This window comes from Microtetraspora sp. NBRC 16547 (genome assembly GCF_030268965.1).
Taxonomy (GTDB): Bacteria; Actinomycetota; Actinomycetes; order Streptosporangiales; family Streptosporangiaceae; genus Microtetraspora.
Genome location: NZ_BSSE01000003.1, coordinates 385183 through 476595, shown reverse-complemented (window position 1 = coordinate 476595; position 91413 = coordinate 385183). Strand labels below are relative to the sequence as shown.

Below are 91413 nucleotides of genomic sequence, written 5' to 3'. Positions count from 1 at the left end.
AACACGCTTGATCTTCCGCCGCAATCCGGCGGGTGTCGTAGGCTTCACTTTCGAGGTGCCGTTCTCCTGCAGGATCAAGATCTAGTCAATCCAGATCATGCCAGGTCAGAGCGGCACCTTTTGTCGTTTGTGACGCTAGGTGACGACCATCCGCATGTCGGTGAATTCACGAGGCCAGGCAACGGCTGGCAACGAGGGCAGTCACTCCTGCACCGAGCGGACGCCTCGGTCGGCGAGGCCCGACGCAGAGGAGCGTACGGATCGCTCATCGAGCCAGACGGCTTTCCGCCAAGGACCGCGACCGGAGAATTCGATGACCCCGGCCACCAATGCGCCAAGGCCTACAAGGGTGAAGATCAAGGGAAAGGCGAGCACCGGGGGAACACGGGGATCCCATGCGTCCACTCTCCCGGCGGACTTCCACCAGTCCAGATAGAGAATGTCTCGCTTCTCCCCCACATACGGTGGAGGGTTCTGCACGAAGTTCTGGACATAACCCGTCTCGTGCACACCCTCAGCGGATGTGAACGCGACATGGATCCCACGCCCTTCGACCTTGACGATCGTCCCAGACGCAGGATTGCCATAGGTGGGCCCGTACCACTCGAAGTAGAAGATGGCCAGGCTCCCGACCAGGAACACCAGCCCCAAAAGCACGACAGCGATGCCCCGTGGGCGATGGTGACCGAATACCGGGGCGCGCGCGGCCCGCACATTCGCGTTCGCCCGTGCGAGCGCTTCCTGATACTCCTCCAATCCGGTCTTCTTGCTGTTCATCCGCATATCCCCCGTCCAGGAGACGATCTACCCCTTTGTGCAGGCGTACACCGACCCGGGCCAATTTGCAAGCCTCGCGCCTGCGGCACGCTCATGACTTCCTGCTTGCAAACGGGAGCCAGTCACGACGTAGACGGTCCCTCGCCCTGTTCGGGCGGCAGATCCCGACTGCTGCTGTGCGGTCTCGTAAGACTCCGTTGCTGTACTTCGCTGCTGTACAGTCGCAAGCCCAAAAGTGCGGCCCCGCGCAGGATGCCGTCGTCCTGATCTGTCGTCTGCTTTCGACCCATCCGAAGGACAGAGGGCCAGCGACGGAGGGTCAAGCCTGGGATGCCGGGATCCAGTGGTGTTTATTCAGGGCGCCGATCGTGCGCCACGCATACGGCTGCCACCTGACCGCCTCTTATGTAGCCACTGGTTCGGCCTACAGGCCTCGGGTGCCCCGGCAACGCCTGTTGAGGTGACCAGCTCCCAGTGTGGCGAGGAGTCGGCGTGCGCCCTGGTTGTGCCCTCGGCCACGCCGAGGTAAGCGTTACCCCTGGTACGCGTCGCGCGCTCACTTCCACTGGAAGTAGACGAACAGGCGGCCGTGGTTCTTCGCGTCCTTGTCGATGCGGTGATAGAGCGCCTTGATCTCCTTCTGGTCGAGGAAGCGCAGCACCTTCTTCTTGAGCTGGCCGGATCCCTTGCCCGGGATGATCTCCACCTGCGTGGCCTTCACCCGGACGGCCTCCTGGATGATCCCGCGCAGCGCCCGGTCGATCTCACGGCTGTTGTTGTAGATGTCATGGAGATCAAGCTTGAGCTTCACAGGATGGAGTGTAGAGCTTGTCAACTTCCACCCAATAGAGCCGCATAAAGTCAGCATAAATCGCGATCTATACGTAAAGATGATCTCTCGTTAGACTCCAGGTCAGGTACGGCCACCTTCCGAGGTGGCCGTCCACTTGTCGCCCAACGGGGAGGGTCGTGCACCTTCCCATGCGTTCAGGGCGGCACGACACCTCACTTCTCTGCGGGCGGCGAGTCCGTGCAGTGCCCTCATGGGAGGTGTTCGTGTCAAGGAAGTCCCGGTCCACCTATTTACGCTTGACCGCCGTCGCGGGCGGTCTCGCCCTCGTCGCGGCGACGATCCCCGCGGCGTCCGCGACGGCGGAGCCCAGCCCCAGTCCCTCCGGTTCCTGGTCGGCCACCCCGCTCACCGACGGTGAACTCGTCGAAGGGGCCAAGTCGCCGAGCGGGCGGCTGGCCAAGAGCGACGTCCAGCTGCTGCAGTCGCGCTCGGCGGCGCCGGTGAACGTCGTCGTGAAGCTGGACTACGACTCCCTCGCGGCGTACCGGGGTGGCCTCGCCGGCCTGCCCGGGACCAGCCCGGCGGTCACCGGCGAGTCCCTCGACCTGAAGAGCGCCGACGCGGCGAAGTACGGCAAGCACATCGAGGAGGTCGAGAACGCCTTCCTCGGCGAGCTGGCGAAGAAGATCCCCGACGCCAAGGTGGGCCAGAAGCTCCGCACGGTCTACGGCGGCGTGGCGCTCACCCTGCCCGGCGAGAAGGCCGCCGAGCTGCTGAAGCTCCCCGGGGTCGCGGCCGTGCAGGAGGACAAGAAGGAGCAGCCGCTCACCGACTCCAGCGCCTCGTTCATGGGGGCGGACACGATATACAACCAGCTCGGCGGTTCGAGCTCGTCCGGCAAGGGCGTCATCGTCGGCATCCTCGACTCGGGCGCGTGGCCCGAGCACCCGTCGTTCGCCGACCCGGGCAACCTGCCCGCGCCCCCGGCCAAGGCCGACGGCACCCCCCGGACCTGTAACTTCGGCGACAACCCGCTGACCCCGGCGACCGATGTCTTCGTCTGCAACAACAAGCTGATCTCCGGCCAGCCCTTCCTGGACACGTACAACGCGCTGGCGGGCGGCGAGGTCTACCCCAAGAGCGCCCGTGACTCCAATGGTCACGGGACGCACACGGCGACCACATCGGCCGGCGGCCCGGTGGAGCACGCGAACCCGCTCGGCATCGACCGCGGCGCGATCCACGGCATCGCGCCGGCCGCCCATGTGGCCGTCTACAAGGTCTGCGGCGCCGGAGGGTGCTACCAGTCCGACTCGGCGGCCGCGGTCGCCCAGGCCATCGCGGACGGCGTCCGCGTGATCAACTTCTCGATCTCCGGCGGGTCCAACCCCTACAGCGACCCCGTCGAGCTGGCGTTCCTCGACGCGTACGCGGCGGGCGTGTTCGTGTCCGCCTCGGCGGGGAACTCCGGCCCCGGCGCGAACACGACCGACCACCGCAGCCCGTGGGTGACGACCGTGGCCGCCTCGACCCAGTCGCGGACCTTCCAGTCGACGATCACCCTCGCCGGCGACGGCACGACCACCACGATCAAGGGGGCGTCGATCACCGCGGGCTCGATGACGCCGCTGCCGATCGTGCTCGCCTCGGCCCCGCCGTACAGCGACGCGCTGTGCGTCCGCACACCGCCCGCCGGGCTGTTCACCGGCAAGATCGTCGCCTGTGAGCGTGGCCCGAACCGGGTGCTGAAGGGCGCCCAGGTCAAGAAGGGCGGCGCCGCGGGGATGATCCTCTACAACTCGTCCCCGCTGGACGTCATGACGGACAACCACTGGGTGCCCACCGTCCACATCGACAAGCCGGAGACCGACGCGCTGCTCGGCTTCCTGAGCACGCACCCCGGCGCGACGGCGACCTTCACCCAGGGCGAGAAGACGACGTGGCAGGGCGACGCGATGACGACGTTCTCCTCGCGCGGCCCGGGCGGCGACTTCCTCAAGCCGGACGTGACCGCGCCCGGCCTGCACATCCTCGCGGGGCAGACGCCGACGCCGGAGTCCGAGGTCGAGGGCCCTGCGGGCAACCTCTTCCAGGTCATCGCCGGCACGTCGATGTCGTCGCCGCACGTCGCCGGGGCCGGGGCGCTCGTGGCGGCCCTGCACCCGGACTGGACGCCCGGCCAGATCAAGTCGGCGCTGGAGACCACGGCCACGACGAAGGTCACCAAGCAGGACCGCACCACGCCCGCCGACCCGTTCGACTACGGCGGGGGCCGCATCGACCTGTCCAAGGCCGGCGACCCCGGTCTGACCCTGGACGAGACAGCGGCGAACTTCGCGGCCTCGGCCGACCACCCGCAGGGGCGGATCGACCTGAACCTGCCGTCGGTGAACGCGCCGGTCATGCCCGGCGTGATCACGGCGAAGCGGAAGCTCTTCAACGCGACCGACAAGAACATGGTCTACAAGGCGACGGGCAGCACGGTCAGCGGAGCGCAGATCACCGTGCAGCCGGCGACGTTCAACATCAAGGCCGGCCAGAGCGCGGAGATCACCATCGCGATCAGCGCTCCCGACCTGCCCGAGGGGCAGTACTTCGGCCAGGTGGACCTCAAGCAGGTCAACGGGAACCGGGAACAGCACCTCCCGGTCGCGTTCTACCGCACGCAGGGCTCGGTGCCGCTTGAGCAGACCTGCACCCCCGACACCATCGCGAAGAACACCGAGACGTCCACCTGCACGGTGACCGTGCGCAACGAAACGCTGGCGGACACCGAGGTCACGGCCTCCAGCACGCTGAACACGAAGCTGAAGGTCGCCGAGGTCACCGGCGCGACGCAGGTCGGGAAGCGCCAGGTCACGACGACGACCACCCTGGCGGGGCGGCAGCCCGACAAGCCGGTCATCGCACCGGGGACCAACCCCGCGGAAGGCTGGCTCCCGCTGTCCTCCCTCGGCATCAGGCCCACACCGATCGGCGACGAGCAGGCACTCAACTACAACGTCCCCGCCTTCGTCTTCGCGGGCAAGACGTACACGAGGATCGGGGTCGTCTCGAACGGCTACACGGTCGCGGGCGGCACAACCGGCTCGGCGGACATCCAGTACTCCCCGCAGACGTTCCCCGACTCGGCGCCGCCCAACGGCGTGCTCGCCACGTACTGGACCGACCTGGACGGCACCGGGGCTCCGGGCGTTTACGTGGCAACGCTGACGGACGGCGTCAACCGGTGGGTCGTCATCGAATGGCGGGTCCGCCTGTGGGGCGACAGCAAGATCAAGATGTTCCAGCAGTGGATCGGGCTGAACGGGACGGAGGACATCACCTACGCCTACAACCCGACCGCCCTGCCGGGTCACCCGGGTGACGACTACGGCCTGACCGTGGGTGCGGAGAACGCCGACGGCACCGCGGGCAGCCAGATCACCGGCGGGCCGGCGAGTGACTACCAGATCACCAGTACGCCGGGCGCGCCCGGCGGCACCCTGACCTACTCGTTCACGGTCAAGGGTTCGTCCGTGGGAACCGGGACGGTGACGACGGCGACCTCGACCCCGCAGGTGCGCGGCATCACCGTGAAGGAGGACAAGATCACAGTTCAGTGAGCCGTTCACTGAGCCGTGAGGCGTTCGTATGAGGCGAACGGCTCAGTGAGACGCGGAGGGGCCCGGCGGATGCCGGGCCCCTTCCCCGACCCGGCCTGAGCGCCGGGCTCTTCCCCGACCCGGCCTCGGTCAGCTGTTGATGTAACCGACCAGGGCCTCGTTCTCCGTCTCCAGCTCGTCGATGGTGCTCTTGACGACGTCGCCGATGCTGACGATGCCGGCGAGCCGGCCATCGCGTATCACGGGGACATGCCGGACGCGATGGTTGGTCATCGTACGGCGGAGCTCGTCCACGTTGGCCTCGGGCGTGCAGGTGTGCACCTCGGACGTCATGATCGCGGAGACCGGGAGATCCAGGACCGCGGCGCCCCGGTCGGCCAGCCGGCGCACGACGTCGCGTTCGGAGACGATGCCGGTGATGGTCACGCCGTCCTCCGAGACGACCACCGCTCCGATGTTCCGTTCGGCCAGTACGGCCAGCAGCTCGGTGACCGTGGCGTCCGGCCGCACGGTCGCCACGTCCGTTCCCTTGCCCCGCAGAATCGTTGTGATCAGCATCGGCACCACCTCGGCTCGGCCTCGGCTCGGCTTTCACTCAACCTTGCCCCCAAGCACGTGGACTAAGCGCGCCGGACCCGCCTGCGCGGCCTGACCTGTCAGCAGCGTCAGGGGCATACGCTGGTGAGGTTCGAGAGCCGAAGCAGTAATGTGTGAAATACCACTATTGCCCGCCCGCCGCCGGAGACAACGATGACGGACAAGATCAACACCGGAAGCCACGACCTTCCCATCACCGAGGCCCTCGCGCAGTTCATGACGACCGGCTGGGCCGACACCAGCCTGATGGACATGGAGCCCCTGCCCCTCGCCGCGTACACCGCCAAGCGCCGCGCTGCGCTCGTCGCCCGGTTCCCCGGGGAGCGGCTGGTCATCCCCTCCGGCACCCTCAAGGCCCGCAGCAACGACGACGACTACCGGTTTCGGGCGCACAGCGCGTTCGCGTACCTCACCGGCGACCAGCAGCCGGACGACGTCCTGGTGATCGAACCCTCCGGCACGGCCCGGCTCTTCCTGCGGCCTCGGTCGCCGCGCTCGGAGGGGCAGGAGTTCTACCGCGACCGGCGGTACGGCGAGTTCTGGGTGGGCCGCCGCCCCGACCTGGCCGAGGCGGAGCAGCTCTACCAGGTCGAGTGCGTCCACATCGACCGGCTGGCCGACGCGGTCACCGGGCCCGCCCGGGTGCTGCGCGGGGTGGACACCGCGGTCGACGCCCTGGTGTCCCCGGGGGACGGCGACGGCGAGTTCGCCCAGTTCCTGTCCGAGATGCGGCTCATCAAGGACGAGTGGGAGATCGCGGAGCTGCAGCACGCCGTGGACGCCACGACGCGCGGCTTCGAGGACGTGGTCCGCGCGCTGCCCGCCGCGATCGCCCACCCGCGCGGCGAGCGGTACGTCGAGGGGATCTTCGGACTGCGTTCCCGGCTGGAGGGCAACGCGGTCGGCTACCAGTCGATCGTGGCCTCGGGGGCACACGCCTGCGTGCTCCACTGGATCCGCAACGACGGGCGGCTGAACCCCGACGAGTTGATGCTCCTGGACGCGGGCGTGGAGAGCGACAACCTCTACACCGCCGACATCACCCGCACGCTGCCGCTGTCCGGCCGGTTCAGCCCGCTGCAGCGGCAGGTGTACGACCTCGTCCTGGAGGCGCAGGACGCCGCGATCGCCGCGCTCCGGCCGGGCGCGCGCTTCCGGGAGTTCCACCAGGCGGCCATGCGCGTGATCGCCGAGGGCCTGCACGACTGGGGCGTACTGTCCAGCCCCGACCTGGAGAGCGGGCTCTACCGCCGCTACACGCTCTGCAGCAGCGGCCACATGCTCGGCCTCGACGTGCACGACTGCGCCACGGCGCGGGCGGACGCCTACCTCGACGGCGTGCTGGAGGAGGGCCAGGTGCTGACCGTGGAGCCGGGCCTCTACCTGCAGCCCGACGACCTCACCCTGCCGCCGGAGCTGCGCGGCATCGGGGTGCGCATCGAGGACGACCTCGTCATAACCGCGGACGGCGCCCGCCTCATGTCCGAGGGGCTGCCCAGGCGCCCGGACGAAATCGAGGCGTGGATGGCGGAACTGCTCGGCTGAGCAACCGCGATTCACGTGATGGTCACAATGGTCGAATAAGGTGTGATCATGCCAGTCCCCCTGATCTTCGCCGGTCACACCGACGAGGTGCTCGACATGGTCGGGGGGACGCTGACCGAGGCCGAGCGGTCCCGGGCCGAGCGCTTCGCCCGGGAGCGCGACCGGCGCGACTTCGTCGCCGCCCACCTCCTCGTACGGCACTGCGCGGCCGAGTTCCTCGGCACCCGGGCCTGCGTGCTCACGCTGGTGCAGCGATGCGACCACTGCGGCGAGCCGCACGGGCGGCCGTGGCTCGCCGAGGAGCCGGACCTCTCCGTGAGCCTGACCCATACCTCCGGATACGTGTGCGCGGCCGTGGGACACGGCCGCGTGGGGGTGGACGCCGAGCACGCCACGGACGGCCCGGCCGACCAGGGCCTCGCCTCCCTCGCGCTCACGCCCGCCGAGGCTCGGCTGGTGGGGCAGGACAACCGCAGGCTCATCCGGCAGTGGGTGCGCAAGGAGGCCCTCGTCAAGCGGGGCGAGCTCACCCTGGACCGGCTGCGCGAGGCCGACCTGTCCGGCCTGCCGCTCGACGCGGACACCGCCAGGCTGGAGTGGGAGGGCAGGCACCTGCTCGAATGGACCGCGGGCACGGTCATCGCGAGCGCCATCACCGACGGCCCGGCCCGGCTGCGGCTCCTGAGCGGCCGAGCCGCCGCGGCCGGAGCGTGAGCGGGTTACCCAGGCCGTCCGCCCGGCTGTGGTTCCAAACCGATATGTCAGGCCGCTGCTCCGGGCGGGTGCCGATCGCTACGATCCGCGTGTGACAAGACTCCTGACAAGACGCCTGGCAAGCGCCGTCTGGCTCGTCCTGGCCGTCCTCCTGGTACCGGCCTGCGGCGGGACGGCCGAGGCCGGCCTGCCCGACGGCCCCGATCTGATGAAGAAGGCCGCCACGGCGATGGCGGCGGTCAAGACGGTCGCGTTCACCATCGACACCGAGGGCAAGCCGTCCGTGTCGGTCAAGCACGCCGAGGGCAGCCTGACCAAGGAGGGGGACGCGAAGGGCACCCTGCGGATCGACATCATGGGGTCCCTGCAGGAGCTGGAGTTCGTCCTCGCCGGGGACGCGGTCCACTTCAAGGGCCCGACCGGCGGCTTCCAGCGGATGACCCGGGAGGAGCTCGTCGCGATCTACGACCCCTCGGCCGTGCTGACCGGGGTGCCCGAGCTGCTGTCCAGCGCCGCCGACGCCCGGGCCGAGGCCGTGGAGAAGGTCGCGGGCGCCGACGCCTACCGCGTTCCGGTCACGCTGCCCCAGCGGATCCTGGCCAGGCTGATCCCCGGGATCAGCCAGGGTGTCAACGGCATCGTCTGGATCGACAAGGCCACCGATCGGCTGGTCAAGATGGAGCTGCCACTCACCGGAGGCAAGGTCGTCGTGAACCTCACCGACTACGACGCCCCGGTGACGATCACCCTGCCGGCGTCCTGACGGCATGACCTCCTCTCCCTCCCGCGCCGCCGTGCCCGCCGCCCGCCGGGTGGCGCTCGGCGTCGGCGGCGCCGCCGTGCTCCTCGCCGCGCTCGACGCGTACGTCGTGGTCACCGTGCTCATCGACGTCGCCAGGGACGCCGGCGTCCCGCTGAACCACCTTGAGCGGGCGACACCCATCGTGACCGGGTTCCTGCTCGGCTACGTCGCCGCGATGCCGCTGCTCGGCGGGCTCTCCGACCGGTACGGCCGGCGTGCCCTCATCCATGCCTGCCTGGCCGGGTTCGCCGCCGGATCGCTGATCACCGCCCTGGCGGAGGGCGTGCCCGCCCTGGTCGCGGGCCGCGCGGTGCAGGGCGTCGCGGGAGGCGCGCTGCTGCCGATCACGATGGCGCTCATCGGCGACCTGTGGGACGAGCGGGCCCGCCCGGTGGCCCTGGGCGCGGTCGGCGCCGCCCAGGAGCTCGGCAGCGTCCTCGGCCCCCTGTACGGCGTGGCTCTCGCCTCGGTGATCCCCGCCGGTACGGCCTGGCTCGGCCTGCCGACCGGTGGATGGCGGCTCATCTTCTGGGTCAACATCCCCCTGGCCGCGCTCGCGGCGGTGGCCGTGCAGCGCGGCGTCCCCGGCAGGCGGGAGCCGTACGGCGGGGCCAGGATCGACGTCGTGGGCGGGCTGCTCCTCGCGGTGGCGCTGGGACTGCTCGTCGCCGGGCTGTACAACCCCTCGCCGGACAGGTCGGTACTCCCCTCGTGGGGCGTGCCGTGCGTCGTGGCCGGACTGGTCGCGGCCGCCGCGTTCGTCGGGTGGGAGATCCGCTCCCCGGTCCGGCTGCTCGACCCGCCGGGCGTGGCGCGGCGCCCCGTGTTCGCGACGCTCGGCGTGAGCTTCCTCACCGGGGCCGCGCTGCTGGTCACCCTGGTGGACGTGCAGTTCACCGCGCAGACCCTGCTGGGCCTGGACACCGTCGGCGGCGCGCTCGTCCTCACCCGGTTCCTCGTCGCGCTGGCCGTCGCGGCGCTCCTCGGCGGCCTGCTGGCCAGGAGGTTCGGCGAGCGGTCGGTCGCGGTGTGCGGGCTCGCCGTCGCCGCGGCCGGCTACACCCGGATCTCCCAGTGGCCCCTGGACCTCGCCGCGGCGGGGATGCGGATGGACGTGGACCTGGTCGTCGCCGGGTTGGGACTCGGCCTGGTCATCGCGCCGGTGTCCTCGGCGGTGCTGCGGGTCGTGCCCGCCGTACAGCACGGCGTGGCGTCGGCGGCGATCGTCGTGGCCCGGATGATGGGCATGCTGCTCGGCGTGGCCGCGCTGTCGGCGTGGGGGTTCCACCGGTTCCAGTCGCTCACCGCCCACCTCGACACGCCGCTCCCGATCGGGGTGGAGGCCGCCGAGTACGCCCGGCGGCTCACGGAGTACACCGCCAAGGTGCACGCGGCCCTCCACGCGGAATACTCCGAGATCTTCCTGATCACCGCCGTCCTGTGCGCGGCCGGAGCCCTGACCGCCCTGCTTCTCCCACCCCGCGCCGCGACCGGGTAGCGCCGTCAGATCCGGGCGAGCAGCTCGGCCTTCTTCGCCTCGAACTCCGCGTCGGTGACCACACCCTTGTCACGGAGCTCCCCCAGCTTCCGCAAAGCCTCGAACACATCGTCCTCCCCGGAGACGGGAGCCTCGGCCGGGGCCGGAGAGGCGGCGGATCGCGCGCCGGGCAGGCGGTGCCGAATCGCGTCGGCGATGCGCTCGCCGTCGTCGTTGTGGATGTGTTCGATCTCGGCCTTGTCACCGGAGGACGTCACGGTCAGCGTGCCGTGCGATGAACCCGGCTCCCAGTGCACTGAGGAGATCTTCCCCACCGGGAAGTCCTCGGAGACCTTCGCCACCAAACCGTCCTTGACGAACAGCAGTCGCCGGTCGGTGAGAACGACAAGCCCGATGCCGGGGCCGAAGGCGCCGCCCGCCATCTGGTCGACGACCTCGTCCTCCAGGAGGTAGTCGACCAGATGGCGGATCTCGCGCCTGGATCCGAACTTGCCGGCCATGCGGTCGGCCGCGGCCTGGATGTCGGGCCTGTGTGCTCCCTCGGCCATGCTCTCCTCCATCTCGTACTTCTCGAGGCGCCGGTTTCGACGTCCGCTCTCCGGCGTGGATCGGATTGCGGAGTCCGGTGACCATCTTCGGCCGAGAACCGGCCGTACGCCAAGATTCCCGGACGGCAGGGACCCGCGTCCCATGCGTTCGGGACGCCTGGGAGCGCAAGCTGGGGGCGAACCGCCCCGTCACGAACCTCCGGGGCCATTCCCTACATATGAGGAGCCCCCCATGCGCAAGGCGTACTTCGGGTTCACGGTGGTGCTGCTGATCTCCGTGCTCGCCCAGTTCTACTTCGCCACGTTCGGCGCGTTCGAGCGGCCCGTCCCGGCGGCGGGCGCCGAGGGCGCCATGATCAACTATCACGCCATGAACGGCACGATGGTCATCCCGGTCCTGTCACTGCTGACCACGATCGTCGCGGCGATCGCCCGGGCCGGCGGCAAGCAGATCGGCCTCGCGATCACACCGCTGCTGCTGGTCGTGGTCCAGCTCTTCGGCATCTTCTCGCTCGCCGAGGCGCTCGGCACCACTCAGGACAAGACCAACACGGCCGGCCTGATCGTCCTCGGCTTCCACGCCCTCGACGGTGTGGCCCTCCTGGGCGTCGCCGTCCTCCTGGTCCGCGGGGCCCACGCGCTGATGAAGGGAACCGCCACCGCTGCGGCGTCCGCCCGGGCGCGGGTGGCCGGCAGCGCGTGAGCACCGCCACGCTGATCGCTCTCGATCAGATCCTGTTCGTCCTGGTCGCCGGGCTGTGGGCCGCTGCGGGAGGGTTCGCCCTCACCGCGGCCCGGCGGCCAGGCGACGCCGGTGCGGCCCGCCGTACCTCCCTCGTCGCCGCGGCGCTGTGCGCCGCGGCGATCGTCGTGACCGGCCTCCGGGTGCTCGTCACGGTCGGCCTCGCCCGGGCGGGCTGGTGGTTCGTCGCCGAGAAGGTCACCCTGGCCCTCCCTCTCGTCGCGATTCCCGGGCTGACCGCCGGGGTGGTGAGTCTGCCCCGGCTGCTGCGCGGCGTCCCCTCACCGGCCGTCGCGTTCCCCCCGCTCGTCGCGGCGTACGGAGCGGTGGCGGGCGTCGTCTGCGGCGTGATCGTCTCCTACCCGGTCACCGTGCCCGCCGCCGTCGCCGTGCTGACGCTGTTCACCGGAGCCTCCGCGATCACCTGGCGAGTCCTGCGGCACGGGCGCGCGGTCGACCGGTGGCACGTCGCGGGCACGACCGTGCTCCTCATCGCCGTCGTCTGGGCGGTCACCGCGAGCTGGTCGGGCGGACACCTGCACGAGGGGCACGGCGGCTCGGCCGCCGGCACGCCCGTCAACCGGCTGCTCGGCCCCCGAGGTGAGAACGCCCGGCGGTTCACGCTCACGGCGCGGGCCGCCACCGTCCGGCTGCCGTCCGGGCAGACCCTGGACGCGTGGTCGTTCAACGGCCGGGTTCCCGGCCCCGTCCTGCGCGTACGGCAGGGCGACCTGGTCGAGGTGACCCTACGCAACGAGCTGCCCGACCAGGGGGTCACGATCCACTGGCACGGTTACGACGTGCCCTCCGGCGAGGACGGCGTCCCCGGGGTGACCCAGGACGCGGTCCGGCCCGGCGGAACACACGTCTACCGGTTCCGCGCGGAGGACGCCGGCACCTACTGGTACCACAGCCACCAGAACTCCAGCGTCGCCGTGTCACGCGGCCTGTTCGGGCTGCTCGTCGTCGATCCGGCCGTGCGGTCCCCAGGGGCTCCCGCGGTGCCCGCCCCCGGGGACCACACGGTCGCGCTGCACACCTTCGGCCAACTCACGATGTCCCTCGACGGCGCCGCCCCCACTGACCGGCTCGCCACCTCGGCAGTGCCCCCCGGCACGCCGGTGCGGCTCCGCGTGGTCAACACCGACACCCTGCCGCGCACCGTCGGGCTGGCCGGCGTGCCGTTCACGGTCGCGGCGGTGGACGGCGGCGACGTACCCGGGGCGACCGAACTGACCGGGCGGCGGCTCCACCTGGCCGCGGGCGGGCGCTACGACCTGGCGTTCACCATGCCGGAGGGACCGGTCCTGCTGTCCGCGGACGGCCATCCCGGCCTGCTGCTCACCGGCACGGGCACCGGCGCCGCGACGGCGGCTCCGCCCGTGCCCGCGTCCGGCCCGCTGCTCGACATCGCCACGTACGGCTCCCGCACGCCGCTGCCCGGCCACGCTGACCGGCACATCACCTGGGTGCTGGACCGGACCCTCGCGCTGGTCGACGGGGTGCCGAAGCTCGGCTACACCGTGAACGGCAAGGCGTGGCCGCACATCCCGACCCCGGTCGTACGGCAGGGCGAAACGGTCAGGATCACCGTGGTCAACCGGAGCGGGTCCACCCATCCCATGCATCCGCACGGCCACCACGTCCAGGTGGTGTCGAGGAACGGCGTGCCCGCGGGCGGCCTGCGGATGGACACCTTCGACGTGGAGCCGGGCGAGGTCTGGGAGGTGGTCCTGGTGGCCGACAATCCCGGCCTGTGGATGTCCCACTGCCACGACCTGGCCCACGCCGCCCAGGGCATGGAGTTCCACCTCGCCTACGAGAACGTCACCACGCCGTACGACGTCGGCGGCCCGGCGGGCAACCACCCGGCGTGACGCGGGGAGAGCGCGGGCGGGGAGAGCGCCGGGAGGGCACGGCGAAGGCGCGGTCAGGAACGCAGGTAGGCCAGCACTGCCAGGACGCGGCGGTGCTGGTCGGCGTCCTCGGCGTGCAGGCCGAGCTTCTGGAAGATGCCGCGGATGTGCTTCTCGACCGCGCCCTCCGTGACGACCAGGTGGCGGCTGATGGCGGGGTTGGACCTGCCCTCCGCCATCAGGCCGAGCACCTCGCGCTCGCGCGGGGTGAGGGAGGCCAGCGGGTCGTCCCTCCGGCGGCGCACCATGAGCTGGGCGACCACCTGGGGGTCGAAGACGGTGCCGCCCCCGGCGACCCGGCGCAGCCCCTCCATGAACTCCTCGACGTCGACCACCCGGTCCTTGAGCAGGTAGCCGACCGCGCCGCGGGCGTCGGCCAGCAGGTCGTCGGCGTAGGAGACCTCGACGTACTGGGACAGGATCAACACCGGCGCGCCGGGGACCTTCTCCCGGACCTCGACGGCGGCCCGCAGCCCCTCGTCGGTGAAGGACGGCGGCATCCGCACGTCCACGACGGAGACGTCCGGCCGCAGCTCGACGACGGCCCGTACGAGCTCCTCGCCCGTGCCGACCGCCGCCACCACCTCGCAGCCGAACTCCTCCAGCAGGCGGACCAGGCCCTCCCGGATCAGGACGGCGTCATCGGCCACGACTACCCGCACGGCACCTCCGCGACGATCAGCGTCGGCCCACCGGCCGGCGAGTTTACGGTCAGCTCACCCTCGACCACGCGAACCCGGTCGGCGAGGCCGGCCAGGCCGTGTCCCTTGGCGACGTGCGCGCCGCCGACCCCATCGTCGCCGATGGTGAGCAGCAGGGAGTCCCCGATCCTGGTCAGGGTCACCGAGCACGATGTGGCCCGGCTGTGCTTGGCCACGTTCGTGAGCGCCTCGGCGGTCAGGAAGTAGACGGTGTTCTCCACCAGCGCGGGGAACCGCTCCGCCACCTGCACGTCCAGCTCCACCGGTACGGTGCAGCGGCTGGCCAGGGCGGCCAGCGCGGGGGCCAGCCCCCGGTCGGCGAGGATCGGCGGGGCGATGCCGCGCGAGAGCGCCCGCAGCTCGTCGAGGGTCTCCCGGGTCGCGGTGATCGCCTGGCCGATGGTCTCGTGCGCCGCGGTCGCGTCCCGCTGCAGCTCCCGCTGCGCCCGCGACAGCTCCATCGCCAGGTGTACCAGGCGCTGCTGCGGCCCGTCGTGGATGTCGCGCTCCAGCCGGCGCAGCGCGTCCGCCTCCGCGTGGACGGCGGCGTTGCGGCCCTCGGTCAGCCCCTCAATACGCTCCTGCAGCTCCGCCACTCCGGTCAGCAGCGCCTTCCCCACGCTCGCCTGCAGTACGGCGAGGCCCCGGACGACCGGCACGAGCGTGATCGCGAAGATCACGCCCACGAGGAGGTAGAAGGCGGAGTCGACGGCGTATCCGCTGCCGAACCCGAGCAGTTCGGGAAGCCCATGATTGCCCGGGATGTTGGAGAGGATCCAGCCGTAGAGGGGATACAGCAGCCCGCAGACCGCCATCGCCCACCACGTCACGGACACGCAGAAAGTGAAGATCGCCACGGGGAAGACCACGAAGCCGTGCAGCACGTCGAGCCAGGGCTGCCCGGCCATGAGCGGCGTCACGGTACGGCGCAGCCACCCCGCGCCCGGCGGTGCCTGTGGGTAGCGCGGCCGTACCGGCTCGGTGCCCAGCACCCTGGCGATCCTGACCCGCTCGATGTCTCCGAGGCCCCGCGCCGCGAGGGCCGTCGTCGCCAGCACCGGGAGGCCGAGCACGACGACCAGCATGCCGAATCCGGCCGACAGGCCGACAGTGACCACGGAGAAGCCGGCGACCGCGAGAGGAAGACCCAGCAGCAGATAGTTGGTGTCGGCCGCCAGGCGGCGCAGTAGTCGTCGCATGCCAATCAAACTAGAATTTCCCGCTCGCGTGAACGAGCCTGCCCACCGGCCTTCCGGTGGTAGGGCTGGCCCTACCACCGGCTCCGCCTCGGACGTCACTTGTCCTTGCGCTTTTCCCTGATCTTCATCGTGACCTCGATCGGAGATCCGGCGAAGCCGAACTCCTCGCGGATCCGGCGCTCGATGAACCGGCGGTAGGTCTCCTCCAGGAAGCCTGAGGTGAAGAGCACGAACTTCGGCGGCTCGGTGGACGCCTGGGTCGCGAAGAGGATCTTCGGCTGCTTGCCGCCGCGCACCGGCGGCGGCGTCGCCTGGACCAGCTCGGTGAGGAACTGGTTGAGCCGGGCGGTCGGCACCCGCGTCCCCCAGGAGTCGAGCGCGCGCTCGATCGCCGGGGTGAGCTTCTCGACGTGCCGGCCCGTCTTGGCGGAGATGTTGACCCGCAGCGCCCACGGCGTGCGGACGAGCTGCCGGTCGATCTCCTTCTCCAGGTAGTAGCGCCGGTCCTCGTCGACCAGGTCCCACTTGTTGAACGCGACCACCATGCACCGGCCGGACTCGATCACCAGGCTGATGATGCGCAGGTCCTGCTCGGTCAGCACGTCGGAGGCGTCGATCAGCACGATCGCGACCTCCGAACGCTCCAGCGCGGCCCGCGTGCGCATCGCCGCGTAGAAGTCGGCGCCCTTGAGCTCGCGGTCGCGGCGGCGGATGCCGGCCGTGTCGACGAAGCGGTACGTCCGGCCGCCCAGCTCGACCAACTCGTCGACCGGGTCGCGGGTGGTGCCCGCCATCGGGTCCACCAGGACCCGCTCCTCGCCCGCCACCTTGTTCAGCAGCGAGGACTTGCCGACGTTGGGCTTGCCCAGCAACGCCACGCGACGCGGGCCCCGCTGCGCGCCGAACGTCTGCGGCGGCGTCTCGGGCAGCGCGTCCAGCACGACGTCGAGCAGGTCGCCGCTGGCCCGGCCGTGCAGTGCCGACACGGGGTACGGCTCGCCGAGGCCGAGCGACCACAGCCCGCTCGCCTCCAGCTCCATGAGCTGGTTGTCCACCTTGTTGGCGGCCAGCACGACGGGCTTGCCGGAACGGCGCAGCACACCGCCGACCGCCTCGTCCGAGTCGGTCACGCCGACGCTCGCGTCCACCACGAACAAGATCACGTCGGCCAACTCGGCCGCAATCTGCGCCTGCTCGGCGATCCGCAGCGCCATGCCGGTGGCGTCCGGATCCCAGCCGCCGGTGTCCACCAGGGTGAACCGGCGGCCCCGCCAGGTCGCCTCGTAGGTGACCCGGTCCCGCGTCACGCCCGGCACGTCCTCGACGACCGCCTCTCGGCGGCCGATGATGCGGTTGACCAGCGTGGACTTGCCCACGTTGGGACGGCCCACCACGGCCACGACCGGCAGCGGCCCGGTGTCGGACGTCTCGTCGGCCTCGTTTTCGGCGAGATCGGCGAGCTCGGCCTCGATCCAGCCGGCCTCGTCCCCGTACTCCCCCGTCACGTCCCTGCTCATCGCTTCCTCTCCCGATCCGGAGAGGATCAGGTTCGCTTCTTGCCCGTCGGCTCTTCGAGACCGGGTGTTCCGGCCCTTCCCGAGCTCAGGCTCGTTCCTTGACCAGCCGCAGCACCTCGGCGATCACCTCGTCGAGGTCGAGCGGCGTCGTGTCCAGCTCGACGGCGTCGGCCGCCTTCGCCAGCGGGTCCACCCGCCGGGTGGAGTCCAGCGTGTCCCGCCGCGCCATCTCGGCCTTCTGCGCCTCCACCGTGGTGCCGGACAGCTCGGCCGTACGGCGCGCCGCGCGGGCGTCGGCGCTCGCGGTCAGGAAGACCTTGACCGTGGCGTCCGGAGCGACCACGGTGCCGATGTCGCGCCCCTCCACCACGATGCCGCCGGAGGGCAGCGAGGCCGCGATGATCTCCCGCTGGAGGGCGACCAGCCGGGCGCGCACCTCGGGGACGGCGCTCACGGCCGAGACGGCCCGTGTCACCTCCGCGGTGCGGATCGGCCCGTTGGCGTCGACGCCGTCCACGGTGACGCCCGGGGCGTCCGGATCGGTGCTCATGACCAGCTCCGGCTCACCCGATCGGCTCGCGATCGCCTCCGGGTCGGCCAGGTCGACGCCCTGCCGGAGCATCCACCAGGTGACCGCGCGGTACATCGCGCCGGTGTCGAGGTAACGCACCCCCAGAGCCCGCGCGACCCCGCGCGACGCGCTCGACTTGCCCGACCCGGAAGGCCCGTCCATCGCGACGACCAGACCCGACACGATCGCTCCTCTGCCTCAAGAGCGCGTCAAGATGCACTCCGACGATTTCCGCCCCCGAGAGTACCGGCACTCGCCGATCCCCCGCGCATCGGACAGCGCTCCGGACACGATCACGACGCGCTGAGGACGGGATCCGCGAAGCATCGGCTGAGAAGGCGCTCAGGGCACCGGCCCCGGCGTCGTGCCCCCCTCTCGGAGAGCCCGGGGGTGCCCGCCCCTCAGGGCACCTGCCAGCCGCCCGCGCGCAGCGCCTCGGCGAGTCCCGCTGCCGCCTCCGGCTGGACGTACAGCTCCGCGGCGCCGAGAGGCAGCCCCGGCGTGTGTTCGAGCCGGATGTCCTCGATGTTGACCCCGGTCTCGCCCGCCGCCTGCACCAGCCGGGCCAGCTCGCCCGGCCGGTCGCCGATGACGACCTGGACCACCGCGTAGGTGCGGGCCGGACCTCCGTGCTTGCCGGGGATCCGGCCGGTGCCCAGGACACCGCGAGTGAGCAGGTCGGTCACCTCGGCGACGGCCGAGCCCTCCCCGGCGTACTCGCGCAACGAGCGGGCGGCCGCGGCCAGGTCGGCCGCCACGCGTTCGAGCACCTCCGCCACCGGTGCGGCGTTGCCGGACAGGATGCCGGTCCACAGCGACGGGTCGCCCGCGGCGATGCGGGTGACGTCGCGCACGCCCTGACCGGACAGCCCGAGCGCCGTGTCCGACGCCTCGGCCAGTCGCGCGGCCACGGCGGCCGCGGTCACGTGCGGGGCATGCGAGACGACCGCCACTGCGCGGTCGTGCTCGGCTGCCTCCACCGTGACGGCGTTGCCCCCGCAGAGCGCGACCAGCTCCTGGACGGTCCGTACGGCCTCCGCCGACGTGTCGGCGGTGGGGCACAGGGCCCAGGGACGGCCGAGGAACAGGTCGGCACGGGCGGCGGCCGGCCCCGACCGCTCGCGGCCCGCGAGCGGGTGGCCCGGCACGAAGGTGGTCAGGTCGCACCCGATCTCCTCCGCCTGGGCCGCCGGGAGCGCCTTGACGCTCGCTACGTCGGTGTAGTACCGGGCCGCGCCGTTCTTCTGCAGGTCGAGCAGCTGGGGAGCGACGAACTGCGGCGGCACGGCGATGACCGCGAGGTCGGCGGTCGCGCCGGGCGTCCACTCCTCTCCCGCGCCGAGCTCCCGCGCCAGCCGCACGGCGCCCGCGTCGCGGTCGGCGAGGTAGACCCGCACGTCCCGCTGGCGGAGCGCCAGCGCGACGGATGTGCCGATCAAACCGGTGCCGACGACGACGACGCTGCCGATCGTGCCGTCCTGAATGGGAGTCATGGTGCTGCCCTACTGTGCCGTGTCGTAAGGGGTCCGCGTGGCCGGACGCCCTGCCAGGTGCTTGTCGCCAGGCTCGTCCTACCCGAGGCGTTCCGTGCAATCTCACCCGGCGGCGATACCTGGTCCAACTTATGGTGCTTGCTTCACCCGAGGGGCTTTTGCGCCCCTCGGGAGCCCGAGGCCGGCCATGTCGGCCCGCCGGGCGGCTACTGGGCGGCTACTGGGCGATGTCCACCCGGAGGGCGACAGCGCCCCGGAGATAGACGTGCTGGATCTCCTGCCGGGGCCGGTCGGTGTTCACATGGGCCATCAACCGGACCACTCTCGGCAGGGCGCCCGGCACGTCGATCTCGCTCGCGCACAGCAGCGGCACGTCGTGGAAGCCCAGCTTCCGCGCGGCCAGCGCGGGGAACTCCGCCGTCAGGTCGGGCGTGGCGGTGAAGATCACGCTGATGACGTCGTCGGTGGTGAGCTTGTTGCGCGCCATCACCTCGGCCACCAGCTCCGTCGTCCCGGCGATGATCGACGCACGATCGTCACCGTCGACCTGGATGGCTCCCCGGACCGCCCGCACCATGTCGTCCCCTTCTCGTTCCACCGCGCCTGGCCGCACACCTGGCACCGCTGCCGCCGTCGTCTGTCGTCCGGACAGGCTACAGGCCGACCGCCGCGTAGAGGTCGCCGACCTCCTGCAGGGTGAGAGCGCGCACCGTGCCCGGCTTCAGCCGGCCCAGCTTCACCGGGCCGAACTCGATGCGGGCCAGGTCGAGCACGCGGTGGCCGGTCTCCTCGAGCAGCCGGCGGACGATGTGCTTGCGCCCCTCGTGCAGGACGACCTCGACCAGCGCCTGCTGGGCGTGCTCCTGCACGATGTGGAACTCGTCCACCTTCGCCAGACCGTCCTCGAGCTCGACGCCCTTGCGCAGCACCCGGTGCAGGTCGCGCGGGATCGGACCGGGGACCTTCGCCCAGTACTTCTTCTTGACGCCGTAGCTGGGGTGGGTGAGCCGGTGGGCGAGCTCGCCGTCGTTGGTGAACAGCAGCAGGCCCTCGGTCTCGGTGTCCAGCCGTCCGACGTGGAACAGGCGGGGTGCCAGTTCCTGGACGTAGTCCTGCAGGCACGGCCGGCCCTCGGGGTCCTCCATCGTGCTCACCACGCCGATCGGCTTGTTGAACGCGAAGTAGACGAGGTCGGCGGCGGTCGGGATGCGCTTGCCGTCCACGTGGATGATCTGCTTGGCCGGATCGACCCGCGCGCCGAAGCGGCGGACCACCTGGCCGTCGACCGTCACCCGGCCGTCGCCGATCATCTCCTCGCAGGCGCGGCGGCTGGCCACTCCCGCCTGCGCGAGGACCTTCTGCAGCCGGACGCCGCCCGGCACCTCGGTGGTGTCGCGCTCGTCGGTGTAGCCGGGCTCGTAGAAGTCCGGGTCCCGTCGGGGCTGCCTGGCGCTCTTGAACGGGTTCTCGCCGGGGGCCATGTCGCGACCGCCCGACCTGGCACCCGCCCTGCCGCTCGCCGGGCCGGTACGGAAGTCGGTGCGCTGACCGCCGCGCAGCTCGCGGCGGGAGCTGTCCCTGCCGAAACGGCCACGGGAGCCGCCCCTGTCGCCGCCGCCGACACGTCCGATGGTCTGTACCTCGTCGCGGCGTTCCCGGCGCTCGCCCTCGCGGCGGTCACCTTCACGCCGGCCGCCGCCCTCGGGCCTGCCGTACCGGCCTCGGGAGCCGGACGGACGCCCGTCACGGTCACCGGATCCGCGCTCGCGGGAGTCACGGTCCCGGGAATCGCGGTCTCGGAAGTCACGGCCGCGGGAATCCCGGGAGTCCCTGTCGCGGAAATCGCGGTCACGTGAGTCACGCGAGTCTCGGAAGTCACGAGAGTCACGGTCGCGGGAGTCACGGTCGCGCGAGTCCCTGCTCCGGAAGTCACCACCGCGAGAGTCACGGTCGCGGAAGCGGTCGCCGTCCCGGCTCCGGTCACCGGCCGGCCTGCCGTATCCACCGGCGGAACCGTTCCGCCCGGCCCGGAAGGATCCGCGCTCGCCCCGGCCGGATCCGGCGGGGCCCCGGTCGCGGCTGAACTCGCGGGAGCCGCCACGATCGCCGCCGCGGTCGGCGCCTCTGTCGGCCCTGCGGTCCGCGCCTCTGTCGGTCCCTCTGTCGGCCCCGCGCTCGTTCGACCGGAAGGAGCCTCCGCGATCGTCGTCGTTCCGGCGCTCGCGGTCGCCGTATCTGTCAGAACGGGGTTCCTGGGAACGGAACCCGCCACCGCGGCCGGCCCGGAATCCGCCCTGGGATCCACCGCGTGATCCGCCCTGGGATCCACCTCGCGTGCCGCGCCCGCCGGTGCTCCGGCTCCGACCGCGTCCATCACCGGACGGGGTACGCCTGCTGTCCACTACTTCTGCTCCTCTAGGGTTTCCACATCGTCGGGGAGGAAGGGAGCGAGCTCCGGCAGTTCGCCGAGGTCCCGCAGGCCCAGCCTCTCCAGGAAGTAACTCGTCGTCCGGTAGAGCACGGCCTGGCTCTCCGGATCGGTGCCGGCCTCCTCCACAAGGCCGCGCGCCACGAGCGTTCGCATGACGCCGTCGCTGTTGACGCCGCGGACCGCCGCCACCCTGGCCCGGCTGACCGGCTGACGGTAGGCGACCACGGCGAGGGTCTCCAGCGCGGCCTGCGTGAGCCGCGCCTGCTGGCCGTCGCGGACGAAGCGCTCCACCACCTGGGCGTAGTCCACCCGCGTGTAGAAGCGCCAGCCGCCGCCGACCTCCCGGAGGTCAAAACCCCGCCCGGCGGCGGTGTATTCCGCCGAGAGATCACGCAGGACGGCGGCCACCTCCCCGGTCGGGCGCTCAAGGACCTGTGCGAGCGTCACCTCGGCGACCGGTTCGTCCACGACGAGGAGGATGGCCTCGATCGCGGACCTGAGGCCGGGCTCGGCCGCGACCGTCGCGTCGTCGGCGCGCTCGGACTCACTCGGACTCATCGGCGGCCCTCTTGCCCTCGTCGTAGTCGTCGCCGACGGTCACGTCCCCATCGGCGGCGCCGGTCCAGATCACGTACAGATCGCCCAGAGGCTCCAGCTGCTCGAAGGAGACAGCGGCCTCCCTGAACAGCTCCAGGACGGCCAGGAAACGCGCGACGACCTCGAACGTGCCCGCGCAGTCGGCGGTCAGCGACCGGAAGGTGGCCGTGCGGGCCAGCCTGAGCCGCTCGACAAGGATAGCGGCCTGTTCGCGGACGCTGGCGAGCGGTTGATACATGTGGGTCACCGAGACCGTCGGCGGGGCCTTGGGCGTGAAGACCTTGACGGCGATCTTGGCGAGCCGCTCCGGCCCGATGCCGAGGATCAGCTCCGGCAGCAGGTTGGCGAACCGCTGCTCCATCGGGACCAGGCGGGGGAAGCGCAGCGCCTCCTCGGCCATGCGGGCGGAGAAGACCTTGGCGACCTCCTTGTACGCGCGGTACTGCAGGAGCCGGGCGAACAGCAGGTCACGCGCCTCCAGAAGTGCGAGGTCCTCCTCGTCCTCGACCTCGCCGGTGGGCAGCAGCCGGGCCGCCTTGAGGTCCAGGAGGGTCGCCGCGACGAGCAGGAAGCGGCTCGTCTGGTCGAGGTCCCACTCGGGGCCCCGGGACCGGATGTAGGAGATGAACTCGTCGGTGACCTTGTGCAGGGACACCTCGGTGATGTCCAGCTTGTGCTTGGAGATCAGCCCGAGCAGCAGATCGAAAGGGCCCTCGAAGACGTCCAGGTGCACCTGGAACGCGATGGCGGGCTGCTCGGTCACGCCGCCCATTGTCCCGCACACCGCCGCTTCCCGTGGACCGATCCGCGGGCGGGATCAGGAGGCCGGATCAGCCGTCGGGCCGGGCTCTCAGGCGCGGGCGGGCCACCGCGCGAGCAGCTCGCGGGCCAGCTCGCGGTACGCGTTGGCTCCCATGGAGCCGGGATCGAACTGGGTGATCGGCTCACCCGCGAGAGTCGCGTCGGGGAAGCGGACGGTCCGGTTGATGACCGTGTGGAAGACCTTGTCGCCGAAGCCCTGCATGATCGTCTGGAGGACTTCCCGGGCGTGCAGCGTGCGCGGGTCGTACATCGTGGCGAGCAGGCCGTCGATCGCGAGGTTCTTGTTGAGCCGCTCCTGGACCTTGCCGATGGACTCCATCAGCAGGGCGACGCCGCGCAGGGCGAAGAACTCGCACTCCAGCGGGATCATCACGCTGTGCGCGCAGGTCAGCGCGTTGACGGTGAGCAGGCCGAGCGACGGCTGGCAGTCGATCAGGCAGATGTCGTAGCGCGGCAGCAGCGGCTCGAGCGCCCGCTGCAGGGCGTACTCCCTGGCGACCTCGTTGACGAGCCTGATCTCCGCGCCGGACAGGAAGATGTTGCTCGGCAGCAGGTCCATGCCCTCGACCGTGGTGTCGAGCAGGACGTCCTCGGCGGTGACGTCGGGCTCCTCCATGAGGAGGTCGTACATCGTCATCTCGAGCGGGCGCGGGTCGATGCCGAGGCCGACCGACAGCGCGCCCTGCGGGTCGAAGTCCACGAGGAGGACCCGCTGCCCGACCTCGGCGAGCGCCGCGCCCAGGTTGATCGTGGTGGTCGTCTTGCCGACGCCGCCCTTCTGGTTCACCATCGCGACGATGCGCGCGGGACCGTGGGTTTCCGGCGGGTTGGGGTCCGGGAACACCGGACGGGGCCGACCGGTGGGTCCGATCTCACCGCCGGGGGTCCCCGCGGTCCACGTAGCATCAGTGGTCGCAGTCACCTTGATGAACCTCCCTGACGGTCACGAACTCGACCGAATTTAAAGGCTTGGCACGTATGCGGCAAGGCGCCGCGCCCTTCCGGGTGATATTCGGCCGCCTTTCAGCGCAGGGCACGGGGGTGCGTGGCCGCGTAAACCTCACGGAGCTTGTCGACCGTGACCAAGGTGTACACCTGGGTGGTGGTCACCGAGGCATGGCCGAGCAACTCCTGGACAACCCTAACGTCAGCTCCGCCGTCAAGGAGATGCGTTGCGAACGAATGCCGCAACATATGCGGCGAAACTCCGGAAAGTCCGGCCCTTTCCGCGGCCTGCTGGAGGACCTCCCAGGCCCCCTGACGGGTCAACCGGCCGCCCCTGGCGTTGAGGAAGAGGCCGGAGGTGCCGCGGCCGTGTGCGGCGATCTGGGGGCGCGCCCTGACCATGTACGCGTCGAGTGCCTGGCGGGCGAACCGCCCGAGGGGGACGATCCTGGACCGTCCCCCCTTGCCGCGTAGCCGGACCTGGTCCTCCGCGCCGTCCTCCGCGCCGCCGGACGGCGCGCCGAGGGACACGTCGTCCACGGCGAGGCCGACCGCCTCCGAGATGCGGGCGCCGGTGCCGTACAGGACCTCCAGGAGGGCGCGGTTGCGGAGGGCCAGCGGGGAGTCCTCGGGGCCGGAGGCGGCGATGAGCCGCTCGACCTCGGCGACCGTGATCGCCTTGGGCAGTCGGCGGAGCTGGCGCGGAGGCCGGACCTCGTGCGCCGGGTCGTGGCCGGCCACCCCCTCGCGCAGCGCGAACCGGTGCAGGCCGCGCACGGCCGACACGGCCCGCGCGGCCGAGCTGGCGACCAGCGCCGGGTGCTCGTCGTCGCCCTCCCGCAGCGCCGTCAGGAAGGCGACGACGTCGGACTCGCCCACGTCGGCGAAGGTGTCGAGCCCGCGCGACCGGAGATGGTCCACGTAACGTCGCAGGTCACGCCGATAGGAGGCAAGCGTGTTGGCGGCCAGGCCCCGCTCCACCGCCAGATGGGCGAGGTAGCTGGACAGCACGGCCTCCGTCTCGCTCAGGACATCCCCCTACCTACGGACTCAGGCCTCCGGCGCGTCGGCGGGACGGAGCCCCTTGAAGCCGTCGGCGGAAGCGGCGTACGCGGCGAGGATACCGGCGATGGCCGGGGAATTGTGGATCATTCCCGCCATCGCCTTCTCCACCGCCTCCTGCAGGGGAACCCACTCCACCGGCATGTCGATCTCCTCGTGCCGGTGGACGTAGTCGTTCTCCTCTTCCGGGATCGGGGACAGGTCCCGGGCCAGGAAGATCCGGATGCGCTCGTCGCACATGCCGGGCGAGGTGTAGATGTCGACCAGCGTGTGCCATGTGCTCGCGCGGTAGCCCGCCTCCTCGGCCAGCTCGCGGGCCGCGCAGTCCACCAGCGGCTCGCCCGGCACGTCCCTGATCCCGGCGGGCAGCTCCCAGAGCAGGCGCCGCACCGGGTGGCGGTACTGGCGGATCATCAGCACCCGGTCGTCCTCGTCGATGGCGAGCACCGCCACCGAACCGGGGTGGACGACATAGTCACGGTCGGCCGTCTCGTCGCCCGGCATCCGCACCGTGTCGGTCCGTACGGAGATCACCCGAGCGGCGAACCGCTCCTTGGAGTCCGTGACCTCCCACGACTCCGCGACGTCCTCGATCCTCACTTGGCCCGGCCCGCCTTCACGCTGGCGCCGCGGGCGTCGGCGTACGTGAGCGCGGCGCCGATCAGCCCCTTGAACAGCGGGTGCGGCCGGGTCGGCCGGGACCGGAACTCGGGATGGGCCTGGGTGCCGATGAAGAAGGGGTGCTGGTCGTTGGCGAGCTCGGCGTACTCGACGAGGCGGCCGTCCGGCGAGAGGCCGGAGAACACCATGCCGACCTTCTCCAGGCGCTCGCGGAAGGAGTTGTTCACCTCGTAGCGGTGCCGGTGCCGCTCCTCCACCTTGGCCTTGCCGTACAGCTGGCGGGCGAGCGAGCCCTCGGACAGCTTGGCGGGGTAGAGGCCGAGCCGCATGGTGCCGCCCATGTCGCGCTCGCCGGAGACGACGTCCTCCTGGTCGGCCATCGTGGAGATCACCGCGGCGGGGGTCTCCGGGTCGAACTCGGTGCTGCCCGCGTCCTCGACGCCGGCCAGGTTGCGCGCGGCCTCGATCACCATGCACTGCATGCCCAGGCAGATGCCGAGCAGCGGGACCGTGTTCTCGCGGGCGTGCCGGATCGCGCCGAGCTTGCCCTCGATGCCGCGCACGCCGAACCCGCCCGGGATCAGCACGCCGTCGACGCCGTCTAGCTCACGCGCGGCCCCCTCGGGGGACTCGCAGTCGTCGCTCTTGACCCAGCGGATGTTGACCCTGGCGTCGTTCGCGAAGCCGCCGGCGCGCAGCGCCTCGGTGACCGAGAGGTACGCGTCGGGCAGGTCGATGTACTTGCCGACCAGGGCGATCGTGACCTCCTTGGCCGGGCGGTGCACCCGGCGCAGGAGCTGGTCCCACTGGGTCCAGTCCACGTCGCGGAACGGCAGGCCGAGCCGGCGCACGACGTACGCGTCGAGTCCCTCGGCGTGCAGCACCTTCGGGATGTCGTAGATCGAGGCGGCGTCCACGGCGGACACGACGGCGTCCTCGTCCACGTCGCACATCAGGCTGATCTTGCGCTTGAGGCTGGTGGTGATCGGCCGGTCGGAGCGGCAGACGATCGCGTCGGGCTGGATGCCGATGCTGCGCAATGCTGCCACGGAGTGCTGGGTCGGCTTGGTCTTCAGCTCGCCGCTCGGGCCGATGTACGGAAGCAGCGATACGTGCAGGAAGAAGACGTTGTCGCGGCCCACCTCGTGGCGGACCTGGCGGACGGCCTCGAGGAAGGGCAGCGACTCGATGTCGCCGACCGTGCCGCCGACCTCGGTGATGACCACGTCGACGTCCGGCCCCGCCATGCCGCGGATGCGGTCCTTGATCTCGTTCGTGATGTGCGGGATGACCTGGACGGTGTCGCCGAGGTACTCGCCGCGGCGCTCCTTGGCGATCACGTTGGAGTAGACCTGGCCGGTCGTGACGTTGGCCGAGCCGTGCAGCTCGGTGTCGAGGAACCGCTCGTAGTGGCCGACGTCGAGGTCGGTCTCGGCTCCGTCGTCTGTGACGAACACCTCACCGTGCTGGAACGGGTTCATCGTGCCCGGGTCCACGTTGAGGTAGGGGTCGAGCTTCTGCATGGTGACCCGCAGGCCACGCAGTTTGAGGAGGCGTCCGAGGCTGGAGGCGGTGAGCCCCTTGCCCAGACTGGAGGCGACGCCGCCGGTGACGAACAGATGCTTGGTGTGTGCGGCGCTGCGCAAGAGTGGCTCCCGTGGTCGTTGTGATCCCCGGCCGCCCGGTGCGGCGGCCGCCATGCCCACGGGCTCTCAGAATAACAAACCTTGTCCACTACGTGCACGAACCCGCCATAGCCCGCACTTCGACCGAGGAGTAACTTGTCCCGTTATGTCGATCGTGAAGCGCGCCGTCGGCCGTTTGCTCCACCGTGGCTGGGCGTACGCGAAGGCGGCCGGGGCCGTCAGCCCGCTCTCCCCCGCGGACTATCGGTTCCGCCGCCTCGGTGATGGAGCGTGCCTGTCCTTCCCCGTCGGCGCGATCTTCGGCGAGGCGTGGATCGAGATCGGCGACCACACGCTCGTCGGGGAGCGCGTGTCGATCTCGGCGGGCATGGGGCCGGGCGTCGACCTCGGCCCCGACTCCATCGTCAGGATCGGCCGCGGCTGTTCGATCGGCCGGGGCAGCCACATCGTCGGGCACCAGTCGATCGACATCGGCGACGACGTCTTCACCGGGCCGTACGTATACATCACCGACCAGAACCACGTCTACGACGATCCCGAGATGCCCATCGGGCGGCAGTGGCCCCGCAACAATCCCGTCTCGATCGGCTCGGGCTCCTGGCTGGGCACTGGGGCGATCATCCTGCCCGGCACCCGGATCGGCCGGCAGTCGGTGGTCGCCGGAGGCGCCGTCGTGCGCGGGGAGTTCCCCGACCACTCAGTCGTCGCCGGGGTGCCCGCCAAGATCGTCCGCCGGTTCTCCCCCGACGAGGGCTGGACAGCGCCGCGTCTCGGAGGCCCGGCGGCCGGTCCGGACGGCGGAGAACGGATGGTGAGGACAGAGGCGGACGGTCGGGCCGTACGGCGCCTGGCCGCGCACGACTGAACGCACCCTGGACCGAACATCGTTCTGGGGCGTAGGTTCGCAACATGCGCAGCAGCATCACCGAAAGGTTCGGCGTCGACTTCCCGCTGTTCGCCTTCAGCCACTGCCGTGACGTCGTGGCCGCGGTGACCAACGCGGGCGGCTTCGGCGTCCTCGGCGCCGTCGCCTACTCCCCCGAACAGCTGGACGAGGAGCTGTCCTGGATCGACGCCCAGGTCAACGGCCGGCCGTACGGCGTGGACGTGCTGGTCCCCGGGAAGATCGACGCGGCGGCCGCCGACCTCGGCGCGCGCCTGCCGGACCTCATTCCGGAGGCGCACCGCGACTTCGTCGACCACCTGTTCCGCAAGTACGGCGTGAGCGTCCCCGGCGGCGCGTACGGCAGGGACGACACGGCGGACGCTGGCCGGAGGGTCACGCACGAAGGAGCCACCGGTCTCATCGACGTCGCGCTCAAGCACCCCATCGGCCTGATCGCCAGCGCCCTCGGGCCGCCGCCCCCGGCGATGGTGGAGCGGGCCCGCGCGGCCGGGGTCCCTGTGGCAGCGCTGGTCGGGACCGTGGAGCACGCCGCGCGGCAGGTCGCCGCGGGCGCGGACATCATCGTCGCGCAGGGCACCGAGGCGGGCGGGCACACCGGCGAGGTCTCCACGATGGTGCTGGTCCCCCAGGTCGTGGACGCCGTGGCGCCGGTCCCCGTGCTCGCCGCCGGCGGCATCGCCGACGGCCGCCAGGTGGCCGCCGCGCTCGCGCTCGGCGCCGAGGGCGTGTGGTGCGGCTCGGTGTGGCTCACCACGGACGAGGCCGAGACGCCGCCGGCCGTCAAGCGCAAGATGCTCGCCGCGACCTCACGCGACACCGTCAGATCGCGCTCGCGCACCGGCAAGCCCGCCCGCCAGCTCAGGTCGGCCTGGACCGACGAGTGGGACGGCGCCCCCGAGAGCCCCGGCCCGCTCGGCATGCCGCTCCAGCTCCTGCTCGCCGAGGCCGCGATGGCCCGAGTCGGCCGCGCCGCCGAGGCGGGCGCCCCAGGGGCGCGCGAGCTGGCGAACTATTTCGTCGGGCAGGTCGTCGGCCAGATGAACCAGGTCAAACCGGCCCGCCAGGTGGTCTACGAGATGATCGAGGGGTACGGCGAGGCGGTCGAGCGGCTCCGCCGCATCACCGACGCCTGACGCCTCCCCCGCGCCGTCCCGTCCGACTCCGTGCGCCATCAGGAACACCTGGCTCCCCCGCGCCGTCCTGTCCGACTCCGTGCGCCATCAGGAACACCTGGCTCCCCCACGCCATCACGGACGTCCGCCTGCCGCACCATGACGGACGGCGGATGCCGACCCGCCGGATCGCTGCTTTGATGGGCTCCTGCCCGAGGTCGCCACCGCCCTCCGGCACCGAAGCACAGATCCGTTCGTTGGAGGGGTGATGTTCGCCGCACTCACCGGGCTCGGCCTGTCCACCGCCGCGGGGCTCAACGCCTACATCCCGCTGCTGGTCGTCGGGCTGGTCGCTCACTTCACCGACGCCGTACGGCTTCCGCAGGGCTACGAGTGGCTCTCCAACGGCTGGGTTCTGCTGATCGTGGGTGTGCTCCTGGTCGCCGAGATCGTGCTCGACAAGGTGCCGGTCGTCGACCACGTCAACGACATCATCCAGACGGCCGTGCGGCCCGCGTCCGGCGGCGTGGTCTTCAGCGCCACCGCGGCCGCCGCCGAGCTGGACAACTCGACCTGGATGGCGGAGCACCCCGTCGTCGGTTGGGTCCTCGGCGTCGCCGTCGCCCTCGTGGTCCACGCCGTCAAGGCGAGCACCCGCCCGGTCGTGAACGTCAGCACCGCCGGGGTGGGCGCTCCCGTGGTCAGCACGGTGGAGGACGCGGGCGCGCTCGGCATGAGCCTGATCGCGATCTTCCTGCCGGTGCTGGTCGTGGTGGTGGTCGCGATGCTCGCCTTCGTCGGCTGGCGGCTCCTCCGCCGTGTGCGCCGCCACCGTGGCTCCCGCCGCTCCCGCACGGCACAGCCGACCTGAGGCCGCCCCCTGCCGGATCCCGACCGGAGACAGGACGGTGCGACGCGCTCGCCGGAGTTAACGGATCGGATCGGTCATTTCACGCCGGCCTCGCGCATGTCGCGGAGCTCGCGCTTGAGCTCCTTGATCTCGTCGCGCAGCCGGGCGGCCACCTCGAACTGCAGGTCCGCGGCCGCGGTGTGCATCTGCTCGGTGAGCGACTCCACCATGGCCTCCAACTGGGCCCGGGGCATCTCCCCCGCGATCGCCTTGGCGTGCTGCCCCGCCGTACGCGACGCGAGCCCGGGCACCGGCGCCTTGCCGCGCGACTGCTGGCGCCCTCCGCCACCGAGCAGCTGGGCGGTGTCGGCGTCCTCCCTGGCGAGGCTGTCCAGGATGTCGGCGATCTTCTTGCGTAGCGGCTGGGGGTCGAGCCCGTTCGCGGTGTTGTAGGCCGTCTGCTTGGCCCGCCGCCGGTTGGTCTCCTCGATGGCCCGCTCCATGCTCGGGGTGACCTTGTCGGCGTACATGTGGACCTGGCCGGAGACGTTTCGCGCGGCGCGGCCGATCGTCTGGATCAGCGACGTCTCGGAGCGCAGGAACCCCTCCTTGTCGGCGTCCAGGATGGCCACGAGGGACACCTCGGGCAGGTCGAGACCCTCACGGAGCAGGTTGATGCCGACCAGCACGTCGAACTCGCCCATGCGCAGCTCGCGCAGCAACTCGATCCGCCTGAGGGTGTCGACCTCGCTGTGCAGATAGCGCACGCGGATGCCGTTCTCCAGGAGGTAGTCGGTGAGGTCCTCCGCCATCTTCTTGGTCAGCGTGGTGACCAGGACCCGCTCGTCCTTCTCGGTGCGCACCCGGATCTCGTGCATCAGGTCGTCGATCTGGCCCTTGGTGGGCTTGACGACCACCTCGGGGTCGACCAGGCCGGTCGGGCGGATGACCTGCTCGACCACGTCGCCCTTGCTCCGGCCCAGCTCGTACGGCCCGGGGGTGGCGGAGAGATAGACGGTCTGGTCGATCCGCTCCAGGAACTCCTCCCACTTGAGCGGACGGTTGTCCATCGCGGACGGCAGCCGGAACCCGTGCTCGACGAGGGTGCGCTTGCGCGAGGCGTCCCCCTCGTACATCGCGCCGATCTGCGGCACGGTCTGGTGCGACTCGTCGAGGACGAGCAGGAAGTCCTCGGGGAAGTAGTCGAGCAGGGTGTGCGGCGCGCTGCCCGGCCCCCGGCCGTCGATGTGGCGGGAGTAGTTCTCGATGCCGGAGCAGGTGCCGATCTGGCGCATCATCTCGATGTCGTAGGTCGTGCGCATCCGCAGGCGCTGGGCCTCCAGCAGCTTGCCCTGCTGCTCCATCCTGCTCAGCGACTCGGCCAGCTCCGCCTCGATGTCGCGGATGGCCCGCTCCATCCGCTCAGGACCGGCGACGTAGTGCGAGGCGGGGAAGATGTACAGCTCCTCGTCCTCGGTGATCACCTCGCCGGTGAGCGGGTGGAGGGTGGCGAGCTTCTCGATCTCGTCGCCGAACATCTCGATGCGGACGGCGAGCTCCTCGTACTGCGGGATGATCTCGATCGTGTCGCCGCGCACCCGGAACGTGCCCCGGGTGAAGGACAAGTCATTGCGCGCGTACTGCATGTCGACGAGCCTGCGCAGGAGCTGGTCGCGCTCGATCTCCTGGCCGACCTTGAGCCGGACCATGCGGTCGACGTACTCCTGCGGGGTGCCCAGGCCGTAGATGCACGACACCGAGGCCACCACGACCGTGTCGCGGCGGGTCAGCAGCGAGTTGGTCGCCGAGTGCCGCAGCCGCTCGACCTCCTCGTTGATCGAGGAGTCCTTCTCGATGTAGGTGTCGCTCTGCGGGACGTACGCCTCGGGCTGGTAGTAGTCGTAATACGACACGAAGTATTCGACGGCGTTGTTCGGCAACATCTCGCGCAGCTCGTTGGCGAACTGCGCGGCGAGCGTCTTGTTCGGTTGCATGACGAGCGCCGGGCGCTGCAGACGCTCGATCAGCCAGGCGACGGTCGCGGTCTTGCCGGTGCCGGTGGCCCCGAGCAGGACGTTGTCCTTGTCACCCGCCTTGACCCGGCGCTCCAGCTCCGCGATCGCGGTGGGCTGGTCGCCGGAGGGCGTCATCTCGGTGACCACCTCGAAGGGGGCCACTTTGCGCTGCAAGTCGGTTACGGGCCTCACGTCTGCATAACCTACGCCGGGCCACCGACATTTCCGTACCCGAGTCCGCCGATCACCGGCCGCCGTCGCTCAGGGGCCGCCAGGCGGGCGGAGACAGGGGTTCACGGTGTCCAGGCCCTCGTCACGCGGTCCCGGCGCTCGTCACGTGATTCCCAGGGCTCTCACGCGGTCCCGATGACCGTCACGCGGCCCTGGCGCGCAGGGACTCCCAGAGCTCGGCCACCCGGGCGTCGAGGTCCTCCAGCGGCCCCTCGTTGGCGATCACGACGTCGGCGATCTTCAGCCGCTCCTCCCTGGCCGCCTGGGCGGCGATGCGCGCCCGGGCGTCCTGCTCGGACATGCCGCGATGGCGCCTCAGGCGGCCCAGCCGGATCTCGTCGGACGCGTCCACGACCACGACCACGTCATACATCGGAGCGAGACCGTTCTCCGCGAGCAGCGGAACGTCGTACACCACGATCGCGTCCGCGGGCGCGGCCTCCTGGAGCTCATGCGTCCGCGCGCCGACCTTGGGGTGGACGATCCCGTTGAGCACAGCCAGCTTCCCGGCGTCCGCGAAGACGATGGAACCGAGCCTCTCGCGGTCAAGTGTTCCGTCCGCGCGGAGCACATCGTCACCGAACGCCTCGACGATCTCCTTGAGCCCCTCGGTGCCGGGCTCCACCACCTCGCGCGCGATCTTGTCGGCGTCGATGACGACCGCCCCGTGCTCCGCGAGGCGCCGCGAGACCTCGCTCTTACCCGACCCGATGCCGCCTGTGAGGCCCACCTTCACCACGCCCGCAGCCTATCGGGACGGCTCCGCACCCCGCAGACCCCCTCAGACGGCCTCGTAACCGGCGGGTGGCCGGATCGGGGCCGGCGGTCGTGTGCCCCCGCCGTGCCCAGGTCCCGGGCTTCGTTCGACCAGGCCGGCGGAATCCGCCGGCCATCTGTGTTCGCCCTGCGCCGCTCCGGGTTCGGTGGAGAAACGGGGCTGGGAGTGAGACGACTTAGGCCGGGGCCACCTCGCGGCGCAGGTGGATCAGGGTGAGGTGGTCCTGAACGCGTTCCCTGCGGGTCTCCCGATATCCCAGGCGGCGGTACAGCCGCAGGTTGCCCTCCGAGAGGTGCCCGGTGAACAGGTCGAACGCGGCGGCCTCCGGAACCGCTGCGTGGAGCGCTTCGAGCAGGGCGGTGCCGATGCCGTTCCCCTGCCGGTCCGGGGCGACGACGAGACGGCCCACGACACACGCGGGGCCAGGTGCCCCGGGCTCATGCCCCGGCCTCCGCGCCGAACCCCGTCGCGCACCGCCGCCCATGCCCCTGTCCATGCCCCTGCCCATGCCAGCGTCCGCCCCGCCGTCCAGGGCGCGGCTCGGCAGCCGTCCCCGTACGGAGCCGACGATGCGGGCGCCCTCGACGGCCTTGAGCACCACGCCGGTCTCGATCACCTTGCGCAGCTGTTCGAGCGACTCGACAAGGGGGGCGATGAAGGGGTCGCCGTACATCTGGGCCTCGGTCACGTACGCCGCGCGCTGGAGGGTGAGGATCTCCCCCGCGTCGCCAGGCGATGCCCTGTCGATGTCCGCCACGCCGTCACCTTATCGGCCGCCACATCGGGTGTGCGGGCCGGACGAGGATCGCGGGAGAGGGCCCCGAGAGAGGAGCCCGGAGACGCGAGAAGGCCCCGCCGAAGCGGGGCCTTCTCGTGCTTACTTCACATCCCGAGCGGTCAGCTCTGGCCGCCGGCCAGCTTCTCGCGCAGGGCGGCGAGCGCCTCGTCAGAGGCGAGCGCGCCACCGCTGGGCTGGGACGCGCCGGTGGTCTCGCCGGAGTAGGACGCCGGAGCGGCCTCGTGAGCCTCCGCCTCCTCCTGGCGAGCCTTCTCGACCTGCGACTTGTGGGCCTCGAAGCGGGCCTGGGCCTCGGCGTACTGCCGCTCCCACTCCTCGCGCTGCTTGTCGAAGCCCTCGAGCCACTCGCCGGTCTCGGCGTCGAAGCCCTCGGGGTAGATGTAGTTGCCCTGGTCGTCGTAGGTCGCCGCCATGCCGTACAGCGTGGGGTCGAACTCGACGTCGGCGCCCATCGCGCCCTCGTTCGCCTGCTTCAGCGAGAGGGAGATGCGGCGGCGGTCCAGGTCGATGTCGATGATCTTGACGAAGATCTCGTCGCCCACCTGCACGACCTGCTCCGGGATCTCCACGTGGCGCTCGGCCAGCTCGGAGATGTGGACCAGGCCCTCGATGCCCTCCTCGACGCGGACGAACGCGCCGAACGGCACCAGCTTGGTGACGCGGCCCGGCACGACCTGGCCGATCTGGTGGGTGCGGGCGAACTGCTGCCACGGGTCTTCCTGCGTCGCCTTGAGCGAGAGGGAGACGCGCTCGCGCTCCATGTCGACGTCGAGGACCTCGACCGTGACCTCCTGGCCGACCTCGACGACCTCGGACGGGTGGTCGATGTGCTTCCAGGAGAGCTCGGAGACGTGGACCAGTCCGTCGACGCCGCCGAGGTCCACGAACGCACCGAAGTTGACGATCGAGGAGACGACGCCCTTGCGGACCTGACCCTTCTGCAGGGTGTTGAGGAACGTCTGGCGAACCTCGGACTGGGTCTGCTCCAGCCAAGCGCGGCGGGACAGGACCACGTTGTTGCGGTTCTTGTCCAGCTCTATGATCTTCGCCTCGAGCTCGCGGCCGACGTACGGCTGCAGGTCGCGGACGCGACGCATCTCGACCAGGGACGCCGGCAGGAAGCCACGGAGGCCGATGTCGAGGATGAGACCACCCTTGACGACCTCGATGACGGTGCCGGTGACGATGCCGTCCTCGTCCTTGATCTTCTCGATCGTGCCCCAGGCCCGCTCGTACTGCGCGCGCTTCTTGGACAGGATGAGGCGGCCTTCCTTGTCCTCCTTCTGGAGAACCAGGGCCTCGACATGCTCGCCGACTTCGACGACGTCGGCGGGATCGACATCGTGCTTGATCGAGAGCTCACGCGAAGGGATGACACCCTCGGTCTTGTAGCCGATGTCGAGCAAGACCTCGTCTCGATCGACCTTGACAACGGTGCCTTCAACGATGTCGCCGTCGTTGAAGTACTTGATGGTCTCGTCGATCGCGGCGAGGAAGGCCTCCTCGGAACCGATGTCGTTGACCGCTACCTGCGGGGTGCTCGAGGTGGCCTCAGTGCTGCTCGTCATGTGTGGAATTGCTCCGAACCGGACAGATGTCGTTGTGACCGAGGCGCGGTGGGCTTGTTTGCCGTTCAACCACTTGATGGGTGATCGAGCGCGAGCCCGCTCCGTCCGAGGCGCACGCGAGCCCACAGCGCAGCGATCAGCATATGAGACGACGCGTCCCAGGTCAATCCGGCCGCGGCACTAGTACGCGATGACCTTTTTGGCTGCCTTTGAAATGATATTACCTCGAAGCCTCTTCGGTATGGAGATGTGCTCGGGATCCCCATCCGACGTGTAACGCTCCTTGGGGTGCTTGTCCAGCCAGGCCAGCCAGTAGGCCGAACACCAGCGGCGGCATTCGCCCTGCTTTCCGTTGGACTGGATGCGCCAGATCGCGGAACGGTCAAAGCTTTTCGCGTACGGCGGAACCGAGGGCTCCGCCCCCGCGAGGAAGACCCCCTCGAAGCGGTACGACGTGCCGTCCCACTTGCCCTCGCGGCCGGTCTTCGCGTTCCTCGGGCTGGAGCCGTACGGCAGGGCCATGGTGACGGACGGCGGGGCGCCGAGCTTCTTCAGCAGCCGTTCCTGCCGGGCGATCTGCTCGGCGACCCCCTTCGGCGACAGGCGCCGCAGGTCGAGATGCGAGTAGGTGTGGTTGGCGACCTCGAACCCGTGATCGACCAGCCATTTCACCGCCGCTTCCTGCCGCTTCCGGTCGGACAGGCCGAAGGGGCTCTGGTTCACCCAGAAGGTCGCGACCGGCCGGAAGCTCGGATACTTCGCCGCGACATCGAGGATGATCCCCACCGCGGTGTCGTTCCTCGGCAGCCCGTTCGCGTCGAGGGCGAAGTGCGAGGGATGCCCGTCGTCGAAGGTGAGCACGACCGGATGCGCGCCCGCGGGGATATCGATCTTCCCGGTCACGAACTCGGCCGCCGTGACGGGCACGTAGCCCGCCTTGGCCAGCTTCTCCAACTCGGCCCGGAACTGGGAGGGCGTCCGATCGATGGACGCGATGCGCTTCTTCAGCAGCCGGTGGTACATGATCACCGGCACCAGGCCGAGCTCGTTCGCCCCGACGGCGCGAGCCGACTCCACGGTCGCCGTGACCGGCGGGAGCGCCGAGTGGCTCGGCGCCGCCGGCGCGGCCTTGGCCGGGACCCTCCCGTCTCCGGACCCGCGTCCGGAATCGCCACCTTCCGCGGAGGGCAGCAGCGTCAACGCCACCAGGCCCACCGCGACCACCGCCGCGTTGGCGACCAACGTCACCCGAGAAAGTTTTCGCACAGTAATTTGACCTTACTGCCCGAATCTTGCAGAAGGTCATCTGTGGTCGACTTACGGATGAATTACGGCAAATCCGCAACCGGGTGAGCCTCCGTCAGTGGCCGGCGTCCTCCCAAGTCGGACCGACCCCCACGGACACGTCGAGCGGCACGCGGAACTCGAACGCCGCGCACATCTGCCCGACCACCACGCTCTTGAGCTCGTCCAGCTCGCCCGGGGCCACCTCGAAGACGAGCTCGTCGTGCACCTGGAGCAGCATGCGCGAGCGCATGCCCTCGATCGCCTCCTGCACCCTGAGCATCGCCACCTTGATCACGTCCGCCGCGGAGCCCTGGATCGGCGCGTTCAGCGCCATCCGCTCCGCCATCTCGCGGCGCTGCCGGTTGTCGCTGGTGAGATCCGGCAGGTAGCGGCGGCGGCCGAGGATGGTCTCGGTGTAGCCGTCCTTGCGCGCCCGGGAGACCACCTCCTCCAGGTAGTCGCGGACCCCGCCGAACTCCTGGAAGTACTCGTCCTTGAGCTCTCGCGCCTCCGCGACCGGGATGCCGAGCTGGCCGGACAGCCCGAAGTCGGACAGGCCGTAGGCGAGGCCGTAGTTCATCGCCTTGATCCGGGCCCGCAGGTCGGCGTCCACCTGCTCGGGCGGGAGGTCGAAGACCCGCGCGGCCGTCGCCTGGTGGAAGTCGTGACCGGACGCGAACGCCGCGATCAGCGAATCGTCCCCGGACAGGTGCGCCATGATCCGCAGCTCGATCTGGCTGTAGTCGGCGGTGAGCAGCGTCTCGTAGCCCTCCCCCACGACGAAGCCCTTGCGGATCCGGCGACCCTCCGCGGTGCGGATCGGCACGTTCTGCAGATTGGGCTTCTCCGAGCTGAGCCGCCCGGTCGCCGCCTTGATCTGGTTGAAGGTGGTGTGGATCCGCCCGTCGTCGCCGATCTCCTTGATCAGGCCCTCGACGGTCGTGCGCAGCTTCATCTGGTCGCGGTGCCTGAGCATGATCGTCGGAAGCTCGTGCTCGGTCTGGCCCGCCAGCCACGCCAGCGCGTCGGCGTCCGTGGTGTAGCCCGTCTTGGTCTTCTTCGTCTTGGGCAGGTTCAGCCGGACGAAGAGGATCTCCTGAAGCTGCTTCGGCGAGCCCAGGTTGAACTGCTCGCCCACGGAGGCGTGCGCCGCCTCCACGGCCTGCTTGACCGCCGCGCCGAACTCGGCCTCCAAAGCCGCGAAATATTGCCCGTCGGCGGCGATGCCGGCTCGCTCCATCGTCGCGAGCACGCGCAGCAGGGGCAGCTCGACCTCGGTCACCAGCCGCGTGCCGCCCCGGCTCGACAGCCGCGCCTCCAACTCGTCCGCGAGGTCGCGTACGGCGTGGGCCCGCAACGCGAGCTCGGCCGCGGCGGCGTCGTCCTCCTCGAACAGGCTCGTCTGCCCGTTGGCGGCGGCCTCGCTGCGCAGCTCGCGATGGAGGTAGCGCAGGACGAGGTCGTTCAGCGGGAAGGAGCTCTGCCCCGGCATCGCGAGGTAGGCCGCCAGCGCCGTGTCGCAGGTCAGACCGCGCAGGTCCAGGCCCAGCTCCCAGAGGGCGAGCAGCGGCCCCTTCGCGTCGTGGACGGCCTTCGGCCGCGACTCGTCGGCCAGCCACGCGCCCAGGGCCGCCTCGTCCTCCGGCGTGAGCTGGGTGGGGTCGATGTAGGCCGCGCCCGTCCCGGAGGCGACGGCGATGCCGTCCAGCCGGCCGGTGCCGCTGCCGTAGGAGCCGCGGAACTCCAGGCCGGCGCGGCCCTCGGGCAAGGCGGCCAGCCAGGCCCCGACCTCGCCGGGGCCGAGCACGGTCACGTCGACCTCGAAGCCCTCCCCCACCTCGGGCTCGGCCGTGCCGAGGGTTTTGAAGAGCCGGTCACGCAGCTCGCCGCGGATCTGCAGCGTGTCGAGCAGCTTGTTGATCTCCTCGCGGTCCCACTGGCCGATGGTCAACGCGTCCGGGACTGCGTCGAGGGGCACGTCCCGCCGCAGCTCGGTCAGCATCCGGTTGTGGATCACCTGGGCGAGGTGCTCGCGCAGTTTCTCGCCGACCTTGCCCTTGACCTCGTCGGCCCGGCGGACCAGCTCGTCCAGCGAGCCGTACTCGGAGATCCACTTGGTCGCGGTCTTCTCGCCAACGCTGGGGATGCTCGGGAGGTTGTCGCTCGGGTCGCCGCGCAGCGCGGCGAAGTCGGGGTACTGCGCCGGGGTCAGGCCGTACTTGTCCATGACGGCCTCGGGTGTGAACCGCGTCATGTCGCTGATGCCGCGCCGCGTCATCAGCACCGTCACCCGCTCGTCCACGAGCTGCAGCGCGTCCCGGTCGCCCGTGACGATCAGCACGTTCATGTCGGCGCCCGCGGCCCGCGTGGCCAGCGTCGCGATCAGGTCGTCGGCCTCGAACCCCGCGAGGGACAGGCGCGGGACGCGCAGCGCGTCGAGCAGCTCGAAGATGAGCTGCACCTGGCCGCGGAAGTCCTCCGGCGTCTCCGACCTGTTCGCCTTGTACGCCTCGAACGCCTCGTGCCGGAAGGTCGGCTCGCTCCGGTCGAAGCAGACCACGACGTGGCTCGGCCGCTCATCACGGAGAATGTTGGTCAACATCGAAGTGAAGCCGTACACCGCTTCCGTGTGCTGACCGTCCGTCGTCATGAGATTCGCGTCCTTCAGAGCGTAGAAGGCGCGGTAGGCAAGGGAATGACCGTCCAGGAGCAGGAGGCACGGGCGGTCGGGGGTCGCTTCGCTGTTCGGCACATCCGCAGCCTAGTCTCCATCTACGACAGAAACCGCAGGCTCTTGCGCACAGGAGGCATCCCCTTGACCCTGACCAATCCCGACGAGTCCGTGACGTTCCTCAACCAGATCAGCCGCGGGCACCTCCCGGATCGGATGGGCATCGAACTCCTGGAGGCGACCCCGGAGAAGGTCGTCGGGCGTATGCCCGTGGAGGGCAACACCCAGCCGTACGGCCTGCTCCACGGCGGCGCCTCCTGCGTCCTCGCCGAGTCCGTCGGCTCGATGGGCGCCGCTCTGCACGCCGGTCCGGGACGGATCGCCGTCGGCATCGAAATCAACGCCACCCACCACCGCTCGGCCACGTCCGGCCACGTCACCGCGGTGGCCACCCGCGTCCACGGCGGCCGCAGCCTCGCCACGTACGACATCGAGATCAGCGACGACGAGGGCCGCCGGGTCTGCACCGCACGGCTCACGTGCATGCTGCGCGATGCCGGCTGATCCGCAGGCAGATCGGAACGGATCCTGCCGTTTCTTTGCACGGCAGGCGGTGTCGTCGCTACCGTAGTCCGCTCGGAGCCCGTGGCGCGCCGAGTAGACAACGTGCGGAGCCGGGGAAGCTGTGCACGGTCCCAAAGGCCGCCACGGGCCCGATGAGACGGGACGGCGCCGCCCCGCTCACCTCCGAAGGTCGCGCGGAGGAAACGATCCGGGAACGCCCGATCACATGCCGGTGTGCGGAGCGGCACGCGGGGTTATCGTGCGGTAATGCCGTGGTTTGCCCGAGCCGAACTGCCCGTGCTCGTCGCTGTGGTCACCGCCGGCCTCGCGACCGGGTGCTCGGAGGCGCCGGCGAAACCCGTTCCCGCGCACACCTACGCGCTTCCAGCGGAATCGGCGCGCCCCGGTGAAAAGGTGATCACTCCGTCCCTCGCCGTGGACGGTCTGACGCGGTTCTGGCTCATCGGTTTCCAGGACGGCATGTCGAGCGTGATCGGAAGCCACGCGGAGTGGAACGCCAAGGGCCGGTTCGCGAGCGCCAGGATCGTCGTCCAGAACGTCGACCGGACCAACCAGAAGTTCGAGGCCAAACGCCAGCTTCTCGTCGCGTCGGACGGGCGCGTGTTCCACGTCGACAACTCCACCCAGGCGATCAAGCGCCAGCCCGACGAGGTCATGATCGGCAGCTTCGTGCGCATGGAGTTCGACCTCTGGTTCGACGTGCCGAAGGACGCCGAGATCGTGAAGCTCCGGCTGTTCGGCGAGCCGCCGTTCGGTTCCGTCACACCGCCCAAGGGCGTCGACATCCCCGTCCGCTGAGCGTGTGGACGCGGAAAGGCCGGCCGGGAAACGCCTCCCCGACCGGCCTCCGTTGTCCCGAGCCGTCAGTGCTGTCCCAGCGCTCCGCCCAGGTACGCCTCGCGGACCTGCGGATCGTCGAGGAGGTCGGCGGCCGGGGCGGACTTGACCACCCTGCCGGTCTCCAGGACGTACGCCCGGTGGGCGAGCTGGAGGGCCTGCTGGGCGTTCTGCTCGACGAGCAGGACCGTGGTCCCGCGGTCGTTGATCTCCTTGATGATCGAGAAGATCTGCGCCACGAGCATGGGGGCCAGCCCCATCGACGGTTCGTCGAGGAGGAGCACCTTGGGCTTGCTCATCAGCGCGCGGCCGATGGCGACCATCTGCTGCTCGCCGCCCGACATCGTGCCGCCGATCTGGTTCCTCCGCTCGGCCAGGCGCGGGAACAGCTCGAAGACCTCGTCCAGCTCCTTGGTGAAGTCGCCGCGACGGGTGTACGCGCCCATGAGCAGGTTCTCGGTCACCGTCATGCCGGGGAACACCCCCCGGCCCTCCGGGGACTGGCCGATGCCGACGAGCACCCGCTTGTGCCCCGGCAGGCGGCTGATGTCCTTGCCGTCGAACACGATGCTGCCGGACGACAGCGAGCGCAGGCCCGAGATCGTCTTGAGCGTGGTGGTCTTGCCCGCACCGTTCGCGCCGATGAGGGTGACGATCTCGCCTTCGCCGACCTCGAGAGAGACGCCCTTGAGAGCCTCGATCTTGCCGTAATGGACGTGGATGTCCTTGATCTCAAGAAGCATCTGCCGGAGCTCCCAAGTACGCCTCGATGACCCGCGGGTCGTTCTGCACCTCGGCCGGGAGACCGTCGGCGATCTTCTGCCCGAAGTCCAGCACCGCGATGCGGTCGCTGATGCCCATGATCAGGGCCATGTCGTGCTCGATCAGCAGGATCGTGCGTCCCGCGTCGCGGATGGCCTTGATCAGGTTCTGCAGGTCGATCTTCTCCGCCGGGTTCATGCCGGCGGCGGGCTCGTCGAGCAGCAGCAGCTTGGGCTCCGTCGCGAGCGCCCGGACGATCTCCAGCCTGCGCTGGTCGCCGTAGGGCAGGTTCTTGGCCGTCTCGTCGGCGCGGTGAGCGATCCCGGCGAACTCGAGCAGTTCCATCGCCCGCTCGCGGCCGCCCTTCTCCTCGCGGCGGTGCCACGGCAGCCCGAGGGCCGCCCCGACCGCGCCGGTCCGATGGTGCGCGTCGCAGCCCACCAGGACGTTCTCCAGAGCCGACATGTTGTGGAACAGCCGGATGTTCTGGAAGGTGCGGGCGACGCCGCGCTTGGTCACCTTGAACCGCTTCAGGCCGTTGATTTTCTGGCCGTCGAAGACGATCTCGCCCGATGTCGGCCGGTAGACGCCGGTGATCGTGTTGAACACCGTGGTCTTGCCCGCCCCGTTGGGGCCGATGAGCGCGAAGATCTCCCCTTCGTTGATGGTGAGGTCGACTCCGCCGAGCGCCTGCACTCCGCCGAAGCGCATGGTGACTCCGCGCAGCTCCAGGAGCGGCTTGTCGGGCTGGCTCACTTCGCCACCTCCTCGGCGGGCCGGTCGTCGCCGGCCTCGTCACCGCCCGCGGGGGGCGTCTCCGGCTTCGACACCTCGCCGGTGACGGCGCGACGGCGGCGGGGAGGCAACAGCCCTTCCGGACGCAACGCCATCATGAGCACGAGCGCGGCACCGAAGATGAGGATGCGGTAGTCGGCGAAGCCGCGGAACCGCTCCGGAAGCCACGCGATCAGGAACGCCCCGATGATGACGCCGGGCAGGTTGCCCGAGCCTCCGAGCACCACGGCGGCCAGGATCGTGGCCGAGAGGATGAACGGGAAGTTGGGCGGCTGGATCGCGATGACCTTGCTGGCCCAGATGACGCCCGTGAGACCGCCGATCATGGCTCCGATGAAGAACGCCAGCAGCTTGAACTTGAATGTGGGCACGCCCATCAGCTCGGCGGCGTCCTCGTCCTCCCGGATGGCCTCCCAAGCCCGGCCGACCCGGCTGCGTTCCAGCCGCTTCGCGAAGATCACGACCAGCACGATCGCCGCGAGCAGCAGGTAGTAGTACGGCAGCGGATCGAGGAAGAACTCCACCCCGAAGATCGGCTGCGGGTGGGGGATGTTCGTGATGCCCCGCGCGCCGCCGATGTATTCGGTGTTCTGTGCGGTGATCCGGACGATCTCCCCGAATCCCAGTGTGACGATCGCCAGGTAGTCTCCGCGCAGCCGCAGCGTGGGCGAGCCCAGGATGATCCCGGACACCGCCGTGATGAAGATGCCGACCACCAGTACGCCCCAGAAGTTCCAGCCGTACTTGGTGCCGAAGACCGCCATGGTGTAGGCGCCGATGGCGTAGAACGCGACGAAACCGAGGTCCAGCAGGCCGGCCTGGCCGACCACCACGTTCAGGCCCACCGCCAGCAGGACGAACGTGCCGATCGGGCTGAACAGCAGCGACGCCCAGTGGGAGTGCGGGGACATGAACGACCCGATGGCCGGGTGCGGCGCGATGATCGCCAACGCGATCAGCAGGCCGTAGACGGTCCAGCGCGCCCAGCCGGGAGCGGTCGCCCACCAGTCGCGCACCCGGTCGCTGTAACCCACGACCGTCTGCCTGAGCATCGCCAACGGGTTTCCGTCGCGGATGGTGGAGTTAGCGTTCATGCGCGCGCTCGCTGGAGGGATTCACCGAGGATGCCGGTGGGACGGAACAGGAGGACGAGGACGAGGACGGTGAAGGCGATGACGTCCTTCCATTCGGAGCCGAAGAAGATCGACCCCCAGTTCTCGATGAGACCGAGTGCGAGCCCGCCGAGGAGCGCCCCGCGCAGGTTTCCGATGCCGCCGAGCACCGCGGCGGTGAACGCCTTGACCCCGAGCAGGAAGCCGATGTTGAAACGGAGGTTCTCGAACTCCATGGTGTAGAGCAGCGCCGCCACGCCGGCCATGGCGCCGCCCACCAGGAAGGTGGTGCGCACGATGCTGTCGATGTTCACGCCCATGAGCACGGCGGTCTCGGGGTCCTGCGAGGTCGCGCGGACTCCGCGGCCGATCCTGGTGCGGTTCACGAAGACGTCCAGCAGGATCATCATGATCACCGCTGCGCCGATGATGAGGAGGTGGTCGTTCCTGATGTCGGTGTTGCCGACCGAGAAGACCGTCTCACGGTCGAAGAGCCGTGGGACCGGGACCTGGTTGCGCCCCTGTGAGGGACGGTCGAACACCTCGGGGATGATCACCAGGGCGAAGAGCTCCTGGAGGAAGATCGACGCGCCGATCGCGGAGATGAGCGCCGCGAGCCGGGAGGCCCCCCGCTTGCGCAGCGGACGGTAGGCCACTCGCTCCAAGACGACGGCGGCGCCGCCGGAGGCCGCCATGGACGCGATCAGCAGCAGGAGCAGCGTGCCGACCAGCGCCACTCCGGTGAGCGGCTCGGTGATCCCCATTTGCATGATCACGAACAGCGCGGCGAAGGAGCCGATCATGAAGATTTCGGAGTGGGCGAAGTTGATGAGGCGGAGCACGCCGTACACCATCGTGTAGCCGAGGGCGATCAGCGCGTAGATAGCGCCGCTGGCCAGACCTCCGACGGTGGAGGGACCGACCTGGCTGATGAAGTCGTTGAGCACGGTGGTCGCTTTCGAACCGGGGCAACCGGGGTCGCCGGGCAGTGAGGAGCGGAAGCGGATTCGCTCCCGCTCCTCAGCGTTCTCAGATCGCTTCTCTGCGCGTCAGCTCAGCTGAGCCTGCGAGGTGTCACCCAGCCAGGTCACGTTGCCGTCCTTCACCTGGTAGATGTGAATCACGCTGGCCGCGATCTCACCGTTCGGATTGAACTTGATCTGCTTGGAAACGCCCTTGAAGTCGATCGTGGAGATGTACTCGTTGATCTTCTCCGAGGTGGTGTTGCCCGCCTCGATCGCATTGAGGAACGACGTCATGGCGTCGTAGCCCTCGGTGGCGTAGATGAGGGGGTCGCCGCCGAACTTCGCCTTGTACTTGTCACTGAAGGCCTTCAGCTCCGGCACGTCGGAGCCGAACGGGATGAGGCAGGGGCAGCCGAGCACGGCGTCCTCCGCGGCGGCCTTGCCCGCGCCCTCGACGAGCGCCTTGTCGACCGAGCCGTCACCGGAGGAGACGACCGCGGTCACGCCGCCGTCGCGGAGCTGCTTGAGCAGCCGGCCGAGCGGGGCGTAGTAGCCGCCGAAGAAGATGACGTCGGGCGACGCGGCCTTCACCTTGGTGACGGTCGAGGAGTAGTCCGAGCCCTCGGGGTCGATCTTGTCACGCTCGACCTTGACGCCCTTGGCCTCGAACTCCTTGGCCACCGCGTCACCGAGGCCGGCGCCGTACTCCTGCGCGTCGTCGACGACGAAGGCCTTCTTCGCCGACTTGGCCTGCACCAGGAAGTCGGCGACGGCCGGACCCTGGACGTCGTCGTTCGCGACGACGCGGTGCCAGAACTTCCAGCCGTTGTCGGCCAGCGCGGGGTTGGTCGCCGAGGCCGAGATGCTCGGGATCTTGGCCTGCTCCAGGATGGGGCCCACGTTGCGCGACTCACCGGAGAAGCCGGGACCGACGAGGGCCACGATCTTGTCCTCGGTGACGGCCTTCTGGGCCTGGGTGACGGCCTGGTCGGGGTTGCCCTGGCTGTCGTACTTCACCATCTCGACCTTGACGTTGGTCGACTTGGCGTTGAACTCGTCGACGGCGAGCTGGGCGCCCTGGGACGGCGGGATCATCAGCGCGGAGTTGGCCCCGGTCAGGTCACCCATGAACCCGATCTTGAGGGTGGTGGCACCGTCACCGTTCTGAGCACCGGTCGGCGACTCCTCAGTTCCACAGGCCGCGAGGCCGAGGACAAGCGCTGTACCGGCGGCGACGACGCCACCGAGGCGAGCGATCGTGGATCGCAAGGTTGCCTTCCTTTCGCTTGATCCCCCGAGGGGATCGGATACGCGTCCGCCCCAAGACAGCGGTCAGCCGAGGGGTCGTGTGCGGTAGTACAACTCCAGGAAGTCACAGGTCGGTACAGAGGTCATCACAGTTATGGCTTTGTTACGCAAAGCGATTCGGTTCAAAATCGATCTGGTAACAAACCCGCCAAAAAACCCATTTCGTACTTTTTTGTGGGCATGAACCATCGCCAGGATGGTTGCTTTTACCGGCGTCCCGATGGGTCGTCGCCATACGGGCCGGCGTGTCAGAGGACGCGGAGGACCCGGCGGGCTCGCGCGCGGTTCAGCTCTCGGTCGCGTCCTCGACCACGATCTGGGCGACCTGGCGCATGCTCAGGCGGCGGTCCATCGACGCCTTCTGGATCCAGCGGAACGCCTGCGGCTCGGTCCATCCGTGCTGCGCCATGAGCAGGCCCTTCGCCCGCTCCACGAGCTTGCGGGTCTCCAGCCGCTCGGAGAGGCCGGAGACCTCCTTCTCCAGGGCGGCGATCTCCTCGTGGCGGCTGACGGCCATCTCGATGGCCGGGATGAGATCGCCCTTGGTGAAGGGCTTCACGAGGTAGGCCATGGCACCCGCGTCCCTGGCCCGCTCGACCAGGTCGCGCTGCGAGAACGCGGTGAGGATCAGGCAGGGCGCGATGCGCTCGGAGACGATCCGCTCGGCGGCCGAGATCCCGTCGAGCACGGGCATCTTCACGTCGAGGATCACCAGGTCGGGGCGCAGCTCCATGGCCTTCTTGACGGCCGTCTCGCCGTCACCGGCCTCCCCGACGACCGCGTAGCCATCCTCCTCGAGCATCTCCTTGAGGTCGAGGCGGATCAGGGCCTCGTCTTCCGCGATCACCACTCGCCGCTGCGTAGTCACGCACAAGAGGTTACCGATGTCCACTACAGTAGGACCACGCCAGGAGTCGTGTGGTTGATCGTTCATCCACTAGGCTCGTCGGCGACGGGTCCGGACAAGGCATATAGAGTCCGGATTGAAGCCCCGGTACCCCAATTGGCATGAGGGAGCGGATTCAAAACCCGTACAGTGTGGGTTCGAGTCCCACCCGGGGCACTTTCATCACTTGCGCGAAGCCAGGAACTGTCAGTTCCGCTCGGCGCGATCGAGGGCGTGTACTTTTCCGCCACGCGCCGACGCGCCCCCCGGCTCCTCGAGTCGGGGCTCACGACCAGCGACGCCGCCCGTCGCCTCGGCATCTCCCATGCGGCCGCTGTCAGGCGAGACTGTCGATCCAGGCGCGGTGAAGGCGGGCGAACCGGCCCGATCCGGCGATGAGCCGCTCCGGCGGGCCGTCCTCGACGACGCGGCCGCCCTCCATGACGAGGACCCGGTCGGCGATCTCCACCGTGGACAGCCGGTGCGCGATGATCACGGCGGTCCGGTCCGCGAGGATGGTGCGCAGCGCCCGCTGGACGAGCCGCTCGCTGGGCACGTCCAGGCTGGAGGTCGCCTCGTCGAGGATGAGGACGGCCGGATCGGCGAGGAAGGCCCGCGCGAACGCGACGAGCTGGCGCTGCCCGGCCGACATTCGCCCGCCCCGCTTGCCGACCTGGGTGTCGTAGCCGTCCGGCAGCGCGGCGACGAAGTCGTGCGCCCCGATCGCCCGGGCCGCGCCGACCACGTCCTCGTCCGGGGCCTCGGGGCGGCCGAACCTGATGTTGTCGGCGACGGTGCCCGTGAACAGGAAGTTCTCCTGGGTGACCATGACCACCGAGCGGCGCAGCACGGGCTCGCCGAGGTCGCGGAGGTCCACGCCGTCGAGCAGGACGCGGCCGTCCACCGGGTCGTAGAACCGGGAGATCAGTTTCGCCAGCGTGGTCTTGCCCGCGCCGGTGGTGCCCACGACCGCCACCGTCTGCCCGGCGGGGATCTCCAGATCGAGCGTGGGGATCACCGGCGGGCCGCCCGGGTAGGAGAACTCGACGCCGTCGAACCGCACGGCCCCCTTGGCGTACGGCAGGGCCGCGGGGCGCCAGGGCTCCGCGACGGCGGGCTCCTCCTCCAGCACCCCGGACAGCTTCTCCAGCGCGGCGCCCGCGGACTGGAGGGTGTTGTAGAACTGGCTGATCTCCTGCATGGGCTCGTAGAACTGGCGCAGGTAGAGCAGGAAGGCGGCCAGCACCCCGACCGTGACGGCGTCGTGGAGCGCGAGCCAGCCGCCGTACAGCAGGATGGCGGCCACGGTCACGTTGCCGATCAGCTTGATGCCGGGCATGAAGACGGCGATGAGGCGCATGCCCCGCATGTTGGCGTCGCGGTAGCCGTCGTTGAGCCTCTCGAAGATCTCCTGGTTGCGCGGCTCCCTGCGGAACGCCTGGACCGCGCGGATGCCGGTCATGGACTCGACGAAGTGGACGATGACCAGGGCGACGGCCTCCCGCGTCCTGCGGTAGGTGACGCTGGACTCCCGCCGGAACCAGCGGGTGAACAGCAACAGCAGGGGTAGCGGCAGCAGCGCCACCGCGGCGAGGTGCGCGTCGAGCACGAGCAGCATGACGGCGGTGCCCGAGAGCGTGAGCACCGCCGTGACCAGCCCGTCGATGCCGGAGGCCAGCAACTCGGAGATCGCCTCGACGTCCGAGGTGAGCCGGGAGATGACCCGGCCGGAGGTGTACTTCTCGTGGAACGACAGCGACAGCTTCTGGAAGTGGTCGAAGACGCGGCGGCGGAGTTCGAGGAGGATGTCCTGCCCGATGCGGCCCGACAGCCGCAGGAACGCCTGCCGGGTGAGCGCCTGGACCAGCGCGGCCGTGACGAGCGCCGCGACGGTGACGAGCAGCGTTCCGGGCCCTCCGCCGCGCAGCATCGGCGGGATGCCGTCGTCGATGCCGAGCGCGACGAGGTACGGGATGGCGAGCCCGGCGCCGCTCGACAGCACGATGATCGCGACCAGCAGCGCCATCGGGCGGCGGTGCGGGCGGAGCAGGTCGCCGAGGAGCCGGCGCGACCGGGTCCGCAGCAGGAGCGACACCCTGTCGGAGAGCTGATCCTGGTCTTCGGCGGCGACGCCGCGCCACGTGTCCCCCGCGACTCCCCCGCTCACTGGAGCGCCTCCTCCGGGTCGAGCTCGGCGTCCTGGGCGAGGAGCGCCCGGTATTCGGGCACCCCGGCCAGCAGGTCCGCGTGGCGGCCGATGTGGGTGATGGTGCCGTCTCTCAGAAGCGCGACCCGGTCGGCGAGCAGCACGGTCGACGCCCGGTGCGCGACGACGAGGCCGGTGGCGTCGGCGAGGACGCCGCGGAGCGCCTCCTCGACCAGTGCCTCGGTCTCCACGTCGAGCGCCGAGAGGGTGTCGTCGAGGACGAGGATCCGCGGCCTTCCGAGCACCGCGCGGGCCAGGGCCAGGCGTTGCCGCTGGCCGCCGGACAGGGACATGCCCTGCTCGCCGATCCGGGTCTCCAGCCCCCAGGGCAGGTCGTAGGCGAAGGTGGCCTGCGCGATCTCCAGGGCCGCGCGCACCTCGTCGTCCGTGGCGTCGCGATTGCCGAGGGTGAGGTTCTCCCGGACGCTCATCGAGAACAGCGTGGGCTCCTCGAAGGCGGTGGCGACCACGGAGCGCAGCGACGACAGGGAGAGGTCGCGCACGTCGTGCCCGTCGACGGTGACCCGGCCCGCGGTGACGTCGACCAGACGCGGCACCAGAGCGGTCAGCGTGGTCTTGCCGGAACCGGTCGCGCCGACGAGGGCGACGGTCTCCCCCGGCTTCACGTCGAGCCAGACGTCGCGCAGCACGGGCCGGTCGGCGCCAGGGAACCGGAACTCGACGCCCTCGAACCGCAGGTGCCCGCGCGGGGCGCCGACGACGTCCGTGCCGCCGGTGATCTCCGGCATGGTGTCGAGCACCTCGACGACCCGGTCGGCCGACGTCATGGCCTCCTGGCCCATCGCGAGGATGTAGCCGAGCGAGGTGACCGGCCAGACGAGCTGGAGGACCAGCGTGGTGAAGGCCACGAGGGTGCCCAGCGTCAGCCAGCCGCCGCCGACGGCGAGCGCGCCCAGCAGCAGCACCATCGCGAGGGTGACGTTCGGCACCACCTCGAGGAACGTGAAGAACCGGGAGGACAGCCGCACCTTCACGAGGGAGGTGCGGTGGACCTTCCCGGCCAGGCCGTCGTACGTTTCGGCGACGTGGCGGCGCCGCCCGAACGCCTTGATCGTGCGGATGCCCAGGGCCGACTCCTCGACGAAGGTCGCGAGGTCGCCCTGCTCGTCCTGGACCTGGCGTGAGATGCGGATGTACCGCTTCTCGAAGCGCAGCGACAGGACGACGACGGGGATCGCCGAGCCGGCGACGAGCAGGCCGAGCGGCCAGTACATCCGCAGGAGCACCGCGATCACGGTGGTGAGCTGGAGGATGTTCATGACGAGGAACAGGACGCCGAAGCCGAGGAACCGCCGGATCGTCGACAGGTCGGTGGTGGCGCGGGAGAGGAGTTGCCCGGATTGCCACTCGTCGTGGAAGCGCATGGGGAGGCGTTGCAGGTGGCGGTAGAGATCGTCGCGGATCGCCGTCTCCAGGCCGAGCACCGGGGCGGCCTGGGACCACCTGCGGAGGAAGGTGAGGAGTGCCTCGGCCCCACCGAGCGCGAGCGCGAGCAGCCCGAGCGGGAGGAGCCCGCCCTGCTCCCCGTGCGCCACGGGACCGTCGATGATCTCCTTGCCGACGAGCGGGGTCAGGATGCCGGCCGCGATGCCGAGCACGGCGGCGGCCCACACGAGGACCAGCGGCCAGGTGTAAGGGCGGAGATAGGACTTCAGCCGCCACAGCGAGTTCCACGAGGACTTCCGGGGGCCTGAGGTGGAACCTGATGCTGAGGGCATGGCCGGGCGTGACACTCCTCACTGACGGGGGATGGCTCGCTCCCGCCATGGTTGCCCAGGCGCCACGTTTGATCAACCACTTTTTCGTCACCGAACGTTATTGCTATATAGCAGGACGTAAGAGAAGTGTGGCGCGACGAGGCACTTCTCACGGGATCCGCGAGCCGCGACCGGCCTCGAATCGCCGCACCGCGCCGCCACCAGCCGCGCCACGCCTCGAATCTCCGCGCCGCCACGCCCCTCGCCCGCGCCGGGCCCGGTCCCATACGACGACGACCCGGCGGCCGGGAGGCCACCGGGTCACGTGCCTGTCCGGGGCGCCGGTCAGCGCGGGTGGGCGACCGCGGCGCCGATGGTGTGCACGCGGAGGAAGTTGGTCGAGCCCGGGGTCCCGGCCGGGGAGCCCGCCACGATCACGATCTTGTCGCCCTTCTCGAAGTCGCCGAGCGTGAGCAGAGACGCCTCCACCTGGCGGACCATGTCGTCGGTGTGGTGCACGAACGGCACCTCGAAGGTCTCGACGCCCCAGGTCAGCGCGAGCTGGCCGCGGACCTGCGGGTTGGAGGTGAAGGCGAGCAGCGGGATCGGCGAGCGGTAACGCGCCAACCGCCGCGCGGTCTCGCCCGACATGGTGAACGCGACGAGAGCCTTGGCGCCGACGATCGCGCCGACCTCGGCCGCGGCGCGGGCGATGGCTCCGCCGGTGGTCTCGGGCCGCCGCTCCAGGGTGTGGGTGGCGTGCAGCGTGGCGCTCTCGGCGGCGGTGGCGATGCGGTCCATGGTGGAGACCGCCTCGACGGGATAGTTGCCGACCGACGTCTCGCCGGAGAGCATCACCGCGTCGGCGCCGTCCATGACGGCGTACGCGACGTCGGAGGCCTCGGCCCGGGTCGGCCGGGGCGCGCTCATCATGGAGTCGAGCATCTGGGTGGCGACGATGACCGGGTGGGCCTTGTCGCGGCACAGCTCGATGATGCGGCGCTGGACGATCGGCACCTGCTCGAGCGGGAGCTCGACGCCGAGGTCGCCGCGGGCGACCATGACGCCGTCGAAGGCGTCGACGATCTCCTCCAGGCAGGCGACCGCCTGCGGCTTCTCGATCTTGGCCAGCAGCGGGAGGTGCACGCCCTCCTCTTCCATGATCCCGCGCACGATGTCGGCGTCGCGAGGCGAGCGCACGAAGGACAGCGCGATCATGTCGAAGCCGGTGCGCAACGCCCAGCGCAGGTCCGTCTCGTCCTTCTCGGTGAGCGCGGGCGCGCTGACCGCGACGCCGGGGAGGTTGAGCCCCTTGTTGTCGGAGATCATGCCGCCGATGACGACGCGGGTGGTCACGCGCGGGCCGTCCACGTCGGTCACCTCCAGATGGAGGCGGCCGTCGTCGACGAGGATCGTGTCGCCCGGCTTCACGTCGCCGGGCAGCCCGGCGTAGGTGGTGGAGACGATGTCACGGTCGCCGGGCACGTCCTCGGTCGTGATCGTGAAGACGTCGCCGAAGCCGAGCCGCACCGGACCCGACGCGAAGCGGCCGACGCGGATCTTGGGTCCCTGGAGGTCGGCGAGCACGCCTACGGCACGTCCCACCTCGTCGGAGGCGGCCCTGACCCGGTCCAACACCTCCTTGTGCAGCTCGTGGCTGCCGTGCGAGAGGTTGAACCTGGCCACGTCCATGCCGGCGGCGATGAGCTCGTGCAGTCGCTCCGGCGAGGAGGTGGCGGGGCCAAGGGTGCAGACGATCTTTGCTCGACGACTCACGGTCCTAGCCTAATTGGTACAGACCACTTGATAGTGACGGCACATGGAGCTGTGGCCAAATTGTCAATGACGTAACGCGCTCACCTGGGTGTCCCCCGTCGCCCCGCGTACGGAGCGGTGCGGGACCCGTCGCCCGCCGTCGCGGCGCCGCCCGGCGTGGCACGTGCGCAGCACAGAGTACCCAATCGCCCGGGCCGCAACCCGGTTTTCCGTCAGCGTGTGTACGTAGCGGCGCGCGAGGCGCTGACGACGCCGTGGCCGTAGAAGCCGTTGCGCCCCGCGCCCCCCTCGCAGGTCTGGACGTTGTTCTGGCCGTACTTGTACGTGCGAGGCTCGGGGCAGGACTTCCGCACCGCGGTGGCGTACAGGATCCGCTCGACCTCGGCGGGGTCCATCTGGAGGCCGCCCTTGCCCGGCTTGCCGAAGCGGCCGATGATGATCGCGGCGACGCCGGTGGCGTGCGGCGCGGCCATGGAGGTGCCCTCGAGGTACTGGTAGTAGGCGCAGACCCCGTGCTGGCACTCCCGGATCACGGACGGGTCCTGGGGCATCCCGCGCCTGTCGATGAGGCCCTTCTTTCGCAGCGGGCCGGCGGGGACGGCGGCGAGGACCTCCCTGCGCACTCCCTTGAGCTGGGCGTCCTTGGCGAACAGGTCGCCGCCGGGCGCGGCGACGTCGGTCTGCTCGATGCCGTAGTCGGAGTAGGACGCCTTGCGCTCGGTGGGGCCGACCGCGGAGACCGAGATCACGCCCTCCAGCTCGGCCGGCACGTTGATGCAGGTGTTGTCGACCTTCCGCTCGTGCTCGGCGCCGAGCGGGTAATTGGGGCTCGCGATGTCCTTGACCGGATGGCCGAGGTCGATGCCGCTGTTGCCGATGGCAGTGATCAGGGTGACGCCGTGCCCGCGCGCGTAGGCCACGGCGCGGCGCATGCCCTCGATGATGCCGCGCTGTTCGAGCCGCTCCGCGGGCGAGTCCTGCGGGTTGTTCGTGCAGTTGAACGTCCAGGGGTCCACGTAGAAGCTCATGTTGACCACCGCGATGCCGTTGTCGGCGGCGTAGGCCAGGGCCTCCAGCGTGGGCTTGAGGAAGAAGAAGCCGGAGTCGGTGCCCGCGCGGAGGTTGACCAGCGACACCTCGGGGGCGACCCCGCCGACGCCGATGCCGTTGAGCGGCGAGCCGATCGTGCTGGCGACGTGCGTGCCGTGGCCGTCGTCGTCCACGTCCACGGGGTCCTTGCAGTTCTGGTACTCGCAGGGGCCGTCGAAGGTCCTGCCGTTCGGGTCCTTGGGCCGGTCGGTGACGAAGTTGCGGCTCAGCGCGCGGTTGAAATTGGGCGCGATGTCGGGGTGCTTTCCGTCGATCCCGGTGTCGATGACACCGACGAGCACCTGGCGGCCCCTGGCCGTGGCATACGACCCGTCCGCGGTCGCGCCGATCATCTTCATGTCCCACTGGCGGTCGGAGAGCGGCTCCGGCTGCGTAGCCGCACGGGACGCGGTCCGTACCCCGACGGCCCCGGCGGTCCCGGCGGCCCGCCCCGAGCGGGGGGCCGCAACGGGGAGGGCGGCGGCCTCGCCGATCCGGCGGTCGACGGTGACGCCGACGACCGCGGGGCTCGCGCCGACCTTCTCGGGAGCGGGGGTCCGGGCCAGGAGGTAGCCGAGCCGCGGATCTCCTCCCGTGACGACGCCACCGCTGTCCGTGACGGCACGCGCCGCCGCCTCCCGGGCGCCCTCGGTGTAGAAGACGAGGTACTCCCCCATCTGTCCGGCCGAGGGGTGTCCCGCGGCGGTCGCCGTGTGCTCCCCCGTATGAAGCGGCACGGTCGGCCGCGCGTCACCGGTCCGCGGGTCCGCCCCCGAAGGCGCCGAACACGCCGTGCCCGCCACCGTGCCCGCCAGCGTCACAGAAAGGACCGCGGCGGCGAGACGTCCCCGTACGTTCAACGACCCCTCCTCGTTCCTTCCCATGTTCCTGCCCGTGTTCCTGCCCATGTTCCGGCCCGCGCGACCGGGCGGGGGCCTGACAGCGAGAGCACACCATCGACCATACTGGGATACTTTCCCGTTTTGTCCGGTTTTCGCCAGCGGCGGGCGCGAAGGAGCGGCTCCGGCCCACAACAATAGACGTGATCACGCGGCCGACCGCGTGATCACGCCTGTTCGTACGGGCCTCAGAGCAGCGGACGCGCCGTCGGAGGGATGGCGACCGGCAGGGCGGTGCGCCCGGCGAGGTACTCGTCGACCGCGGCGGCGGCCGAACGGCCCTCGGCGATCGCCCAGACGATCAGCGACTGGCCGCGGCCCATGTCGCCCGCGGCGAAGACGCCGTCCACGGCGGTCTCGTACGAGGCGCCGCGGGCCACGTTGCCGCGCGCGTCGAAGAAGTCACGCGAGGCGAGCGCGGCGAGGCCGGTGAGCAGCGGACCCTTCTCCGGGCCGAGGAAACCCATCGCCAGGGTCACCAGCTCAGCGGGGATCTTCCGCTCGCTGCCCGGGATCGGCGCGAAACCGGCCGCCGGGCCCTCGACGTCGACCAGGCGCAGGGCCCGGACGTGGCCGTCCTCGTCGCCGAGGAACTCGGTGGTGGAGGCGGCGTAGACCCGGTCGCCCGCGCCCGCCTCCAGCTCCTCGTGCGCGCTCTCCATCTTGAACAGCATCGGGTACGTCGGCCACGGCTGGGAGCCGGGGCGGGCCGCCGGCGGCCTCGGCATGATCTCCAGCTGGGTGACCGAGGCGGCCCCCTGCCGGATCGCCGTGCCGACGCAGTCGGCGCCCGTGTCGCCGCCGCCGATCACGACGACGTGCCTGTCCTTGGCCGAGATCGGCGACTCGGCCAGGTCCCGGTTCGCGGGCGGGAGATACTCCATGGCCTGGTGGACGCCCTTGAGGTCGCGACCGGGCACCGGCAGGTCGCGCCAGGCGGTGGCCCCGCCCGCCAGCACGATCGCGTCGAACTCCTCGCGGAGCTCGTCGGCCGAGACGTCCACGCCGACGTTCACCCCGGTGCGGAACTCGGTCCCCTCGGCCTTCATCTGCTCCAGACGGCGGTCGAGGTGCCGCTTCTCCATCTTGAACTCGGGGATCCCGTAGCGGAGCAGGCCGCCGATCCGGTCCGCCCGCTCGAACACGACCACGTCGTGCCCGGCGCGGGTGAGCTGCTGGGCGGCGGCCAGCCCGGCCGGGCCCGAACCCACCACGGCGACGCGCTTGCCGGTCTTCGCCTCCGGAGGCTGGGGGGTGACCCAGCCCTCCGCGAAGGCGCGCTCGATGATCTCGACCTCGACCCGCTTGATCGCGACGGGGTCGGCGTTGATGCCGAGGACGCAGGCCGCCTCACACGGGGCCGGGCACAGGCGCCCGGTGAACTCCGGGAAGTTGTTGGTGGCGTGCAGCCGCTCGACCGCGTCCCGCCAGTCGTCCCGGTACACCAGGTCGTTCCACTCGGGGATGAGGTTCCCGAGCGGGCAGCCGTTGTGGCAGAACGGGATGCCGCAGTCCATGCAGCGCGAAGCCTGCTTGGTCAGCGCGGGCTTGGGGAAGTCCTCGTAGACCTCCCGCCAGTCGCGGATGCGCACGTCGACCGGGCGGCGCGCCGGCAGCTCGCGGTCGTGCGTGAGGAAACCCTTCGGGTCAGCCATCGGTGTACCCCCCTTATCCGTGTGCGGTGGTTGTGTCGCAGCCCATGACGGCCTGGCCGTTGATCACCGGCGTCACCCCTGTGCTGCGGCCATGACGGCCTCGTCGATGTCGCGGCCTTCGACGCGGGCGGCCTCGGCGGCCTGGAGCACCCGCTTGTAGTCGGTCGGCATGACCTTGCCGAACCGCTCCAGGGCGGCGTCCCAGTCGGCCAGCAGCGCCTTGGCGACGGCCGATCCGGTCTCCGCGAGGTGCCGGCCCACGATCTCCCTGAGGAACTCGGCGTCCTCCTCGGTCAACGGCTCGATCGCGACCATCTCGCGGTTGACCCGCTCGGCGTTGAGGTCGAGCACGTACGCGACGCCGCCGGACATGCCGGCCGCGAAGTTGCGGCCGGTCGGCCCGAGGACGACGGCCCGGCCTCCGGTCATGTACTCGCAGCCGTGGTCGCCGACGCCCTCGACGACGGCGGTCGCGCCGGAGTTGCGCACGCAGAACCGCTCGCCCACAATGCCCCGGACGAACACCTCGCCGGAGGTGGCTCCGTAGAGCCCGACGTTGCCGGAGACGACCTGGGTCTCGGCCGCGAACGGCGCGTCCGCGTGCGGCCGCACGACCAGCCGGCCGCCGGACAGGCCCTTGCCGAGGTAGTCGTTGGCGTCGCCGTTGAGCCGCAGCGTGATGCCGCGCGGCACGAAGGCGCCGAACGAGTTGCCCGCGGAACCGGTGAAGGACACGTCGATCGTGCCGTCGGGCAGGCCCGCGCCGCCGTAGCGCCTGGTCACCTCGTGGCCGAGCATGGTGCCGACCGTGCGGTTGACGTTGCGGATGGGCAGCTCGAGCGTGACCCGGTCGCCGTACTCCAGCGCACCCTCGGCGAGTTGGATGAGCGTGTTGTCCAGGGCCCGGTCGAGGCCGTGGTCCTGCCCGACGACCCTGCGCCGCGGGGTGCCCTCGGGCAGCTCCGGCTGGTGCAGGATCGGCGCCAGGTCCAGGCCCGCGGCCTTCCAGTGGTCGACCGCCTCGGTGGTGTCGAGCCTCTCGACATGGCCGACGGCCTCGTCGAGCGTGCGGAAGCCGAGCTGGGCGAGGTACTCGCGGACCTCCTGCGCGATGAACTCGAAGAAGTTCACCACGAACTCGGGCTTGCCGCTGAAGCGCTTGCGCAGCTCCGGGTTCTGCGTGGCGACGCCGACCGGGCAGGTGTCCAGGTGGCAGACCCGCATCATGACGCAGCCGGACACGACGAGGGGCGCGGTGGCGAAGCCGAACTCCTCGGCGCCGAGCAGCGCGGCGACGATCACGTCACGGCCGGTCTTGAGCTGGCCGTCGGCCTGGACGACGATGCGGTCGCGCAGGCCGTTGAGCAGCAGGGTCTGCTGGGTCTCGGCCAGGCCGAGCTCCCACGGCGTCCCCGCGTGCTTGACCGACGTCAGCGGCGAGGCGCCGGTGCCGCCGTCGTGACCGGAGATCAGCACGACGTCGGCGTGCGCCTTGGACACGCCCGCGGCCACGGTGCCGACCCCGACCTCGGACACCAGCTTCACGTGCACGCGGGCCCGCGGGTTGGCGTTCTTGAGGTCGTGGATGAGCTGGGCCAGGTCCTCGATCGAGTAGATGTCGTGGTGCGGCGGCGGCGAGATGAGGCCGACGCCGGGCGTGGAGTGCCGGGTCTTGGCGATCCACGGGTAGACCTTGTGGCCGGGAAGCTGGCCGCCCTCGCCGGGCTTGGCGCCCTGGGCCATCTTGATCTGCAGGTCGTCGGCGTTCACCAGGTACTCGCTGGTCACGCCGAAGCGGCCCGAGGCCACCTGCTTGACCGCGCTGCGCCGCGCCGGGTCGTACAACCTCTGGGGTTCCTCGCCGCCCTCACCGGTGTTGGACTTGGCGCCCAGCCGGTTCATGGCGATGGCGATGGTCTCGTGCGCCTCCAGAGAGATCGAGCCATACGACATGGCGCCGGTGGAGAACCGCTTGACGATCGACTCGACCGGCTCCACCTCCTCGATCGGCACGGGAGTGCCCGGACGCAGCCGGAACAGACCGCGCAGTGTCATGAGCCGCTCGGACTGGCCGTCGACCAGAGAGGTGTACTCCTTGAAGATCTCGTACCGCCGGGTGCGGGTGGCGTGCTGGAGCTTGAAGACGGTCGTCGGGTTGAACAGGTGCGGCTCGCCCTCGCGACGCCACTGGTACTCGCCGCCGACATCAAGGCGCCGGTGCGCGTTCTCCGCGCGCGGATAGGCCCGCTGGTGCCGCTCGAACGACTCGCGAGCGAGCACGTCGAAGCCGACGCCGCCCAGCCGGGAGGTGGTCCCGGTGAAGCACTCGTCGATGACCTCGGCGCCCAGGCCGAGCGCCTCGAAGATCTGCGCGCCGGTGTAGGAGGCGACCGTGGACACGCCCATCTTGGACATGACCTTCAGGACGCCCTTGCCGTACGCCTTGATGAGGTGGCGCACGGCCGCCCGCGGCTCGATCCCGGCGATTTGCCTGGTCCCGACCATGTCCTCGACGGTCTCGATCGCGAGGTACGGGTTGACGGCGCTGGCGCCGTACCCGACGAGGAGGGCCATGTGGTGGCACTCGCGGGCCTCGCCGGTCTCGACGACCAGGCCGACGCGGGTTCGGGTCTTCTCCCGGATGAGGTGGTGGTGCACCGCGCCGGTGAGCAGCAGCGACGGGATCGGCGCCTTCTCGCGGGAGGAGCCCCGGTCGGACAGCACGATGATCCGCGCGCCGTCCTGGATGGCCCGCGAGACCTCCTCGCGGATCTCCCGAAGCCGCCGCAGCAGCGCGTCACCGCCCCCGCCCACGTGGAACAGGCCCGAGACGACGTACGGCTGGAAGCCCGGCAGCGCGCCCTCGTCGTTGATGTGGACGATCTTGGCGAGCTCGTCGTTGTCGATCACGGGGTAGGGCAGCACGAGCCGGCGGCAGGAGGCCGGGCCCGGGTCGAGCAGGTTGCCCTCGGGGCCGATGGTCGACTGCAGCGAGGTGACGAGCTCCTCGCGGATGGCGTCCAGCGGCGGGTTGGTGACCTGGGCGAAGAGCTGGCTGAAGTAGTCGAAGAGCAGGCGCGGCTTCTCGCTCAGCACGGCGACGGGCGTGTCGGTGCCCATCGACCCGATCGGCTCGTAGCCGTGGCGGGCCATCGGCGCGAGGAGGATCCGCAGCTCTTCCTCGGTGTAGCCGAAGGTCTGCTGCCGCTTGACGAGGGCCTCGTGCGTCGGGTGCTCGTGCTCGCGCGCGGGCAGCTCCTCGAAGCGGACCAGCCCAGCGTGCAGCCACTCGGCGTACGGCTCGGCCGCGGCGAGCTCGGCCTTGATCTCGTCATCCTCGACGATCATGCCGCGGGCGGTGTCGACGAGGAACATCCTGCCGGGCTGGAGGCGGCCCTTGCGCACCACCTTCTCCTGCGGGATGTCGGCCAGGACGCCGGCCTCGGAGGCCAGCACCACCAGGCCGTCGTCGGTGACCCAGAACCGCCCGGGGCGCAGGCCGTTGCGGTCGAGCACGGCGCCGACGAGGGTGCCGTCGGAGAAGGTGATCGACGCGGGGCCGTCCCATGCCTCCATCAGGGTGGAGTGGAACTCGTAGAACGCCCGCCGCGCGGGGTCCATCTCGGTGTGGTTCTCCCACGCCTCCGGGATCATCATGAGCACGGCGTGCGGGAGCGACCGGCCACCGAGGTGGAGCAGTTCGAGCGTCTCGTCGAAGGACGCGGTGTCCGAGCCGTCGGGGTGACAGATCGGGAACAGCCGCTCCATGTCGCCGGGGATCAGACCGCTGGACAGCATCGCCTCGCGGGCGCGCATCCAGTTCCTGTTTCCCCTGACGGTGTTGATCTCACCGTTGTGGGCGATGTACCGGTAGGGGTGGGCGAGCGGCCACGACGGGAACGTGTTGGTGGAGAACCGCGAGTGGACCAGGGCGATCGCGGTGGCGTACCGCTCGTCGGACAGGTCGGGGAAGAACGCCTCAAGCTGCAGCGGGGTCAGCATGCCCTTGTAGACGACGGTGCGGCTGGACAGCGAGGCGAAGTAGACGTCGGCCTCGTGCTCGGCCCGCTTGCGGAAGGCGAACGCCAGCCGGTCGAGGGCGATGCCGGTCTCGCCGTCGGGAGAGGCGATGAAGAGCTGCTTGAAGTCCGGCATGACCGCGCGGGCGCCGGCCCCGGGAAGCGCGGCGTCGATCGGCACGTCACGCCAGCCCAGGACGGTGACGCCCTCCTCGGCGGCGATCTCCTCGATCAGGCGGACGGCCACGCCGCGCGCCTGCTCGTCGTGTGGAAGGAAGGCGAGACCGGCGGCGTACGCGCCCTCGGCGGGGAGGGGACTCCGCCATCCCAGCTCGGCCACGACCGCGCGGAAGAACGCGTCCGGGACCTGCGTCAGGATGCCGGCTCCGTCGCCGGTGTCCGGCTCGCTGCCACTCGCCCCCCGGTGATCGAGGTTGCGGATCGCGGTCAGGGCCTTCGCGACGATGTCATGGCCGCGGCGTCCGGCGACGTCCGCCAGCATGGCGACACCGCAGGCGTCGTGCTCGTTCGCGGGGTCGTACAGGCCCTGAGGCTGGGGAAAGCCTCCAGGATGGCCGAAGCGGGCAGCAGGCATGAATCCCTCCCGTCGTCATCTTCTGCTCGAAACAGAGGGACGACGTTGGCCCTGCTGCAGTTATAGGTGCGTAAAGGCTACCGCATCCTGCCCGATTAGTCCCAACCAGGTCCGCTTCGCGCAGCTTTCCGGTCTCGGAGTGGGGTGACGGCGGGCACCGGACACACCCGGGAAGACCGCCTCGTCGCGGCCTGTGGAGCCGCCTCGTCGCGGCCTGTGGAGCCGCCTCGTCGCGGCCTGTGGAGCCGCCTCGTCGCGGCCCGCACCCGAACGCCGCGGCCCCGCTCCCCCTTGAGCGCCGCGGCGAGCACGCACATCCGGGCTGTCCGGCTCGCACACTACAACACCATGATTCATACCCATATTTCGGCATCCGGCATGGATGCATAGGCATTGCAGCGATATGTCATTAATTGGGGGCTTCATGGGCCGGGACGGCGCGGGCGGCCAGTTCGCCTTCGGGGACGACGAGTTCGGGGCGGGCTTCGGTTGTGTCGCCAACCGGGTGATCGGCCATGGCGAAGCGCGCGCCAACCGGCTCGTCGCGGCGGTAGGGGGGTGCCTGGCCGACGGGTGAGCCGTCGAACGCCCCGGCGGCCTATTGGGACGCCGGAGAGGGCGAAGCCGAGGGCGACGACGACGCGTCCGCCGGAGCGGGCTCCGCCGGCTGGGCCGTCTCCTCCCCCGGTGCGGGCTTGACGGTGATCGTGGGAACACCGGCGACCGCGACGACCCGCTTGTAGATCGCCCGCTCGACCTCGCGTACGGCCAGGCCGAGCGTCACGAAGTCATCTCCAGGGCCCGGCTCGGCGCCGTCGGTGCGGCCGATCCAGACCAGGCCGACGTAGTGGCCCATCGCCTGGCCGCTGGACTCGGTGTAGCCGGTGAACTTGGCCTTGGCCGACTCGATCGGCAGCACCCAGCCGCCGAGGTGGAGCGCTTTCAGTTGCTCCACCAGACCGTCGGCCGCCGTGACGTCCGCGAGGTTGAGCATGGCGTATTGGGCGACGTACGCACCGTCGGCGCTGGTGTAGAGACCGCGCGCGATCTGCGTGCATCCGGCCTTGGACAGCTCCTCGACCAGATCGGCGCCCCACACGGCCTCGCGGCACCCCGGGTCGAGGTGGAAGCCGACCCGCCTGAGGGTGATCTTCCCGGCCGTCACAGTGCGTGCCCCAAACAGCTCCTTCGGAGTGAGGGGCTGAGCGTCGGCCTTGCGGTAGGCGATGGGCGCGAACTGCTTCAGCGACCGCCAGGCCTGGTACTCGGCGGGCCGGATCCCCCCGAGGGATCCGGCGCCCGCCCGCGCGGGCGGGACGTCACCGGCCCCGATCATGTTGACCACGAAGGTCAGGACGAGAGCGGAGGCGATGAGCGCCACCGCGGATCCGACACCGATGACGATCCGCTGCTTGGTGACGCTCATCCCGAGCTCGGCCAGGGTGTCGCTGGTCCAGCGTTCCGATGACGCTGTTGAACGACGCTTGCGCTTCGTCACAGACCGCTTGCTCCGACCGCCGTCCCGAGGCCCCAGGTGAGAGCCGCCGCCACCGCGCCGACCAGGAGCTGGCGCAGCCCGCTGTACCACCACGTGCGCGCCGTCACCCGGGACACCACCGCGCCCGCGCCGAACAGCGCCACCGTCGACGCGATCACCGACACCAACAGCCCCTGCACGCCCAGCAGGTACGGCAGGAGCGGGATCAGGGCGCCCACGGTGAAGGACAGGAACGAGGACACCGCGGCGAGCAGGGGCGAGGGCAGGTCGTGGAGGTCCACGCCCAACTCGGCCTGCGCGTGCACCTCCAGCGCGCTCTGCGGGTTCCTGGAGATCTGCCGGGCGACCTCTCTGGCCGTCTCCGGATCGACCCCGCGCTGCACGTAGAGCTGCGCGAGCTCGTCCTCCTCGGCCTGCGGGTTGCGTTCGAGCTCGCGGCGCTCGATGTCGATCTCCGCCTGGGCCAGCTCACTCTGGCTGGCGACCGAAACGTACTCGCCGCCCGCCATGGAAAAGGCTCCGGCCGCGAGCCCGGCCACCCCGGCGAGCGCGATGATCTTGGTGTCGGCCGTGCCGCCCGCCACGCCCGCGATGAGGGCGAAGTTGGAGACGAGGCCGTCCATCGCCCCGAACACCGCGGGACGCAGCCAGCCGCCGTTGACGTCCCGGTGTTGGTGGTGGATCTCGGCGCGAACCCCCGAATCGGCGCTCATCGCCGGCTCCCTCCCTGATCCGGCGCGACGAACGTCTCGCCGGAAGGATCGGAGCCGGCCGCGCCACCGCCCGTGCCCTCGCCCGTGCCCTCGGTCGTGCCGTCATCCGCGGCACCGCCGGGGACGCCGCCGCCGGAACCGCCGCCCGCGGCGTCCGCCTCGGCCTCGGCCCCGGACTCGTCCGGATCGGCCTGATCCTGGGGATGCGCGGGGTCGGCGTGGCCGTCGGTCGGGCCGTCATCCGCGCCCGGCTCGGCCCCGAGGGGCTCCTCGCCGGTCTTGTTACGGGTGAGCCAGAAGTAGGCGATCGCCAAGACGAAGATCACCACAGAGGTCCACTGGTTCAGCCGGAGCCCGAGGATCTGGTGGGCGGGGTCGACCCGCATGCCCTCGATCCAGAACCGGCCGAGCGTGTAGCCCGCGACGTACAGCGAGAAGAGGCGGCCGTGGCGGAGGGCGAACCGCCTGCCCGCGAGCACCAGCAGCCCCGCGAGAGCGAGGTCCCACAGCGACTCGTAGAGGAAGGTCGGGTGGTAGGTGTCGATGCCGGGAACCGTGCCGGGACGGCCCGGCTCGATCTCCAGGCCCCACGGCAGCGTGGTCGGGCCGCCGAACAGCTCCTGGTTGAAGTAGTTGCCCCAGCGGCCGATGGCCTGGGCCACCGCGATGGCCGGGGCGAGGGTGTCCGCGACCGCCGAGAACGAGATGCCCCGGCGGCGGCAGGCGATCCACACCCCGAGGGCGCCGAGGGCGATCGCCCCCCAGATGCCGAGGCCGCCCTTCCAGATGAAGAGGGCGTCGATCGGCCGGTTGGGCGCCTCGGAACCGAAGTAGAGCTGCCAGTCGGTGATGACGTGGTAGAGCCGCCCGCCGACGAGGCCGAACGGGACGGCCCAGACGGCGAGGTCGGTGATCGCTCCCGGCTCGCCGCCACGGGCGCGCCAGCGGCGCTCCCCTATCCAGACGGCGACGATGACGCCGAGCACGATGCACAGCGCGTACGCCCGGATGGGGAGCGGTCCGAGGTTCCAGACCCCTTGAGACGGGCTGGGAATCGAGGCGAGGGGCATGTCAGTGGACGTTACCGTAGACTAGCCCGCCCCGACGCAACGCTGTGGAGAACGGGCCACGGGGATCCCGGGCCCGATCTGTCCTACTTGGCGCCTGCGGCATCGAGGATCTCCTTGCGCAGCGCGCTCGGCACGAAGGTCGTGTTGATGTCGATCTGGGTGCCGTTGAGCTTGAGCGTCGGCGTCCCCTCGAGCTTCTGGTCCGTCATCGTCTTCGTGGAGTACTGCTCGTGGGCCGCGGTCTGCTTCTGCTCCTTGACGCAGCTCTCGAAGCCGGGCGCCGTGACGCCGACGTCCTGGCCCCACTTCACCAGTTCGTCGACCTTGAAGCCACCCTCGACGGTCTCGCCGGGCTGCTCCTTGAAGATCTTGTCGTGGAAGGCGAGCCACTGCTTGCCGTCGGGCACGCAGCGGAGCGCGGAGGCAGCACGCAGGGAGTTCGAGCGGGTCGGCTCCTGCGAGAAGATCGTGAGCGGGTGGTAGACGACCTTGACCTTGCCCTCGGCGGCGAGGTTCTTGATGGTCGGCCCGCTGACCTCCTCAAGCTGCTTGCAGACCGGGCACTGCGGGTCCTCGTAGACGTCCAGCACCGGCGCGGTGACACCGTCCTTGGCCATCACGACGGAACCGTCGCTCTGCACCGTCACGGGGGCGAGCCCCCCGGCGACAGTCTCCGATTTGGTCTGCTGCGCGGCGTACCACCAGCCGCCGCCGATCACGGCCAGCACGACTACCACGACAGTGATGATGGTGGCTAGACGCTTGCGTTGCTCCTGCTTGCGCTGGGCTTCACGTTGCGCCGCGATGCGCTCTCGCACCGAAGCGTCCCTCGCCGCCTTGCTCATGGGTCTCTCCCTATGCGTTGGGCTCGTCGCCCTGGAATATGTCGCCTTCCGGCTGATGCGGCTCGCGTGACCCGGACAGACCGAGTGCGGAGTCCATCGCGAGGCGGCCCGGTGGGCGGATGAAGATCCACGCGGCGACGATCACCAGACCGAAGTCACGAAGGATCTCCCAGAAATAGTTGGGATCCTGACCCGCGCCCAGCTCGCCCCCGCCGCCGAAGCAGCCGCAGTCGATCCGCAGGCCGCGTGCCCACGCGGAGGCGATGCCGACGACGAACGCCAGCATGAGCAGCCCGGCGACCACGGCCGAGACCCTGGTCAGCAGACCGACCGCCAGCAGCACGCCAATGACGATCTCAAGGATGGGCAGGCCGTACCCGATGGCGGTGGCCAGCGAGTCCGGCAGGAGCTGGTAGGCCTTGACTGCCTGCACTGAGAGCGCGGGTGCGCCGATCTTGAGTCCGCCCGCGACGATCAGCACCGCCCCGAGGACCAGCCGAGCAGCGGTCGTCACCCAGGGTAACGCGGGATGTTCGGCTCGCGATCGATCCGGTGCGGCCTTCTCATAAGTCAACACCATCGTCTCCTGGCGGGGTGAGCATCGTTGCCGTCACGATGTCTGGCCGCGACTCGGAAAGCCGCGGCCACGTTCTCTGCAGATTACTTGGAGCCCACCACATCATGGACGGCATAAGCATCGGTTAAGCGCGCGGCCCCCCTGTTGAGGCGGCCCCAGCCGGCCCCGCCGGCCCCTGCTCGCCGGCCCCTGCTCACCGGTCCTCACCCGACCGTGGCGGGCTCGACCGGTCAGCGGCGGACGCCCGCGGCGAGCTCGGCCGCGAGCTCGCGCACCGACGCGAGCCCGGACGCCTCGTCCGGGGCGTCGAGGAGGCGGCGGATGAACGCCGAACCGACGATCACTCCGTCGGCGTAGGCGGCCACCTCGGCGGCCTGCGCGCCGGTGCCGACGCCGAGGCCGACGCAGACGGGCAGGGAGGTGTGCTGGCGGGTCCGGGCGACCAGGCCCTCGGCGGCGGAGCCGACCGAATCGCGCGCGCCCGTGACGCCCATCAGGGACGCGGCGTACACGAAGCCGGTGCAGATCTTGGCCACCTTGCCGATCCGGTCCTCGGTCGAGCTGGGCGCCACCAGGAACACGGTGTCGATGCCGGCGTCCTTGCTCTCCTGGAGCCACGTGCCGGACTCCTCCGGCGTGAGGTCCGGGGTGATCGTCCCGACGCCGCCGGCGTTCGCCAGGTCGCGCGCGAAGCGGGCCGCGCCGTACCTGTCGATCGGGTTCCAGTACGTCATGACGAGGGTCGCGGCGCCGGTCTTGGCGACGCCCTCGACGGTGCGCATCACGTCGGCGATGCGGGTGCCGTTGGCCAGGGAGCGGTGGACCGCGTCCTGGATGGTGGGGCCGTCCATCAGCGGGTCGGAGTACGGCAGGCCGATCTCGATCACGTCGCACCCGGCCTCCACCATGGCGGTGGCGGCGGCGACGGCCCCGTCCTTGGTGGGGAAACCGGCCGGCAGGTAGCCGACGAGGGCGGCCCGGTTCTCGGCACGCGCCTTCGAGAAGACCGTCTGAAGAGTCGTCATCGGATTTCCGTTCGTCTGGGTCGGATCCACCTCGCCCTGCGTGGGGGCCGCCGTTCACCGCTCCCGCCGTCGCCGGCTCGGCTCCCTGCCGCGCTGGAGGGTCGGCTTGGTCGGCTTAGAGGTTGAAGTACTTCATCGCGGTGCCCATGTCCTTGTCGCCGCGGCCGGAGAGGTTCACCAGGATGGTGGCCTCGGGGCCGAGCTCACGCCCGAGCTTCAGCGCGCCGGCGAGGGCGTGCGAGGACTCGATCGCCGGGATGATGCCCTCGGTGCGGGCCAGCAGGGCGAACGCCTCCATCGCCTCGGCGTCGGTGATGCCGTGGTAGACGGCCCGGCCGGAGTCCTTCAACCAGGCGTGCTCGGGGCCCACGCCGGGGTAGTCGAGGCCGGCCGAGATGGAGTGGGACTCGATCGTCTGGCCCTCCTCGTCCTGCAGGACGTAGGTGCGCGCGCCGTGCAGCACGCCGACCGACCCCGCGGTGAGGGTGAGGGCGTGCTCGCCCGTCTCCAGCCCGTGCCCGCCGGCCTCGTAGCCGTGGAGCTGGACCCCCTCGTCACCGATGAAGGCGTGGAAGATGCCGATCGCGTTGGAACCGCCGCCGACCGCCGCGCACACCGCGTCGGGCAGGGCGCCGGTCAGCTCGATCACCTGGCGGCGGGCCTCGACGCCGATGATCCGGGCGAAGTCGCGGACGATCTCGGGGAACGGGTGCGGCCCGGCGACCGTGCCGAACAGGTAGTGCGTGCGGTCGACGTTGGTGACCCAGTCGCGGAACGCCTCGTTGATGGCGTCCTTGAGGGTCTGGCTGCCGTTGGTGACCGGCACGACGGTCGCGCCGAGGAGCTTCATCCGCGCGACGTTGAGCGCCTGGCGCTCGCAGTCGACGGCGCCCATGTAGATCACGCATTCCAGGCCGAGCAGCGCGGCGGCGGTCGCGGTGGCGACGCCGTGCTGGCCCGCCCCGGTCTCGGCGATCACCCGCGTCTTGCCCAGGCGCCGTGTCAGCAGGGCCTGCCCGAGCACGTTGTTGATCTTGTGAGCGCCGGTGTGAGTGAGGTCCTCGCGCTTGAGGATGATCCGGGCGCCGCCCGCGTGCGTCGCGAACCTCGGCACCTCGGTGATCGTGGTCGGCCGGCCCGCGTACGTGCGCAGCAGGTGGTCGAACTCGCGGAGGAACTCCTCGTCGTTCTTGGCCTTCTCGTATTCCGCGGCCACCTCGTCCAACGCCGGGATCAGGGCCTCGGGCACGAACCGACCGCCGAAGACGCCGAACTTGCCGTTGCCGTCCGGGTCGTCACCGTAGACGCCGTTGCCGGCGAGGTCCGCCGCGGTGAGGATGGGTCCTTCTGTCAGACTCACGACTGCCTCTCCTGCCGTGACGATGGGTGGGCGCCGGCGGTCACCAGGTCGTTCACGGCGGCCCTGGGGTCCTTGCCCGTGACCAGGCTCTCGCCGACCAGCACCGCGTCCGCCCCGGCCCGCGCGTACGCGAGCAGATCGTGCGGGCCGCGCACGCCCGACTCGGCGATCTTGATGATGCCCTCGGGGATCTTGGGCGCGATCTTTGCGAAGACGTCCCGGTCGACTTCCAGGGTCTTGAGGTTGCGCGCGTTGACGCCGATGATCTTGGCTCCCGCGGCGAGCGCGCGGTCGAGCTCCTCCTCGGTGTGCACCTCGACCAGCGCGGCCAGGCCGATCGACTCGGCTCGCTCGATGAGCGAGACCAGCGCGTTCTGGTCCAGGGCGGCCACGATCAGCAGCGCGATGTCCGCGCCGTACGCCCGGGCCTCCCAAAGCTGGTAGGAGGTGACGATGAAGTCCTTGCGCAGGATGGGGATGTCCACGGCGGACCGGACCGAGGCCAGGTCCTCCAGGGTGCCGCCGAACCTGCGCCGCTCGGTCAGCACGCTGATCACGTGCGCGCCGCCGGCCTCGTAGTCCGCGGCCAGGGCGGCGGGGTCGGCGATGGCGGCGAGCGCGCCCTTGGACGGGCTCGAACGCTTCACCTCGGCGATCACCGAGACCTTGTCGCCGCCGAGCGCGGCGTAGGCGTCCTTCGCCGCCGGCGCGCGTCCGGCGCGCTCTTTGAGAAGCTCGATCGGCACGGCCTTCTGCCGGGCCTCCAGGTCCTCACGGACACCGACGATGATCTCGTCGAGAACGCTCATGAGCCCTCCTCGCCATCGGCTCGGAGCCCGCATGAGTGAACACTGCCGCGCAAACCTGTTCGCTCGCTACGCTCGCTCACGAGAAGCGGTCCCTCCGGTCGCTGCTGTCGCTACCTTGCCCTGCCGATGCTATCGGCCTCGCCGGGGCCGCTCGGCCATCGGGTGTCGTCAGGGTGCCAGGACGCGGCCGAATGGGAGGTTCCGCACCACCCAATAAACGATCACGAGGGCGAGGAAGGCCCACAGATATATGGGCCGCGCCAAGGTGGTGCGCACGGGCCGCCCCTGCCACGAGCGCAGCGTCCAGCGCCCCCACCAGAACAGCAGGAACGGGACGGTGGCCATCGCGAGCGGGTTGAACCCGAGGGCCGTGAGCGGGTCGGCGTGGGCGAGCGCGTGCATCGCGCGCAGCGTGCCGCAGCCGGGACAGTAGAGCCCGGTCAGGAAGAGGAAGGGGCACGTCGGGTAGTGCCCGGGCTGGTTGGGGTCCACGGAGCCCACGAACGCGAAGGCCGCGCCGGTGACCGCCGCGACGCCGAGCGGCGCGAGCACCGACCGAATCCGGTCCGCGCCGCGCCGCTCACGCGTTGTCGCCGTCATGGCCCTCAGTATGACGAGCTGCTCATGCTGGCGCTGAACACGCCCAGCACGACGACGAGAACGATGTACAGCACGAGGAGGACGGCGGCCGTGATCATGGATGCGATCCACCACTTCTTGGCCGACTCCGAAGCGGCCATGGCGCCCTGGAAGTCACCCATCGCCCACTTCGAGTTGACCTGGGTCGCGAAGACGATCGACACGACACCCAGCGGGAGGCAGCACAGGACCGTGGTGATGATGGCCATCACGAGGTGGTTGTTCGGCGGGGTCGGCGCGCCGCCGTACCCGCCGGGCGGCGGGTACCCACCGCCGGGCGGCGGATAGCCGCCGTCACCGGGAGGCGGACCGTACCCGCCACCAGGCGGCTGGGCCCCGTAGCCCCCCGTGTCGCCCGGCTGGTTTCCGTAGCTCATTTAATGACTCCTAATTGGTCATGAGTTGCGGTCGGGAAGCTTAGCGACATATGAGACGAACGTTCGTTGGTTATCCAGTTCGTGGACAACTTGTGATGTTGTCGCAAAGGCGGAAACCACCACGTCATGTGATGGTTTTCCACTATTTTCTGTCATTTCCAGAATGATCATCGTGATCGAGTGTGGGATCGGTGCCGTCGTCGATCGCGTCCCACAACGCGCGATCGCCCGTGACCTTCCGTCCTGGCCGGCCCGGCCGTTCCGGCCGCCCGCCGGCCCCGGCGCGACCCGCGCCGCCCGGCCGGCGCTCGTACTTGCCCGACATGCCCGGCCAGCCGCCGCCGAGCAGCACGGCCACCACGCCGCCCGCGGCGAGCACGCCCCCGCCGGCGACCCCGGCCCACGGCCACGCCGACACCGTGACGTGCGCCGCCTGCCCGGCGAGGGAGCGCATGCTCTCGGCGTGCTCGATCGCCCTGGCGGGCAGCCGCGACGGCCAGGCCAGAGCGGCGACCGCGGCGCCGCACACGGCCAGCACCACACCGACGAGGCGGCGCCACACGCCTCTGGTCGCGAAGACCGCGAGGACCGCCGCCAGGGCGGCCAGCGCGAGAGGCGTCAGGCCGGGGACGGCGTCGCCGCCGTTCACCGGGACGGGCGCGCCGCCCGCGCCTCCATAGTCCACGACCGCCCACTCGCGGCCCGCGGCCAGGAGCACCAGGCCCGCGCCGGCCGCGCAGCCGATCAGCCACGCCGCCAGCGAGCTCCGTGCCGTACGCGGGCGGGAAGCGGGAGCGGCCAGTCCTGCCCCGGGCATCCCGGCGGCGGGGCCTCCGGCGCCTGCGGGCGACGTCATGACCGGTCGCCGTCCCGCGCCGCCGCGCCGTCGTCGTCACGTCCCTGGACGACGTCGAGGAACCCGGCGTCGAAGCAGGTGCGGTCACCGGTGTGGCAGGCGGCGCCCACCTGGTCGACCTTCAGCAGGATCGTGTCGCCGTCGCAGTCGAGGCTCGCCGACCTCACCCACTGGACGTTCCCGGAGGTGTCGCCCTTGATCCAGTACTCCCCCCGGCTGCGCGACCAGTACGTCGCGCGGCCCGTGGTGAGCGTGCGGTGCAGCGCCTTGTCGTCCATCCAGGCGAGCATCAGCACCTCTCCGGTGTCGTGCTGCTGGACGATGGCGGGCACCAGCCCGTCCTGAGTGCGCTTGAGCCGCGCGGCGATCTTCGGGTCGAGGGCCATGCGCCAATTCTGCCGCAGGCGGGCGACGGTCTACCGGCCGGTGCCCTCGACGAGCGACAGCGGCAGGCCCGGCACCGGGCGCACGGCGAAGCCCTCGGCCCCCCGGTAGACGGACCCGGCGATCCACCGGGCGGTGTTGGAGGCGACCACGCGTCCCTGGGTGTTGACCAGGAGCGCCGGGACGGGGACGTCCCTGAGCGCGGGGACCACGGCGGCCTGGAAACGGCGTACGAAGACGTCGGCGGCGGCCACCCCGAGGAACACGCCGTCCAGCGTCACCGGCACCGACAGGGTGAGGCTGTACTCGTCGGTGCACAGATAGTCGACGTACGGCCCGCAGATCGTGCGTTCCACGCCCGACTCCGGTCCGGTGTACCAGTCCCAGTGGGTGTAGTCGTAGAACGCGCTGCTCGACGGGTCGAGGTCGCGCAGGAGCTGCACCGGCGTCCCTGTGGGGTTCTCCTGCCACCACTCCAGATACCAGGGCGCGTCGGCGAGGAGCCCGGGAGCGGCGATGAACCCGATCCCCGCGATGATGGCGCCGAGATGGCCGAACAGCAGGGGGCGCAGCGCGGCGAGGTCGTCGCTGGCCAGCCCGCGCCCGTTCCGTCGTACGGCACGGGCCCGGCCCGCGGTCGCCGCGCGCACGTCGCCGAGGGCCGTGAAGACCTCCTCGGCGGTGTCGCGCACCCGCGCCAGGACTCCGGCGACGGACACGGCGGTCGCGGCGCTCGTGGCGCTCGTGGCGGTCACGGCAGTCGCGGCGGGACGGGCGCCCGGCGGCGCGCTGTCCGACAGCACCGTGTCCGACCTTGTGATCATTGTCTTACTCCCGGAGCCGCAGCCGAAGCTCGATCAGGTGGTCCGTGGCGTCGAGCACGTGCCGCTCGGCGAGGGTGCGCGCCCGGTCGGCGTCGCCCGCGCCGATCGCCTCGGCGATGGCGCGGTGCTGTGCCGCCGTCTCATCGTGCCCTTCGAGGTCCTCGCGCGAAAGCCACAGCAACGGTCCGATGTCGGCCTGTAACCGGATCTCCTCCCGAGTGAGTCGCGCGGACTGGGAGGCCGCCGCGACCTCGATGTGGAAGCGGCCGTCCAGGCGGCGCAGGTGCGCGCTCGACTCGGCGGCGGCCATCTCGTCGAGCGACCGCCACAGCGGGGCGATGTCGGAGGGCAGCGACCGCTGCGCCGCGAGCCTGGCGGCGGCCCCGGCGATGGCGGCGTAGTGGTCGCCCAGGTCGCGCAGCTCGTCCACGGCGAGTGCGCCGAGCCGCTCGGTCATGTCGAACTCCGATGGGGCGCGGGCGAAGCTGCCGCCGCCCCTGCCGCGCCGGGTCTCGACCAGCCCCTGCTGCCGCAGTGCCATGAGCGCCTCGCGCACGGTCACGGTGGAGACGCCGAGGCGGCCGGCCAGCTCGACCTCGCTGGGCAGCTGCTCGCCGTCCGCGACCAGGCCGAGGGCGATCGCGTCGGTCAGGCGCCGGACCACCAGGTCGACCCGCGCGGTGCTGTCCACCGGGGAGAAGACCGCCAGCCGCGCGACGCTCACGGCCACGCCCAGTCGGTCACTCGCCCGCCGGGTCCCCTGTGTCGCGCCGCAGCCATCATGCCGACCTGCCCGCTTTCCTGTATTCGATCATGTTCGCCTGATAGTTAACACAGTGATACCGGATAGCCGCTTTACTAAAAACATTTAAACCCATATGTTTCCGGTCATGCCACACCAAGCAGTGACATCCGTCACCATCCCGGCCTCCGACCACGCGGTGCGCCTGCGTGGGCTGCGGAAGAGCTTCGGGAGCATCGTCGCGGTCGCGGGCGTGGACCTCGACGTCGCCGACGGCGAGTTCTTCGCGATGCTGGGGCCGTCCGGTTCCGGGAAGACCACTGTCCTGCGGATGATCGCGGGGTTCGAGTCCCCCACCGGCGGAACCGTCGAGCTGGGCGGCCGGGACGTCACCCGGCTCGCGCCGTTCGAACGGGACGTGAACACCGTCTTTCAGGACTACGCGCTGTTCCCGCACATGAGCGTGCTGGAGAACGTCGAGTACGGCCTGCGGGTGAAGAAGGTCCCCAAGGCTGAGCGGCGGGCGCGCGCCATGGACGCGCTGAAGTCGGTCCGGCTCGACGGCTTCGAGAAGCGCCGTCCGGCGCAGCTCTCCGGAGGCCAGCGCCAGCGGGTGGCCCTCGCCCGCGCCCTGGTCAACCGGCCGCGCGTGCTGCTGCTCGACGAGCCACTTGGCGCGCTCGACCTCAAGCTGCGCGAGGAGATGCAGGTCGAGCTGAAGGCCATCCAGCGCGAGGTCGGCATCACGTTCCTGTTCGTGACCCACGACCAGGAGGAGGCGCTCACGATGAGCGACCGGGTGGCGGTGTTCAACCAGGGTGTGATCGAGCAGGTCGGGACCCCCGCCGAGATCTACGAGCGGCCCGCGACCGCGTTCGTGGCCGGATTCGTCGGCACCTCCAACCTCATCTCCGGCGCGGCGGCGCGGACCGTGCTCGGCAAGGACGGCACGTTCAGCGTCCGCCCGGAGAAGCTGCGAGTGGTCCTCGGCGACTCCGGCGACCCGGATCCGGTGGGCTCCGACGAGCACAGCGCCGAGGGCACGGTCTCCGAGGTCGTGTACGCCGGCCCGGCGACCCGGTTCGTCGTGGAGCTCGACGCCGGCGGCCGGCTCATCGCGCTCCAGCAGAACCAGGAGGTCTCGTCGATGGACGTGATGGGCCTGCGCGGCCACCGGGTGCGGCTCGTCTGGCAGCGCCGCCACGAGTTCGCGATCACTTCCTAGCGCCTTCCCCGCCACATCCCCGCCACGTCCCCGCCACGTCCGAGCCGGTCCCAGCCACTTCCCGGCCGGCCCTGAGCCGGTCCCACCCACTTCCCGGCCGGGCCCCGGCCACGCCGGCGGATCCTTCCGGCGACCCCGCCCGTCACCAAGCGCAACGACCTGTAATCACACAGCAAGGAGAGACAGCATGCGGCCCACCTCCCCCCGGCCGGTGTTCCTGACACGCGGCCTCGCCGTCACGGCCGCGCTGGCCCTCGCCGCCCTGACCGCCTGCGGCGGCTCCTCGACCGGTGCCGCCGGCGGCACCGCGACCGCGCCGGGCCAGAGCGGCTTCAACCCGCCCGCGATGGAGGCGGCGAAGTCACTCGGTTCCGGCGAGGGTCAGGTCAACCTGATCGCCTGGGCCGGATACGCCGAGGACGGCTCCAACGACCCCAAGGTCGACTGGGTCCACCCGTTCGAGAAGGCGACCGGGTGCAAGGTCAACACCAAGGTCGCCGGGACCTCTGACGAGATGGTCAACCTGATGAAGACCGGCGAGTACGACGCGGTGTCCGCCTCGGGCGACGCCTCGCTGCGGCTGATCGCCTCCGGAACGGCCGCTCCGGTCAACACCGACCTCATCCCCAACTACAAGGACGTCTTCGACGGCCTCAAGCTCAAGCCGTGGAACTCGGTCAAGGGCGTCGCGTACGGCGTCCCGCACGGCCGCGGGGCCAACCTCCTCATGTGGCGGACCGACGCGGTCACGCCCGCGCCCGACTCGTGGGGCGTGGTGTTCGACCCGGCCTCACCGCACAAGGGGAAGGTGACGGCGTACGACTCGCCGATCTACATCGCCGACGCGGCCCTCTACCTGATGTCCGCCAAGCCCGAACTCGGCATCAAGAACCCGTACGCGCTGGACGACAAGCAGTTCCAGGCCGCGGTGGACCTGCTCAAGCAGCAGCGGCAGATCATCGGCGAGTACTGGTCGGACTACACCAAGGAGATCCAGGCGTTCAAGGGCGGCGACACCGTCGTGGGCACCACCTGGCAGGTGATCGCCAACCTGGCCAAGGCCGAGAAGGCGCCGGTCGAGGTGACCCTGCCCAAGGAGGGCGCCACCGGCTGGTCCGACACCTGGATGATCGCGGCCAAGGCCAAGAACCCGAACTGCGCCTACAAGTGGCTCGACTGGATCATCTCCCCCACCGCGAACGCGCAGGTCGCGGAGTGGTTCGGCGAGGCCCCGGCCAACGCGAAGGCGTGCGCGAAGACCTCGGACGCCTCGTTCTGCGACACGTTCCACGCCACCGACGAGGAGTACTTCTCCAAGGTGCACTTCTGGACCACTCCGATCGCCCAGTGCCTTGACGGCCGCACGGACGTGACGTGCAAGGACTACTCGGAGTGGACCCGCGCCTGGACCGAGATCAAGGGCTGACCGTCCCCCGGCTTCCCGCCCCCGGCGCGGCTCGGTGCCGCCCGGGGTGCGGGTGGAGGGTTTTGGGAGAGATCACATGACTACTTCGGCCGCCGTCGGCCGTACCGGTCCACGCGCGCGGGTGGCCGCCTTCCTGCACCGCCACGCGCGGGTACGGCTGTCGCTGCTGCTCTCAGCGCCGCTGGCGTGGCTGGGACTCGCCTACCTGGGCGCGCTCGCCGCACTCTTCGTGACGGCGTTCTGGTCGACCGACACGTTCACCGGCGATCTGATCAGGACGTTCACCTGGGCGAACTTCCAGGACCTGGTGACAGGGGACGTGTACCGGACGATCGCCCTGCGCTCCCTGGGCGTGGCGGTCGCGGTCACGCTCATCGACCTGATCGTCGCCTTTCCCATGGCGTTCGCCATGGCCAAGCTCGCCTCGCCGCGCGCCCAGCGCTGGCTGGTGATCCTGGTGCTCACCCCGCTGTGGGCGTCCTACCTGGTCAAGGCGTACGCGTGGCGGGTGATGCTGTCCGCGGACGGCGTGCTCGGCTGGGGCTACGGCCTGGGCGCCACCATCGCGACGCTCTCGTACCTGTGGCTTCCGTACATGATCCTGCCGATCTACGCCGGGTTGGAGCGCCTGCCGTCCTCGCTGCTCGACGCGGCGGGTGACCTGGGCGCGCGGGGCTGGCGGACGTTCCGCACCGTGGTGTGGCCGCTCAGCTTCCCCGCCGTCGTGGCGGGTTCGATCTTCACCTTCTCGCTGTCGCTGGGCGACTACATCACCGTGAAGATCGTGGGCGGGAAATCGCAGCTCATCGGCAACGTCGTCTACGACAACATCGGCGCGGCGAACAACCTGCCCTTCGCCGCGGCCGTCGCGACCGTGCCGGTCGTGATCATGCTGGTGTACCTGGCGGCGGTCCGCCGTACCGGAGCCCTGGAGAATCTGTGAGAGAGCGAAGCGAACGAACCAGGAAGCGCGGCGACCTGATTCACCTGCCGACGAAGGAGGCCCGGTGAATCTGTCCCGTACGGCTCGCGCGTCGCTGTGGGCGGCGCTGGCCCTCGGCCTCGGCGTCATCTACGTGCCACTCGGCGTGGTCCTGCTGAACTCCTTCAACTCCGACCGGACCTTCGGGTGGCCTCCCCAGGGGTTCACGCTCCAGTGGTGGAGCGCGGCCTGGCGGTCCACGGGCCTGCGCGACGCGCTGTGGACGTCGGTCCAGGCGGGGCTGGGCGCGACCGCGATCGCGCTGGTTCTGGGGACGATGGCGGCGTTCGCCGTGCAGCGCTACCGGTTCTTCGGCCGTGACACGGTGTCGCTGCTGATCGTGCTACCGATCGCGCTGCCCGGCATCGTGACCGGCATCGCGCTGAGCAACACGTTCCATTCGGTGCTCGGCATCCCCCTCGGGCTGTTCACCGTGATCGTCGGGCACGCGACGTTCTGCGTGGTGACCGTCTACAACAACGTGCTGGCGCGGCTGCGCCGCATGGGCCTGAACGTGGAGGAGGCGTCGGCCGACCTCGGCGCGGACACGTTCACCACGTTCCGCCTGGTGACGTTCCCGATGATGCGCTCGGCGCTGCTGGCGGGCGGCCTGCTGGCGTTCGCGCTGTCTTTCGACGAGATCATCGTGACCACGTTCACCGCGGGCGCCGGGGTCAGGACCCTGCCGATCTGGATCTTCGAGAACCTGTTCCGGCCCAATCAGGCTCCGGTGGTGAACGTCGTCGCCGCCGCGCTGATCGTCGTCTCCGTCGTCCCGATCTATATTGCCCAGCGCCTGTCCGGTGGTGACCCCCAGACACGGTGACCGGTCAGGGCTGGAAGATGTCGGCCGCCGTGATGGGGAGGACTCCCTCCCCCGCGTGCGTGACCTCCTCGCGGGCGCAGATCGCGTACGTCAACGAGTCCACGTTCCCCGTGAGATTGGCCGCCTTTCGCGCGAGGTGTGATCGCAGACGGGCCGCGTTGACACTCCTTGTCCATAGTCAACGTGGTCAGGAACGGGTGGCGGAGGTCCAGGAGGCGTAGAGGTCGGCGTAGACGCCGGGCTCGTTCACCAGATCGGCGTGCGGGCCGCGCTGGACGATCCGGCCGTGTTGGAAGACGAACACCTCGTCGGCGGCCTCGGCCGTCGAGAGGCGGTGCGCGATCGAGACGGCCGTGCGGCCCCGGGTGACCCCGTCGAGGGCCCGCGCCAGCCGTACCTCGGTGGCCGGGTCCACGGCGGAGGTGGCCTCGTCGAGCAGCAGCAGGTCGGGGTCGGCGAGGTAGGCGCGGGCGAGGGCGACGAGCTGGCGCTCCCCCGCTGACAGGGACTCGCCGCGCTGGCCGACCGGGGTGTCCAGGCCGGCGGGCAGCCCGTCCAGCCAGTCGGCGAGCCCCAGCTCGGTCAGCGCCAGCCGGATCTCCTCCGTGGTGGCGGACGGCCGGCCGAAGCGGATGTTCTCCTCAAGGGTCGCGTCGAAGAGGAACCCGTCCTGGGGCACCATGACGATCCGCTCGCGCAGCGAGGAGAAGCGCACGTCCCGCAGGTCGATGCCGTCCACGAGGACCTGGCCGGACACGGGGTCCATCAGGCGGGTGAGCAGCTTGGCGAATGTCGTCTTGCCCGACCCGGTCTCCCCGACCACGGCCACGCGGGTGGACGGCGGGATGTCCACCGAGACGTCGTGCAGGACCGGGGCGCCGCCCGGGTAGGAGAAGCCGACTCCCTCGAACGCGACCGAGATCGGCCCGCGCGGCAGCGTGACCCCGTCCGCGGGGTCGGCCACGTCGGCCGGGGAGTCGAGGACGCCGAGGATGCGGCGCCATCCGGCGATCGCGTTCTGCGCCTCGTTCAGGACCTCGGTCGCGGTCTGCAGCGGGCTGATGAACAGCGTGATCAGGAACAGGAAGGCGACCAGCCGTCCGGCGGTGATCGAACCGTCCAGGCCCAGCCGCACGCCGAGGACGACCACCCCGGCGATGGCGATCGACGCGACCAGTTCGGTGACGGGGAAGGTCAGGCCGACCATCTTCTGGGCTCGCGTCTGCGCCGCGCGCTGGCCGTCGACCGCGCTGTCGATGCGCACGGCGGTCCGGTCCTCCGAGCCGTACGCCCTGATCACGGCGCTGCCGACGACCGACTCGCTGACGGCCGCGAGCACGTCGCCGGTCCGCTCGCGCACGGCGGTGTAGCTGCCGGCCACGAGCCGCTGGAACCGCGGCAGTGCGAAGACCAGCGGCAGGAAGCAGGCCCACACCACGAGCGTGAGCTGCCACGAGTAGACCGCCATGAGGATCGTCGCGATCACGAGCTGCCCGGCGGCGACGATGATCATCAGCCCGCCCCACTGCATGAACGTGCTGATCTGATCCACGTCGCCGGTCACCCGGGAGACCATGGAGCCACGCCGCTCGCTGTTCTGCGTCAGCACGGACAGGTCGTGCACGTGCCGGAACCCCTTGGTCCGCAGCGTGGCGAGGCCCGACTCGGTGGCCCGGTAGAGCCGGACGTTCATGAGATATCCGGCCAGCGCGGTCAGCAGCACGGCCAGGGCGCACAGGACGACCGCGTTCCTGATGAACGCCATGTCGGGCGCGCCGCCGCGCAGGCCGCGGTCGATGACCTGCTGGACCGCGATCGGCACGATGACCTTGCCGAGGGTGGCGAGCACGGCGAGGACCACGGTCCCACCGAGGCCGCGGCGGAACTCCGGCGACAGCCGCAGGCCGTGCCGTAGGGTCTCCAGGGCGGACCGCTCGGCGGCCCGCATGGCGCCGCCCGGCCCCTGCGCCCCGTTCTCCCGGACCTCTCGTTCCTGCGTCACGGCGGTCACGCCACGACCTCCTCGTCACTGTCGATCGCGGCCCGCTCGGCCTCTTCCCTCTCGTACGCGGTGACGAGGTTGCGGTAGCCCTCGCAGCGGACGATCAGCTCCTCATGGGTGCCCTGGTCGGCCACCGCTCCGTGTTCGAGGTAGACGACCTCGTCGGCCATGGCGATGGTGGCCATCCGGTAGGCCACCACGATGACCGTGGACCTGGACGAGCCCTCGCGCAGGCCGTACAGGATGCGCTTCTCGACCTGCGGGTCCACGCTGGAGGTCGAGTCGTCGAGGATGAGCAGGCGCGGCTCGCGCACGAGCGCGCGGGCGAGCGCGATGCGCTGCCGCTGGCCGCCGGAGAGCGTCGCGCCGCGCTCGCCGACCCGGGTGTCGAGGCCCTCGGGGAGCGCGGCGACGAAGCCGTCCGCCTGCGCGAGCCGCAGCGACGCCCACACCTCGTCGTCCGCGATGTCGCGGCCGAGCGTGATGTTGCCGCGCACGCTGTCGTCGAAGAGGAAGGTCTGCTGGGGGACGAGCGCGACCGAGTCGCTCACCGCGCCGCGCGCCGCCTCGCGCAGGTCGGTCCCGTCGAGGCGCACGGCGCCGCGGTCGGGGTCGATCAGGCGGGCGAGGAGCTGGGTGAGCGTGGACTTGCCCGCTCCGGTCGGGCCGACGACGGCGACGGTCCTCCCCGGGATGACGTCGAGGCCGACCTCGCGCAGCACGGGCGCCTCGGGGTCGTAGCCGTAGGTGACGCCGCTCACCTCGATCGAGGCGGGGCCGTGGCCGTCCAGCCGGGCCGTGCCGTACTCCATGGAGCCGGAGGCGTCGAGCACCTCCTGGACCCGGGTCCAGCCGACGACGCTGCGCGGCAGCTCGGCGAGGACCCAGCCGAGCGCGCGGATCGGGAAGGCGAGGAGCGTGAACAGGTAGGAGACCTCGATCAGCTCGCCCGCCACGACGCCGCCGCTCCGCAGCCGGATGGAGCCGACGAGGAGGACGGCGAGCACGCCGAGGGTGGGCAGTGCCTCCAGCAGGGGATCGAACAGCCCGCGCACCTTGCCGACCGCGATGTTGGCGTCGCGCAGTTCCTCGGCCTTGGCCTGGAATCTGGCGGTCTCGGCGTCCTCCCGGCCGAGCGTCTTGACGACGAGGGCGCCGTCGAAGCTCTCATGGGCGATCTCGCTGACCTCGGCCCGGAGCTGCTGCGCCCGGGTCGCCAAGGGCGACAGCTTGCGCTGGTAGATCAGGTTGAGCACGGCGATGGCCGGAAATATCAGGAAACCGACGATGGCGAGGATCGGGTCCGTCACGAGGATCGCCACGGCGGCGGTCACCAGCATGACGATGACGCCGACGGCCATCGGCAGCGGCGCGAGCGGCGCCCACGCGGCCTCGGCGTCGGAGCTGGCGTTGGAGAGCAGCTGGCCGGTCGGATGGCGGTGGTGCCAGGCGAGCGGCAGCCGCAGGTACTGCCGGGTGACGGCGCGCCGGGACGCGGCCTGCATGCGGTACTGCATGATCCCGGCCAGGATGCGCCGCCCCATGATGCCGAGGGCCTTGAGCACGGCGACCCCGATGATCAGTAATGCCGCGGCGGTCAGAGCACCCGCGCTCGTCCGTCCTTCGTGGAAGGCCGGCAGCACGACCTGCTCGGTGGCCCGGCCCATGGCCCAGGAGGAGGCGACCGTCATCACGCCGTAGAGGGCGCTGGAGAGCACCGCGGCGGTGAAGACGCGCGGCTCGGTTCTGATCGCGACACCGATGACCTTGAGACCCTGGCGCATGACGGCGGTGGACACCTGAGACGGCACGCGTGCGGTCCTCTCGATCGTGGCGGCGCGGTCCGGCCGGACCGCCTCCTGCTGCTTCCGGGTCCTGCCGCTTCCGGCCCGAACCCTCTTTCCGGCCCGAATCCGGCTGTTCCCGGACGGGCATCCGAGACGTTACCCGCCCGCGCGGCACCCCGGATCCGTCCCCGGACCGACACCTTCCCAGGTAATTGGTCCTAGATACTCCATATCATCCTGATCGACCGGAATATTCCGCGTGGAGCAGATGATCCATGCGGGCCGCCAGGGGTCCGTTAGGCTCGGGGCGTGACCCACACCCGCGCGGAGCGTGCCGCGCTCTGCGACCTGCTGGACGAGCTCGGGCCCGCCGCGCCCACACTCTGCGAGGGCTGGGCGACCGCGGACCTCGCCGCCCACCTCGTGCTCCGCGAGCGCCGCCCGGACGCCCTGGGCGGCATCGCGGTCAAGGCGCTCGCGCCGTACACCGCGTCCGTGCAGGATCGGCTCAAGGCCCGGCACCCCTACCCCGAGCTGGTCGACCTCGTACGGCAGGGCCCCCCGAGGTGGACGCCGTACGGCCTGATCCCGGGAGCCGACGAGCTGGTCAACACGGTGGAGCTGTTCGTCCACCACGAGGACGTCCGCAGGGCGCAGCCGGACTGGGAGCCCAGGGAGCTGTCCGCCGGCCTGGACGAGGTGCTGTGGAAGCGGCTGCGCACCATGGCCCGGGTGTTCTTCCGGAGGTCGCCGGTCGGCGTGGTGCTCCGCCGCGCGGACGGGGAGAAGGTCGCGGCCCGCATGGCCGAGCCGGCCGTGGTGGTCTCCGGCGAGGCCCAGGAGCTGCTTCTGCTGGCCTTCGGCCGCCAGGCGCACGCGTGGGTGACCTTCGAGGGCGACCCGCACGCCGTGGCCGCGCTGCGCAGGGCACGCCTCGGCGTGTGACACGGGGCTTCGCCACCCCGTTTCCTCCGATACCGGGCACTCCTCGTGAAACACGCACATGTCACGACGTGATGCGGCAGCATGAGGGCCAGCGATCGGAGAAGAAAGGAGGGTGGCGCCGCCTCCCCGGCCACGGCGAGAGTCGCGCCAGAACTCTGATGAACGTGAAGAAGCTGTTGACCTACGCCGCTGTCGCCTTCGTGGTCTTCTACCTGTTCACCCAGCCCGCGGGGGCCGCCGCGGCGGTCAAGGGCGTCTTCGGCAGCATCGGCACGGGCGCCGAGCAGCTGTCGGCGTTCTTCACGTCTCTGTTTTCTGGCTGAGTCCCTGATTTCTGGCTGAAGAGTTAGGCCCCCGGAAGAGCCTCGTGGCTTCTGGGCTAGTTATGATCATTCGCGTCGGTGGGTATGTATTGCCGGGAAACTGACTGCAGGAGGCCCCCCAATGCAGGTCAAGAAGGTTCTTACGTACGCGGCCATCGCGTTCGTGGTCTTCTACCTCTATAGCCAGCCAGCCGCCGCCGCAGGTGCCGTGAAGGGTGTCTTCGAGACGGTGAACACGGGTGCCAGCCGATTGGCCACATTCTTCACGACTGTTCTGAGGTGATGTGACGGCATTCCGTTGACGCCCGGCCCCGACGATGCGGCCGGGATGGCGCGGCGCCACTTCCACGACGGCGCCCAGCGTGTTACGCAGGCATGATGAGGGATCGCCACAACGTCACCGACGTGCGGCAGCTCGAACCCGCGGCACTGCGCGTCCTCGAACGCGCCGAGGTCGAGAACGTCGAGCTGGCCCGCTTCATCTATGTCGACCATGGCGGGGTGATCCGGGGTAAGGCCGCCGCACGGGCGCGCCTGGCCGAACGGATCACCACCGGCATCGGGCACACGGTGGCGATGATGGCCATGTCGATGCTGGACCACCTGCAACCGGTGGAGGGCATGGGCCCGGTGGGCGAGGTGCGCATCGTTCCCGACCCCACGACCTTCGTGACCCTCCCGTACGCGCCGGGGGCCGCGGCGATGCTGTCCGACCTGTGCGATCTGGACGGCTCCCCCTGGGCGGCCTGCCCGCGTTCCTTCCTGAAAGACACGATCGCCACGCTCCGCGACGAAGGGTTCACCCCCGTGGCGGCGTTCGAGCCCGAGTTCACGCTCGGCCGGCGGCTGCCCGACCCGACCGGCGGTCCCGACCGGCTCGTCCCCGTCGACGACAGCCTTTGCTACGCCACCACGGGGTTCGACCTGGCCCACGACTACGCCATACGGCTCGTGCGCGACCTCGACGCGCAGGGGCTGCGGGTGGAGCACTACTACCCGGAGCTCGGCGCCGGGCAGCAGGAACTGTCCATCCGGCACACCACCGCCCTGAAGGCGGCCGACAACCACGTCCTGTACCGCGAGACCGTGCGTGGGGTGGCCTTCCGCATGGGACTGTGGGCCTCGCTGGCGCCGAAGCCGATCCCGGCGCAGGCGGGCAACGGGACGCACCTGCACATCTCCCTGTGGGACGAGGGGCTCCAGCGCAACCTCTTCGCCGGCGGGCCGGACGGCCTGTCGGACACGGCCCGCCACTTCATCGGCGGCGTCCTCCGCCACCTGCCCGGCCTCGTCGCGCTGACCTGCGCGAGCGTCAACAGCTACCGGCGGCTGGCCCCACGGGCGTGGGCCAGCGCGTACAGCTGTTACGGCTGGGACAACCGGGAGGCGGCGGTCCGGATCTGCTCGCCCATGGCCGGGAACGTCGAGGCGTCCACCAACCTGGAGATCAAGCCGTCGGACTCGACGGCGAATCCGTATCTCTCGCTCGGCGCGGTGCTGCGCGCCGGGCTCGACGGGATCCGGCGGCGGCTCGATCCGGGCGAGGCCGTCGACGTCGACCCGGCGACGCTCACCGACGAGGAGCGGGCCCGCCTCGGCTGCGCCCGGCTGCCGGGATCGCTCGACGAGGCCCTGGACGCGCTGGAGGCCGACGAGCTGCTCATGGAGGCCCTCGGTCCCCTGCGGCGCCGGGCCTACCTCGCCGTCAAGCGCTCCGAGGCCGCGGACTTCGCCGGGCACGACGCCGCGTACGAGACCTTCCACCATTTCCGGGTGTTCTGAACCAGGGGCACGAACGTGGTCCCGGTGATCCGCGAGTCCACGCGCCGGTCACCGAGCGGGCGGTGTGACACTGGACAAATGACCTCTGATCTCATCGCTGTGACCGGGGCGACCGGTCAGCTCGGACGGCTCGTGACGCGCCGCCTCGCCGCCGCCGGCGTGGACCAGCGCCTCGTCGTCCGCGACACGTCCCGAGCGCCGGACCTGCCCGGCGCCCACGCGGTCGCCGCGGAGTACGAGGACACGGACGCCATGCGGGCCGCGCTCGACGAGGTGCAGACGCTGCTGCTGATCTCCGCCACCGAGACGGCGGGCCGCGTGGCGCTGCACACCTCCGCCGTGGACGCGGCGCTCGACGCGGGCGTGTCCAGGATCGTGTATATCTCGTTCCTCGGCGCCGCACCGGACGCGACCTTCACGTTCGCCCGCGATCACTGGCACACCGAGCAGCACATCCGCGAGAGCGGCGTCGCGTTCACGTTCCTGCGCAACAACCTCTACATGGACCTGGTGCCGTACTTCGCCGACGACGACGGAGTCATCCGCGGCCCGGCCGGGCAGGGCCGCGTCGCCATGGTGGCGCGGGACGACATCGCGGACGTGGCGGCCGCCGTGCTGCGGGAGCACGGTCATCAAGGCGCGACCTACGACGTGACGGGGCCGCGGGCGCTCACCCTGGGGGAGGCCGCGGAGGCGATCACCCGCGTCACCGGGAGGCCGACCCGCTACCACGCCGAGACGATCGAGGAGGCGTACGCGTCCCGGGCCCGGTACGGCGCGCCCGAGTGGGAGGTGGCGGGATGGGTGACGTCCTACGCCGCCATCGCCGCCGGGGAGTTGGACGTGGTCACCGACACCGTCGAGAAGATCGCCGGGCACCCGCCGATGAGCTTCCCCGAATACCTGCGCAGGACCTCGGCCGGGTGAGCGGCCGAGGTCCTGCGGCGGGTCAGCGTACGGGGTGGCCGGCCGCCCGGAGGGTGTCCTTCACATCGGCGATCGTGAGGTCGCCGAAGTGGAAGACGCTCGCCGCGAGCACGGCGTCGGCGCCCGCCTCGACCGCGGGTGGGAAGTGCTCCAGCGCCCCCGCGCCACCCGAGGCGATCACCGGGACGGTGACGGCGGCGCGCACGGCCCGGAGCATCTCCAGGTCGTAGCCGTCCTTGGTGCCGTCGCCGTCCATGGAGTTGAGCAGGATCTCCCCCACGCCGAGATCCTGGCCGCGGCGAGCCCACTCGACCGCGTCGATGCCGGTGCCGCGGCGGCCGCCGTGAGTGGTCACCTCGAAGCCGGAGGGGGTGGGCGGCCCGTCGACGACGCGGCGCGCGTCGACGGACAGCACGATGCACTGGGCGCCGAACCGCTGGGAGAGCTCGGTCAGCAGCTCGGGCCGCGCGATGGCGGCGGTGTTGACGCTCACCTTGTCGGCGCCCGCGCGCAGCAGCCGGTCCACGTCCTCGACCGTGCGGACGCCACCGCCGACGGTCAGCGGGATGAAGACCTGCTCGGCCGTGCGGCGCACCACATCGAGCATGGTGTCCCGCCCGCCCGACGACGCGGTGATGTCCAGGAAGGTCAGCTCGTCGGCGCCCTCGGCGTCGTACCGGCGGGCCAGCTCGACCGGGTCGCCCGCGTCGCGCAGGTTCGCGAAGTTGACACCCTTGACCACCCGCCCGGCGTCCACGTCCAGGCAGGGGATGACGCGTACCGCGACCGTCATGGCGCCTCCTCGCTCGGGTTCTCGCGCGTCCCGTCGCCCAGGTGCGCCTCGACCTCGATCTCGACCAGCATCCTGGGGTCGACCAGACCGGCCACCTGGACGCTCGTGCAGGCCGGCCGGACCACGCCGAAGACCTCTCCGTGTGCCCGGCCGACGGCGTCGAAGTCGTCGGCGTTCACCAGGAAGATCCGGGTGCGGACGACGTCCTGCAGGCCGCCGCCCGCCTTGCCGAGCGCGTCGAGTGCGATGGAGATCGCGGTGAGCGTCTGCTGGTAGGCGTCGCCGGCGTGGCGGACCTCACCGTCCACGGTAGCGGTGCATCCGGAGATCCACACCCGGGGCCCGGCGACCACGGCGCGGGCGTAGCCGTACCGGTCCTCCCACGGTCCGCCCGAGAAGATCCTGGTGCTCATCGGGTGCTCACGGCTGCCAAAGCCTCCTCCAGGGTGAACGCCTGGGCGTACAGCGCCTTGCCGACGATGGCGCCCTCGACGCCCTCGGGGACGAGGGTCGACAGCGCGCGCAGGTCGTCCAGCGACGACACACCGCCACTGGCGATCACCGGCTTGTCCGTGCGGCGGCAGACCTCGCGGAGCAGGTCCAGGTTGGGCCCGCGCAGCGTGCCGTCCTTGGTCACATCGGTGACGACGTAGCGGGGGCAGCCCTCGGACTCCAGCCGGTCGAGCACCTCCCACAGGTCGCCGCCCTCCTGCGTCCAGCCGCGCGCCGCCAGGGTGGTGCCCCGGACGTCGAGCCCGACGGCGATGCGGTCGCCGTGCTCGGCGATGATCTTGGCGCACCAGGCCGGATCCTCAAGGGCGGCGGTGCCGATGTTGACGCGGCGGCAGCCGGTGGCCAGGGCGGCCTCCAAAGAGGCGTCGTCGCGGATCCCTCCGGACAGCTCCACATCCACGTCAAGGGCGCCCACCACCGACGCCAGCAGCTCGCGGTTGCTGCCGCGGCCGAACGCGGCGTCCAGGTCCACCAGATGGATCCATTCGGCGCCGGCTTCCTGCCAGGCGAGCGCCGCGGCGAGCGGGTCGCCGTACGAGGTCTCCGTTCCCGCCTCACCCTGCACCAGGCGAACCGCCTGGCCGTCGGCGACATCCACTGCGGGAAGCAAAACGAGCGACATCAGTCACGACCTCCGGTCAAAGACAACGGTGACGAGCACCGGGATCAGCAGAATCGACAAGATGAGCACGCCGAGCCTGGCCGCCCAGCCGTCGAGCAGCAGCCAGGCGAGGACCTGCGTGAGGAGCCACAGCACGGCGAGCACGGCGTTCTGCTCGCGGCGCCTGCGGGCGAGGAGGCCGCCCGGCCTGGCCACGCGTACGCGGCGCGGCAGGACGGCGGTCAGCCGTCCACGCAGCTTCCTCCGCCGGGCCACCCGCGCCTCGCGGAGCGCGTGTTCGGCGGCGCGACGTTCCCGCTCGGCCTCGCGCTCCGCCCGGCGCCTGGCTCGCTCCTTGCTCACGTGGCCTCCCCACGCGGCGGTCCGGGGCTCCCGCCCGGGAGGCCCCGCAGGTTCACAGTGTGCTCAGCCAGTTGGAGAGGAGGACGGCTCCAGCATCCCCGGACTTCTCCGGGTGGAACTGGGTGGCCATGAGGGGACCGTTCTCGACGGCCGCGACGAACCGCACACCGTGCTCGGCCCAGGTGACCAGCGGGTCGGTGAACCCAGGCCCCGCGGTGAGCTCCCACTCGCGCACGCCGTACGAGTGGACGAAGTAGAACCGGGTCTCGGGGTCGAGCCCGCGGAACAGGACGCTGCCCTCCGGGGCGGTCACGGTGTTCCACCCCATGTGCGGCAGCACCGGGGCATCCAGGCGCTGGACGACGCCGGGCCACTCGCCGCAGCCCTCGGTGTGGACGCCGTGCTCGACGCCCTTCTCGAAGAGGATCTGCATGCCGACGCAGATGCCGAGGACGGGACGCCCCGCGGCCAGCCTGCGGCCGACGATGCGGTCGCCGTGGACGCTCTTCAACCCCGCCATGCACGCCGCGAACGCGCCGACGCCCGGGACGACGAGGCCGTCGGCTTCGAGTGCCGCGTCGTAGTCGGAGGTCACCGTGACGTCGGCGCCCGTGCGCGCCAGCGCCCGCTCGGCCGAGCGCAGGTTGCCCGACCCGTAGTCGAGGATCACGACCCGCTTCGCTACTGCCACCACAACACTCCCGCGGTCAGCGCCAGCACCGCTCCGGCGCCGGTGATTATGGCGAGCCCCTTCAGCCCCTGGCGCACGGCGGAGATGACCCCGCCGATGAGGAAGAGCCCCACGAAGATCATGCCGACGGACGCGAAGGTCATAGCACGCCCTTGGTGCTCGGCACGCCGATGGCGCGCGGGTCCCGCTCCGACGCCTCGCGCAGCGCGCGGGCGAGAGCCTTGAACTGCGCCTCCACGATGTGGTGCGCGTTGCGCCCGTACGGCACGTGCACGTGCAGGCAGACCGCGGCCTGGGCGACGAACGACTCCAGGATGTGCCGCGTCATGGTGGTGTCGTACTCGGGGCCGATCATCGGCGCCATGCCCTCGGGCTCGGTGTGCACGAGGTACGGCCGGCCGGACAGGTCCACCGTGACCTGGGCGAGCGACTCGTCCAGGGGGCAGGCCGCGGTGCCATACCGCCGGATGCCCGACTTGTCGCCCAATGCCTCGCGGAACGCGGCGCCCAGCGCGAGCGAGGTGTCCTCGATCGTGTGGTGGGAGTCGATGTGCAGATCGCCCTGGGTCTTGACGGTCAGGTCGAACAGGCCGTGCTTGCCGAGCTGAGCGAGCATGTGGTCGAAGAACCCGACCCCCGTCGCCACGTCGACGACACCGGTGCCGTCGAGGTTGACCTCGACCAGCACGGACGTCTCCTTGGTGGCGCGCTCCACCCGGCCGACGCGCCCAGCGCCAGCAAGCCCAGTATCAGCGAGCCCCGTGCCCGCAACACGCGCGTCACTCATCCGAGGACCCCCTCCAGCGCGGCCCGGAAGGCCGCCATCTCTTCACCGGTCCCGATGGACACCCGCAGCCAGCCGTCCGGACCGGTCTCCCTGATCAGCACGCCGCGTTCGAGCACGCCCTCCCAGACCGCGCGCCGATTCGGAAACCTACCGAATAGCACGAAATTGGCATCGGAGTCTGCGACGGACAGGCCACGTTGCCGTAGCCAGTCCACGATCGCGTCCCGCTCGGCGCGCAGCGCGTCCACCGTGCCGAGCAGCTCCGCGCGGTGCGCGAGCGCGACCCGGGCCGCGGCCTGCGTCAGCGTCGACAGATGGTACGGCAGGCGGACCAGCAGCAGGGCGTCGATCACGGCGGGGTCGGCGGCGAGGTAGCCGAGCCGGGTGCCCGCCATCGCGAACGCCTTGGACATGGTGCGCGTGACGATCAGCCGGGGGTTGCCCGGGAGCAACGACAGTGCCGACGGGGTGCCGGTCCGGGCGAACTCGGCGTACGCCTCGTCCACCACGACCATGCCGGGCGCGGCGGCGAGGATCCGCTCGATCACGCCGAGGGGCAGCGCCGTGCCCGTGGGGTTGTTCGGCGAGGTGAGGAACACCACGTCGGGCCGGTGCTCCTCGAGCATGCTGACGGCGCGCGTCTCGTCGATCGCGAAGTCCTCCTCGCGCGCGCCGTCGATCCAGCGGGTGCCGGTGATGCCCGTGATGATGGGGTGCATGGAGTAGGACGGCTCGAAGCCCATCGCCGAGCGCCCCGGGCCGCCGAACGCCTGCAGGATCTGCTGGATGACCTCGTTGGAGCCGTTGGCCGCCCACAGCTGCCGGGCGGTGAGGCCGTGGCCGAGGTAGTCGGCGAGGTCCTTGCGCAGGTCGAGCGCGTCCCGGTCGGGGTAGCGGTTGAGCGTGGCCGCGCTCTGCCGTACGGCATGGGCCAGGTCCTCGACCAGGGCGGGCGACGGCGGGTAGGGGTTCTCGTTGGTGTTGAGCCGGACGGGCACGTCGAGCTGGGGTGCGCCGTAGGCGGTCTTCCCCCGCAGGTCGTCCCGGATCGGCAGGTCGTCGAGTGTCGTCACGGTCGGAGTCACGGTCGTCGTCGCGGCCGGAGTCACGGTGGGAGTCACGCTGCTCTCTCGCCGGCCGGGCTGTCGGGCGGGATCCGTCATGAGGGGATCCCCCAGTCGAACCGGGCGCGGATCGCGGCGCCGTGCGCCGGGAGGTCCTCGGCGTCGGCGAGCACGCAGACGTGCGGTGCGGCCGCGGCTAGCGCCTCGCGGGAGTAGTCGACGACGTGGATGCCGCGCAGGAAGCTCTGCACGGACAGTCCGGACGAGTGGCAGGCGCAGCCGCCGGTCGGCAGCACGTGGTTGGATCCGGCCATGTAGTCGCCGAGCGACACCGGGGTGTACGCCCCGACGAAGATCGCGCCCGCGTTGCGCACCCGGGCGGCCACCTCGGGAGCGTCCGCCGTCTGGATCTCCAGGTGCTCGGCGGCGTAGGCGTCGACGACGCGCAGGCCGTCGTCGAGGGTGGAGACGAGGACGATGCCGGACTGCCGGCCGGAGAGCGCCTCGGTGATCCGCTCGGAGTGGCGGGTGGCGGCGATCTGGCCGGGCAGCTCCTTCTCGACCGCGTCGGCCAGCTCGACACTGGTCGTGACCAGCACGGAGGCGGCGATCACGTCGTGCTCGGCCTGGCTGATCAGGTCGGCGGCGACGTGCACCGGGTCGGCGGTCTCGTCGGCCAGGATCGCGATCTCGGTGGGACCGGCCTCGGAGTCGATGCCGATGATGCCCTTGAGCAGGCGCTTGGCCGCGGCCACCCAGATGTTGCCCGGGCCGGTGACCATGGTGGCCGGCGCGCACTCCTCGGTGCCGTAGGCGAACATCGCCACGGCCTGGGCGCCGCCGACGGCGTAGACCTCGTCGACGCCGAGCAGGGCGCAGGCGGCGAGGATCGTCGGGTGCGGCAGCCCGCCGAACTCCTTCTGGGCGGGCGAGGTGACGGCGAGGGATCGGACCCCGGCCTCCTGGGCGGGCACCACGTTCATGACCACGCTGGAGGGGTAGACGGCCCGGCCGCCCGGCACATAGAGCCCGACGCGGTCCACCGGGACCCATCGCTCGGTGACCGTGCCGCCCGGCACGACCTGTGTGGTGGTGTCGACGCGCCGCTGGTCGCGGTGGACCAGGCGGGCCCGCCTGATCGACTCCTCCAGGGCGGCACGCACCGCCGGATCGAGGCCGTCCAGTGCCCGTCCGAGCTCCTCCACCGGAACCCGGGTGGACTCCAGCTCGACGCCGTCGAATCTCGCGGTCAGCTCCCGTACGGCTGCCGCGCCGCGATGGCGCACGTCCTCACATATGGGCCGCACCTTTTCCAGGGCGGCCTCGACGTCGAGCTCGGCGCGGGGCAGCACATCGCGCAGGTCACCGGGCAGGGATCCGCGCAGATCGATACGGGAAATCACCCTCCCAGTCTACGGACGGCGAGGAGCTGATCCCGTTCCGTCCAGCATGCGGACGGCGCGTTTCGTCCAGGTGACCGACTCTTGACATCTTTCGGGCAGTAATCCACACTTTCGGGCAATAGTAGTCAATTTCGGTCAACTGGATGGTGTCCATGCTCCCGGCCCAGCGCCACCAGCGCATCGTCGAGGCGCTGTCGCAGGCCGGCACGCTGCGCACCGAGGACCTGGTCGAGCTGCTCGGCGTCTCGCACGAGACCGCCCGCCGCGACCTGGCCACCCTCGAACGGCGCGGCCTGCTGGCACGGGTGCACGGCGGGGCCACCGCCGTCACCTCCGGCACCGGCGAGGAGTCCTCCTACCTGGAGCGCTCCACCGCGCAGGCGGAGGCCAAAACGGTCATCGGCGCGCTGGCCGCCCAGGTCCTCCGGCCGGGCCAGACAGTGATCATCGACGTGGGCACCACGGCCGTGCAGGCGGCGCGGGCGATCCCGACCGGGTTCCGCGGGGTCGTGGCGACGTGCTCGCTGCTGGTCGCCGCCGAACTGGCCGGGCGGCCGGGCATCGAGGTGCTGGTCGCGGGCGGCCGGGTCAGGCAGGGCGACCTCGCCGTGTCCAACGCCCAGACCGTGGCGTTCTTCCAGGACCTGAGGGCCGACGTGGCGCTCCTCGGCTCCGGCGGCCTTACGG

Annotated in this window: 83 protein-coding genes and 1 tRNA gene (1 of these 84 only partly in view); 24 read left to right on the top strand and 60 right to left on the bottom strand. The window is 70.6% G+C overall.

Annotated elements, in window-relative coordinates:
* Positions 1 to 201: 201 nt before the first annotated feature.
* Positions 202 to 777 (bottom strand): hypothetical protein, encoded by a 576-nt coding sequence (locus tag QSK17_RS07470; protein ID WP_285703707.1) that lies wholly within the window; start codon positions 775 to 777, stop codon positions 202 to 204.
* Between the two features lie 556 nt (positions 778 to 1333).
* Positions 1334 to 1588, bottom strand: a complete 255-nt coding sequence (locus QSK17_RS07465) for a Smr/MutS family protein (protein WP_285703706.1) — start codon at positions 1586 to 1588, stop codon at positions 1334 to 1336.
* A gap of 278 nt (positions 1589 to 1866) precedes the next feature.
* Between QSK17_RS07465 and QSK17_RS07460 the strand changes: the two genes are divergently transcribed.
* Entirely contained in the window at positions 1867 to 5175 is a 3309-nt protein-coding gene (locus tag QSK17_RS07460) for a S8 family serine peptidase (RefSeq protein WP_285703705.1), read from the top strand.
* A 129-nt stretch (positions 5176 to 5304) separates the two neighbouring features.
* Here the strand turns inward: QSK17_RS07460 and QSK17_RS07455 are convergent, their stop codons facing one another.
* The gene (locus QSK17_RS07455) at positions 5305 to 5733 is read right to left on the bottom strand and encodes a CBS domain-containing protein (RefSeq protein ID WP_285703704.1); all 429 of its coding nucleotides are present in this window, start codon (positions 5731 to 5733) and stop codon (positions 5305 to 5307) included.
* 192 nt (positions 5734 to 5925) lie between these two features.
* On the opposite strand from QSK17_RS07455, the gene QSK17_RS07450 reads away from it, so the two are divergent.
* The 4 genes from QSK17_RS07450 to QSK17_RS07435 all read left to right on the top strand — a co-directional run bounded on the left by QSK17_RS07450 (position 5926) and on the right by QSK17_RS07435 (position 10331).
* Positions 5926 to 7317, top strand: coding sequence for an aminopeptidase P family protein (locus QSK17_RS07450; RefSeq protein ID WP_285703703.1), 1392 nt, complete (start codon positions 5926 to 5928; stop codon positions 7315 to 7317).
* A gap of 48 nt (positions 7318 to 7365) precedes the next feature.
* Complete coding sequence (locus QSK17_RS07445) at positions 7366 to 8031, top strand: 4'-phosphopantetheinyl transferase family protein (RefSeq protein ID WP_285703702.1); 666 nt, start codon at positions 7366 to 7368, stop codon at positions 8029 to 8031.
* 91 nt (positions 8032 to 8122) lie between these two features.
* Positions 8123 to 8794: an LppX_LprAFG lipoprotein gene (locus tag QSK17_RS07440; RefSeq protein ID WP_285703701.1), complete on the top strand. Its 672-nt coding sequence runs from the start codon at positions 8123 to 8125 to the stop codon at positions 8792 to 8794.
* 4 nt (positions 8795 to 8798) lie between these two features.
* Positions 8799 to 10331, top strand: a complete 1533-nt coding sequence (locus tag QSK17_RS07435) for an MFS transporter (protein ID WP_285703700.1) — start codon at positions 8799 to 8801, stop codon at positions 10329 to 10331.
* A gap of 5 nt (positions 10332 to 10336) precedes the next feature.
* On the opposite strand, the gene QSK17_RS07430 is transcribed toward QSK17_RS07435, so the two are convergent.
* Positions 10337 to 10879, bottom strand: coding sequence for an SHOCT domain-containing protein (locus QSK17_RS07430; protein ID WP_285703698.1), 543 nt, complete (start codon positions 10877 to 10879; stop codon positions 10337 to 10339).
* A gap of 232 nt (positions 10880 to 11111) precedes the next feature.
* Here QSK17_RS07430 and QSK17_RS07425 point away from each other — a divergent pair, with 232 nt between their 5' ends.
* Positions 11112 to 11582 carry a DUF6220 domain-containing protein gene (locus QSK17_RS07425; protein ID WP_285703696.1) on the top strand — a complete coding sequence of 157 codons (471 nt, stop codon included), beginning with the start codon at positions 11112 to 11114 and terminating at the stop codon, positions 11580 to 11582.
* Positions 11579 to 13498 carry a multicopper oxidase family protein gene (locus tag QSK17_RS07420; protein WP_285703694.1) on the top strand — a complete coding sequence of 640 codons (1920 nt, stop codon included), beginning with the start codon at positions 11579 to 11581 and terminating at the stop codon, positions 13496 to 13498. The genes QSK17_RS07425 and QSK17_RS07420 overlap by 4 nt, the downstream gene beginning before the upstream one ends.
* Before the next feature lie 53 nt (positions 13499 to 13551).
* Here QSK17_RS07420 and QSK17_RS07415 read toward each other — a convergent pair whose 3' ends face one another.
* The 13 genes from QSK17_RS07415 to pyrG form a co-directional block, all read right to left on the bottom strand.
* Positions 13552 to 14199 carry a response regulator gene (locus tag QSK17_RS07415; protein WP_285703692.1) on the bottom strand — a complete coding sequence of 216 codons (648 nt, stop codon included), beginning with the start codon at positions 14197 to 14199 and terminating at the stop codon, positions 13552 to 13554.
* A complete protein-coding gene (locus QSK17_RS07410) occupies positions 14190 to 15437 on the bottom strand; it encodes a sensor histidine kinase (RefSeq protein ID WP_285703690.1) in 1248 nt (415 codons plus the stop codon). Before QSK17_RS07410 ends, QSK17_RS07415 begins: the two co-directional genes overlap by 10 nt.
* A gap of 95 nt (positions 15438 to 15532) precedes the next feature.
* Entirely contained in the window at positions 15533 to 16954 is a 1422-nt protein-coding gene (der, locus tag QSK17_RS07405) for a ribosome biogenesis GTPase Der (protein ID WP_285703689.1), read from the bottom strand.
* 85 nt (positions 16955 to 17039) lie between these two features.
* Positions 17040 to 17708, bottom strand: coding sequence for a (d)CMP kinase (cmk, locus tag QSK17_RS07400; RefSeq protein WP_285703688.1), 669 nt, complete (start codon positions 17706 to 17708; stop codon positions 17040 to 17042).
* 218 nt (positions 17709 to 17926) lie between these two features.
* Positions 17927 to 19018, bottom strand: a complete 1092-nt coding sequence (locus QSK17_RS07395) for a prephenate dehydrogenase (RefSeq protein ID WP_285703687.1) — start codon at positions 19016 to 19018, stop codon at positions 17927 to 17929.
* A gap of 217 nt (positions 19019 to 19235) precedes the next feature.
* Positions 19236 to 19595, bottom strand: a complete 360-nt coding sequence (gene aroH, locus QSK17_RS07390) for a chorismate mutase (RefSeq protein WP_285703735.1) — start codon at positions 19593 to 19595, stop codon at positions 19236 to 19238.
* Between the two features lie 76 nt (positions 19596 to 19671).
* Positions 19672 to 20499 (bottom strand): pseudouridine synthase, encoded by an 828-nt coding sequence (locus QSK17_RS07385; protein WP_285703686.1) that lies wholly within the window; start codon positions 20497 to 20499, stop codon positions 19672 to 19674.
* A gap of 920 nt (positions 20500 to 21419) precedes the next feature.
* The gene (gene scpB / locus QSK17_RS07380) at positions 21420 to 22007 is read right to left on the bottom strand and encodes an SMC-Scp complex subunit ScpB (protein WP_285703685.1); all 588 of its coding nucleotides are present in this window, start codon (positions 22005 to 22007) and stop codon (positions 21420 to 21422) included.
* Positions 21994 to 22818, bottom strand: coding sequence for a segregation and condensation protein A (locus QSK17_RS07375; protein WP_502889157.1), 825 nt, complete (start codon positions 22816 to 22818; stop codon positions 21994 to 21996). Before QSK17_RS07375 ends, scpB begins: the two co-directional genes overlap by 14 nt.
* Positions 22819 to 22896: 78 nt before the next feature.
* Positions 22897 to 23739 (bottom strand): ParA family protein, encoded by an 843-nt coding sequence (locus QSK17_RS07370; RefSeq protein WP_285703734.1) that lies wholly within the window; start codon positions 23737 to 23739, stop codon positions 22897 to 22899.
* Positions 23740 to 23891: 152 nt separating this feature from the next.
* A complete protein-coding gene (locus QSK17_RS07365; RefSeq protein ID WP_285703683.1) occupies positions 23892 to 24824 on the bottom strand; it encodes a site-specific tyrosine recombinase XerD in 933 nt (310 codons plus the stop codon).
* A gap of 39 nt (positions 24825 to 24863) precedes the next feature.
* The gene (locus QSK17_RS07360) at positions 24864 to 25475 is read right to left on the bottom strand and encodes an NUDIX domain-containing protein (protein WP_285703682.1); all 612 of its coding nucleotides are present in this window, start codon (positions 25473 to 25475) and stop codon (positions 24864 to 24866) included.
* Positions 25472 to 27142, bottom strand: a complete 1671-nt coding sequence (gene pyrG, locus QSK17_RS07355; protein ID WP_285703681.1) for a CTP synthase — start codon at positions 27140 to 27142, stop codon at positions 25472 to 25474. Before pyrG ends, QSK17_RS07360 begins: the two co-directional genes overlap by 4 nt.
* A 145-nt stretch (positions 27143 to 27287) precedes the next feature.
* Between pyrG and QSK17_RS07350 the strand changes: the two genes are divergently transcribed.
* The 3 genes from QSK17_RS07350 to QSK17_RS07340 all read left to right on the top strand — a co-directional run bounded on the left by QSK17_RS07350 (position 27288) and on the right by QSK17_RS07340 (position 30032).
* On the top strand, positions 27288 to 28007 hold the full coding sequence (locus tag QSK17_RS07350) for an acyltransferase (protein ID WP_285703680.1): 720 nt from the start codon (positions 27288 to 27290) through the stop codon (positions 28005 to 28007).
* Between the two features lie 44 nt (positions 28008 to 28051).
* The gene (locus QSK17_RS07345; RefSeq protein ID WP_285703679.1) at positions 28052 to 29182 is read left to right on the top strand and encodes a nitronate monooxygenase; all 1131 of its coding nucleotides are present in this window, start codon (positions 28052 to 28054) and stop codon (positions 29180 to 29182) included.
* Between the two features lie 247 nt (positions 29183 to 29429).
* Positions 29430 to 30032 (top strand): DUF4126 domain-containing protein, encoded by a 603-nt coding sequence (locus QSK17_RS07340; RefSeq protein WP_285703678.1) that lies wholly within the window; start codon positions 29430 to 29432, stop codon positions 30030 to 30032.
* Between the two features lie 74 nt (positions 30033 to 30106).
* On the opposite strand, the gene uvrB is transcribed toward QSK17_RS07340, so the two are convergent.
* The 6 genes from uvrB to polA form a co-directional block, all read right to left on the bottom strand.
* Complete coding sequence (gene uvrB / locus QSK17_RS07335; RefSeq protein ID WP_285703676.1) at positions 30107 to 32218, bottom strand: excinuclease ABC subunit UvrB; 2112 nt, start codon at positions 32216 to 32218, stop codon at positions 30107 to 30109.
* A 181-nt stretch (positions 32219 to 32399) separates the two neighbouring features.
* Positions 32400 to 32996 carry a dephospho-CoA kinase gene (gene coaE / locus QSK17_RS07330; RefSeq protein WP_285703675.1) on the bottom strand — a complete coding sequence of 199 codons (597 nt, stop codon included), beginning with the start codon at positions 32994 to 32996 and terminating at the stop codon, positions 32400 to 32402.
* A 214-nt stretch (positions 32997 to 33210) separates the two neighbouring features.
* A complete protein-coding gene (locus tag QSK17_RS07325) occupies positions 33211 to 33792 on the bottom strand; it encodes a GNAT family N-acetyltransferase (protein ID WP_285703674.1) in 582 nt (193 codons plus the stop codon).
* Between the two features lie 140 nt (positions 33793 to 33932).
* On the bottom strand, positions 33933 to 35402 hold the full coding sequence (gene rpsA / locus QSK17_RS07320; protein ID WP_285703673.1) for a 30S ribosomal protein S1: 1470 nt from the start codon (positions 35400 to 35402) through the stop codon (positions 33933 to 33935).
* Positions 35403 to 35582: 180 nt separating this feature from the next.
* Positions 35583 to 36650, bottom strand: coding sequence for a polysaccharide deacetylase family protein (locus tag QSK17_RS07315; RefSeq protein ID WP_352231775.1), 1068 nt, complete (start codon positions 36648 to 36650; stop codon positions 35583 to 35585).
* Positions 36651 to 36762: 112 nt separating this feature from the next.
* A complete protein-coding gene (gene polA, locus QSK17_RS07310; protein WP_285703672.1) occupies positions 36763 to 39441 on the bottom strand; it encodes a DNA polymerase I in 2679 nt (892 codons plus the stop codon).
* A 63-nt stretch (positions 39442 to 39504) separates the two neighbouring features.
* Between polA and QSK17_RS07305 the strand changes: the two genes are divergently transcribed.
* The gene (locus tag QSK17_RS07305; protein ID WP_502889155.1) at positions 39505 to 39924 is read left to right on the top strand and encodes a PaaI family thioesterase; all 420 of its coding nucleotides are present in this window, start codon (positions 39505 to 39507) and stop codon (positions 39922 to 39924) included.
* A 267-nt stretch (positions 39925 to 40191) separates the two neighbouring features.
* Positions 40192 to 40743: a DUF4352 domain-containing protein gene (locus QSK17_RS07300; protein ID WP_285703671.1), complete on the top strand. Its 552-nt coding sequence runs from the start codon at positions 40192 to 40194 to the stop codon at positions 40741 to 40743.
* A 65-nt stretch (positions 40744 to 40808) separates the two neighbouring features.
* Here the strand turns inward: QSK17_RS07300 and QSK17_RS07295 are convergent, their stop codons facing one another.
* The 6 genes from QSK17_RS07295 to QSK17_RS07270 form a co-directional block, all read right to left on the bottom strand.
* Positions 40809 to 41525, bottom strand: coding sequence for an ABC transporter ATP-binding protein (locus tag QSK17_RS07295; RefSeq protein ID WP_285703670.1), 717 nt, complete (start codon positions 41523 to 41525; stop codon positions 40809 to 40811).
* Positions 41515 to 42300: an ABC transporter ATP-binding protein gene (locus tag QSK17_RS07290; RefSeq protein WP_285703669.1), complete on the bottom strand. Its 786-nt coding sequence runs from the start codon at positions 42298 to 42300 to the stop codon at positions 41515 to 41517. Before QSK17_RS07290 ends, QSK17_RS07295 begins: the two co-directional genes overlap by 11 nt.
* On the bottom strand, positions 42297 to 43433 hold the full coding sequence (locus QSK17_RS07285; RefSeq protein ID WP_352231774.1) for a branched-chain amino acid ABC transporter permease: 1137 nt from the start codon (positions 43431 to 43433) through the stop codon (positions 42297 to 42299). The genes QSK17_RS07290 and QSK17_RS07285 overlap by 4 nt, the downstream gene beginning before the upstream one ends.
* Positions 43430 to 44398, bottom strand: a complete 969-nt coding sequence (locus QSK17_RS07280) for a branched-chain amino acid ABC transporter permease (RefSeq protein ID WP_285703668.1) — start codon at positions 44396 to 44398, stop codon at positions 43430 to 43432. The genes QSK17_RS07285 and QSK17_RS07280 overlap by 4 nt, the downstream gene beginning before the upstream one ends.
* Before the next feature lie 102 nt (positions 44399 to 44500).
* Complete coding sequence (locus QSK17_RS07275) at positions 44501 to 45685, bottom strand: branched-chain amino acid ABC transporter substrate-binding protein (RefSeq protein ID WP_285703667.1); 1185 nt, start codon at positions 45683 to 45685, stop codon at positions 44501 to 44503.
* Between the two features lie 325 nt (positions 45686 to 46010).
* A complete protein-coding gene (locus QSK17_RS07270) occupies positions 46011 to 46574 on the bottom strand; it encodes an ANTAR domain-containing response regulator (RefSeq protein WP_285703730.1) in 564 nt (187 codons plus the stop codon).
* 138 nt (positions 46575 to 46712) lie between these two features.
* Here QSK17_RS07270 and QSK17_RS07265 point away from each other — a divergent pair.
* Positions 46713 to 46787, top strand: a tRNA-Leu gene (locus QSK17_RS07265).
* Between the two features lie 160 nt (positions 46788 to 46947).
* Here QSK17_RS07265 and QSK17_RS07260 read toward each other — a convergent pair.
* The 6 genes from QSK17_RS07260 to gltB all read right to left on the bottom strand — a co-directional run bounded on the left by QSK17_RS07260 (position 46948) and on the right by gltB (position 60567).
* Positions 46948 to 48777 (bottom strand): ABC transporter ATP-binding protein, encoded by a 1830-nt coding sequence (locus QSK17_RS07260; protein ID WP_285703666.1) that lies wholly within the window; start codon positions 48775 to 48777, stop codon positions 46948 to 46950.
* A complete protein-coding gene (locus tag QSK17_RS07255) occupies positions 48774 to 50555 on the bottom strand; it encodes an ABC transporter ATP-binding protein (RefSeq protein ID WP_285703665.1) in 1782 nt (593 codons plus the stop codon). The genes QSK17_RS07260 and QSK17_RS07255 overlap by 4 nt, the downstream gene beginning before the upstream one ends.
* Before the next feature lie 324 nt (positions 50556 to 50879).
* Complete coding sequence (gene pyk / locus QSK17_RS07250) at positions 50880 to 52310, bottom strand: pyruvate kinase (protein WP_285703664.1); 1431 nt, start codon at positions 52308 to 52310, stop codon at positions 50880 to 50882.
* Between the two features lie 212 nt (positions 52311 to 52522).
* Positions 52523 to 54259, bottom strand: a complete 1737-nt coding sequence (locus QSK17_RS07245; protein WP_285703661.1) for a S8 family peptidase — start codon at positions 54257 to 54259, stop codon at positions 52523 to 52525.
* A 227-nt stretch (positions 54260 to 54486) separates the two neighbouring features.
* Positions 54487 to 55953 (bottom strand): glutamate synthase subunit beta, encoded by a 1467-nt coding sequence (locus tag QSK17_RS07240; RefSeq protein WP_285703660.1) that lies wholly within the window; start codon positions 55951 to 55953, stop codon positions 54487 to 54489.
* Between the two features lie 72 nt (positions 55954 to 56025).
* Positions 56026 to 60567, bottom strand: a complete 4542-nt coding sequence (gltB, locus tag QSK17_RS07235) for a glutamate synthase large subunit (RefSeq protein WP_285703659.1) — start codon at positions 60565 to 60567, stop codon at positions 56026 to 56028.
* 403 nt (positions 60568 to 60970) lie between these two features.
* Between gltB and QSK17_RS07230 the strand changes: the two genes are divergently transcribed.
* Positions 60971 to 61144 (top strand): hypothetical protein, encoded by a 174-nt coding sequence (locus QSK17_RS07230; protein ID WP_285703658.1) that lies wholly within the window; start codon positions 60971 to 60973, stop codon positions 61142 to 61144.
* Between the two features lie 21 nt (positions 61145 to 61165).
* On the opposite strand, the gene QSK17_RS07225 is transcribed toward QSK17_RS07230, so the two are convergent.
* The 14 genes from QSK17_RS07225 to QSK17_RS07160 all read right to left on the bottom strand — a co-directional run bounded on the left by QSK17_RS07225 (position 61166) and on the right by QSK17_RS07160 (position 72274).
* The gene (locus QSK17_RS07225; RefSeq protein ID WP_285703657.1) at positions 61166 to 62065 is read right to left on the bottom strand and encodes a hypothetical protein; all 900 of its coding nucleotides are present in this window, start codon (positions 62063 to 62065) and stop codon (positions 61166 to 61168) included.
* Positions 62062 to 62778, bottom strand: coding sequence for a VIT1/CCC1 transporter family protein (locus QSK17_RS07220; RefSeq protein WP_285703656.1), 717 nt, complete (start codon positions 62776 to 62778; stop codon positions 62062 to 62064). The genes QSK17_RS07225 and QSK17_RS07220 overlap by 4 nt, the downstream gene beginning before the upstream one ends.
* The gene (gene lgt / locus QSK17_RS07215) at positions 62775 to 63848 is read right to left on the bottom strand and encodes a prolipoprotein diacylglyceryl transferase (RefSeq protein ID WP_285703655.1); all 1074 of its coding nucleotides are present in this window, start codon (positions 63846 to 63848) and stop codon (positions 62775 to 62777) included. The genes QSK17_RS07220 and lgt overlap by 4 nt, the downstream gene beginning before the upstream one ends.
* An 83-nt stretch (positions 63849 to 63931) precedes the next feature.
* The gene (locus QSK17_RS07210; protein ID WP_285703654.1) at positions 63932 to 64693 is read right to left on the bottom strand and encodes a DsbA family protein; all 762 of its coding nucleotides are present in this window, start codon (positions 64691 to 64693) and stop codon (positions 63932 to 63934) included.
* 10 nt (positions 64694 to 64703) lie between these two features.
* Positions 64704 to 65207, bottom strand: a complete 504-nt coding sequence (locus tag QSK17_RS07205; RefSeq protein ID WP_285703653.1) for a DoxX family protein — start codon at positions 65205 to 65207, stop codon at positions 64704 to 64706.
* A 293-nt stretch (positions 65208 to 65500) separates the two neighbouring features.
* Complete coding sequence (gene trpA, locus QSK17_RS07200) at positions 65501 to 66295, bottom strand: tryptophan synthase subunit alpha (RefSeq protein WP_285703652.1); 795 nt, start codon at positions 66293 to 66295, stop codon at positions 65501 to 65503.
* 115 nt (positions 66296 to 66410) lie between these two features.
* Positions 66411 to 67634, bottom strand: a complete 1224-nt coding sequence (trpB, locus tag QSK17_RS07195; protein ID WP_285703729.1) for a tryptophan synthase subunit beta — start codon at positions 67632 to 67634, stop codon at positions 66411 to 66413.
* A 17-nt stretch (positions 67635 to 67651) separates the two neighbouring features.
* The gene (trpC, locus tag QSK17_RS07190) at positions 67652 to 68464 is read right to left on the bottom strand and encodes an indole-3-glycerol phosphate synthase TrpC (RefSeq protein WP_285703651.1); all 813 of its coding nucleotides are present in this window, start codon (positions 68462 to 68464) and stop codon (positions 67652 to 67654) included.
* A gap of 168 nt (positions 68465 to 68632) precedes the next feature.
* Complete coding sequence (locus QSK17_RS07185) at positions 68633 to 69064, bottom strand: DUF2752 domain-containing protein (protein WP_285703650.1); 432 nt, start codon at positions 69062 to 69064, stop codon at positions 68633 to 68635.
* 5 nt (positions 69065 to 69069) lie between these two features.
* The gene (locus tag QSK17_RS07180; RefSeq protein ID WP_285703649.1) at positions 69070 to 69480 is read right to left on the bottom strand and encodes a CD225/dispanin family protein; all 411 of its coding nucleotides are present in this window, start codon (positions 69478 to 69480) and stop codon (positions 69070 to 69072) included.
* 142 nt (positions 69481 to 69622) lie between these two features.
* Entirely contained in the window at positions 69623 to 70336 is a 714-nt protein-coding gene (locus QSK17_RS07175; RefSeq protein WP_285703648.1) for a TIGR02234 family membrane protein, read from the bottom strand.
* Entirely contained in the window at positions 70333 to 70722 is a 390-nt protein-coding gene (gene hisI / locus QSK17_RS07170; RefSeq protein ID WP_285703647.1) for a phosphoribosyl-AMP cyclohydrolase, read from the bottom strand. Before hisI ends, QSK17_RS07175 begins: the two co-directional genes overlap by 4 nt.
* Before the next feature lie 30 nt (positions 70723 to 70752).
* Positions 70753 to 71544, bottom strand: a complete 792-nt coding sequence (locus tag QSK17_RS07165) for a cache domain-containing protein (RefSeq protein ID WP_285703646.1) — start codon at positions 71542 to 71544, stop codon at positions 70753 to 70755.
* A gap of 4 nt (positions 71545 to 71548) precedes the next feature.
* Positions 71549 to 72274, bottom strand: a complete 726-nt coding sequence (locus QSK17_RS07160) for a FadR/GntR family transcriptional regulator (protein ID WP_285703645.1) — start codon at positions 72272 to 72274, stop codon at positions 71549 to 71551.
* 160 nt (positions 72275 to 72434) lie between these two features.
* On the opposite strand from QSK17_RS07160, the gene QSK17_RS07155 reads away from it, so the two are divergent.
* From QSK17_RS07155 to QSK17_RS07140, 4 genes are all read left to right on the top strand, one after another.
* A complete protein-coding gene (locus QSK17_RS07155; protein ID WP_285703644.1) occupies positions 72435 to 73511 on the top strand; it encodes an ABC transporter ATP-binding protein in 1077 nt (358 codons plus the stop codon).
* A gap of 187 nt (positions 73512 to 73698) precedes the next feature.
* On the top strand, positions 73699 to 74937 hold the full coding sequence (locus QSK17_RS07150) for an ABC transporter substrate-binding protein (protein ID WP_285703643.1): 1239 nt from the start codon (positions 73699 to 73701) through the stop codon (positions 74935 to 74937).
* 76 nt (positions 74938 to 75013) lie between these two features.
* A complete protein-coding gene (locus QSK17_RS07145; protein WP_285703642.1) occupies positions 75014 to 75880 on the top strand; it encodes an ABC transporter permease in 867 nt (288 codons plus the stop codon).
* A gap of 64 nt (positions 75881 to 75944) precedes the next feature.
* A complete protein-coding gene (locus QSK17_RS07140; protein WP_285703641.1) occupies positions 75945 to 76745 on the top strand; it encodes an ABC transporter permease in 801 nt (266 codons plus the stop codon).
* Positions 76746 to 76932: 187 nt separating this feature from the next.
* Here the strand turns inward: QSK17_RS07140 and QSK17_RS07135 are convergent, their stop codons facing one another.
* A complete protein-coding gene (locus tag QSK17_RS07135; protein ID WP_502889153.1) occupies positions 76933 to 78756 on the bottom strand; it encodes an ABC transporter ATP-binding protein in 1824 nt (607 codons plus the stop codon).
* Complete coding sequence (locus QSK17_RS07130) at positions 78753 to 80531, bottom strand: ABC transporter ATP-binding protein (protein WP_285703727.1); 1779 nt, start codon at positions 80529 to 80531, stop codon at positions 78753 to 78755. Before QSK17_RS07130 ends, QSK17_RS07135 begins: the two co-directional genes overlap by 4 nt.
* A gap of 312 nt (positions 80532 to 80843) precedes the next feature.
* Here QSK17_RS07130 and QSK17_RS07125 point away from each other — a divergent pair, with 312 nt between their 5' ends.
* The 5 genes from QSK17_RS07125 (at position 80844) to QSK17_RS07105 (ending at position 84511) form a co-directional block, all read left to right on the top strand.
* Positions 80844 to 81479, top strand: a complete 636-nt coding sequence (locus tag QSK17_RS07125; protein WP_285703640.1) for a TIGR03085 family metal-binding protein — start codon at positions 80844 to 80846, stop codon at positions 81477 to 81479.
* A 164-nt stretch (positions 81480 to 81643) separates the two neighbouring features.
* Positions 81644 to 81802, top strand: coding sequence for a hypothetical protein (locus tag QSK17_RS07120; protein ID WP_285703736.1), 159 nt, complete (start codon positions 81644 to 81646; stop codon positions 81800 to 81802).
* 121 nt (positions 81803 to 81923) lie between these two features.
* On the top strand, positions 81924 to 82085 hold the full coding sequence (locus tag QSK17_RS07115; RefSeq protein WP_285703639.1) for a hypothetical protein: 162 nt from the start codon (positions 81924 to 81926) through the stop codon (positions 82083 to 82085).
* A gap of 95 nt (positions 82086 to 82180) precedes the next feature.
* Entirely contained in the window at positions 82181 to 83584 is a 1404-nt protein-coding gene (locus QSK17_RS07110; RefSeq protein ID WP_285703638.1) for a glutamine synthetase family protein, read from the top strand.
* Positions 83585 to 83662: 78 nt separating this feature from the next.
* Entirely contained in the window at positions 83663 to 84511 is an 849-nt protein-coding gene (locus QSK17_RS07105) for an SDR family oxidoreductase (RefSeq protein WP_285703637.1), read from the top strand.
* 22 nt (positions 84512 to 84533) lie between these two features.
* Here the strand turns inward: QSK17_RS07105 and hisF are convergent, their stop codons facing one another.
* The 9 genes from hisF to hisD form a co-directional block, all read right to left on the bottom strand.
* Positions 84534 to 85304 carry an imidazole glycerol phosphate synthase subunit HisF gene (hisF, locus tag QSK17_RS07100; RefSeq protein WP_285703636.1) on the bottom strand — a complete coding sequence of 257 codons (771 nt, stop codon included), beginning with the start codon at positions 85302 to 85304 and terminating at the stop codon, positions 84534 to 84536.
* Positions 85301 to 85717: a RidA family protein gene (locus QSK17_RS07095; RefSeq protein ID WP_285703635.1), complete on the bottom strand. Its 417-nt coding sequence runs from the start codon at positions 85715 to 85717 to the stop codon at positions 85301 to 85303. Before QSK17_RS07095 ends, hisF begins: the two co-directional genes overlap by 4 nt.
* Positions 85714 to 86439 carry a bifunctional 1-(5-phosphoribosyl)-5-((5-phosphoribosylamino)methylideneamino)imidazole-4-carboxamide isomerase/phosphoribosylanthranilate isomerase PriA gene (priA, locus tag QSK17_RS07090; RefSeq protein ID WP_285703634.1) on the bottom strand — a complete coding sequence of 242 codons (726 nt, stop codon included), beginning with the start codon at positions 86437 to 86439 and terminating at the stop codon, positions 85714 to 85716. Before priA ends, QSK17_RS07095 begins: the two co-directional genes overlap by 4 nt.
* A 3-nt stretch (positions 86440 to 86442) precedes the next feature.
* A complete protein-coding gene (locus QSK17_RS07085) occupies positions 86443 to 86781 on the bottom strand; it encodes a hypothetical protein (RefSeq protein ID WP_285703633.1) in 339 nt (112 codons plus the stop codon).
* Positions 86782 to 86833: 52 nt separating this feature from the next.
* Entirely contained in the window at positions 86834 to 87472 is a 639-nt protein-coding gene (gene hisH / locus QSK17_RS07080) for an imidazole glycerol phosphate synthase subunit HisH (protein ID WP_285703632.1), read from the bottom strand.
* Complete coding sequence (locus QSK17_RS07075; protein WP_285703631.1) at positions 87463 to 87615, bottom strand: CG2302 family histidine operon protein; 153 nt, start codon at positions 87613 to 87615, stop codon at positions 87463 to 87465. Before QSK17_RS07075 ends, hisH begins: the two co-directional genes overlap by 10 nt.
* Entirely contained in the window at positions 87612 to 88259 is a 648-nt protein-coding gene (gene hisB, locus QSK17_RS07070) for an imidazoleglycerol-phosphate dehydratase HisB (protein WP_285703630.1), read from the bottom strand. Before hisB ends, QSK17_RS07075 begins: the two co-directional genes overlap by 4 nt.
* Positions 88256 to 89332: a histidinol-phosphate transaminase gene (locus QSK17_RS07065; RefSeq protein ID WP_285703726.1), complete on the bottom strand. Its 1077-nt coding sequence runs from the start codon at positions 89330 to 89332 to the stop codon at positions 88256 to 88258. The genes hisB and QSK17_RS07065 overlap by 4 nt, the downstream gene beginning before the upstream one ends.
* 86 nt (positions 89333 to 89418) lie before the next feature.
* Positions 89419 to 90726 (bottom strand): histidinol dehydrogenase, encoded by a 1308-nt coding sequence (hisD, locus tag QSK17_RS07060; RefSeq protein WP_285703629.1) that lies wholly within the window; start codon positions 90724 to 90726, stop codon positions 89419 to 89421.
* 143 nt (positions 90727 to 90869) lie between these two features.
* On the opposite strand from hisD, the gene QSK17_RS07055 reads away from it, so the two are divergent.
* Positions 90870 to 91413, top strand: the 5' portion of a protein-coding gene (locus QSK17_RS07055; RefSeq protein WP_285703628.1) for a DeoR/GlpR family DNA-binding transcription regulator. Its footprint extends 230 nt past the window's final position; 544 of the gene's 774 nt are visible here — the first part of the coding sequence; the start codon lies at positions 90870 to 90872; its stop codon lies beyond the right edge, outside the window.

Excerpts from the sequence above, each read along its gene's own strand:
- QSK17_RS07470 (WP_285703707.1), bottom strand. The coding sequence starts at position 777 with ATGAACAGCAAGAAGACCGGATTGGAGGAGTATCAGGAAGCGCTCGCA.
- QSK17_RS07455 (WP_285703704.1), bottom strand. The coding sequence starts at position 5,733 with ATGCTGATCACAACGATTCTGCGGGGCAAGGGAACGGACGTGGCGACC.
- QSK17_RS07450 (WP_285703703.1), top strand. The coding sequence starts at position 5,926 with ATGACGGACAAGATCAACACCGGAAGCCACGACCTTCCCATCACCGAG.
- QSK17_RS07445 (WP_285703702.1), top strand. The coding sequence starts at position 7,366 with ATGCCAGTCCCCCTGATCTTCGCCGGTCACACCGACGAGGTGCTCGAC.
- QSK17_RS07435 (WP_285703700.1), top strand. The coding sequence starts at position 8,799 with ATGACCTCCTCTCCCTCCCGCGCCGCCGTGCCCGCCGCCCGCCGGGTG.
- QSK17_RS07430 (WP_285703698.1), bottom strand. The coding sequence starts at position 10,879 with ATGGCCGAGGGAGCACACAGGCCCGACATCCAGGCCGCGGCCGACCGC.
- QSK17_RS07425 (WP_285703696.1), top strand. The coding sequence starts at position 11,112 with ATGCGCAAGGCGTACTTCGGGTTCACGGTGGTGCTGCTGATCTCCGTG.
- QSK17_RS07410 (WP_285703690.1), bottom strand. The coding sequence starts at position 15,437 with ATGCGACGACTACTGCGCCGCCTGGCGGCCGACACCAACTATCTGCTG.
- der (WP_285703689.1), bottom strand. The coding sequence starts at position 16,954 with ATGAGCAGGGACGTGACGGGGGAGTACGGGGACGAGGCCGGCTGGATC.
- QSK17_RS07395 (WP_285703687.1), bottom strand. The coding sequence starts at position 19,018 with ATGACTCCCATTCAGGACGGCACGATCGGCAGCGTCGTCGTCGTCGGC.
- aroH (WP_285703735.1), bottom strand. The coding sequence starts at position 19,595 with ATGGTGCGGGCGGTCCGGGGAGCCATCCAGGTCGACGGTGACGATCGT.
- QSK17_RS07385 (WP_285703686.1), bottom strand. The coding sequence starts at position 20,499 with ATGGCCCCCGGCGAGAACCCGTTCAAGAGCGCCAGGCAGCCCCGACGG.
- scpB (WP_285703685.1), bottom strand. The coding sequence starts at position 22,007 with ATGAGTCCGAGTGAGTCCGAGCGCGCCGACGACGCGACGGTCGCGGCC.
- QSK17_RS07375 (WP_502889157.1), bottom strand. The coding sequence starts at position 22,818 with ATGGGCGGCGTGACCGAGCAGCCCGCCATCGCGTTCCAGGTGCACCTG.
- QSK17_RS07350 (WP_285703680.1), top strand. The coding sequence starts at position 27,288 with ATGTCGATCGTGAAGCGCGCCGTCGGCCGTTTGCTCCACCGTGGCTGG.
- QSK17_RS07345 (WP_285703679.1), top strand. The coding sequence starts at position 28,052 with ATGCGCAGCAGCATCACCGAAAGGTTCGGCGTCGACTTCCCGCTGTTC.
- QSK17_RS07340 (WP_285703678.1), top strand. The coding sequence starts at position 29,430 with ATGTTCGCCGCACTCACCGGGCTCGGCCTGTCCACCGCCGCGGGGCTC.
- rpsA (WP_285703673.1), bottom strand. The coding sequence starts at position 35,402 with ATGACGAGCAGCACTGAGGCCACCTCGAGCACCCCGCAGGTAGCGGTC.
- QSK17_RS07300 (WP_285703671.1), top strand. The coding sequence starts at position 40,192 with ATGCCGTGGTTTGCCCGAGCCGAACTGCCCGTGCTCGTCGCTGTGGTC.
- QSK17_RS07295 (WP_285703670.1), bottom strand. The coding sequence starts at position 41,525 with ATGCTTCTTGAGATCAAGGACATCCACGTCCATTACGGCAAGATCGAG.
- QSK17_RS07285 (WP_352231774.1), bottom strand. The coding sequence starts at position 43,433 with ATGAACGCTAACTCCACCATCCGCGACGGAAACCCGTTGGCGATGCTC.
- QSK17_RS07255 (WP_285703665.1), bottom strand. The coding sequence starts at position 50,555 with ATGCCCTCAGCATCAGGTTCCACCTCAGGCCCCCGGAAGTCCTCGTGG.
- QSK17_RS07240 (WP_285703660.1), bottom strand. The coding sequence starts at position 55,953 with ATGGCTGACCCGAAGGGTTTCCTCACGCACGACCGCGAGCTGCCGGCG.
- gltB (WP_285703659.1), bottom strand. The coding sequence starts at position 60,567 with ATGCCTGCTGCCCGCTTCGGCCATCCTGGAGGCTTTCCCCAGCCTCAG.
- QSK17_RS07230 (WP_285703658.1), top strand. The coding sequence starts at position 60,971 with ATGTCATTAATTGGGGGCTTCATGGGCCGGGACGGCGCGGGCGGCCAG.
- QSK17_RS07220 (WP_285703656.1), bottom strand. The coding sequence starts at position 62,778 with ATGAGCGCCGATTCGGGGGTTCGCGCCGAGATCCACCACCAACACCGG.
- lgt (WP_285703655.1), bottom strand. The coding sequence starts at position 63,848 with ATGCCCCTCGCCTCGATTCCCAGCCCGTCTCAAGGGGTCTGGAACCTC.
- QSK17_RS07210 (WP_285703654.1), bottom strand. The coding sequence starts at position 64,693 with ATGAGCAAGGCGGCGAGGGACGCTTCGGTGCGAGAGCGCATCGCGGCG.
- trpA (WP_285703652.1), bottom strand. The coding sequence starts at position 66,295 with ATGACGACTCTTCAGACGGTCTTCTCGAAGGCGCGTGCCGAGAACCGG.
- trpC (WP_285703651.1), bottom strand. The coding sequence starts at position 68,464 with ATGAGCGTTCTCGACGAGATCATCGTCGGTGTCCGTGAGGACCTGGAG.
- QSK17_RS07185 (WP_285703650.1), bottom strand. The coding sequence starts at position 69,064 with ATGACGGCGACAACGCGTGAGCGGCGCGGCGCGGACCGGATTCGGTCG.
- QSK17_RS07180 (WP_285703649.1), bottom strand. The coding sequence starts at position 69,480 with ATGAGCTACGGAAACCAGCCGGGCGACACGGGGGGCTACGGGGCCCAG.
- QSK17_RS07175 (WP_285703648.1), bottom strand. The coding sequence starts at position 70,336 with ATGACGTCGCCCGCAGGCGCCGGAGGCCCCGCCGCCGGGATGCCCGGG.
- hisI (WP_285703647.1), bottom strand. The coding sequence starts at position 70,722 with ATGGCCCTCGACCCGAAGATCGCCGCGCGGCTCAAGCGCACTCAGGAC.
- QSK17_RS07165 (WP_285703646.1), bottom strand. The coding sequence starts at position 71,544 with ATGATCACAAGGTCGGACACGGTGCTGTCGGACAGCGCGCCGCCGGGC.
- QSK17_RS07155 (WP_285703644.1), top strand. The coding sequence starts at position 72,435 with ATGCCACACCAAGCAGTGACATCCGTCACCATCCCGGCCTCCGACCAC.
- QSK17_RS07150 (WP_285703643.1), top strand. The coding sequence starts at position 73,699 with ATGCGGCCCACCTCCCCCCGGCCGGTGTTCCTGACACGCGGCCTCGCC.
- QSK17_RS07145 (WP_285703642.1), top strand. The coding sequence starts at position 75,014 with ATGACTACTTCGGCCGCCGTCGGCCGTACCGGTCCACGCGCGCGGGTG.
- QSK17_RS07130 (WP_285703727.1), bottom strand. The coding sequence starts at position 80,531 with ATGCGCCAGGGTCTCAAGGTCATCGGTGTCGCGATCAGAACCGAGCCG.
- QSK17_RS07115 (WP_285703639.1), top strand. The coding sequence starts at position 81,924 with ATGCAGGTCAAGAAGGTTCTTACGTACGCGGCCATCGCGTTCGTGGTC.
- QSK17_RS07110 (WP_285703638.1), top strand. The coding sequence starts at position 82,181 with ATGAGGGATCGCCACAACGTCACCGACGTGCGGCAGCTCGAACCCGCG.
- QSK17_RS07105 (WP_285703637.1), top strand. The coding sequence starts at position 83,663 with ATGACCTCTGATCTCATCGCTGTGACCGGGGCGACCGGTCAGCTCGGA.
- hisF (WP_285703636.1), bottom strand. The coding sequence starts at position 85,304 with ATGACGGTCGCGGTACGCGTCATCCCCTGCCTGGACGTGGACGCCGGG.
- QSK17_RS07095 (WP_285703635.1), bottom strand. The coding sequence starts at position 85,717 with ATGAGCACCAGGATCTTCTCGGGCGGACCGTGGGAGGACCGGTACGGC.
- priA (WP_285703634.1), bottom strand. The coding sequence starts at position 86,439 with ATGTCGCTCGTTTTGCTTCCCGCAGTGGATGTCGCCGACGGCCAGGCG.
- QSK17_RS07075 (WP_285703631.1), bottom strand. The coding sequence starts at position 87,615 with ATGACCTTCGCGTCCGTCGGCATGATCTTCGTGGGGCTCTTCCTCATC.
- hisB (WP_285703630.1), bottom strand. The coding sequence starts at position 88,259 with ATGAGTGACGCGCGTGTTGCGGGCACGGGGCTCGCTGATACTGGGCTT.